Origin of the sequence: Streptomyces sp. NPDC086080 (assembly GCF_044540255.1) — a bacterium.
Classification (GTDB): domain Bacteria; phylum Actinomycetota; class Actinomycetes; order Streptomycetales; family Streptomycetaceae; genus Streptomyces.
The window spans coordinates 1-85,293 of the sequence record NZ_JBITRU010000002.1 but is presented as its reverse complement, the minus strand read 5'-3'; the positions used below and the strand labels follow the sequence as shown (position 1 = coordinate 85,293).

Below are 85,293 nucleotides of genomic sequence, written 5' to 3'. Positions count from 1 at the left end.
CCCCTTCGTCCCGGCGCGCGGGGGGTTTGTTTACGGCGGCGGGGCGGCCCCCCCGGGGGGGGGGGGGGGGGGGGGCCCGGGGCCCCCCCCGCCCCCCCCCCGCCCCCGGCCCCGGTCTACGGCTTGGGGACCGCGCAGCCGCTCGCGTTCAGCTCAAGCCTGCTGTCCGCGCCGAAGCAGGCGGGGAACAGGTAGGTCTGCTGGGCGTAGTTGATGCCCCGGCGGACCGTGACGGTGCCGTTCTCGTCGACCTCGCACGGGTTGTTGACCGTGCAGCGCTCGCCGTCCTCGTTGCCGGTGTTGTTGACGGCGACCACCTGGCCGGTGGCGCTGTCGACGACCGGTGAGCCGGAGGTGCCGCCGATGGTGTTACAGGTGGAGGTGTAACGGACCGAGTCCTTCCAGGTCCAGTCGCCTTCCTTCATGCGGTACGCGAACCCGTCGACGGAGCAGGTGTAGATCCGCTTCCAGTATCCGGAGACCACGCTGATGGCCGTACCGGCCGCCGGGCGGGTGCCGCTCAGCGTCAGCGCGTCGATCCCGTACGCGCTCTTGATCCGCGCGTACGTCGTGCCGAGCCGGTAGATCGCGGCGTCCGTGTCGGTCATGGTCGCGTAGACGAGCCGGTCGGCGCGCAGGGTGGCGACCCTGGAGCCGGAGGAGTTCAGCAGGCCGAAGCTGCGGCTGGACGCCCGGTCGACGAGGACCTGGCCGGGCGCGGGGAAGCCGCTCTCCAGGCAGTGGCCGTTGGTGAGCACGAGCGCCGGGTCGTCGGCCGCCGAGTCGGGCATGCGGACGACGGAGCCGGAGCAGTTGCTGAGCGAGACGCTGCCCGCGAAGTTCACCGCGTCGGCTCTCGGCGCGGTGAGTCCGGACAGGGCGTCCGCCGCGGCCCCGACCGTGTCGTTGACGAGGTCCGTCAACGAGGTGGCCGGGGTCGCGCCCGTGGTCGTCGTGTCCGCGCCCGTGGGGGAAGGCGCGGAGGCGACCGCGGGAGTCGCGCCCGCCCCGGCGAGGGCCAGGGCACAGAGCGCGACGACGAGAGGTTTTCTCATGGGGGTCCCCTCAATGCGGCGTCGGGCGGCCGGAGACCTCCCGGCCGCCCCTGAACTTGTCATGCGCATTGTCAGCACGGGGGTGCCGAGGGGGCAAGGTCGTGTTTCCGGCCGGTGATCCCACCGGCCGGCCCGGGCCGGCAACGGGTGTCACCCCGCACCGGGTTCGGGCAGGCGCGACCGACGGGCCGGCCGCCCCGGGGCACCGGCCCGCGTCCGGGCGACCGACCGCCGCCGCGCCTATCGGGAGTGCTTCGGCCCCTGGCCCCGGCCCGGCCCCCCGTCGCCCCGACCAGGGTTGCCCGGCGGGGTGGAGACGGTGGGGGTCGCCGTGGGGAGGCTCGGTGTGGAGGTGGTGGAGGCACCGGTGGCAGGCGTGGACGGCGACCCGTCGGCCTCCGGGTCCACGCCGGAGCCGCTCGCACCGGGGGAGGCGGACCCGGCCGACGGACCGCCGGTGGCGTCCGTCCCTCCGGCCGACTCGGACGCGTCCGCCGCCGTGGCCGGCACGTCGGGCCGTCCGGTGGTCACGTCCTCACGGTCGTCCCGCTCCCCGGCGCCCTTGGACGGCGAGCCCGAGAAGGCGAAGCCGGCGATCAGCGCCGCCACGGACACGGCGCCCACCGCCGACACGACCGCCACCGCGGGACGCACGCGCGGGGGCGCGGGGGCCCTGCGGCGCCCCCGCCCGCCGGACCCGGAACGCGGACGGCCGCCGCCCGGCCCCTCCGGAGCGCCGCCCCCGGCGGGGTGCGGCACCTCCCCGGACCACGGCGTGCCACCCGTCTCCGGCGGGGCCACGTCACCACCGGCCGACTCCGGCGGACCTTGCTCACCGACCGCCACGGGCGGCAGTTCGCGTGTCTCGTCGTACGCGTTCTGCCAGCCGTGAGCGGCCGCCGGGTCGACATAGGCGTCGTACGCCGGGGGCGGAGGGGTCTGCGGGAGGTACACGCTCGGCGGACCCTGGGGAACCGACGCGTCGTTCCCCTCATCGGCGTACCGGGATGCGCTGGACATGGCCGTGCATTCTAGAGAGATCGGGGCTCCGGGGACAGCGAGCGGACATAACCCACCGAAACCGACGGTCCCACGTGGCGGACAACACGGCCCGAAGGGCCATACCGGGCCGTAAGCTCCCAGCATGCAGGTGATCCAGTCGACCAAGCTCGCCAACGTCTGTTACGAGATCCGGGGCCCGGTGCTCGAGGAGGCGATGCGGCTGGAAGCGGCCGGCCACCGCATCCTCAAGCTGAACACCGGCAACCCGGCGGCATTCGGCTTCGAGTGCCCGCCCGAGATCCTGGAGGACATCCTCCGCAATGTGTCGTCGGCCCACGGCTACGGCGACGCCAAGGGCCTGCTGGCCGCGCGCCGGGCGGTCGTCATGCACAACCAGACCCTCGGCATCGAGACCGACGTCGAGCACGTCTTCCTGGGCAACGGCGCGTCCGAGCTGATCGTGATGGCGATGCAGGCGCTGCTGGACGACGGCGACGAGGTGCTCGTCCCCGCGCCCGACTATCCGCTGTGGACGGCCGCGGTCTCCCTGTCCGGCGGTACGGCGGTGCACTACCGCTGCGACGAGCAGTCCGACTGGATGCCGGACCTCGCCGACATCGAACGCAAGGTCACCGACCGCACCAAGGCGCTCGTCATCATCAATCCGAACAACCCGACCGGCGCGGTGTACGACGAGGCGGTCGTCAAGGGGCTGACCGACATCGCCCGCCGCCACAACCTGCTGGTCTGCTCGGACGAGATCTACGACAAGATCCTCTACGACGACGCCGAGCACATCCCGACCGCCTCCGTCGCCCCCGATCTGCTCACCCTCACCTTCAACGGCATGTCGAAGGCGTACCGGGTGGCCGGCTACCGGGTGGGCTGGATGTCGATCTCGGGCCCGCGCGCCCACGCCGACTCCTACATCGAGGGCCTGACGGTCCTGGCGAACATGCGCCTGTGCGCGAACATGCCGGGGCAGCACGGTGTGGTCGCGGCGCTCAGCGGACGCCAGACGATCAACGACCTGGTCCTGCCGGGCGGGCGGCTGCGTGAGCAGCGGGACACGGCGTACGAACTGCTCACCCAGATCCCGGGGGTGAGCTGTGTGAAGCCGAAGGGGGCGCTGTATCTCTTCCCCCGCCTCGACCCCGACGTGTTCAAGATCAAGGACGACCGGCGGATGGTCCTGGACCTGTTGCGCCGCGAGAAGATCATGGTCGTCCAGGGCACCGGCTTCAACTGGCCGGAACCGGATCACTTCCGGATCGTCACCCTGCCGTCGGTGACGGATCTGCGGGACGCGATGGGCCGTATCGGCCGCTTCCTGGACGGTTACGGCCAGCCCTGACAAGCGGCACCGACCGTCTGATCTTGTCCACGACTCAACTTTAGACCGAATCCAAGCTAGGATGGCTTCCTGCCAGTTCCCAGGAGGCCATCCATGTACGAACCGATCCGTGACAAGTCGGTCCACAGCACGATGGCCGGCACCCCCCACGACTTCCCCCACCGTTCCCGCGAGGAAGAGCTGGACATCCAGCTCGCGGGTCATCTCGCCGCACTGCTCACCGTCACCGACGAACTGCGCGCGGCGGCGCCCTCGGCCGATCTGGACACCGCGGCCGAGCGGCTCACCGAGCAGGTCTCCCGCCTGCGGGGAGGACGTGAGCCGGCCCGCATGCCGAAGAGGACCACGGCCCGCGAGCCGAACGCGGCGGCCCTGCACCGGCGCGCCCACGCCCTCGCGGGCCGCGCCCTGGTCGTCGCCGCCTCGCGCGCCGACACGGCGGCGGCGATCCTCGCCGCCGAACAGATGGACGCCCACGCCGCGGCCCTCCAGCCGCGCGCCCTCGCGTCCCGCTGAGCCCCGTTCCCCGGGCTCCCCGAACGGCCCCGGTCCGCGCGCACCCGCAGCGACGCGCGGACCGGGCGCCATCAGCCTTCGCTGCTCAGCCCGCTCGCCACGGTCGCACCCGCACGCCTCTGCTCGAATTAACGTTGTTAGGATGCTGAGCCGTGACGACGCCGCAGACGCCGGCGGCTCGTGTGGAGGACCGGTCCGGAAGCGAGGTGCAACGATGCCGACCAGCACCAGACGGGCCCGCGAACGCGCGAGCACCCGCGAACGCATCATCGAGGCCGCGCTGCGCATCCTGGAGAACGAGGGTGCCGCGGCGTTGACGATCCGGCGCATCGCGAACGACGTCGAATACTCCGCCCCCGTCGTCTATCAGTACTTCGCCAACAAGGACGCGCTCGTGCTCGAGCTCGTCGCTCACGGTCACCGCCTGATGATGGCCGAGCTTCAGCAGGCCGCCGAGGAACCCGACATCGACCGGCGCATGACGCAGCTCGCGTCCGAGTACATCCGGTTCGCCGGCGAACACCCGCACCTGTACCAGATCATGAACGGCGATACCGTCGACGCGGACGAGCGCCTGCGCGCGGCGGCCCCCGCCATCGACTTCCTGAGGGAACTCCTCACCACGTGGTCGGACGCCCACGACGTGGTCCTGGCCGATTTCGACGAGGCCTGCGACATCGTCTGGGGCACGGTGTCCGGCATAGCGTCGCTCGGCCGCATCGGCACCATCGGCAACGAGCGCGCCCGGCGGCTCGCCCAGCAGGCGCTGCGCACACTGCTTCGCGGCTGGCGGACCGATCTCCCGGGAAACGGCTAGGCACCGAAACGGCGTCGGCCCGGTCCCGCCTCCCCCGCAACCGCCGCCACGTCACGGCGAGCCCGCCCTCGGACGCGGAGGCGGGCTTGGCGTACGGCATCACTTGCCGGTCGGGGTCCAATCCGCGGGCAGGCCGGAATCGCTCAGGATTTCACCCCGGTTGTAGTAGTCGTTGCTCGACCGGATCAGGTTGCCGCGCAGCCGCAGCACGGTCACGACCGGGACCGCGAACGGACGAGGCGCGCCGACGATGTGGCCGGTGAACACCCCCTCGACCACCACACCGTCACTCCCGCGGAACCCCCTGGTCACCTCGAACCCGAGATCCTCGATGAGCTGATGGGACCCGGTCTCCCACTCCGCCACCCCCTCACGACCGTGGAACACCAGGTCGAGGGCACGGTCGGTGTAGACCGCGTCCTTGGTGTACAGACGGGCAAGATCGCGGGTGTCGGTGGTCATCCACGCGGCGGCCCAGCGCCGCCCGATCGCCGGCACCCGATCCTTCTCGTGCTTCGGTACACCCGCGGCCTGCTGCGTCCCTGCCTGCGCAGCCCGCTTCCCGGGCGACGCCTCGGAGGAGGCTGCGGGTCCGGCACCGACGGTGCCGGCGATCAGCGCCGCTGCGGCCATCACAACAGCGAGGCCGGGAACGAAGGTACGCGTACGCATGTGAGTCTCCTTGCCCTGAGTCGGTGCGGCACCGGTCCGCGCCACATCGACTAACGCCGTTAACATTTCTAACGTGGTTAGAGTTTCTAACGTCGTTAGCATAGGCAGCGTCGGACGGCGCCGTCAAGGAAGGACTGCATCCGCGCGAGGCGACAGAACGTGGCACGACACGACCCTCACCGTGGACGCGGTCCGCGGCGTCGTCGGTGCCCTCGAACCCGCCGTCCACGACCGTCACGGTGAGCCCGCGGGCGGAAGCGCCGTAGGCAGGTCACGGGGCCGGCGTCCGCTCGGATCAGGGGCTGACGAACGGCCGGTTCAGGTGGGCGGTGGCCAGGACGTGGTGGCGGGTGCGGGCCTCGGACAGGAGAGCCCAGCGGGTGCGGCGGGCCGTGGCCCGGTCGTCCTCCAGGCGGTACGCGACGTCCGGTGCGGCCAGTTGGACGGCGTGGACGAGGACGTCGCCGGTGATCACGATGCCATCCCGGCCGCCGCCGTCGACGAGTACGGACTGGTGTCCGGGGGTGTGGCCGGGCGTCGGTACGGCGGTCACCGCCGCGCAGCCAGGGCGGCCCTGCACCTTCGTCCGGCCGTCGACCGGGTGCAGCAGTCCGGCCCGGCGCAAGGGCTCGACCACGTACGACATGGCGCTGTCGTCGGCGTCCAGGGCCGCGATCTCCGCGCGCTGCACGACGTGGCGGGCACCCGGGAACATCGGGGTGCCCGAGGGGTCGACCGTCCAGCCGAAGTGGTCCTCGTGGAGGTGGGTCAGGACGACGGTGTCGACGTCGTCGCGCCCGATGCCCGCGTGCTGGAGGACCGAGGGGAGGCGGCCGGGGACCGGGGCCCAGTCCGACGCGGGGCTGCCGGCCGCGCCGATGCCGGTGTCGACGAGGGTGACGCGGCCGCCGGGGCGGCGTACGGCGTAGCAGCGGAAGTCGAGTTCCCAGGTGCCGTCCGCGCCGAAGGCCGCCGGGTCGAGCCGCTCGGCGCGTACCCAGTCCGCGTCGGTCGCGTCGGGGAACGCCTCCTGCCGCGGGAGCGGGAAGGTGCCGTGGGCGTCCAGGAGCGCCATCACCTCGTAGGGGCCCGTGTGACGGGAGACGACGTGCACGGTGCCGGTGCGGTGGTGGGACGCGGCGGCCGCCCGGGTGCCGCCGGCCCATGCCGCGAGCGTGCCGGCTCCCACGGCCGCGGCGCCGCGCAGGACTGCGCGGCGGGTAGCGATGAGGGCGTCGGAGGGTACGAGGTGGTGCGTCATGGTCTCCCCCTGCTGGTGGTGTCGGATCGAGGTGGGTGACAGCCATCGTGCGAAGGGCGGGCGTACCGGCGCTTGTACGTTCGTGTCCGGTTCGCGGGGGCGGTGGCAAGGAACTCGGGTCCTAAGATGCCCATATGGCCGGGGACCGGCGGGTGTACCTGTGCGAGGACGACGTCCTCCTCGCCGATGTGCGCTGCGGCAGCACCACGCGCGGCTGGTCGCCGCCCCGGCCCGCTCCGGTGTTCGGTCTGGTGCTGCTCCGGGACGGGGTGCTGCGGGCCCGGGTCGACGGGGTCGAGCAGGTGCTGGACGCGGGCAGTGTGTACGTCGAACGCCTGGGCACCGAGCAGCAGTTCGCGCATCCGCTGGGGCCGGACGCGTTCACCGAGATCGTTCTCTCCGAGCCCCGGGTCGCCGACCTGCTGGGCGGCGACCCCACGGTCCCGGAGGGGCTCGTGATGGTAACGCCGGAGTTGGCCCTCGCACACCGGATGCTGCTCTCCCTCGCCCGCCGGGGCGGTGACTCCTTCGAGCTCGGTGAGTACACGGCCCGGTTGTCGGCCGGGGTCTTCGCGCGCTTCGCTCCCGCCCGCGTCGCCTCCGGGCGGCCCGCCTCCGCCGCCGCACGCCGACGGCTGGCCGACGACGCGCGTGCCGTGCTGGCGGCCGAGCCTACGATCGGGCTGGAGGCGTTGGGGCGGGCCCTGGGCGCCTCCCCACACCATCTGAGCCGGGTCTTCACGGCCGTCACCGGGAGCACGCTCTCCGCGCACCGCGACCGGCTGCGCCTGGCCCGTGTGCTGGACCGTCTCGTCGAGGGCGAGCGGGATCTGTCGGGCCTGGCTCGGGAGTCGGGTTACGCCGACCAGTCCCACATGACCCGGGCGGTCCGCCGTGCGGCCGGGCTCCCTCCCGGGCGGCTGCGCACCCTGCTGGCGTGAGCGACCCCGCCCGGCGGGCCGACGGGCGGGGCGTCGGGTTCCCGCGTGCGCCCAGCCCCCTCTCGGCGTCCGCGTCTCCCGTGAGAAGCGGCTGGTCCGGCACAGTGATCTCGATGGCCTCGGCCGCGTCCATGTCCTCGGACGTCCGCCGGTATCCCGTCGGCGACCACGGCCACGCTGCCGGTAGTGGCGGCGACTCCGGCAGCGAGCATGGCAGCGGCTGGAGGTCACGACGCGCAGACCGGGCACCGCACCTCTTCGCGCCGCCACGCGGCCGGGACGCGCCTGCCCGGCACGCGAGCGCCGTGATCCGGCTCGGCGGCCGCACACGCCACGGGTCCGCCGGGACCCGCGGGACTAGACGGACGGCCGATCCACGGCCAGAGCGCGGGTCAGCGGGGAATCGTCGATCCGGGGCAGCCGCGGCAGCCGCTCCTCGCGGGCCTGCGGGCTCGGGGTCCCGGCACCGGTTTCGGTCCCGGGGGCGGCCGGGCAGAGCGCGCCCACGACGTACGCCGCGAAGGCGTGGTCGATCGGGTGCGGCAGCGGTACGCCGTCCTCGCCGATCTCCTGGTACTTCATCAGGTTCTGCGCGACGGCCATCTGCCGCTTGCCGTCCCGGCTGGACAGCGCGACCGTGCCGGCCCCGAACACCGCTCCGTCGTGGCCCCAGAAGCGGCCGCAGGGCAGGTCCAGGGCGTAGATGCCGAGACCGTAGTCGAGGCCCGAGACGGGGACCGTACGCGTCATCTCGTCGAGGGATGCCTCGCCGACGAGCTTCCCACCGAGCAGGGCGCGGTAGAAGCGGTTGAGGTCGTCGGTGGTGGAGACGACCGCGCCCGCCGTGTACGCCCATGACATGTCGTAGACGCTGTAGTCGCGGGGCGGGTCGATCAGACCGAAGAACGACTCGTACATCCGCGGGTGCGGGCCCCTGAGGAACGGGGTGCGCGGCAGGTACGTGTGCCGCAGCCCGGCCCGGTCGATGACGTGGCGGGTGAGGTAGGTGTGGGCCTTCTGGCCGGTGACCTTCTCCAGCAGAAGCCCGGCGATGACGTAGTTGGTGTTGGAGTACGTGCCCGGCACCGATCCGGGGCTTCCGGTCGCGGGGGCCGTGAGACCCAGCCGGACCAGTTCCCTCGGGTGGACGGAACGGAAGCGCTCCTCGTCGAGGCTGGCCGTCGAGCCCTGGAGGAGGGAGGGGAAGGCACCCGCGACGTAGTCGCCGATCCCGCTGGTGTGGTTGAGGAGCATCCGTACGGTGATCTGCCGTCCGCGCTCCCCCGGTATCAGGTCCGGCAGGTAGTCGGAGACGGGCGCGTCGAGCCGGATCCGGCCACGCTCCGCCTGCTGGAGCAGGCCCACGGCGGTGAAGGTCTTGCTGATGCTGCCCACCCGTTGCCGCATGCCCGGCGTGACCGGGCGGCCGGTGTCCACGTCGGCCACGCCGGCCGCCCCGGTCCACCGTTCGCCGCCGTCCCGGACGGACGAGAACACGCCGTACATGCCCGCCTCGTGGACGGCGTCCAGCGCGTCGCGCAGTTCGGCTCTGTCCAGGGACGTGGACTCCGGAGGTCCGGCGTGGGCCGGTGCGGTGAGTACGGCGGCGGTCGTCAGCAACGTGGTACCCAGGACGGTTCCGAGAAGCCGGGCGATGCGCAACTGCGTGTCCTTTCCCTCGCGTTCGGGTTCGGGGTTCGGGTTCGCGTTCGATGGGTGAGCGGTGCGCATCATCGTCCGGGGAAACGGACGGCCTCACATCCTTCCCCAGGATGATCGAGAACCGGCCGCCGGACGCCCGGTCGCGCCTTCAGGAACCGTGATACAGCCGTTCCAGGTCGACGAGGACCACCTCGCCCCGGTCCGCAGCCGCGCGCAGTTCCGGGTCGAAGCCGGCGCCGCTGTAGCAGGCGGGTCTGGCATGGCTGGTGTCCACGCCTCGCGCTCTCAGCAACTCCAGGATGCGGTGCAGGCGTTGCAGATGGCCGAGGTGCATGACCTTGTGCCACTCGGCCTCGCCGACGGAGAGCAGAATGCCCTGGTCCTGGCCGATCGCGCCGTGCACCACCACATCGGCCTCGAGAGAGGTCCGGTTCAGCGGATCGGCGACGGTCCCCGCGGCGACCTGGATCGGCATGCCCCCGAACGTCGCGGGGTCGGCGTGCCACTCGACCCACGCGCGGCACAGCTGCTCGAAGTGGGGACCGACGACCTTGCTGAGGAAGGTGGACCGACTGTGTTCCCACATCCTGGCCGCTCCCCGGCGGCGACTGAGCAGGGCCGTCTCGGGGCGCATGACGGCATGGTGGAACGTGATCAGCGGCTCCGCGACGTGGTAGGTGGTGCGGTTGGCGCGGAAGGCGTCGGGTTCGGCGGTCAGCAGGCCGCAGCTCCTCAGGACGGTCAGCGGCAGTGAGATGTCCGTGGCCTTGCGGCCCACCGCGCTCGCGATACCGCCACTGGTGCGGTTGCCACCCGCCACCGCGGCCAGGACCGAGTGGTACAGCGAGCGGTTGCGCAGGTCCGGCTCGGCGGCCAGCAGGTACGGCGCCTCACCGTGCAGGGGTCGCGCGGGATTGAGTACGGTCCGGCAGACCCAGGCGTCGAAGTCGTCGGGGCCGTCGGGTACGTCGTCGTCGACGAACTCCCGCCGGTACGCGGGGGTTCCGCCGACGATCGCATGGACAAGGACGGCCAGCCGTGGATCCTGGATGCCCCAGAACTCCGCGGCCTCGCGGTAGCCGAGCGAGTGGACCACCAGGTCGAGTCCTGCCCGACCGTACAAGGGGGAGGCTCCGGAGAGCAGCCCGCCCATGAAGGACATCGCGCTGCCGCACAGCAGGATCCGGGGCCGCTCCGTGCGGTGCCGCTCGGAGCGCACCCCGATGGCGGCCTGCAGCTGGGAGGGAAGGGCCGGGGCGTTACGCACCAGGTAGGGAAACTCGTCGATCACCACCGGCAGCGGTCGGTCCTTGGCCAGCCCGAAGAGCATCTCCAGGGCCTCGGCCCAGTTCGCCGGCCTGGGCGGGACGGCCTCGCCGGTGAAGCGTGCGACGGCCTCGCCCAACAAGTGCAGGGACTCGGTCGCCGATGCCTCGACCGCCGCGTAGTAGAAGCCTCCGGTGGCATCCGCCAGCGCCTGGAGCAGGAAGCTCTTCCCCTGCCGGCGGCGGCCCGACACCACACCGAGCCGGGGACCGGCCCCTTCGCCCGTCGCGAAGCCGGTCAGTTCACTCCACTCCCACTCCCGGTCGAACATGTCCGGCGGTCTCGGCAGACTGCGCGCTGGAGGGTGGGCCATGACGCCTCCCGATTCTTAGAGACGTACCTCTTGGAAGTACACCTCTAAGAACGACAGGAGGCGGAATCCGTTACGCCTCAGGGAGCACGGGGCGGGGGACATGAGGAGGGAATCCGGGCCGGATCGTAGGCGTGGACGCCGTGGCGTCATGCCCACGCCCTCCGCCTGCCGCCGTCCCCTCTGCTCAGGTGCCGCCCCGTGCGAGGGCTTCGAGGAGGGCGCGGGTGCGGTTGGGCATGGTCTGCCACAGGGAGACGGCCGTGCTGGAGCGGACCATGCCCTCGATGCCGAGGATGGAGGTGGTGATGCGGTGCAGGTCCGCCGTGTCCCGTGCGACGACCTTGACGAGCAGGTCGGCCTCGCCGGTGGTCGCGTGGACCTCGACGACCTCCGGGATGGTCTCCAGCAGCTCCAGTGCGGCGGTTCCCTCGCTCTGGCTGATCGCGAGGGAAAGGAACGCGACGAGGTCGTAGCCCATGGACGCGGGCGGCACGCGCTGGCTGAAGCCGAGCAGCACGTCGTCCCGGTCCATGCGCTGGAGGCGGGCGTGGACGGTGTTGCGGGACACGCCGAGGACCTTGGCCAGGCGCAGGATCGTCGCGCCGGGTTCGTCGTCGAGCGCCAGCAGGATCCGGGCGTCGAGTGCGTCGATGGACTTCATGCTGGGCATTCTGCCGCCTGTACGGGGAAAGGGTGTGCATCTGTCCCAGTCGTGCGGCCGGAGCTTGCGTTTCCGCCCGTCGGACTTCGACCATCGTCGCCATGACCAGTGCGGCCGTGTCCACGACGAAGCACGGCGTGGCCGAGGATCTGCTGGCGATCCTCACCGGCACCTTCGTCGCGTCCCTCGGGCTCTTCCTCGTACAGACCAGCGGTACCGTCACGGGCGGAACCGCCGGCCTCGCGCTGCTGATCGGCTACGCGGTCGATCTGCCGTACGGGCTGCTCTTCGCCCTCGTCAACCTGCCGTTCTTCGTGCTCGCCGTGGCGAAGAAGGGGTGGGATTTCATGATCCGTACGGGCATCTCGATCGGCGTCTTCTCCCTGCTGACCTCGCTCCACCCGGTGGAGATCCCCGAGATCGCGGTCGACCCGGTGTACGCCTCGCTCACCGGCAACCTGCTGGCCGGGATGGGACTGCTCGTCCTCTTCCGGCACCGGTCCAGCCTCGGCGGCTTCAACATCCTCGCCCTGGTCGTGCAGGAGCGCCTCGGCCTGCGCGCCGGTTACGTCCAGATGGCCCTCGACGTCCTCATCGTGGCCGTGTCCTTCGCGGCCGTCTCCGCCCGCGCCGTCCTGCTGTCGGCCGTGGGCGCCGTCGTCCTCAACGTCGTTCTGGCCTTCAACCACCGGCCGGGACGCTACACGGGCTCCTGAAGGAGCGGGAACGGCCGAGCGCTCCGGCCGACGGGGGTCCGTCGGCCGGAGCGCTCGGTCATCCCTCGGCACGTTCGTGAGCCCTCTGGGTGGGCCGTGCCGAAGGAGGCGGGGTGGGCCTGTCGCCGCGGGGTTCCGTCGGGGCGGACGGAGGGGGCGGAGGCCGGCCCGGTACCCGCACGCCGTTGTGCGGGGTCCCGCCGGTGTGTTCCGCGGCCGGTCGTGGCGTGACGATCGCTGGTCAGGGCATCCTCATACCGAGTACCGACCGGCCGCGGGGTCTGTGCGGGCGTCAGCCCAGGCGCTTCACCAGCGCGTGGTACTGGTCCCACAGTTCCTTGGGCGTGTGGTCGCCGAAGGTGTTCAGGTGGTCGGGGACCAGGGCGGCTTCCTCACGCCATATGTCCGTGTCGACGGTGAGGAGGAAGTCCAGGTCGGCGTCGGAGAGGTCCAGTCCTTCGGTGTCCAGCGCGGCCTTGGCCGGGAGGACGCCGATGGGGGTCTCGACACCCTCCGCCCTGCCGTCCAGGCGCTCCACGATCCACTTCAGGACGCGGGAGTTCTCGCCGAAGCCCGGCCAGACGAAGCGGCCCTCGTCGTCCTTGCGGAACCAGTTGACGTAGTAGATCTTCGGCAGCTTGGACTGGTCCTTGTCCTTGGCCACGTCGATCCAGTGGGCCATGTAGTCGCCCATGTTGTAGCCGCAGAACGGCAGCATGGCGAACGGGTCGCGGCGCAGCTCGCCGACCTTGCCCTCGGCGGCGGCGGTCTTCTCGGAGGCCACGTTGGCGCCGAGGAAGACGCCGTGGTTCCAGTCGAAGGACTCCGTCACCAGCGGTACGGCGCTGGCGCGGCGGCCGCCGAAGAGGATCGCGGAGATCGGCACGCCCTTGGGGTCCTCCCACTCCGGCGCGATGATCGGGCACTGCGCGGCGGGGGTGGTGAAGCGGGCGTTGGGGTGGGCGGCCGGGGTGCCGGACTCGGGGGTCCAGTCGTTGCCCTTCCAGTCGACGAGGTGGGCCGGGGTCTCCTCGGTCATGCCCTCCCACCACACGTCGCCGTCGTCGGTGAGGGCGACGTTGGTGAAGACGGAGTTGCCCCAGAGGGTCTTCATCGCGTTGGCGTTGGTGTTCTCGCCGGTACCGGGGGCGACGCCGAAGAAGCCGGCCTCGGGATTGATGGCGTACAGGCGGCCGTCCTCGCCGAAGCGCATCCAGGCGATGTCGTCGCCGATCGTCTCGACCGTCCAGCCGGAGACGGTGGGCTCCAGCATGGCGAGGTTGGTCTTGCCGCAGGCGGACGGGAAGGCGGCGGCCACGTACTTGGACTCACCCGTGGGAGGGGTGAGCTTGAGGATGAGCATGTGCTCGGCCAGCCAGCCCTCGTCGCGGGCCATCACGGAGGCGATGCGCAGGGCGTAGCACTTCTTGCCGAGCAGGGCGTTGCCGCCGTAGCCGGAGCCGTAGGACCAGATCTCACGGTCCTCGGGGAAGTGGGAGATGTACTTGGTCCGGTTGCAGGGCCAGGGGACGTCCTCCTGGCCGGGCTCCAGCGGGGCGCCGACCGAGTGCACGGCCTTGACGAAGAAGCCGTCGGAGCCGAGCTCGTCCAGGACCGGGCGGCCCATACGGGTCATGGTGCGCATGGACACGGCGACGTACGCGGAGTCGGTGATCTCGACGCCGAGGGCGGACAGCGGCGAGCCGAGGGGGCCCATGCAGAAGGGCACGACGTACATCGTGCGGCCCTTCATGGAACCGCGGAAGACGCCCTTGTCACCGGTGAAGATCTCCCGCATCTCGGCGGGGGCCTTCCAGTGGTTGGTCGGGCCGGCGTCCTCCTCCTTCTCGGAGCAGATGAACGTCCGGTCCTCGACGCGGGCGACGTCGGTGGGGTCGGAGGCCGCGTAGTAGGAGTTCGGGCGCTTGATCGGGTCGAGTTTCCGGAAGGTGCCCTTGGCCACGAGCTCCTCGCACAGGCGCTCGTACTCGGCCTCCGAGCCGTCGCACCAGACCACGTTGTCCGGCTGGGTGAGCTCTGCGATCTCGTTGACCCAGGTGATCAGTCCCTGGTGGGTGGTGGGGACGCCGGGTTCCGCGATGTCGCGCGCCACGTTGACTCCTAAGTGAGGGGTTTTTTGTTGGGACGCCCCGTGGGGGCTGCGACCCGGATGCTTCACGGTGGTGCGTGGGGCGCTCATCCGGTGTCGACCGCACTCATTTGATCATCCGACGTGAGCGCCCATCTGTCCAGAGGACCGCACAGGTGAGCAACGTGACGCTGACCACGGCCTTTCGTGCGGTTTTGCCCTCACGTTGGGTAGACATGACACTTTCTTTGCGTGACAGGTGCACGGGGCGGCGTGAGACGATGGCCACTTCGCGGAGTCAATGCTCCACGGGGATCCGTAACTTACGGTTGCGTAGGTACGATGCGAGACATGACTGCGCTCGTCCCCGACGCCCCCGCTGAGCCCCCGGCCGACGGCCGCGGCCCGGTGGCGACCTCCCTGCCGCACCCCGTCAAACCCAAGCTGCGCGGCTGGCTGCACCTCGGCATGTTCCCCGCCGCCCTGGTCGCCGGTCTGGCCCTCACCGCCTTCGCCGACTCACCCCGCGGCCGCCTGGCCTGCGGGATCTACGCCCTGACCGCCTGCCTGCTGTTCGGCGTGAGCGCGCTGTACCACCGGGGCGACTGGAGCCCCCGCATGGACAGGGTGCTGCGCCGTCTCGACCACGCCAACATCTTCCTGATCATCGCGGGCACCTACACCCCGCTGACCATCCTGCTGCTGCCGGACTCCAAGGGGCAGTGGCTGCTGTGGGGCATCTGGGCGGCGGCGGCCGCCGGCATAGCCTTCCGGGTCTTCTGGGTCGGCGCCCCCCGCTGGCTCTACACGCCCTGCTACATCGCGATGGGCTGGGCGGCCGTCTTCTTCCTCCCGGACTTCATGCGCGCGGGCGGCATCGCCGTGCTCGTCCTGGTCGTCGTGGGCGGCGTGCTCTACAGCGCCGGCGGGGTCATCTACGCCCTGAAGAAACCCAACCCCTCCCCCCGCTGGTTCGGCTTCCACGAGGTCTTCCACTCGTTCACCCTGGCCGCCTTCATCGCCCACTACGTGGGAATCTCCCTGGTGGCGTACTAGCGCACGCACAGAGCCACCCTCCGGCGCACGGGGAGAGCCACCCCGGGGCCGCCCCCCACGACAAGGCCGCGGCATCGGCGCCGCGGCCTCTCTCGTGCCCTCTCGCGCCCGCGCGGCAGCGGCAGCCGAGGGGGCCGATGGCCGCGCGTGAGGGGGCATGAAGGCCGCACGTTCCCCTCGCGCCCCCGCCGGCCCGCCGCGCGCGGCTCCGCGAGCGGAAGAACACGGAACTCGCCGCGCGGCCGCCGGAGCACCCTCACCGGCCTCGGTCCGGGGCGCGCGGCGCCGTCACCCGCGCGATGACCGAGCCGCCGTACGGGACACGGTCGCGGGCGCGGCTGACGGCCGGAGTGCCCGCGGTGCCGTCCCGGATGCCGGCGCGGCTGACGGCCGCCGGCCGCCTGCGCGCCGAGGCCATCGCCGCGCGCGCCGGGCTCGATCGGCGCCGGCCCGGAGGCGCGGGTCCGCGCGACGGCACCGGCCGGCGCCCTGCCGGAGGCCTCGCGCCACGGGGCCGGACACGGCCGGGCGCCGACGATCTCACCGCCCTCGTCGACCGGGCCTCGACGTGGTCGAGCACGGCCTGCCCACCGGGAAATCCCGCGGCCCCGGAACCCGGACATGACATCCTTGGCCGGGTGAACGGTCCCGAGATCCATGTCGCGTTCGACCCCGAGCTGCTGCTCTTCGTCCCCCGGGCACGGCCCACCGGCGCCACGAAGGTCACCACCGACGGCGTCTCCAGCCTCGGCCATGTCGTCGAGTCGCTCGGAGTCCCGCTGACCGAGGTCGGCACGCTGCTCGTGGACGGCCGTGAGGTGCCGGCCGGCCATGTCCCGGCCGCGGGCGAGTCGGTGACCGTACGCTCGCACACCCACCCCCAGCGGGTGCCGGGCGCTCCCCTGCGGTTCCTGCTCGACGTGCACCTCGGCACGCTCGCCCGCCGGCTGCGGCTGCTGGGTGTGGACACGGGGTACGAGTCGACGGACATCGGTGACCCGGCGCTGGCCGCGCGGTCGGCGGCGGAACAGCGGGTGATGCTCAGCCGTGACCGGGGGCTGCTGCGGCGGCGGGAGCTGTGGGCGGGGGCGTTCGTGTACAGCACACGGCCGGAGGAACAACTCTCTTACGTACTGGACCGGTTCGATCCCGAGCTGCGGCCGTGGACGCGCTGCACCGCCTGCAACGGGCTGCTGCGCGAGGCCGGCAAGGACGAGGTCGCCGACCAGTTGCGGGGCGGCACGCACCGGAACTACGACGTGTTCGCGCAGTGCCGTGAGTGCGGACGGGTGTACTGGAAGGGCGCGCACCACGAGCAACTCGTCGCGATCGTGGAGCGGGCGGTCGCGTCGCGCTCGGAGCGACCCTGACGCGGGCGGGCTCCGCCTGCCCGAGCGCCGTCGGGGGAGCGCCGTGGGGAACCGCGGGACCGTGGTGGCCGGTCGCGCGGTTCCCCGCGCCCCTTCGGGGCGGTTCCTCAGCGCACCCGGTAATCCTTCGTGCCGCAGGCCGTGCCGTCGCGGTTGCGGTCCAGCTTCAGCGGGTCGTCCTTGCCGTTGACCCTCAGCGGGCCGTAGTCGTGGTCCTTCAGCCAGGTGCAGCGGGCGAGCGTGGTCGGCTTCACCTCGTCCGGAAACACCGTCGGGACGCAGACGTTGGCCGAGCCGTAGTGGCGGTCGCAGCCGGAGACGGCCGGGGCGACCGGCTGTGCGGTGCGCTTCTTGCCCGCCCCCGTCACCTTGCCCTCCGGGGCCTCGGCGAAGCCGTGGACATGGGCGGAGGCGTCCTTCGCGGTGAGGGCCTGCGGGCCCTGGAGGTGCACCCACTTCGCCACCGAGGGAATGCCGTTGGCGTCGACCGCGAACAGCATGTACCAGCCGGGCGGGGCCAGGTCGGGGTTGCTCGTCACGTTCAGGTCGACGGTGTTCCCGTCGACGGACAGCGGCAGGTCCACGAACCGCTGGTTGGGGTCGGAGGAGTGGGTGACGGCGGCGGGGCGGATCAACTCCGCCTTGGCGACGGGGCGGTCGACGGTGATCCGCTGGGTGTCGCCGTAGGTCCACTCGGTGTCGATGACCGAGGTGATCACCGGACGCTCGCCCTTGAAGAGATAAGGCGGGCTGTAGATCGACACGTTGTGGTTCCAGGAGCCGTTGCCCGGGTTGTCGCCGGTGGTCATCACGCGGCCGTCGGGCAGCAGGAACGCGGAGGAGTGGTAGCCGCGCGCCTCCGGGTCGACCGCCACCGGGTCGAACGTCTCCGACGCCGGGTCGAAGACCGACGTCTCGAACACCGGGTCGGCCCGGTTGTGCAGCGCGCCTCCCGTCTCCAGCACCTTGCCGTCGGGCAGCAGGACCGCGGAGACGTACATCTTGCCCTGGTCACCGGTCTGCGGCACCGGGCCGTTGCCGTAGTCGACGGTGCCCTGCGGGATCGGCGGGCCGGCGACGTAGGCCGGGTTCGGCTGCTTCAGGTCGATGATGTCGGTGAGCCGGCCCGCGTCGGGGTTGGAGTCGATGTTGCCGCCGCCGAGGGTGAGGACCTTCTGGTCCTGCGCCGGGGGCAGCAGCACGCTCGCCGACTGGTCCCGCTCGTCCTTGTTCCGCAGGCCGGGGACCTGGGTGATGGTGTTGGCGTCGTAGTCGTAGATCGCTGAGCCGGTGCCGGGGATGTTGTTGCCGAAGACATGGCTGCCGGAGTAGAAGAGGCGGCCGTCCTGCATCAGGATCATCGACGGGTACAGGCCCCAGTAGGACCAGGTCTGGTTGACCCTCCACAGGGGCAGCCACTGCTGCTCGGCGTCCGACCACCGCTCGGCGGTGACCGAGCCGGTGGAGTCCTCGCGCAGACCGCCGAAGCTGATCACGTCACCGTTGCCGAGGAGGGTCGCCGACGGGTACCAGTGACCGTCGTTCATGTCGTTGGTCTTCGTGTACGACTCGGTCGCCGGGTCGAAGATGTACGAGTCCTTGTAGCCCTGGTAGCCGATGGTGCCGTCGGCCGACGGGTAGCCCTTGTTGCCGCTCATCACCAGCACCCGGCCGTCCTTGAGCTGGACGTGCCCGGCGCAGAACATGTCGTCCGGGGTCGGAATGACCTTGTAGGTGCCGTTCGCCGGGTCGTAGACGGCGCTGGTGAAGGTGCCCGCCTCGAACATCTCCGGGTCGTTGCCGGAGCCGGCGATCAGCAGCACCTTGCCGTTGTGGAGCACCACCGAGTGCATGGAGCGGACCGGGTTCTGGGTGGCCAGTACCTCCCAGGCGCCGTCGGCGCACTCCTCGGCGGTGCCCGTGCAGCCGGGTTCCGGGACCGGCTCGGCGACCTGCTCCATCATGTAGTCGTCGGTGGTGGCGGAGCCGGTGCCGTAGACGGAGACGCCCCAGGAGATGCGGTCGGTGCCGGCCGGGACCTCGGGGGTGCGGACGGTGGCCTCGGTCCAGGCGGCCGCCATGTCCAGCGTCTTGAGGTCGGTCCAGTACTGCCAGCCGGCCGTGGTGTCGTGCCGGAACAGGGTGATGGCCGCGTCCGGGGTGGTCGTCTTGTACCAGAGCCCGAGGTCGTACTGCTTGCCCGGGGTCACCACGGGCGCGCAGGCGGCGGACTCGGTGATCAGCGCCTTGCGGTCGCCGTCGACCCGGCGGGTCAGCTCGACCTTCATGGCCTTGGAGCCGGTGCGGGCGTCGGCGGTGGTGGTGAAGGTGAAGTCGTTGTCGCCCCAGCCTGACTTCTCCCAGCAGTACGGCATGTCGCCGGTGCCGGCGGTCTCGAAGCCGGGGTTCAGGATCAGGTTGGCGGCGGACGCGGGCTGCGGTGCGGTCAGGAGAAGACCGGTGGTGAGGGCACCGACGGCCAGGAGGGCCGTGGTGCGTCTGGACTTCAGCGGATTTCCGGATGTTCTCATGCGGCACTCCTTGCCTTGCGGCTCCGGCTCGGGAGGTACACCAGCGCTTCGGTCCCCGCGAAACGCAGGACGAAGGTGATCACGAGGGCCAGCGCGGTGGCGGGCAGTGCCGCCATGCCGAACTGGGCGACCAGCAGTGCGATCAGCGGAAGGCGCAGCACCAGGTCGGCATTGGCGAGCAGCGCGAACCGGGCGGTGCGGTCGGCCCAGTGCCGGTGCCGGCGCCGGTCGCGGAACAGCAGCTGCTCGATCAGCAGGAAGTTCCAGGCCACACCGAACTGGTTGGCGACGATCTCGGCCGGCAGATAGTGCAGCCCGGCCTCGGTGAGCGCCCACAGCGCGGCCAGGTTGGGGACGAAGCCGGTCAGCCCGATCAGTCCGAAGACGACCATGCGGGCGAGCGGGGACGCGGTACGCAGCCCGGCGAGGTGCCGCAGGAACCGCGCGCCCTCCCGCGCGGTCGACTTGGACTCCCCGGCGAAGCGGTCCTGGAAGACGAACGGCACCTCGGCGACCGTGCGGGGGCGGCTGCGGACGGCGAGTTCGAGCAGGATCTTGTAGCCGAGGGGCCTCAGGACATCGGCGGTGACGGTGCTGCGGCGGACGGCGAAGAAGCCGCTCATCGGATCGCTGATGCCGTGCAGCCGGCGCGGGAAGAGGGCCTTGGTCAGCCAGGTCGCCCCGCGTGAGACGGCCACCCGGTAGCTGCCGGCCAGCCCGGCCCGGCTGCCGCCCTCGATGTACCGGGAGGCGACCACGAGCCCGGCGTTCGCCCGCTCCCCCGTCGCCACCAACTCCGGTACCAGGGACGGCGGATGCTGGCAGTCGCCGTCCATGACGACGACCCAGTCCGACGTGGCGGCCCGGATGCCCTCGACGACCGCGCCGCCGAGCCCGCCGACCGCCTCCTCCCGGTGCAGGACGGTGACCGGGAAGGGGCAGTCCTTCGCGGCGTCCCGGATGACGTCGGGGGTGTCGTCGGTGGAGTCGTCCACGAAGACGACCTCGCAGGGCAGCCGGGCGGGCACCGACTCGGTGATCTGGTGCAGCAGCCGGCGTACGTTCGCGGACTCGTTGAAGGTGGGCACGACGACGGTGACGGCACCGGGCTCCGGCACCTCCACCGGTGCGAGTGCCGGGTCCCCCAGCTCGCCGGGCGACAGGGACTCCTGGCTCATCGGGTGCCTCCGGCGGTCTCGACCCTGCGGATCTCGATACGGTCCTGACCGGTGCCGAACACGGCGACCGGCACGGAGTGCTCGATGGCCTGCCGGACGTTGGGCAGGTCCTTCGCGTCGCGCCGCACCGTCGGCGAGGCGACCACGTAGTCGATGTCCCGCCAGCCGTTCGGCAGGGTGTCGGTCACCGCGGGGTCGAGGTCGGCCTTGTAGAACCAGATGACGCCGAGGCCGGGCCGGTACCCGGCGTGCACCAGGTCCAGCCACATCGCGTCGTCGACCAGCACCCGGGTGCCCGCCGGGTCCGCCACCTCGGTGGCCATCCACGTCGAGGCGGCCTCGTACGGGGCGTTGGCCTCGGTGGTGACGGCGATGCGGGCGCCGTCGTACCAGCGGGGGACGACATGGAGGCAGGCGGCCAGCGCGAGGGCCCCGGCGAGTGCGTAGCGGGCCCAGGTCAGCGGCCGTCGCTCGGTCGCGGAGCGCCGTCGGCGCAGAACGGCGTGGGCGACGCTGGCGGTGCCGCCGGCCAGGACGAGGGCGAGGAAGGGCACCGCCTGGATGATGTACATCGCGGGCAGATAGCCGTCCGGGCGCAGGGCCAGCGCCGCCAGGATCGCCACCGTGAGGGCGGGTCCGGCCAGCGCGCGGGCGGTGACCGACCAGCGCCAGGTGGCGAGCAGCAGCAGTGCGCCCGCGAGGCCGCCGAGGGGCAGGACGCGGTCGTAGTACAGCCAGGACTGGAGCACGCCCCAGGAGCCGGAACCCTCGTCGAGGATGAAGCCGGAACCCGGCCGGGTCATCTGGTACACCACTCCGTCCCACAGGGAGACATGCCCGCTGCCCGGGAACAGCTCGCCCTTCAGCAGGGCGAACAGCGGGTAGGAGAACCCGATCAGCGCGCAGGCCGTGACGGCGCCGGTCAGCGCGAACTTGCGGGTGTCCTGGTGGCTGTGCCGCCAGGCGGTGATGAACAGGGCGGGCAGGACGACGAGCATCGTCTCCTTGGTGAGGACACCGACGGCGGCGGCCACGCCCGCGCCGAAGTGGTGCCAGAGATGGCGGCTCGGGGAGGCGGCGAGGGTGAAGGCGAGCAGCGTCCACATGACCGCGAGGTTGTCGAGGAAGATCTCGCGCTGCAGGACGACGGACAGCGGGGAGAGCCCGAAGATCGCCATGCCGAGCGCGGCGGCCCAGCGAGGCAGGGCGAGACGGCGGCCGAGAACGTAGACGAGGACCGCGCTGATGGCGCTGATCAGCAGCATCACGGCGCGCATGCTGCCGACGGTCATCGACTCGGGGCTGATCAGCGCCGGTATCCAGGTCAGTACGGCGAGCTGGATCCAGCCGAGCGGCGGGTGGTCGTACCAGTAGGTGTAGTGGGCGAGGCCCCTGCCCTCCTGGACGGCCCAGGCCTGGGCGAGATAGGTGCCCTCGTCGTCGCTGAGGGTCGGGTAGTCGGCGATGTTCCAGCCCTGGACGACGAGGATCGCGACCAGGAGGACACCGCACAGGACGAGGTCGGCACGGGAGGAGCGGAGCCGGCTCGGCGGCTCCGCCCGGCCGGCCGGACCGGGAGCGGGCACGGGTCTGCGCCGCGCGGGGACCTCCGGAGCGGTCACCGCGGGAAGGGTGGAGGTCACGCGGGAACGTCCTCTCGGGTCACGGCGGAGGCATCACGGGTCGTGCCGGGTTCTCGGGCAGTGCCGGCTCCTTCGGTCACGGCCGAGGCGCCACCGGCCGCTTCGGGCGTCGCGTCGAGGTGCGCGCCGACATGCGTGGTCAGCTCCCAGTCGGTGCGCCCGCGCTGCTCGCGCCACACGGCACGGATGGCGGCAAAGGCGAGGAGCACCTGGTAGAAGGGGCCGCCCACGACGAGCTTGAGATAGTGCGTGAACCGGACGCGCAGCCCGTACTGCTTGCCGAAGTCGTGCAGCCCGACCACCTCGAAGACGAAGGTGACCAGCGCGGTGACGGCCGGCAGGAAGGTGATGAAGGCGACGGCGACCGGCACGTCGAGGAAGATCGCGACCGCCACGTTCAGCGGGATGACCAGGCCGGTGAACGCCTGGAGGAAGGGCGTCATCAGCGTGTAGCGGGCCAGCATCCGCTGTCCGAAGGTGGGCAGTTGCCTCCAGTCCTTCTTCCGGTACACCTGGAGGAAGCCCTGGTTCCAGCGGGTCCGCTGCTTCAACAGCGACAGCAGTGAGCCCGGGGTCTCCTCGCGGGTCACCATGTCGGAGTCGTACGCGACGACGACCCTCCTGCCGACGCTGGAGAGCCGCACGCCCAGGTCGCAGTCCTCGGCGAGGCAGTCGGGGTCCCAGCCGTCCGCTTCCCGCAGCACGGGGGTACGGACGAAGACCGTGTTGCCGCCGAGCGGGATGAACCCCTTCTGCGCGTGCAGGTGGAGCCGCGAGCGGAACCAGAAGAAGTACTCCAGGCAGTTGCGCAGGCTGTACCAGCTGGAGTGGAAGTTGATCAGCTGCACCCCGCCCTGGACCACGTCGGCGCCGGTGGAGCGGAAGGCGTGGTCGACATGGGCGAGGAGCTCCGGGTGGACCTGGTCCTCGGCGTCGAAGACCCCGACGACATCGCCGCGGCAGTGCGGCAGCGCCGTGTTCATGGCCTTCGGTTTGTTCTTCTTTTCGTGGGTGTCGACGACCACCCGGACCCGTGGGTCCCGGCCGGCCGCCGCCTCGGCGACCGCGGTGGTCTCCGGATCGTCGTGGCCGACGATCACGATGATCTCGAAGTCGGTATGGCTGGACTCCAGCAACCGCTGGATGGTGTGGTCAAGCACGGCCTGTTCGTGCCGGGCCGGAAGCAGCAGAGAGAACGACAGATGCCCGCCGCCGTCCGGGCTGCTGAACCTCGTCGAGGCCAGCACCTCCGGCGTGCGCCAGGCGTGCATCTGCCACCACAGAGTGAACGCGGCCATCCAGAACAAGGCCAGCGAAATGACAGTGATGAACACAGACGTGAACAAACAGATCCCCCCGGATCCCCCGAAACCTCCGCGCCATGACGGCACGTCGCTTCCATGGCGGCCCCATCCGCCACGGCACTGTGCAGAGGCTAGGGGGGAATTGTGAAACGTGGGGGCACTTCCGATAAAGACCTTGTTGCGGAACCGCACGCACATAGACCGGAGTTGACCGGAATCAGGTCACTGATCGACCGATTCCGGTCCCCTCCGCGTACGTCAACTCGACCTGCCCGGCTACCCGTTCACCCACCCAGCGCCGTACGCAGCCGATCAGGATCGGTCGTCGGCGCGTCGCAGGTGAAGTTGCGGCAGACATAGGCGGCCGGTTCCCCACCGACCAGAGGACGACCGGCGAGCAACGGGAACTCATCGCTCTCCGGAGTCCCCACAGCGACCACCGCACCCGGCGCGGTACCCAGAAGTGCCGTACGGTGCAGGGCGGTTGTCGCCGGATCGTCCAGCGTCGGGCCGACCACCGCGATCTCCCGCGGACCGTCCAGCACCGCCTCGGCGACCGCGAGCCCCCACCCGATGAACCGCGGAACCCGCGGCCCGAGCGCCTTCACCACGCCCAGCGCCCTCTCCGCGGCGGTGCGATGAGGCTCGGAACCGGTGTGCGCCGCATAGCTCAGCAGCGCGCCCGCGGCGGCCGTCCAGCCGGACGGGGCCGCGTTGTCGGTCGGATCCTGCGGACGCCGGATCAGCCGCTCCGCATCGGACGCCGTGTCGAACAGAGCACCCGACTCGTCATCGGTGAAACGGGCCAGGATGTGGTCGGCCAGCAGCCCGGCGAACTCCAGCCACACCCCCTCACCGGTCACCGCCGCGAGCGCCAGGAAGCCCTCGGCGACATCGGCGTAGTCCTCCAGCACCCCCGCGTTGGCGCCGACGCGGCCGTCCTTGCTGGTGCGGGCGATACGGGCCTGCTCGTCGAAGTGCAGCCGCACCAGCAGGTCACCCGCGGCGACCGCGGCCTCCGTCAGGTCCGGCCGGCCGAAGTAGGCCCCGGTCTCGGCGAGGGCGGCGATCGCCAGCCCGTTCCAGGCCGCGACCACCTTGTCGTCCCGGCCGGGTGCGGGGCGCGCGGCACGGGCCGCGAGCAGCCGCTCCCTGATGCCGTCGATCCGCTGCGCGTCGAACACCTCGTCCCGCTGCGGCAGCTGCAGCACCGAGGCGCCCTTCTCGAAGGTGCCCTCCTCGGTCACCCCGAAGTACCGCACGGCGAGCGCGGCGTCGTCCTCCCCGAGGACCTCCCGCAGCTGCGCCGGAGTCCACACGTAGTACGCGCCCTCGACCTGCCGGCCCGTGCCGCCCTCCCGTCGCCCGCCACCACCCTTCTGACGACGCCCTTCGGGCGACACCGCCTCTTCGCTGTCGGCGTCCAGCGCGGACGCGAAACCGCCCTCCGTCGTGCGCAGTTCACGCACCATGAAGTCCGCGGTCTCCAGCGCCACCCGGCGCGCCAATTCCGACCCGGTGGCCCGCCACAGGTGTGCGTACGCCCGGCAGAGCAGCGCATTGTCGTAGAGCATCTTCTCGAAGTGCGGCACCACCCAGTCCCGGTCCACGGAGTACCGGGCGAAGCCGCCGCCGAGCTGGTCGTAGATGCCGCCGCGCGCCATCCGCTCGCAAGTGTCCCGCGCCATCTGCAAGGCACCCTCGGCGCCGGTGCGGGCGTGGTGCCGCAGCAGGAACTCGATCACCATGGACGGCGGGAACTTCGGCGCCCCGCCGAACCCGCCGCGCCGCGGGTCGTACTCACGGGTCAGCCCGAGCAGCGCCCGGGCGAGCTCCTCCTCGCCGGGCAACCGGTCGTCGCCGTAGGAGATCACCCGGTCGGCCAGGTCCCGGGTGATCTTCCCGGCGACCTCGCCGACCTCGTCCCGCCGCTCGTCCCAGGCCTGGTGGACGCCCTGGAGCACCTGCCGGAACGACGGCGTGCCGTGCCGGGGCGCAGGCGGGAAGTACGTACCGAAGTAGAACGGCTCGGCGTCCGGCGTGAGGAACACGGTCATCGGCCACCCGCCCTGCCCCGTCGCCGCCTGCACCGCCTCCATGTACACGGCGTCCACATCGGGACGCTCCTCGCGGTCGACCTTGACGCTGACGAAGTGCGCGTTCATGGCGTCGGCGGTCTCCCGGTCCTCGAAGGACTCGTGCGCCATGACATGACACCAATGACACGCAGAGTATCCGACTGACAACAGGACGGGTACATCGCGCCGTTTCGCTTCCTCGAACGCCTCCGGCCCCCACGGCCACCAGTCGACGGGATTATCGGCATGCTGAAGCAGATAAGGCGAGGTCACACCAGCCAACCGGTTCATACGGCCCAGCCTCTCACGCCGGCACGGTCCCGCCGGTTCGGCCCGCAAGCCCCCGCCCTACTTGGCCGATTTGCACTCATGCGCCATCACGTGGTGAATGCGGATCGCCCCTTTTGCGCCCAGGTCGCCCTGCGGACGCTGGAGGTTCTGCCCCGGCCCAAAGCCGGTGCCCGACTGGAAGCGGGCAGTACGCTGAGTCGAGCAGCACCGCATCCTCGAAGGAGGTACTCCATGACCGCCGAGATGGTGGCGCCCGCGTGGATGCACACCCAGATCAGCGCGGAGCAGTACGACTCCTGGTCCGAGGAGCAGTGCGCCGGCATTGAGATCGTGGACGGGATGGTCGTCGTGAGCCCGAGCGCCTCGAAGCGGCACAACCGGCTGGCTCGGCTCCTGGCCAATGCCCTGGACGCCGCGGCGGGCCCGGACTGGAACGCCGACACGGACTTCGACGTCCGCCTGCAGGACGTGCCGCTCACCAACCGCCGTCCGGACGTCACCGTGTACCGGGCAGAGACCATCGACCTCACGCCCACCCGCCCCGAGCACGTACTCCTGGTCGTCGAGGTCGTATCCCCGGGGTCAGAGACCACCGACCGGATCGTGAAGGTGGACCAATACGCCAAAGCCGGCATCCCCTTCTACTGGCGCATCGAGCAGTCCGCCACCGGCGTTCCGATCGTCTACACCTACGTCCTCGACCCAGCCAACAGGGCCTACCGGGACGGCGAGGTGTTCACCGGCACCGTGAAGGCCGCCGCGCCCTTCCCTGTCACGGTCGACCTTGGGGCCCTGTGAGCAACGAGGAATCACCCACGCCCTCGGCGCCTCCGACGTCCTGTGGGCGAAGGCATGTCCGCAACCGGGGGCCTCTGGGCATCGACCCGCAGCTCGGCCAAGACCCGTCGTAGGCGGTCCGGATGCAGAGCTTCAACCAGGGGCCGACCTGTATGTTCTCGCCGGGGACAAGCCGCGTGGGGAGCCGCCCCCGCTTCATGCCCGTCACCCTGATGGCGTGGCGTCGTCAGCGGATCACTACGTCGTGGTGATCGCTGGCGACGACCTTGCCGTCCTTGACGATCCATACCTCCACGTAATGCCGACCCCGATACCTAGTGCGCTCACGGATCCGTGGTCCGCGCCCTGGTGTGATCTGACCACGTAGACCGTGGGCATTCTCGGCGTCCGGTCCGTGGTTGCGGACCTTCCACCAGATGTCGTACGGCTGCGGGGCGTCGGTGCTCACCGTGAAGTAGATGTCCCGGCCGACGGGGGCGAAGCCGGTACGGCGCAGGTCCGCGGACCCGGTGCCGATGGGGTTCGCGACACGGGCTTCGATCCGGGCCCAGCGTCCACCCGTCCACTGCACACCCATCTCCTCGATGAACCTCTCCGACGGCGCCCGGGTGACCCCTTCCGCCGAGGCCGGCTGCCCGGCCTTGGCGAGGGAGGCCGCTGCCGTCGTGGCCGGTGCTCTGAACCCGTCACCGAAGAGTTGCTGCCAGAGCTTGACGCTCTTGTCCTTGTCCTGCTCGTCCAGGGCCGTACGCATCCGGGTCGCATACGACTGAATGTGCTTGGCGAAGTTGGCGTACCGGTCCTGGGCCCCTGGTCTGACACTTCGCGCGACCTCGCATGCCGCAACTCCAGGCACGCCCGCCTCGTGCTGCTGAGGTCGGGGCTACGTTGTGAACCGGACCAGTAGCGGGCCAGCCGGATGAGACCGCCGAGACGCCGCCGGTGGCCACCAGGCGGTCGGGACGGCCTCTACGGCCAGCTGCGGCTTCCGCAGATCAACACGCGTGGCTCGCCCAAGTCCGCACCCATTCCCTCTGCGTGCGTGGCCAGTTGAAGACGAGTACGCAGAAGCCGTTGCGGATGCTGGTCAGCGACTCGCAGTCGCGGGTGCAGTAGAGCTTGTTGGTCAGCAAGAGGGCCCAGGTCCCGAGTTTGGGCGGGATGCACATGCCAGTGCCGATGAAGCCGCAGTGCCCCCAGATACGGTCGGCCGCCCCGGCGCCTGGGTCTACCCCGGCCGCGCCGTAGCTGATCACCCTCGGCGCACCCGCCCTGTAGTCCTCACACTCGGCCACGGGCGGCGGGTGCTGACCGCTCCCGTCACCGCCACTCTGACCCTACGGGGCTGCTGCCGGATCGGGAGACGTGTCGCAGCCCCGTGGCGGCCCGCCCCCTGCCACTCCGCCACGTAATCCTGACTGTGGCGTGGGCTGCAGACTGCGGCTCCGCGCCCCCTACTCCTCAGCGGCGACAGCGGGTGCGCTGCCCTCCAAGTACTGGCGGATACTGGCGATCTTCTCGGGCCCCCACTCGGGCGAAGCGGCCAGTTCGGCCTCCACCCAGGCGTCGATACTTGCGTTCAGGTCCTCATCGTACGAATCTACGCGACTCCCGCCCCTGACACACCCCAGGCCATGACTGCCTGGCCACTCACACGTCCTGCCGCTAGTGACACGCAGAGTATCCAACTGGCAGCAGAACGGGAACATCGTGCCGTTCCGCTTCCTCGAACGCCTTCGGTCCCCACGGCCACCAGTCGACCGGGTTGTCAGCGCGCTGAAGCCGATATGGCGAGGTCGCACCAGCCAACCGGTTCATGCGGGTCAGCCTCCCACAGGGTCTGACGCGAGCACCGAAACCCGCCCGAGCCCGCCACGCTCGGCCGGGTCGGGGTCCCACTGCCCCGGAACCGCCGGCTGGACCGCGGGCCATTCAGCCACGCCAGGGCCCTTGGGGACGAGTGGTGCGTCGATCACGCCGTCCGACTTCTTGTGCAAGTGACAGTATCTGAAGTACCTTGCAAAACATGCCAGATGACGCATGGTCACCACCTCCCGTCCTACTGACAGTCGATCTCGTGATCCTGACGCTGCGGGAGAGTCGTCTGCACGTGCTCTTGGTGGAACGGGGCGAAGAACCCTTCCAGGGCGCCCTCGCGCTGCCGGGAGGATTTCTGAACCACGATGACGAGGAGATCCTCGACGCCGCCCACCGCGAGCTGAGCGAGGAAACGGCACTGACCTCCGGCTGGGTGCACCTTGAGCAACTGGCCGTGTACGGAAGTCCGGGCCGCGACCCGCGGGGACGAGTCGTCTCCGTAGCTCACCTGGCGATCGCACCGGGGCTGCCTGATCCCGTCGCGGGGACGGATGCCACCGAGGCCGCATGGATTCCCGCGGACGCCGTCCTGTCCGGCGAGACCGCTCTCGCGTTCGACCACCGTCGCATAGCCGAAGACGGGATCGAACGCGCGCGCGCCAAGATCGAGTTCTCGGCGCTGGCCACCGCTTTCTGCGGAGAGAGCTTCACCATCGCGGAGCTCCAGCAGGTGTACGAGGCCGTCTGGGGCACTCCGCTCGACACCCGCAACTTCTATCGGAAGGTCCAGGCCGCGAAGGGATTCATCGTTCCCACCGGCGCGGACCGCAAGGCCACAGGGGGGCGGCCCGCGCGGCTGTACCGGGCCGGGCCGAACACCGTGTTGTTCCCGCCGCTGATCCGACCCCACACGACAGGGGAAGAGGAGTAGATGTCGAAAGACCTGGTGGTGATTCTCACCGCCCTCAATCTTGAGTATCAGTCCGTGCGCGAGAGGCTGGTGGATCTTCGATTACATCTCCACAAAAGTGGTACCCGGTTCGAAGTGGGCGTCGTGAAGGGCACGTCGTGCCGTGTCGCGCTCGGACTGACGAGCAAGGGAAACCAGTCCTCCGCGGTGATCGCGGAACGCGCGATCCAGGAGTTCTCGCCCGTGGCCGTGCTGTTCGTCGGGGTCGCCGGCGCCCTGTGGGATGCCACGAGGCTGGGTGACGTGGTGGTGGCGTCGCATGTGTACGCCTACCACGGCGGCACCAGCGAGGACGATGGACTCAAAGCCCGCCCTCGGGTGTGGGAAGCGCCGCACGGCATCAGCCAGCTCGCCTCGCACCTGGCCCGTCTGGACGAGTGGGCGGATCCCCCGCCTGGTCACGAGGACCGACCGCAGGTGCGTTTCGGGGCTGTCGCCGCCGGCGAGATCGTCCAGAACTCGAGGATCTCGGCCGAGGCGAAGTGGATCCGGCAGCACTACAACGATGCGCTCGCCATCGAGATGGAGGCCGCCGGTGTGGCCCAGGCCGGCCATCTCAGCGGAGCTCCCGTGGCCATCGTCCGGGGAATAAGCGACCGAGCGGACGGCACGAAGAACAGTTCGGACGACCGCAACTGGCAGCCTCGGGCCGCGGCGAACGCGGCGGCTTTCGCCGTCCGCCTGGCAGTGGAACTGGTGAACGAGCAGGGGGAGTCCGCCATGCAGTCCGCAATGGCCCAGGACGACAGGGACCGTTCGGTCGAGCGATCAGACCGGGGGGTCATCAACACCGCTCACAACAGCACCGTCGGCATCATGGCCAGCTCGGTCACGGGCAGCAGTGTCCACATGGGCACGGCCCCGAAGGCATCCGGTCCGACGGACCTAGTCACGGAGCTGAACGGGTTCCGCGACCAGCTGAGGTGGCACCGCGCCGAGGGCGTGCTCGACGAGGACAGTTACCAGGCGGCCCTGACCGATCTGGAATCCTCCCTCCGGTCGGCCGGAGAGCGTGCCCCTGGGTCGTCGAAGCAGACCGTCCTTGCGCTCAAGAGGCTGCGTGGACTGGTCGCGGAATGCCCCGCGCTGGTAGCCGCGTTGGCACCCCTGGTCGCTGCGGCCGGTGGCCTGGCATGAGCCGCGACGACAGTGCCGCGTACAGCCCGGATTCGTACAACTCGGCCGCATACTCCACCGTGGGGATTCAGGCCGAGACCGTCCACGACTCCCACGTCTACATCGTCCACCCGGACGCCTCGCCGCAGGAGAAGTACCGGGTCGGCGTGCGACTCCTGGAGGACGGCGTTCCCAGTCGCGCCCGGGAAATGATCACTGATGCGATCGCCCACGGCCACGACGGCACGGAGGTGCGCTTCCATTGGGTGCTGGCCATGCTCAGCGCACGTACCCACCACGACCTGAGCGACGAAGAGGTTCAGCGGCTGCGCTACACGGCCGGGCGCGTGCAGGACTACGCCGAGGACGAGTGGACGGAAGCCCTACGCGTGACCTTCGACCTGTTGGCGGCGCTCAGCACGGCTGGCAGCGAGACCGGACCCGTGCTGAAGCAGTTGCAGGACCTGCCGCACCGCCAGCACGACGCGATCCTCCGCCACCTCGACCTCATGCTCACCGGAGGCCTGAAGGACTACCTGTGGGCGGAAACCCTTGAACGGGCCAAGGCAGAACGCTTCGCCAACGACCGGGGCCAGCGTGTCTGGACCTACTTCGCACCCACCCCCATCGGGGCACGGGCCGTTCCGCCCCGCCCGAGCACCGCTGCCGCCGCCAAGGCGGCCCTCCCCCTCCGCGCGATCCTGTTCGTCGTGAGCAGTGGGCTCCTCTGGGCCCTGGCACTGATCACGGATCCGGCCCAGGCGATCGTCGAGTTACCGGTGGCACTCGGCGCGGGCCTGACCGCGGCCCGCTTCGGCGTCCGGTGGTGGGGCCGGTGGCCCGGGCCGGGCCTCACGGCCGGGGCGCGCGTCCCCCACCCACGCAATCCTGCCTCCGACTCCGTACCCGGCCCGGACTCCGGACCCGACTCCGGCCCGGACTCCGCCGAGGGTAGGTTCACCAAGCGCGTCCGCCATTCGTTCGATCACTACTTCAGCAGGCGCAGGCCCCACGGGTTCACCTCGGACGCCTGGCTCGCCCACACGGATCAGATCCGCAGCGGCCTCGCCGCCGAGATCGCGGATCTCTACCGGGAGAGCCGGATCGGTGTGGAGCGGGTCGAATGGCTGATCCGGTACCTCGCCGAGGATGCCCGGAATCGCTACAACAGCGGCACCCTGTTCGATCAGCACCACCAGGACCCGACTCCGGGCAGGACGAAGGCCCTGACCGTGGCAGCCCTCGCCGTTCTCGGCACGGCGGCTCTGGCCGCGTTCGCCACGGCGGTCACCGATGCCGCCCAGCAGCAGGTTCTGTGGGCGTTCCTGGCCGTGCTCGGTGCGGCCTGGTCCGGGCACGCAGCCGCTTCCCGTTGGCTGGAGGTCCGGCGTGAGGAGCACCGACTGGATCGGGAGAATCGGGAGTACCTGGAACAACTGGCCGCACGGCAGAGCGCCTACCAGCGCTGGCAGTCCTTCCTGGACGACAAGCGGCCCAGCGAACAGGAGATGGAGACTTGGCTCGCCTGCGACAAGACGTCGTTCGTCGACGAGGCGCTCCAACACCACCGGCTCACCTGGCGCGACCTGATCACTCACACCATCCTGGTGGCCCCGGCTCCCTCCTACAAACGGGGCCGGGTCCGCGGCGGCCCATGGCGGTACTCGCACTACGTCTTCCGACTGTTCCTGTTCACCCAGGACGGCATCCGCGAGATCAGCTCCGAGTTCGACTTCTCCGACGCGACGCGCAGGAACGAGCAGCGGAACAACTACCGGTTCGACGCCCTGACCTCCGTGCAAGTGACGGAGAACGCCGACGTCGGCTACGACCTGGAGCTTCTCCTCGCCAACGGACCAGCCAGGAAGATCCGCGTCAAGGACGCCGAAGCCCGTCAGCTGGCGCCGACCGAGAATCCCCAGGAAATCTCCGAGATCAGCCTCAGCGCGGCCGGCTCCACCCACACCTTCCGCCTCCTGGAGGGGATAGCGGCGGACGGGAAGAGCTGGATCGAACGGCACGGCCCCGACAGCCTGGCGCCCTTCCAGACCGCCGGCTGATCCTGAACTCGAGCCGAGGAGCACCTGTGACCTGCACGGACGACGTCACTGAGAGCAAGGTCCTGCTTGCCGAGTACGACCGTCTCAAGGAGGAACAGAAGACCCGCATAGGGTTTCGCGACAACCTGCTCTACTTCACGCTCGCCGCAGCCACCGCGGTCGTGGCAATCACCGCCCAGAGCGGACAGTCCCGGCTGCTGCTCTTCGTTCCGGCGATCTGTCTGATCCTGGGCTGGACCTACCTGGCCAACGACGAGAAGATCTCGGCGATCGGCGACTACGTCCGCGACCGGCTGGGACCCCGCCTGGGGGAGCTCACCTCCGCCGACGGCGCGGTGTTCGGCTGGGAGGTCTACCACCGCGACGTCGCGGGCCACACCATGCGCAAGCGGCTTCAGAGCGCAGTGGACCTGTTCACGTACCTGGTCCTGCCCATGGTCTGCACGACCGCGTTCTGGTGCTCTCCCGTCGTTCAGCCCCTGCTCCTGCTCGCGTCTCTCGGACAGACGCTCGCCCTGGCCGTACTGGGCTTGCAGTTCCTACGCCGTACGGAGCGGTAGCACCACGGGCCTCGGCAGGAACGCGTACGGCACCCCCGGCCGCGGGGCGCGAGTCGAACTCCGCCGTAGAGTCAGCAGGCGTCCAACTCGGGCTAGCCGCTCACCGAACGTGTCCACACCGGCTACTCCTTGGAAACGCCCCAGGTCAGAACTACCTGGTTGTTCACATGCACTGGCACCAGTGGCAGCTCGAATAGCCGACGCTCAGCAGCACCGGCACCTGCCTCCGCCGCGCCTCCTCGAACGCCTCCGGGGACCACGGCCACCAGTCGACCGGGTTGTCGGCGTGCTGCAGCAGGTACGGGGACGTCTCGTGACTCCTCCACCCCGTAAACGGGGTGGCTTCTCGCTAAGCGGGTTGAGCTTCGCGACGGACCAGCCCGGCCCGTAGAACGTTCAGGGCGCCCACCGTGTCCGCGTGCGCGCTGTGGCCGCACGAGACGCAGTGGAACTTCTCCTGTGTGAGCCGGTTCTCCTTGGCGGTGTGCCCGCATTCGGGGCACCGCCGGAAGGTGTTGCGGGGGTCCACGGCGATCACTTCCCGTCCGGCGCTTTCAGCCTTGGCGTGCAGGATCGTCAGGAACACCCCCCATCCGGCATCGTTGATCGAGCGGTTGAGCCCGGCCTTGGCAGCGGACCCGTTGGGCAGGAAGACCCCCCCGTTCTCAGGGTCGGGCTTGGGCGCCGGGGCCTTGCTCATGTTGCGGATCTTCAGGTCTTCGTGCGCGATGAAGTCATGCTCACGAACCAGGCCGAGGGCGGTCTTGTGCGCGTGATCGAGCCGCTGACGGCGGACTTTGCCGTGCAGCGCGGCGACCTTCTCCACAGCCCGCTGGTGGTTCGCGGTGCGGTCCTTGGCCTTGCAGTGCGGGAACCGGGACAGGGCTTGCTGCGCGGCTTCGAGTTTCGCGGAAGCCTTCCGCCCGTGCCGCGGGTTGGGAACGAAGTTGCCGTTCGAGTCGGCGAGGAAGTTGGCGATGCCCAGGTCGATCCCGGCCGCGGATCCGGTCGCGGGCAGCGGCTCGGGCTGTGCCTGCTCCACTGTCAGCACGACGAACCACTTACGGCCCTCGCGCTTGACGCTGACGGTCTTGACCTTGCCGGTCACCGGCCGGTGCTGGTTGACCTTGACATGCCCGACGCCCTGGAACCGGACGCGGGTGACCGGGTCGTGCGGCGTACTGTCCCAGCGGCAGCCGTCCCCGTCCTTGGGGAAGTCCACCGTGTCGAACCAGTTCACGCCCCTGAACCGCGGGTATCCGGGCGTCTCGCCGGCCTTGACACGGCGGAAGAACGCGGCGAACGCCTTGTCCAGACGCCTGAGCGTCGCCTGCTGGCTGGAGAAGGACCAGCGGCCCTGACGTTCCGGGTCGAAGGCCCGGATCTCCTTGAGCTGCGCGGACTGCATGCCGTACTTGACGCTCGTCTTCGACACGTGCCGGTAGGCGTCGCGTCGTTCCTGCAACGCGCCGTTGTAGAGCGAGCGGTGATCGGCCAGCATCTCGCCAAGGGCCTGGTCCTGACGGACGGTGGGCCGCAGAAGGAACTTGTACGCACGGATCATCCAGCCCACCCCCCTCCGGTCCGGGTCGGCATCGAATCTATCATTGGTTCATGTCACCACGCTGGGAACCAAATCCTGATGTAAGGCGTGGCCGCCACGTCGTCCACCACCTGCACGCACATTTGGTGTTTGTCACCAGGTACCGGCGGACCGTCTTCAACGACGCCATGCTGACGCGCTGCGAAGAGATCATGCGGAAGGTGTGCGAGGACTTCGAGGCCGACCTGATCGAGTTCAACGGCGAAGAGGACCACGTTCACCTGCTGGTGCACTACCCGCCGAAGGTTGCCCTGTCTAACCTCGTCAACAGCCTCAAGGGCGTGTCATCGCGCCGGTTGCGGCAGGAGTTCACCGGCCGGGTGAACCGGGCGATCACGCACGGCCGGTTCTGGTCCGGCTCCTACTTCGCCGGCTCATGCGGTGGAGCGCCGCTCCAGGTGGTCAAGGACTACATCGAGAGCCAGAAGCGGCCGGACTGAGCACGGCTGTCGTCGTAGAGCATTCCGGAGCGATGCTGCGGCGCTCCGCGCCGCAGGGCCCAGGATCGGATTCCCTCCCCGCCTGAAGGCGGGGATTCCCTCCGAAAAGGCGGGATGGGCCACTCGGTTCGGCATGGTGTCCATCCTGCCGCAGTACCCGTCCCCGAGCCCGGCAGCACACAGCCGGGAGATCCGGCCCCCTCCCCACGGCGGCCCCCGCACGACACACTTGTGACCAAGGAACGCGGCCGGGACCGGCCGACGCCGCCGGAGGGGGACATCACATGCGGGACAGTCAGCGGGCGGATGCCGAGCGGCTGTTGGCGCGGGCAGTGGAGGAAGAGGTGCGCCGGTCGGGCGGACGCACCGACGGCAAGGTGCTGCTGACACGGGCGCGCGGGGCACTGGACACGATGGCGCAGGCCGCCGCCGAGGAGTACGCGGCCTACACGCGCGCCCTGGACGAGACGGAGGCCGGACAGCTCACCTTCCGGCAGCGCTACGCCCGCGAGGGGGCCGGCACTCCGCTCCTGGTGGCCGGGGTGGCCGGGGTCGCCGCCGCGGTCGCCGACATGGCGCTCGGCACCGGCACCGGCACCGCGCTGGGCGCGGGTGTGACCGTCGGGGTCGTCGGCGCGGCGGCGACCGTGGTGAAGGTGGCCGGCACCCATATGCCCGCCGCCCACCACCGGGCCGGTGCGGTGAGCCAGCCGGGCGGGCCGGAACAACTGCGGCTGCAGTGGCTGACGGCACTGGAGGTACGCGGGATCCGGCCATTCCTGGACCAGCAGCGGGTGCTCACCGCGTCCACCGGGCCGAAGAAGGCGGGGCCCCGGCTGCGCGGCGCGGACAAGAGCGCGGCGGCCCGCGGCCGCAGTGTGCTGGGGCAGTCGTTCGGACAACTCCCCGAGCCGTACGGGCCGTTCGCGGGTCGGCGGCAGGAGATGGCACGGATCCGGCAGTGGGTCCAGGCAGCCCGCGCGAGTACCGAGACACAGCCGACGGTGGTCGTGCTGCACGGGGCCTCCGGCAGCGGCCGTACGACCCTGGCGGTGCGCGCCACGCACGAACTGAGGGACCACTTCCGTGGCGCGTGTGTCGTCGATCTGCGCGGCGACAGCCCGGGTGAACCCCCGCTGTCCACCCGGGACGCGCTGCTGCACCTGCTGAACCGGCTCGGCGCGCCACGCGAGCAGCTGCTGTTCCGGGAGCGGTCCTCCCCGGACCAGCAGGTCAGGCGGCTGAGCGAGCTGTACCACCAGCATCTGACCGGGATGCCGGTCACGATCGTGCTGGACGACGTCCGTGACCCCCAGCAGGTGCGCACGCTGATCCCGGAGCGGTCCGACAGCCTGGTCCTGGTCACCGCGCGGGCTCCCCTCGGACTGCCGGACGACCTGCCGGCCCGCGTCCACCAGCTGCCGGTGGAACCACTGGACGCGGCCGGCGCGGAGGAACTCCTCTCCGCCACCGCGCAGGACACCTCGGGGCCGTACGACGCCGAGTCCACCGAGCGGGTGCGGGACCTGTGCGGGGGCCTGCCCCTGGCGCTGCGGATCGCCGGCGCGGCCCTGGGCCCGCGCTCCCCGCTCGCGCTCGCCACCGACCTGGCGGCGTACGGGCCCGTCGATCCCGTCGAGCGGGCGCTGTGGCTGCGCTACACCGACCAGCCGGAGACCGAACGGCGGCTGCTGCGGCGCCTCGCGCTGGCCGGACGCGCCTCGCTGGGCGCCGCGGCCGCGGCGGCGCTCCTCGCCACCGACGAGGCCGAGGCGACCCGGCATCTGACCGCGCTGAACCGCGCCGGGCTGATCGACCGGGTACGGCACAGCCGCTACCGGCTGCACGACCTCGTCCGTGCCTTCGCACTGGCCCGGCTCCTCGACGAGGAGGACCCGGCCGAGCGCACGGCGGCACAGGAGCGGCTGATCGTGAACTACGCCGAGCTGGCCGACTCGGTACTGCGACTGGTCGACGGCAACATGTCGACCCGCTCGGACCGCTTCAGCCCGTACGGCTTCACCTCGCTGGACGAGGCGCTGCGCTGGCTGGACGACGAGTCGAGCTTCATCACGGCGGCGCTGCGGCACGCGGAGGGCGTGGACCGGGGCGCGGTACAGAATCTTCTCGGCGCGCTGTGCGACTACTGCCTGCTGCGCGGCGACCTCTACCGGCTCGGGGAGATCAACGAGCTGGCGCAGGCCGTGGACGAAGGGCTGCTGGTGCGCTCGGTGCAGTGGCGCACGGGTATCGCGGCACGGCAGCTGGGCGAGCTGGACAAGGCGCGGACCACGCTGACGTCCGTGGTGGACCTGTACCGGGAGGCGCACCACGACGCGGGCGCCGCGCGGGCGCTGACCTCGCTCGGCATCACGCTGCACCACCAGGGAAATCTGACGGAGGCGTCGGCGAAGCTGCGGGAGGCGCTGGATCTGCAGGCGCCGCCCGAGCTGGCCACGGACCGCGCCTGGACGATGCACGCGCTCGCGGCGGTGGAGCGGGACCGGGCCCGGCTGGCCGAGGCGCTGGACCTGCTCACCGAGTCGCTGGTGCTGCACCGCGCGGGCGAGTCGGTGCACGGCCAGGCGTGGGCGCACTTCCAGCTGGGGCAGCTGAACCTGCGCAGCGGCGACGTCCCGCGCGCCGAGACCGAGCTGCGTACGGCCCTGGAGCTGTACGGCCGCACCCGCGACGCCCGCGGTGAGGCGTGGGCGATGACCGAACTGGCGCGGGCCCGGCTGGTCGGCGGCGACCCGTCACCCGCAGTGGAGGACCTGCGCCGGGCCGCCACCCGGCACCGGGACAACGAGGACGCGCGGGGCGAGGCGTGGACGCTGTACTACCTGGGCCAGGCCCTGGAGGAGACCGGGGACCTGGACCGCGCCGTGCGTGAACTGGAACGCGCCCGCACGATGTTCTCCCGGATGCGGGACGTCTACGGGCTGGCCTGCGCCCGGCACCACTCGGCCCGGGTGACCCGGGACCAGCGGGCGGCCCGGACCGGATCACTGCGCAACTCCGGATTCGCCCGCCAGCTCCTGGTGGACGCGCGCGCCGACTTCCAGCGCATCGGGGTGGCACACGGCGAGGCGTGGACCTGCCTGGAGCTGGCGGTGGTGGACGCGGGCAACGCGCGTACGCAGCAGGCACTCGCCCTGTGCGACGAGGCGGTCACGCTGTTCGTGTCGTACGGCGACCGGCGCGGCGAGGACTGGGCCCGCTTCCTGCGCTGCACGCTGCTGCCGTACGCGGCGCCGGGCGGCACGGAGGTCGGCACGGCGGTGGCCCAGGAAGAACTCTCCCAGCTGATCCATGCCGCCCATCCCGCCCGCGACGGCAAACTGGCCGACTGCGCGGAGGCCTACCAGCTCCTGCTGGAGCGGGGCGTCACCCTGGAGGCCGGCTGGCAGGCCTGGCACCTGGGCCTGGTCCCCAGCCGCCACGCCCGCGAGATCATGGGCGTCCCCCTGACCCCAACGACGTAGCCACGCCCTCCACCCCGAGCGGGACACCCCACCGCAGTCCACCGCGCGCAACACGATCCCCCGCAGCGGACAACACCACCCGCACACCCCACTCCGCCGCCCCCGCAAACAGCCACGCCGCAGGCAGCCACGCCGCAGGGGCGGCGCCACCACACCCCACCGCCTCCGCGGGCAGCCACGCCGCAAGGGGGGCGCCACCACACCCCACCGCCTCCGCGGGCAGCCACGCCGCAGGGGCGGCGACACCACACCCACCGCCTCCGCAGGCGGTCATGCCGCAGGGGCGGCGGCACCGCACCCCGCCGCCGCGGGCAGTCGTGCCGCTGGGGCGATGGGGGTCCCCCGCTCGAGCGAAGCCGAGAGTGGGGGGAGGGGGCGCGACGGCACCCCGCAGGCGCCGGGCTGCGCCTACGTCCCCCGGCCCACACCAGTACCGGGTGCCGATCGTCACACCCGGCCCGCGACGCAGTCAGCGCCGCGCCGTACCCCCATCGGCCACAGCCACATCCTCCGCCCCGCCCCGGGGCTCCTCGGGCTCTACGAAGTCCACCCGCCCCATATGCCGGTTCATGGACTTCATCAGCCCCCACACCGCCACAGCCATCACCGCGAACACGATGAACCCGAGAACACCAGGGGTCACCTTGTCCTCGTCGAGTTCCTTGGCGAGAGGCACCAGGTGGATCATTGCCAGGCTTGCGCTTGCGCTCATATCAGGCATTGTCCCGGATGCCCGCGAAGAGGTCGTCCTCGGGGAGGGAAGTATCGACGAGCGACTTCGCGAGCTCGTACTCCTCCGTCGGCCAGACCTCCCGCTGCAGCTCCATCGGCACCCGGAACCAGCCCCCGTCCGGATCGATCTGCGTGGCGTGCGCGATCAGCGCCTTGTCCCGGATCTCGAAGAAGTCGGCGCACGGCACATGCGTGGTCAGCGTGCGCTCCTTGCGCTCGAACTCGCTCCAGCGCTTGAGCCAGTCCCCGTACGGCGACTCCAGACCGCGGTCCAGCATCGCCCGGTGCAGCGCCTCGGTACGGGGGCGGTTGAAGCCCTGGTTGTAGTACACCTTCAACGGCTGGTACGCCGGACCGAACTCGTCCTCCGGGTACTTCACCGTGTCCGCGGCCCCCTCGAACGCCACCATCGTGATCTTGTGGGTCATGATGTGGTCGGGGTGCGGATAGCCACCGTTCTCGTCATAGGTGGTGATCACCTGAGGACGGAAGGCACGGATCCTGCGCACCAGCTCGCCCGCCGCCCTGTCGACGTCCTCCAGGGCGAAGCAGCCCTCCGGCAGCGGCGGCAGCGGGTCGCCCTCGGGCAGGCCGGAGTCGACGAAGCCGAGCCACTCCTGCTTCACGCCCAGGATCTCCCGGGCCTCGTCCATCTCCCTCTTGCGCACTTCGTGGATGTGCTCCTCGATGTACGCGTCGCCCTGCAACTTCGGGTTGAGGATGGAGCCGCGCTCCCCACCCGTGCAGGTCACCACCAGCACGTCCACCCCCTCGGACACGTACTTCGCCATGGTGGCCGCACCCTTGCTCGACTCGTCGTCGGGGTGGGCGTGCACGGCCATCAGTCGCAGCTGGTCAGTCAAGACTCAATCCTCAAGTCGTTGGGCCGCGCCCTGTGTGCGGCGGCGCAGTCGCAGGCTTCTATAGTGACCGAATCGGGGGACGATTAATTCCGGGGTCCGGCTCCCGGGAACCGTCAGGGGACACCGGTCCCTTCCTGCCGAGGAGACGATCATGAGTACGTCGAGCACGCGGCTGCCTGAGGGCCGTTACGGCCGTTCCTCGGACGAGCGTGCCGACCGCACCCTGAAGACCGTCGGTGCCGTGCTGGCGGTGCTGCTGCTCGGGCTGATCGGCTGGTTCGGCTACCACTACGTGGCGAAGAACGAGATCAGCGCCGAGATGATCGGTTTCGAGGTCGCCGACGACTCGGTGAAGGTGCACCTGGAGGTGCACAAGGACGCCGGCGTCGCCGGCTACTGCACGGTGCGTTCCCAGGCCTCGGACGGTGCCGAGGTGGGCCGCGCCGATTTCCGCTTCGACCGGGACGCCACACGCATCGACGAGGTCGTCACGCTGCGCACGACCTCCCCGGGCACCAGCGCCGAGCTGCTGGGCTGCCACGCGGAGTGATGTGGCGGGGAATACCCGGCCGGTGACCTGCGCTGATGTAAGGACGGTGGCTTATGTCCTCCCCCTGCGGGCAGTGAATTGTTAGGCTCGTGGTTTCGCCCATCCCTGGAGGACCATCCTTCTGGGTAGGGCGTTGTTTTGCATTTTCCCCAGTACCTACGAGGAGCACCTGTGACCCAGACCAGCGAGAACGTCACCTGGCTGACCCAGGAGGCGTACAACAAGCTCAAGGACGAGCTTGCGCACCTTACTGGTCCCGCGCGCACGGAGATCGCCGCCAAGATCGCCGCCGCGCGTGAGGAGGGCGACCTGCGCGAGAACGGCGGATACCACGCGGCCAAGGAGGAGCAGGGCAAGCAGGAGCTCCGTGTGCGCCAGCTCACCCAGCTCCTCGAGAAGGCCAAGGTGGGCGAGGCCCCGGCGGCCAACGGCTCCGTGGCTCCCGGCATGGTCGTGACCATCGCCTTCGACGGTGACGAGGACGACACGCTGACCTTCCTGCTCGCCTCGCGCGAGTACGCGAGCGCCGACGTGGAGACGTACTCGCCGCAGTCCCCGCTCGGCTCCGGCGTGATGGGCCACAAGGTGGGTGAGGACGCCGAGTACGAGCTGCCCAACGGCAAGAAGGCCTCGGTGAGGATCATCAAGGCCGAGCCGTACAGCGGCTGACCTGTCCCGCGCGTCCCTGACGGGCCCCCGGCACCCCTGCGTGGCGCCGGGGGCTTCGTCATGCCGCGGCCGAGCGGTACTTGCGGACGGCCAGCGTGCGGAAGAACGCGATGATCAGCACCGAGTAGATCAGCGAGGCCCACACCGGGTGCTGCATGGGCCAGGCGTCCGAGGTGGAGACTCCCGGGTTACCGAACAGCTCGCGGCAGGCCTGGACCGTGGCGCTGAACGGGTTCCAGTCGGCGATGTGGCGCAGCCAGGGGGTCATGTTGCTGGAGTCCACGAACGCGTTCGACACGAAGGTCACCGGGAAGAGCCAGACCAGTCCGCCGGAGGTGGCCGCCTCCGGCGTGCGGACCGACAGGCCGATGACCGCGCCGATCCAGGTGAACGCGTACCCGGTCAGAAGCAACAGGGCGAACGCGCCGAGCACCTCACCGATGCTGGTGTGGGTGCGCCAGCCGACCAGCAGGGCGACCACGGCGAGCACGAGCAGGGTGAGCGCCGTCTGCACCAGGTCGGCGAGGGTGCGGCCGGTGAGCACCGCGCCGCGCGCCATGGGCAGGGAGCGGAAGCGGTCGATGAGCCCCTTGTGCATGTCCTCGGCGATGCCCGCACCGGCTCCGGCGGTGGCGAAGGTGACGGTCTGGGCGAAGATGCCTGCCATCAGGAACTCGCGGTAGACCTGCGGGCTGGTGCTGCCGCCGATGTCCATGGAGCCGCCGAACACATAGGAGAACAGCACCACGAACATGATCGGCTGGATCAGTCCGAAGATAACCACTTCGGGGATCCGGGCCATGCGGATCAGGTTGCGCTTGGCCACGACCAGGGAGTCCCGGATCGACTGGCCGATCGGATTGCCGGGGGCCGCGACCCGCACGGTGTCGCTGACGGCACTCATGACGCCTCCTCCTTGCCAGGGCGGTGCCCCCCGCGCTGTGCCTTGGTGTCCCGCGCCCCGTCCGGATCCTCGTCCTTCGCTTCCGCGACATGTCCGGTGAGGGAGAGGAAGACGTCGTCGAGGGTGGGGCGGCGCAGGCCGATGTCGTCGATCTCGATGCCGTCGGCGTCGAGCTCGCGGATGATCTCGGCGAGGAGCTTCGCTCCACCGGAGACCGGTGTGGTGATCTTGCGCATGTGGTCCTCGACCGTGGTGTCGCCCTCGCCGGGGCCGCGCAGGCTGTACTTGTCGAGGAGGGCGGACGCGGCCGCGATGTGTTCCCGCTCGTGCACCACGACCTCGACGCGCTCGCCGCCGGTGCGGGCCTTGAGCTGGTCCGAGGTGCCCTGGGCGATGACCCGGCCGTGGTCGACGACCGCGATGTCGTGCGCCAGGTGGTCGGCCTCCTCCAGGTACTGGGTGGTGAGCAGCAGCGTCGTCCCTCCGGAGACGAGTTGCTTGATCACCTCCCACAACTGCTGGCGGTTCCGCGGGTCGAGGCCGGTCGTCGGCTCGTCCATGAACATCACCGGCGGCGACACCACCAGCGCCGCCGCGAGGTCGAGCCGGCGGCGCATGCCTCCGGAGTAGGTCTTCGCGGTACGGTCGGCCGCGTCCGCGAGGTGGAACTGCTCCAGCAGTTCGTCGGCCCGGGCCTTCGCGGCCTTCGCCTTCATCTGGTAGAGCTGTCCGACCATCTGCAGGTTCTCGCGGCCGGTCAGATACTCGTCTACGGCCGCGAACTGGCCGGACAGGCCGATGGAACGGCGCACGGCGTCGGGTTGCCGCAGCACGTCGAGGCCCGCGACGACGGCTCTTCCGCTGTCGGGTCGCAGCAGAGTGGTGAGGCAGCGGACGGTGGTGGTCTTGCCCGCGCCGTTCGGCCCGAGCAGGCCGAGGACGGTTCCCTCGGGGACCTCGAGGTCGACGCCGTCCAGTGCCTTTACGTCTCCGAAGGTCTTCACCAGACCTTCGGCATAGATGGCGCCTGGCATATGAGTCTCCACGTCGTCGTGATTTCCGGAAAGCCTAGGTTTGCGCGCTTCGGAGTGCTGGGATTTTTCGCCCGGCACGGGGGCGGCTCGCGGGCGGCCACTCAGTGACGCGAGACACACCATAACGCGATGTATCGCGTCCCACAATGGGATTGCTCAAAGAGGTGACGCCTCCCGCGGCATCAGTCCAGGACGGTGTAGCCCGCCTCGCGCAACGCCTGTTCGACCTCGGCGCAGTGCGCGGGACCCTTGGTCTCCAGGTGCAGTTCGACCTCCGCCTCCGTGAGCCCGAGCCGCGGATCGGTCCGTACATGACTCACATCGAGGACGTTGGCGTCGACCACTGACAATGCCCCGAGAAGCGAGGCCAGAGCGCCCGGCCGGTCCGTCAGGAGCAGCCGGACGGCCAGGTAGCGGCCCTGCGCCGCCATGCCGTGCCGCAGCACCCGCTCCATCAGCACCGGGTCCACGTTGCCACCGGACAGCACCGCGACGACCGGCCCCTCGAAGGCACCGGGACGGCTCAGCAACGCCGCGACCGGGCTCGCCCCGGCCGGTTCGACCACCAGTTTCGCCCGCTCCAGACAGAGCAGCAGCGCGGCCGCCAGCTCGTCCTCGGTGACCGTGCACACCTCGTCCACCAGCTCACCGACGATCCCGAACGGCACGTCACCGGGCCGCCCCACCTTGATCCCGTCGGCCATCGTCACCGGGTGGTCCACCGACACCGGACGCCCGGCCGCCAGCGAGGGCGGATACGCCGCCGCGCCCGCCGCCTGCACACCGACGATCCGCACATCGGGCCGCAGCGCCTTCACCGCGACCGCGATGCCGGCGGCCAGCCCGCCCCCGCCCACCCCGACGACGATCGTGCGCACCTCCGGGCACTGCTCCAGGATCTCCAGGCCGACCGTGCCCTGGCCCGCGATGATGTCCGGGTGGTCGAAGGGGTGGATGAACACCGCCCCCGTCTCGTGCGCGTACTCCGTCGCCGCGGCCAGGGACTCGTCGACCACCTGGCCGTGCAGGCGCACTTCTGCGCCGTACTCCCGGGTCGCGCTGATCTTCGGCAGTGGGGCCCCCTTCGGCATGAACACCGTGGACCGCACCCCGAGCAGCGACGACGCCAGCGCCACCCCCTGCGCGTGGTTGCCGGCGCTCGCCGCGACGACACCGGCGGCACGCTCCTCGGGCAGCAGCCCCGCGATCCGGACGTACGCGCCGCGCAGCTTGAACGATCCCGTCCGCTGGAGGTTCTCGCACTTCAGATGCACCGGCGTGCCCACCCGCCGGGACAGGTACCTGCTGCTCTCCATCGGGGTGCTCCGGGCCACGCCCGAGAGCATCTTCCGGGCACCGCGCACATCGTCGAGGGTGACGGTACGCAGGGAGGGGGCCGTGCTGTGGCTCATGGCTCCAGCATCGCAGTCCACGGACGGACGTGACGGATGCGACCGATCCGCGGACCACCGCTTTGCCCAGCGCCGGTACGGCCCCCCGTCCGGCCGCGTACCCTGTCCCCCAACAAGCAGCCCTCCACGAAGTGAGCCTTCGGCCATGCCCACAACACCTGAAATGTCTATGGACATGACGACGGACCTGACGGCCGTCGGTGACACGGGTCTTCTCGACACGCTGCAGCACGAGGTGGCGCTGTTCGCCCGCCGCGCCGAACAGACGCGGCTCGGCGGGGTCGGCCAGGTGCGCAACTCGATGGACCGCGCCGCGTATCTGCTGCTCAACCGGCTCGACAAAGAAGGCCCGATGGGCGTCAAAGCGCTTGCGGCGAGCATGGGCATCGACTCCTCGACGGTCACCCGTCAGGTGGCCCCGCTCGTGGACACCGGCCTGGTGAAGCGGACCTCGCACCCCGAGGACGGGCGGGCGGTCGTACTCCAGTTGTCTCCGCGCGGGAAGTCGCGACTGGAGGAAGTGCGCTCCTCACGGCGCCAGTTGATGGCCGAGCTGACGGAGGACTGGGCGCCGGAGGAGCGCGAGGCGTTCTGCGCGCTCCTCACGCGCTTCAACGGAGCGTTGTCCTCCCGGATGTCCGCCCAGGACCGACCGGACTCCTGACGCCCCGCGGATCATCGCCCCCGCCGCCCCTTCCCGCCCCGAAACCGGGGCTCCGCCCCAGACCCCGCTCCTCAAATGCCGGAGGGGCTGACTTCAGCCCCTCCGGCATTTGAGGAGCGGGGGTCCGGGGGCAGCGCCCCCGGGGGACGGGAAAGGGACGGCGGGGGCGGAAGAATTCGCCGCCCCTCACACGTGCGCGCCCCTTGACCGCGGGGTGCGCCCTGGCCTGATATGAAACGGGGTCCCCGTCGCACCCGGCCGGGATCCGTCCCCCAGGGCGACGGGAGGCGCGGTTGCGACCACGGCACACCTCCGATGACCCGGCCCGCGCCCGCGAGTTCGCCGCATACGTCGCCGGCGCCGGCGGCCGCCTGCTGCACACCGCGACCCTGCTCACCGCGGAGGCACGGAACGACAACCCGCGCGCCCGGCGGCTGGTGACCCTGGCCCTCGCCCATACGTACGCCTGCTGGGACCGCCTGCACGGCGAGGATCCCTACGACCACACCCGCCAGGACCTGGCCGCACGGTTCGCGCACGGCGCCTGGCACCAACACGTCGGACCGCTCCGCCCACGCTCCCGCTCCCGCCCCACCGGCCCCCTGGCCGCGCTCACTCCGCAGGAACGTCTGGTGCTGGTCATACGCTTGTACGAGGGCGTCGACGGGGAGCGGACGGCGGCTTTGCTCGGCCTGCCCGTCGAACGCGTCCGGACGATTTTCAACCGCGCGATGGCGACCGTACTGCGTCCGGCCCGCCCGCCGGCCCCGGCCGTGGGCGGGGTCGAGGCGGTGCCGTCATGACGCCGCCGCCCACCCCGGGGTGGCCACGCGGACGGGACGGGAGAGGGACATGAACCGGCTCAGCCGTGAGGCGGTCGTCCGGCAGATGCTGGAGGCGGCTCCCCCGCCCGTGCCTCCGGACCTGTACGCGGACGCCACCCGGCGCGGCGCCCGCATGCTGCGGCGCAGGACGCTCGCCCGCCGCGCGATGTGGCTGCTGTTGCTGGCGGCGACGGTGGCGTTCGTGGTGTGGGCGGTGACGGTCCGTCCCTGGGTGGAACCGCCGTCGGAGACGACCCCGCCCCTGACGGGCTGGTGAACCGGGCCGGGCCGGTGCCGCCGGCCGCGGATCCCGTCGGGCTGCGCGAGCCGGACAGGTCCCGGTCCCTGAGGGGGACCGGGACCTGTCCGACGAGCCGGCCGCCCGGCCCGGCGCGCCGGACGGCCGGGCTCCCCGGCTCTGCCGCCCGGTCCGCCACCCGCTCTACCGCCCGAGCGCCTGCTGAAGGTCCTCGACCAGGTCGTCCACGTTCTCGATGCCCACGGACAGCCGCACCAGGTCCGCGGGGACCTCCAGCGCGGATCCGGCCACCGACGCGTGCGTCATCCGCCCCGGGTGCTCGATCAGCGATTCGACGCCGCCCAGGGACTCGCCGAGGGTGAAGACCTTGGCCCGGTTGCAGACCTCGACGGCCGCCTCCTCGCCACCCTCCACGCGGAAGGAGATCATGCCGCCGAAGGCCCGCATCTGCTTGGCGGCGACCTCGTGACCGGGGTGGTCCGGCAGTCCCGGGTACAGGACGCTCGTCACGCGGGCGTGACGGCTGAGCATGTCGGCGACCTTCGTGGCGTTCTCGCTGTGCCGGTCCATACGGACCGACAGCGTCTTGGTGCCGCGCAGCACCAGCCAGGAGTCGAAGGGGCCGGCGACCGCGCCCATCGCGTTCTGGTGGAAGGCCAGTTCCTCGCCCAGGTCCGCGTCCCCGGTGATCAGGGCACCGCCCACGACGTCCGAGTGGCCGCCCATGTACTTGGTCAGGGAGTGCACGACGACGTCCGCGCCGAGCGCGAGCGGCTGCTGGAGGTACGGCGTGGCGAAGGTGTTGTCGACGACGAGCCGGGCGCCGGCGTCGCGGGCGACCTGGGCGACGGCGGCGATGTCGGTGATGCCGAGCAGCGGGTTGGAGGGGGTCTCCACCCATACGACCTTGGTCTTCGGCGTGATCGCGGCCCGGACGGCGGCGGGGTCGCTGGTGTCGGCGACCGACCACTGAACGCCCCAGCGGGCGACGACCTTGGCGAAGAGGCGGAACGTGCCGCCGTACGCGTCGTTAGGGATCACCACGTGGTCACCGGGGCTGAGCAGCGTACGCAGCAGGCAGTCCTCGGCCGCCAGTCCGGACGCGAACGCGAGGCCGCGGCGGCCGCCCTCCAGGGCGGCGAGGTTCTCCTCCAGCGCGGTCCTGGTCGGATTGGCGCTGCGGCTGTACTCGTAGCCGCCGCGCAGGCCGCCGACGCCGTCCTGCTTGTAGGTGGAGACCTGGTAGATCGGCGGGACGACCGCGCCCGTCAGGGGGTCGGCGGTGTTGCCCGCGTGGATCGCGAGCGTCTCGAAGTGCTGACTGATGTGCCTGTCGCTCATGAGCACCGAGGGTAGTGCGCGCACGGTGCCGATGACGGACACGGACCCGGGACAGCGGCGGGAGCCGGGGTTTTCCACAGGATCGGGCACCGGGTTGGCCAATTGCCGACGCGGTCTGGTTCGCTGGTGACATGGAGATTCTCTGGGTCCTGATCGCGCTCGTCATGTTCGGCTTCGTGCTGTTGCCGTTCCTCAGGCGCCGGCGCGGTGCGGTGGGCCTGGTCCCGCCCGGCCATCCGGACGCCGCGGACCCGGCGAACTACGGCTTCGCCCTGGAGGAGGAGCTGGACATCCGTATGCCCGGCCCCGACCAGGACCTGCTGGACGTGCTGGACCTGGTGCAGCGCACCCAGGACTACCGCGCGGCGCGGCAGCTGCTGGCCGGCACGGCCGCGGAGGGTGAGCTGCGCTGGCAGCGCGTCCAGGCCTTCGCGGGCGCGGCCTCGCTGGAGCTGGCCCAGCGGCCCGGCGGCGAGGGCGAGGCGCCGGGCGGACAGTGGCTGCGGGTGTGGCGGACCGAGGCGCCCAAGGACGCCGGGGGCGCCGCGGTGCACGCGGAGTTCCTGGTGCAGCAGGCGTGGCGTACGGCGGCGCCCGGGTCGGACGAGTTCCGGATCATCATGGAGGAGGCGAAGGCGGCGTGCGGCCAGGCGGCGCTGCTGGCTCCGGGTGACCCGGTGCCGTACATCGTGGAGCTCTCGGTGGCCCGCGGCCTCGGCTACTCCCAGCCGGAGTTCGAGCAGGTCTGGCTGAAGATCCTGGACCGCGCCCCGGCCCACATGGGCGCGCATCTGGCCGCGCTGCACTACTGGTGCGAGAAGTGGCACGGTTCGCGGCAGCAGGCGTACGCCTTCGCGGAGGCCGCGGCGGCGCGGGCGCCGCAGGGCTCCCTGCTCGCCGCCATGCCGCTCTTCGCGGTGTTCGAGCATCTTCCCGAGGTGAACCTGGTCGCCGGCTTCTATCAGAGCGAGGTCGTCGGCAAGGCGGTGCACGGCGCGCTGCACGCGGTGCACTCGGCCCGTCCCGACGACCCGATGACGGCGCACGTGCGGCATCTGCTGGTCTTCTTCCTGGTCCGCGGGGAGCGCTGGGCGGAGGCCATGAGCCAGCTCATACACATCGACGGCCACGTGGGCGCCCTCCCCTGGACCCTGTCCCCCGACCCCGCCGCCGAGTTCGCGGTCTACCGCGCCCTGGCGGTCGCCGGCTACGAGGCGAACGGCGGCAGCCCGGCGACCCTGCCGCACTGACCCCTCCGCGCAGGCCCGTCGGCGCCTCCTGCCCCCACCTGCTGACGGCGGGAGGGGCCCGCACACCGGAACGGCCCGCCGGAAGGAATCCTTCCGGCGGGCCGTCCAGGTGAGCGGCGTCTACTTGCCGTAGTACGCGTTGTAGATCGAGACCGTCGACTTGTTGCCCTTCTTGTCGGCGATCTTGGCGTGGAAGGAGACGGCCTTCCCCTTCGCCGGGTTCTTGAAGGTGATCTTCCCCTTCTTGACCGTGATCTTCTTCCAGGTCTTGCCGTGGTTGTAGGACACGTACACCGACAGGGACTTGAGGTTCTTGCCCTTGGCGGCGCCCTGCACGGAGACCGGGACGGTGACCTTCTTGCCGGCCTTCGCCTTGCCGTCAAGACCCGTGACCGCGTGGAAGCGGGCCGTGGAGGCGGGCAGCTGCTTGAAGCCGGAGGTCTTCTTGGAGCGGAAGGACCAGCTCGCGTCGATCCGCGTGGACACCGCGGCGACCTTGGCGCTGCGCTTGACCGAGGTGGTCAGCCGGTACGCGGCGTCACCGGACGGGACCTTGAACTCTCCCTCGCCGAGCAGCGGATCGCGGTTCGAGCCGACCTTCTTGCCGTTGCGGTAGAGGGTGGTGCTGACCGAGGTGAACTCCGACAGGCCGGCGTGGCCCTTGCCGTCGGCGAACAGCGGGATCACCCCGGAGATGGTGTTGCCGTCCCGGTGGAGTCCGTCGCCGGAGGTGAAGGCCGGACCGAAGACGGCCGTGTTCACCGTCTCCTTGTAGGTCCTGCCGGCCTTGTAGCCCTTCTCGGAGCCGATGAGGTACCAGGCGTCGCTGACCGGCCAGCCCTCCGCGTCGACACCGCCCAGCTGGGAGAAGTTGAGATCCCACTTCGCCCCGCCCACGGCGGACAGATGCAGCGTGCGGGTGCCGGGCAGGGTCTGCGGCCGGCCGACTCCGAAGGCGCCGTTGCTGCCGGGGAGCATGCCGAAGGCGTTGACGACTCCCTTCTTGCCGCTCGCCGGCTCGCCCATGGTGACGTTCACCTTGGCGAACTCGCCCGTCTTGAAGTGCCGGGTGTAGCCGGTACCGAGCCGCTTCACCTTGCCGCCGACGAGGGTGTCGTACTGATCCTTGGCGCCCTGGCTGAAGTGGGCGTCCCACTGCTGGTACAGCGAGCCGTCGGTGATCTGCGGCCCGAGGTGCTGGGTGCGGAAGTTGGCGTACGAATCCAGCCACCAGCCGAAGGACATGGCGCTGTCCGCCGTCTCCACCGTGTAGTCGGCCGAGGCGAACTCCGGCTTGGCCGACTTGGCGGGGACGGTGATGTTCACCGGCTTGGCCTTGCGGGCGTCCAGCGTGATCGTCGTGTTCCTGGTGACGTCGAGCTTCGGCTGGGCGATCCAGTCGGCGCCCTCGAACTTCTCCGGGTCGGAGCCGACCATGACCGCGGTGTCCAGGATGTACGTACCCTTGACCGCTCGGAAGGTGACGGTGCCGTCGGCGTCGTAGGGCTGGTACCACTGGTCGGCGCCCAGACCGGACATGCCGGCCAGGTGGGCGACGTAGTCGGCGGTCGGCTTGCCCGCGCGGTCGAGGAACTTCAGCGTCACGTCGTACGACTCGGCCTCACGGTCCACCGCGGCCGCCGTGCGCACGGTCTGCCCGCCGCCTGTCGCGACCACGTACGCCGAGTACGCGCCGTCGAGTGTGCCGCCGAGCCGGGTGTCGACGGTGAGGTCCACGGAGGCCGTGCCGCCCGCCGGAACCGTGACCGTCGTGGCGCCCAGGGTGAAGAAGCCGGCCGGGGCCGCCTTGCCCTTCGGGCCGGTGGCGGTCGACGTCAGCTTCAGCGTGACGTCCTCGGTGCCGAGGTTGCGGTACGTCACCTGCCGGGTCTCGGGCTTGTCGTCGGTGTGCGGCCACTGCTGGACGCCGAAGCTCAGTGACACCGGTTCGGCGATCACGGTCTGCTTGATGGCCTTGTCGACCTGGATCCGGCCCGAACCCTGCTCGAACGGCGTGTACTTCCCGCCCTTGGTGGAACCGGTGAGCGCGCCCTTCAGTTCCGCGGAGGTCCAGTCGGGGTGCTGCTGCTTCAGGATCGCCGCCGCGCCCGCGACATGCGGGGTCGCCATCGACGTGCCGGAGATGGTCAGGTAGCCGGCCGGCTTCTCGCCGACCTCCTTGGCGATCTCGCTGCCCTTCGCCGAGGCGGCCGTGATGTCCACGCCGGGAGCGGTGACGTCCGGCTTGATGGCGCTGTCGCCCACGCGGGGGCCGGTGGAGGAGAACTCGGCGAGCCGGTCCTTGTCGTCGACGGCGCCGACGGTGAGGGCGGCGTCCGCGCTGCCGGGCGAACCGACCGACTGCGGGCCCTCGTTGCCGGCGGCGATGGCGAAGAGGATGCCCTTCTCGGCGGAGAGCTTGTTGACCGCCGCCTCCAGCGGGTCGATCTCGGGCGTGTCCACGCCGCCCAGGCTCAGGTTGACGACGTCGGCGCCCTGAGCGGCCGCCCACTCCATGCCGGCCAGGATGCCGGAGTCGTCACCGAAGCCGGAGTCGTCGAGGACCTTGCCGTTGAGGACGGTGGCGCCGGGCGCGACGCCCTTGTACGTGCCCTTGGACCGGGCGCCGGTACCCGCCGCGATGGACGCGACATGGGTGCCGTGGCCGAACTTGTCACCGGCGGTGGGCGCGGAGGTGAAGTTTTTGGACGCGGTCACCTGGCCCTTGAGGTCCGGGTGGGTGGCGTCGACGCCGGTGTCCAGGACGGCGATCTTGACGCCCTTGCCGTCGTAACCCGCCGCCCAGGCCTGCGGGGTGCCGATCTGCGCCACGGACGTGTCGAGGGACGCCGTGCGGACCCCGTCGAGCCAGATGTGGGCGACACCGGAGGCGGTCCTGTCCCCGTTGGTGACGGCGTCCCACAGCTCGGAGGCGTCCTCGTGCGGAGTCTGTACGGCGTCCGCGTTCAGGGACGTCAGGGTGCGGCGGACCGTGCCCGCGTCACGGACCTCGGCCTTGGCGTTCGCCGCGCCGCCCCGGTAGCCGACGATGACCTTCAGGCCGCGCTTCTGCGAGCCGCGCACCGTGGACTTGTTCAACTCGGTGATGTCGAAGAGCCGCTGGTCCAGCTTGCCGCTCGCGACCAGCCGGGCCGCGTCCACCGGCAGCACGAGAGTGTGGCCGTCGACCTTGCGGACCTGGACGGGTATGTGTTCCCGTCCCTTCGCCCGCTCCAGCCCGACGACACGGCCCTTGGCGTCCACCGCGACCCGGTCACCGGTGATCAGGGTGATGTGGTGCCTGGCCTTCGGCGCGGACGCCGCCAGGGCCGAACCGGCGGCCGTGCTCTCCCCGTTCGCCGATGCCGGGCCGGCCATGCCCGCGGCGAGCGCCACGGTGGTCGCCGTGGCGATCGTGGCCGCGTACGCCCTCTTCACTTGTCTGCGCAAGGTTCCCCCCAGCGAGGTAACCGGGTGAGCAGGAATCACCCGGCCGGGGGTGGTCTCGTACGCATGCGCGCACTCCCCCGGTTCACGCAGTATGCCGAGCGATGATCACGGGGCTCAACCACTACGGGGAGGGTTCCGAAGTCGCCGGGCGACTGTAACCCCACCGCCGGAACTCCGTTACACAATCGCGCGGTTGGCTTCTCAACCCCCCTTGTCCCGGCCCGCCCGCGCACGGGAGCGGCGGGAACGGCCGATGCCCCCGTCCGCTCCCGGAGGAGGGGACGAGGGCATCGTTCACGTGGGGTGGGTTCGCTCCGTGTCCGGAGGGGGCGTCAGACCGCCGAGCCCGCCTTCCACTGCTCCCAGCTCATGTTCCAGCCGTTGAGGCCGTTGTCCGGGGCGATGGTCTTGTCACCGGTGTTCTGGACGACGACCACGTCACCGATGATCGAGTTGTCGTAGAACCAGGACCCGGGCGTGTTCGGGTCGCCCGCGCCCTTGGCGTCGGCCAGGCCGACGCAGCCGTGGCTGGTGTTGACGCTGCCGAAGATGGACTTCGCGCCCCAGTAGTTGCCGTGGATGAAGGTGCCGGAGGTGCTCAGACGCATGGCGTGCGGCACGTCCTTGATGTCGTACTCGCCCTTGCCGTCGTCGTCGGTGAAGCCGACCGTCGCGCCGTTCATCCGGGTCTCCTTGAACTTCTCGGAGATCACCATCTGACCCTCGTACGTCTTGTTGTCGGGCGCGCCGGCGGAGATCGGGATGGTGCGCACGGTCTTGCCGTTCTGCGTGACCTTCATCTGCTTGGTCTCGGCGTCGACGTAGGAGACCTGGTTACGGCCGATCTTGAAGCTGACCGACTTCTGCTGGACGCCGAAGACCCCGTCGGCGCCCTCGACCCCGTCGAGCGCCAGCTTCAGGGTGACCGTGGAGTTCTCCTGCCAGTACTTGTCGGGCCGGCAGTCCATGCGGTTGGCGTTGAACCAGTGGCAGGCGACTTCCTGGCCACTGCTGGTGGAGACGGTGATGCCCTTCTGGACGGCGGCCTTGTTGGTGATCGCCTTGTCGAAGTTGATCGACACGGGCATGCCGACGCCGACCGTGGTGCCGTCGTCCGGGGTGAAGTTGCCGATGAAGCTGTTGGCCTGGGAGACCGTGGTGAACGATGCGTTCTCGTGGGCGGCGCGGCCCTCGGAGTCCTCGGCGGTGGCCGTCAGCTTGTAGCTGGTGGCGCGCTCCAGCTGGGCGCTCGGCTTCCAGCTCTTCTTGTCGGCCGATATCTCACCCGCGACGGCGGTGCCGTCGGAGGTGGTCATCTTCACCTCGGTCAGCGTGCCCTTGCTCACGGTCACGGCCGCGGAGTTGTTGATGGAGGCGTTGGTGGAGCCGTCCTTCGGCGTGATCTTGATCTGCGCCTCGGAGGACTTCTTCGCCGCCGCCTCGTCGACCTGGGCCTGCGAGGTGTCCTTGCCGTCGCCGCCCGAGCCGTCGTCGCCCCCGCCGGAACAAGCCGAAAGCACAAGCACTCCGCCGAGCAGAGCGGACGCGGCCGCCAGACGCCTGCGCCGCTTACCGTCCGTCATCACACGCTTCTCCATCGTTGCCGAATCCCAACCCCACGGGTCCCCGGCGCGAAGCCGAGGGGCCCGTCCACAATCTTCAACGCTACGACCGGCTGATCCGGTTCCCCATGGCCCGCGAGTGTGGGGCTCACCACGTCCGCCGGAGCGAACGGTGAGGACGGCGGTCACTGCTCTCCATGAGACGTCGTGATCCCGGCGGTGGTTGCCGCGCGGGGTCACGATTTCCCCAAGTCGGGTCAGCCGGTCCGGCCCGCCCCGTCCTCCTCGTCGCAGAACGCGTCGCCATCTTCCTCGTCGAGGTCCCACTCCGGCGAGTCCGGGTCGTAGTCGATCCGCTCGCCGCTCCAGGAGGCCTGCCGGAGTTCGACTCCCGGAACCTCACCCACCAGGCCGAGCGGATCCACCAACTGCGCGAGGGCCTCCGCGGTGTCCTCCGCCGCGGCGCTCTCCGCGTGTGCCCGCTCCTCGGCCGGCATGCCGGCGTCGTCCGCGATCCTGCGCAGCGCGGCCCCGGTGACCGCCTTCTCGTCGGCGACTTCGAGGACGAGCTCCACGCGAAGCCGGACAAACCGTGATGTCTCTGCAGTACTCATGTCCGGAGCGTACGGCTACCGGCTCCCGTGACTTTCCTGTGACCCGCGCCTTTCATTACCATCGCACCACACGGCCAATTCGCCAGCGCCACAAGGGGATCGATATTCCGTGTCATCCGCGCTCCGTCCGTTGCTGACCGCCACCGCCGCGGGCACCCTCCTGTGCGCCCTGTGGTTCGTTCCCTCCGCCAACGCATCGCCGGACACACCGGCGGGGGACCTGCCGTCGGCGGATCCGTCTCCGCAGGTCACCGAGCAGGCGAGAGTCGTGTCCGGCACCACGTCGGCCTCGCTGGACACCGCCGGCCAGGACGTCCGTCTCGCGGACACCGGCAGTTTCGACAGCACCCCGTACATCATCGGCGGTACGGCCAGCCTCGCCCTCGGCGCCGGCTTCGTCGTCTATTCGATACGCCGCGAGCGGCTGGAGTTCTACTAGAACCCGGGCCCCGCCGGGGCTCCGCGGCGGTGCTGCCCGCGAGGCCCGGCCTGGTTCAGCGCAGCGGCCCGGTGACCGTCTCCGCGGCTGCGACCAGCCGCCCGTCACGCACGAACGCCTCCGCCGCCGCGAGATCCGGCGCCAGATACCGGTCCGGTCCCGGGCCGCCCACACCCGCCTCCCGTACGGCGTCGACGACCGCCCGGGTGGCCGGAGCCGGCGTCAGCCCCTCCCGCAGTTCCACGGCCCTGGCGGCGGCGTACAGTTCCACGGCGAGGACCCGGGTGAGGTTGTCGACGGCCGTCCGCAGTTTGCGCGCCGCCGACCAGCCCATGGAGACATGGTCCTCCTGCATCGCGGAGGACGGGATCGAGTCGGCCGACGCGGGCACGGCGAGCCGCTTCAACTCGCTGACCAGGGCGGCCTGCGTGTACTGAGCGATCATCAGTCCCGAGTCCACACCGGGGTCGTCGGCGAGGAACGGCGGCAGTCCGTGGCTGCGGTTCTTGTCCAGCAGCCGGTCGGTGCGGCGCTCGGCGATGGAGGCCAGGTCGGCGACGGCGACGGCGAGGAAGTCCAGCACATAGGCGACCGGCGCCCCATGGAAATTGCCGTTGGACTCCACCCTTCCGTCCGCCAGGACCACCGGATTGTCCACGGTGGCGGCGAGTTCGCGCTCCGCGACCAGCCGGGCGTGCGCCAGGGTGTCCCGTCCGGCGCCGGCGACCTGCGGGGCGCAGCGCACGGAGTAGGCGTCCTGGACCCGGGGGGCGTCGTCCTGGTGATGCCCGGTCAGTCCCGAATCCTTCAGTACGGCGAGCATGTTGGCGGCGCTGTCGGCCTGTCCCGGGTGCGGGCGGATGGCGTGCAGCTCGGGAGCGAGCACCTTGTCGGTACCGAGCAGGGCCTCCAGACTCAGCGCCGCCGTGACGTCGGCGGACCTGTAGAGCAGGTCCAGGTCGGCGAGGGCCATGACCAGCATGCCGAGCATGCCGTCGGTGCCGTTGAGCAGGGCGAGCCCTTCCTTCTCGCGCAGTTCGACGGGCCTGATGCCGTGTTCGGCGAGGAGTTCACCGGCCGGCCGCACGGCCTCGTCGGGACCCTCCGCCTCCCCCTCACCCATGAGCGTGAGAGCGCAATGGGAGAGCGGGGCCAGGTCACCGGAGCAGCCGAGGGAGCCGTACTCGTGGACGACCGGGGTGATCCCCGCGTTCAGCACGTCAGCCATGGTCCGCGCGACCTCCGGCCGGACGCCGGTGCGTCCGGAACAGACGGTCTTCAGCCGCAGGAACATCAGCGCCCGGACGACCTCCCGCTCCACGCGCGGCCCCATGCCGGCGGCGTGCGAGCGGACGATGTTGCGCTGCAGCCGGGCGCGCAGTTCCGGGCTGATGTGCCGGGTCGCCAGGGCGCCGAAGCCGGTGCTCACCCCGTACACGGGTTCCGGCTTGGCCGCCAGGGCGTCCACGATCTCGCGGGACGCGGCGAGGGCGGCCACCGCCTCCGCGGACAGTTCGACCCGGGCACCGCCGCGCGCCACGGCGAGCACATCGGACGCGGTCACACCCGACGTCCCCACCACCACAGTGTGCATATCCATATTCAGGAGCGTACGCAGTGAATTCCACGATGTCACCCCTGGAGGTGACCCGCACCCCTTACCCGCACGCTACGGCGCATGCCGCCCCCGGAACCGGCGCCGCTCCCCGTCCGGCGCCCGCGACGGCTCGTCCGCGAGCCGCACGACGGGGTCGTCCCGCCCCTCCCGCCCCGCGACCACCGGATGAGCCGCCCGCTCCGCCTTGGCCCGGTACTGCGCGGCGTCCGCCAGCCGGAACAGCCGCCGGGCGGAGTGCACCGGTCCGACGGGGTCCCCGGTGGACGCCACCCCGCAGGCGACACCGTCCCCGATCCTCAGCTCCACGGCTCGCCGGCACACCTCGTCGGCGGTCTTGACCACCTCGTCGGCGGACGGCCCCACCGCCAGCAGACAGAACTCGTCCCCGCCGAGCCGCGCCGCCAGGGCGCCGGGCAGCATCGCCCCGCACAGCGACAGCACGGTCCCGAACCGCTCCAGCAGCCGGTCGCCCACGGCGTGTCCCAGCGTGTCGTTGACCCGCTTCAGCCCGTTCAGATCGCACACCACCAGGCTGACGACGGCGCCGTCCCGCCGGTGCCGCTCCACCGCCTCGTCGAGCCGGGCGTCCACGGCACGCCGGTTGGCCAGCCCGGTCAGCGCGTCCGTGAAGGCCAGCCGCCGGGCCTCCTCCAGCCGCTCGGTCTGCGCGATCCCCGCCGCCACCACGGCCGCGAGGACGGTCGCGAAGTCGGCGTCACCCGGCCCGAAGACGGGCACACCGGCCGGCCGGGCCACGTACAGCTCGCCCCACGCCCGCCCGTGCAGCACGATCGGTGCGACCACACAGCACCCGCGCCCTCGCCGTCTGAGCGCGGCCACCCGCTGATGGCAGTACTCCGCCGGTCCCGACGGCGGCCCCTCGGCGGTCTCCACCCAGGCGTCGGGCTCGCCGCCACCCGCCCACCGCTCATGCAGGAACTCGGTGATCTCGGCGAACTGATGCACCGGATAGGACTCGTCCTCAGGAAATTCCTCCTCCCCCTCGGCCAGCTCCCCCACGTTCACCAGCACCCTCAGCCGGCCGAGCTCCCGCTCCCACACCGACAGCGCGGCAAAGCTCCCGCCCAGTGCCCGGCAGGCCCCATCGGCCGCGGCCCGCCAGGCCTCTCGCGAAGTGTGCGCGGCGGCCATGCCCTGAGCCAGCGCCACCACGGCCGCCAGCCGGCTCTCCTCACCCATGCCCCCAGACTAGGGAGATTCCCGGCGAACCGGGACATCGAGCAAGCGGAACGAGAGCCCGCGCGGCTACTCCCCGGGCCACTCCGGCCTGCGCTTTTCATTGAAGGCGGCCACCCCCTCCGCCCGGTCCCCGGAGAACGCCACGGACCGCCAGGCGGCATCCTCCACCTCGAGTCCGGCGGACAGATCCAGCCCGTGCCCGAGCCGCAGCGCCCGCTTGGCCGCCCGCAGCCCCACCGGCGAGTTCGCGGCGATCCGGGACGCCATGGCCAGCGCCTCCTCCCGGTCCCGTCCCTCGTCCACCAGCCGGTCCACCAACCCCAGCTCCCGGGCCTCGGCGGCCTCCACCCGTCGCGCCGTGAAGATCAACTCTGCGGCCCGCGCCGCGCCCACTCTGCGCGGCAGCAACTGCGTACCACCCCCGCCCGGAATCACCCCGACGGACACCTCGGGCAGCCCCATGACGGCCGTGCGGTCGGCCACGATCACATCGCACGACAGGGCCAGCTCGAAGCCACCCCCCAGCGCGAACCCGTGCACGGCCGCCACCGCGGGCACCGGCAGCTCCAGCACCCCGGTGTACGCACCGCGCGCCACGGGCCGCTGGCGCACCAGGTCGGCGTCACTGAAGGAATTGCGCTCCTTCAGATCGGCCCCCACACAGAACGCCCGCTCGTGCGACGAGGTCAGCACCACCGCCCGTACGTCGCGGTCCGCGCCGAGCGCCGTACAGGCCCCGGCGATCGACCGGGCCATCTCCGTCGACACCGCGTTCATGGCCTTGGGGCGGTCGAGGACGAGCTCCGCGACATGCCCCCGCTCATGCCGGCGCACCAGCACGAACTCCCCGAACCGTTCCTCACTCATGACGCCCTCCGGTTAACGCAGGTTAACTTTTCGCTCGTCCCGATCATCGCAGCCCCCGCCCGCCCGCAAAAGGGCGCACGCCCGGTTCCCTTGTCACCCCCCGCCCACCCGTTCGAGTGACATGCCGCCGACTCCGGCCCCACCCCGCACCGGAACGCATAGCGTGCGCACACCGCGGCGCGGCAGGGGAGGGAACGATGACACCGAAGAGACCACCGGCACCACGCACCGCCGAGCCGCCCGCCGGCCCCCTGTCCCGCCTGCGGGGCCGGCACCGCAAGCCCCGCCCCCGCAAGGCCCTGCTGGCGGCGAGTGGCCTGGCCCTGGCCGCGGGCGCCGTCACCCTGGTCCGCCTGGCCTCCGCCCCTGACGGCATCGAAGCGGAAGCGGCCCCCCGCTCGGCCCCACCCACCGAAACCGACGCACCCGCCGACGCACCCCGTCCGGCCACCCCCACCCCGGCCGCACCGTCCCCGAAGGCCGGCCCGTCCTCCCCCGAGGTCCTGGGCAGCAAGAACTCGACTCCCGTCCTCCCGCCCGGCGCGCCCTCCCGGCCCCGGGAACGGATCCCCACGCCCCTTCCGGAAACGGCGGACCCGCCGGCACCCACACCCCCGAAGAACGACGAACCGTCCCCTCCTCCCGGCCCCTCGCCCGTCCCCGAGGAACCGCCCCCGCACCGGCCCGACGGACCGGGCGCCCCCGCCCCCGAACCGGATCCCGCCCTCGACCCCGATCCCGACCCCGGACTGTGCATACCGATCATCGGCCTGTGCGTGGGCGGCGGAGAGCCGCACTGACCGGAGGAACTAGGAAGAGGGGTAGGCGGAGGGCGCCTCGCTCCGCCGGGTGAGCAGCCAGGGCTCCACCACGCCGAGCCCGCGCACCGGCCGCTGCCACATCGGCTGGAGCGCGAACCGGTACACCGGCGGCTCCTCCCCCTCCTTCTCCGCCGCGGCGACCTCCTCGGCGGCCGCGGCCTCGGAGGCGGGCGCGTCACCGGTACGGATCAGCTCCTCGGCGAACGCGGCGTCGACGAGGACGGCGTCACGGGGAGCTATGGAGGTGAGCCGGGAAGCCAGATTCACGGTCGTACCGAACACGTCACCCATCCGGGTGGTCACCGTGCCGAACGCCATGCCGACCCGCAGCTCCGGCATCGTCTCGTCGTTCGACATGGTCTCGATCAGCCGCAACGCGATCTCCGCGGCGGTCCCCGCGTCGTCGGCGGCGTAGAGCACCTCGTCGCCCAGCGTCTTGATGAGCCGCCCACCGCGAGCGGCGACCAGATCGGCGGCGGTGGTCTCGAAGGCCTCGACGAGCTCGCCGAGCTCCTCTTCCTCCATGCGCCGGGTCAGCCGCGTGAATCCCACGAGATCCGCGAAGGCCACGGCCAGCCGCCGGTCGACCATCTCCTCGTCGTCGGCGCCCTGCACCACGCGTCCGGCGGAGGCGGCGAGCTGTCGGCGCCAGACGTAGACCAGGAACTCCTCCAGCTCGGGCAGGAGCAGCTCGACGATCGGATACGTCACCTCGGTACGCGTCATCCCCGGCTCGGGCGGCTCGGTCAGCCCTTCCAGGAACGAATCGATCTGCCATTCGGCCAGCCGGGCGGTGGTCTGCCCGGTGGAACGCGCCACCTGCACCGCCATGGCCTCGCTGAGCAGGCCCGCCTCCACCAGACCGGCGAGGCGACGCAGCGCGAGCACGTCGGCCTCCGTGAGGGCCTTGGCCTGTCCGACGTCGGCGAAGCCCATGGCCCGCCAGAAGCGCGTGGCCAGCTCCATGGTGACGCCGGCACTGCGGGCCGCCTGAAACGGTGTGTAGCGGCGCTCGGCGCCCAGAATGAGCTGCTCGAGACGCAGAGCGAGCGGATCCTCGCCGGCGCCCTGCGCGTCCGCACCGGAACCCGAGTCGTCGACGGTCACGCGTTGCTGCCCTTCCGATCTGCCACGGCCATGTCTCGACCGGCCTCAACTCTACGGCAGGTGTGCGCCAGCTCACTCCGTTCGGTTGGGCCGGGTGTGCGGGTGATCGTCGGTTGCCTGGTCTGCGCCGTTGCTGCTGGGCGGGGGTGTCTGCGCAGCCGGCGCTTGCGGGGTGCCTCCCCCACTCGCAGCACGGCTCGCCCGCGGAGGGCGGAGCGGGCGGGGGATGGCTCGCCCGCGGAGGGCGGAGGTAGGGCGCGCTGTCCGTGGGAGCGGCGGGCCCGTGGTTGTTGAGGGTGGGCGGCAGGCGGGTACAGGGGCCGTACACGGGGGATGACCGGCAGGCGCGTATGGCGGTCGGCACACATTGGCCGAGGCGGGGCGCGGACGCGAACGGCGGGAAGGGGACGGGGCGGGGGTGCCCGCCCGCAGCGGCCGGCGCGTCCGCGCCGCTCACTTCTCGAACCACCGATTCCGCGCCGGACCGAGGACGGGTACCCCCGACCCGGCCCCGACCCACCCACCACCCGTGGGCGCTACACCCGCCCCCACCGAATGGACACCGGCGCCGCAGGCATACGACCCGAAAGCCCAGCGGAGCGATCAGCGCAGGTGGATGATGTCCCCCGCGCCCACCGGCTCCTGCAGACCCGACTCCGTGGCCAGGACCAACCGGCCGTCACCGTCCACCGCGACCGCCTCCCCCACCAGCGCCCGATCCCCCGGCAGCTCCGCCCGCACCCTCCGCCCGAGCGTCGCGCATCCCGCCGCGTACGTCTCCTGCAGACCGCACGCCCCCGCGTCACCACCCGCGCCCCGCCAGCGCCCGTACCACTCCTCCAGCGCCCGCAGCACCCCCCGCAACAGCGGATCCCGGTCCGTGGTGACCGCACCCGCCAACGCCAGCGACCCCGCCGTCGGCACCGGCAGCTCCTCGGCCCGCAGGCTCACATTGATCCCGACGCCGATCACCACCGCATCGTCCCCGGCGCGCTCCGCCAGGATCCCGCCGGCCTTGCGCTCCTCGCCGTCCACCGTCACCAGCAGATCGTTCGGCCACTTCAACGCCGTGTCGACGCCCCCGGCCCGCGACAGTCCCGTCGCGACCGCGACACCGGTGAGCAACGGCAGCCAGCCCCACCGCGCCACCGGCACCTCGGCGGGCCGCAGCAGCACGGAGAAGAACAACCCCGACCGGGCCGGCGCCGTCCACCGCCGGTCGAGCCGCCCCCGCGCCGCGGTCTGCTCCTCGGCGACGAGGACGGCCCCCTCCGCCACCTTCCCCTCAACCGCCCGGCTCACCAGGTCGGAGTTGGTGGAGCCGGTGCTCCGCACCACCTCCACCTCCCGCCACAACGCCCCCTCCCGCACCAGGCCCCGACGCAGCGCGGCGGCGTTGAGAGGCGGCCGGTCCAGATCGGACCACGGGCTGGACGACGGGCTGGACCTCCGGCCGGGAGCGGATTCGGAGTCATCTCGGGACATCATGCAACCCACACTAGGTGTGGGAAACACCGCACTGCCGAACGGAGGGCCCCCCACTACTCTACGGATGAGTAACCGTCCCCCCTTTTGAGCAGGCAGGGAGCCGCATCCCGATGTCCGAGCCGGAAGAGCAGCAGCCCGACATTCACACGACCGCGGGCAAGCTCGCGGATCTGACGCGTCGTATCGAAGAGGCGACGCACGCCGGCTCCGCACGCGCCGTCGAGAAGCAGCACGCCAAGGGCAAGCTGACGGCACGTGAACGGATCGACCTCCTGCTCGACGAGGGTTCCTTCGTCGAACTGGACGAGTTCGCCCGGCACCGCTCCACCAACTTCGGCCTCGACGCCAACCGCCCCTACGGCGACGGCGTCGTCACCGGCTACGGCACCGTCGACGGCCGTCCCGTCGCCGTCTTCTCCCAGGACTTCACCGTCTTCGGCGGCGCCCTCGGCGAGGTCTACGGCCAGAAGATCGTCAAGGTCATGGACTTCGCGCTGAAGACCGGCTGCCCGGTCATCGGCATCAACGACTCCGGCGGCGCCCGCATCCAGGAAGGCGTCGCCTCCCTCGGCGCCTACGGCGAGATCTTCCGCCGCAACACCCACGCCTCCGGCGTCATCCCCCAGATCAGCCTGATCGTCGGCCCGTGTGCCGGAGGCGCGGTGTACTCCCCCGCGATCACCGACTTCACGATCATGGTCGACCAGACGTCCCACATGTTCATCACCGGCCCCGACGTCATCAAGACGGTCACCGGCGAGGACGTCGGCTTCGAGGAACTCGGCGGAGCCCGCACCCACAACACCGCCTCGGGCGTGGCCCACCACATGGCCGGCGACGAGAAGGACGCGATCGAGTACGTCAAGCAGCTCCTGTCGTACCTGCCGTCGAACAACCTCTCCGAGCCCCCGGCGTTCCCGGAGGAGGCGGACCTGACGGTCACCGACGAGGACCGCGAGCTGGACACGCTCGTCCCGGACTCGGCGAACCAGCCCTACGACATGCACACGGTGATCGAGCACATCCTCGACGACGCCGAGTTCTTCGAGACCCAGCCCTTGTTCGCCCCCAACATCCTCACCGGCTACGGCCGCGTCGAGGGCCGCCCCGTCGGCATCGTCGCCAACCAGCCGATGCAGTTCGCCGGCTGCCTGGACATCACCGCCTCCGAGAAGGCGGCCCGCTTCGTCCGCACCTGCGACGCCTTCAACATCCCGGTCATCACCTTCGTCGACGTCCCCGGCTTCCTGCCCGGCGTCGACCAGGAACACGACGGCATCATCCGCCGCGGCGCCAAACTCATCTACGCCTACGCCGAAGCGACCGTCCCCCTGATCACCGTCATCACCCGCAAGGCCTTCGGCGGCGCCTACGACGTCATGGGCTCCAAACACCTCGGCGCCGACCTCAACCTTGCCTGGCCCACCGCCCAGATCGCCGTCATGGGCGCGCAAGGAGCCGTCAACATCCTCCACCGCCGCACCATCACCGACGCCGAGGACCCCGACGAGACCCGCGCCCGGCTGATCCGCGCCTACGAAGACGCCCTCCTCAACCCCTACATCGCCGCCGAACGCGGTTACATCGACGCCGTCATCTCACCCTCCGACACCCGCCGCCACATCGTCCGCGGACTGCGCCACCTGCGCACCAAACGCGAGACCCTGCCTCCCAAGAAGCACGGCAACATCCCCCTGTAAGGAGACGCTGTGATCAAGGTCGTACGGGGCAACCCCACCCCGGAGGAGCTGGCCGCCGCACTGGCGGTGGTCCGGGCCCGCGCCGCGGCGGCGTCCGTCGTGCCGTCCGGCGCGCCCACACCTCGTGATTCCTGGTCCGACCCGTCCCGCATCGCCGCCCACCGCCTGCCCCCTCCGGGTCCGGCGTCGTGGTCGCGCACGTACTGGCCGGGCTCGTAGCAGCAGCGGGCCGCACCGCCGGGTGCGGCCCGCGCCCCTCCCGTCCCCTCTCCACCAAGTTGAGTACGCGTACTCAGGCGCCTTCTCCCGGCTCGGCGCGACGCTGGAGGCATGCTGTGGTCGGACCCCGAGAACGAGCCGCCGAAGGAACTGCGGGACACGCAGGTCATGTTGCGGCGGCTGGGCGTTCTCATGGCGCTGGCCATGGTGCTCGCCATGCTCGTGATCGGCGTGCGGTGAGGCATCCCGGGCGGCGGCGACGACGCGTCGATACGCTGACCGCATGACAGCTCACGACCCCCGCCGCCGCCTCGTACTCGCCTCCCGGTCCCCCGCCCGGCTCGGACTGCTCCGCCAGGCCGGACTGGCCCCCGAGGTGATCGTCAGCGGGGTCGACGAGGACGCCGTCACCGCCCCCGCCCCCTCCGAACTCGCGCTCGCCCTGGCCGAGGCCAAGGCTTCCGTCGTCGCCGCGAAGCCCGAGGTCAAGGGTGCGCTGGTGATCGGCTGCGACTCCGTGCTGGAGCTGGACGGTCAGGCCCTCGGCAAGCCCGCGGACGCCGAGGAGGCCACCGCGCGGTGGAAGGCCATGCGGGGTCGCGCGGGCACCCTCCAGACCGGCCACTGCGTCTACGACACCCTCAGCGGCCGGTACGCCTCCGCCACCGCCTCCACCGTCGTCCGCTTCGGTGACCCCACGGACGAGGAGATCGCCGCCTACGTCGCCTCCGGCGAACCGCTCCACGTCGCCGGGGCCTTCACCCTGGACGGCCGCTCGGCACCGTTCATCGACGGCATCGACGGCGACCACGGCAATGTGATCGGCATCAGCCTGCCCCTGGTACGCCGTCTGCTGGCCCGGCTGGGCGTCGGCATCACGGAGCTGTGGGCGCCGCCGGAGGAGTGACAGGGGCGCCGCCGGTGCTCCCTGAGCCGCCGTCCTTGCCGGTGGCGTCCGTACCGCCGGCGCCGTCCGCACCGCCGCCGATACCGTCCGTTCCTCCGGCACCTCCGGCACCTCCGGCGCCGCCCTCAGGGGCGGTGCCGGCGGACGCGTCGCCCGCGCGGCCGTCGTACGTCATCAGGAGCAGCACGATCAGCCCGAGTACGACCACCATGAACACGAACGCGGGCCGGCCGACCAGGCCCCACACGCCCGCGCCCAGCAGCCCGTGCACCACCGCGGCGCTGATCAGCAGCACCCTGCCGAATCCCGTCGGCGCCCGGTCGCGCAGCGCGACCAGCAGGGCCACCAGCCCGCACAGCGCGAAGTAGAGCCCGAAGACGACCCCGCCGATCTTCGAGGACAGCGACATCATGTGCGGGTCGAGACCCGCCAGCGACATGTCCTGCCGGTCGACGACGACGCTCAGGATCCAGTTCAGCGCCGCGACGCCGAGCGCCTCCACGAACAGCACGAGCGCCACGACCCACGCCACCGGTCTGCGCACCACCGGTCCCCACCCACTTTCGAGCACGACTGTGGTTGCCCCGAGTATGTTCGGGCCGACGCGAAGGCTACTAACCGGTAAACCTCGGTACAAGGGTTCTGCGGAAGGCAAAGAATCATTGAGCCATTCGTAGGAACTCCACAAAGAAACAGAGTGGGCCGCAGCACCCCCTTACAGAGACCTTGACCACACGGGGCGGCTAGGGTTTCCCGGAGGAGTCCTGCGTACCGTTGTGCGACAAGGGATTTCGCGGGTCGAGCAAGCCGCGCATCACGCTCCGTGTGGGCAAGCTCACCACTGGGGACGGGTCGTAGTGCCGTGTCGGCAGTCCCTAAACTCGGCTTGTTTCAAGGAGGGAGCCTCAATCGTGCGCAAGGTGCTCATCGCCAACCGTGGCGAAATCGCTGTCCGCGTTGCCCGGGCCTGCCGGGATGCCGGAATCGCGAGCGTTGCCGTATACGCCGACCCGGACCGGGACGCTCTGCATGTCCGCGCCGCGGATGAGGCGTTCGCCCTGGGCGGTGACACTCCGGCCACCAGTTACCTCGACATGGACAAGGTGCTGAAGGCCGCTCGGGAGTCGGGTGCGGACGCCATCCACCCCGGATACGGCTTCCTCTCCGAGAACGCCGAGTTCGCCCAGGCCGTGCTGGACGCGGACCTGATCTGGATCGGCCCGCCGCCGCAGGCCATCCGCGACCTCGGGGACAAGGTCGCCGCCCGGCACATCGCCCAGCGTGCGGGGGCCCCGCTGGTCGCGGGTACACCCGATCCGGTGAGCGGCGCGGAGGAGGTCGTCGCCTTCGCCGAGCAGCACGGGCTGCCGATCGCCATCAAGGCCGCGTTCGGTGGCGGCGGGCGTGGGCTGAAGGTCGCCCGGACCCTGGAGGAAGTGCCGGAGCTGTACGACTCGGCCGTGCGTGAGGCCGTTGCCGCGTTCGGGCGGGGCGAGTGCTTCGTCGAGCGCTACCTCGACAAGCCGCGGCACGTGGAGACGCAGTGCCTGGCGGACCGTCACGGCAACGTGGTCGTCGTGTCGACACGCGACTGCTCGCTGCAGCGCCGGCACCAGAAGCTGGTCGAGGAGGCTCCGGCGCCGTTCCTGTCCGACGCGCAGGTCGCCGAGCTGTACTCGGCGTCGAAGGCCATCCTCAAGGAGGCCGGTTACGTCGGTGCGGGCACCGTGGAGTTCCTGGTCGGTGTCGACGGGACGATCTCTTTCCTCGAGGTCAACACGCGTCTGCAGGTGGAGCACCCGGTGACCGAGGAGGTCGCCGGTATCGACCTGGTGCGGGAGATGTTCCGCATCGCGGACGGTGAGGAGCTCGGGTACGGCGACCCGGAGCTGCGGGGCCACTCCTTCGAGTTCCGTATCAACGGTGAGGACCCGGGCCGCAACTTCCTGCCCGCTCCCGGCACGGTCACGACCTTCGCCGCGCCGTCGGGGCCCGGTGTGCGGCTGGACGCGGGTGTCGAGTCCGGCTCGGTCATCGGACCGGCGTGGGACTCGCTGCTGGCCAAGCTGATCGTCACCGGGCGTACCCGCAAGGAAGCGCTGGAGCGTGCCGCCCGTGCGCTGGAGGAGTTCCAGGTCGAGGGCATGGCCACGGCGATCCCGTTCCACCGCGCGGTGGTGCGGGACCCGGCGTTCGCGCCCGAACTCACCGGTTCGGCCGATCCCTTCACCGTGCACACCCGGTGGATCGAGACGGAGTTCGTCAACGAGATCAAGCCGTTCGCCACCGCGGTGGACGCGGAGGTGGACGAGGACGCGGGCCGCGAGACGGTGGTCGTCGAGGTCGGCGGGAAGCGGCTGGAGGTCTCGCTCCCGGCGTCGCTGGGGATGTCCCTGGCCCGTACGGGTCTGGCGGCGGGCGCCAAGCCGAAGCGTCGGGCGGCGAAGAAGTCCGGGCCGGTGGCCTCGGGCGACACGCTCGCCTCTCCGATGCAGGGCACGATCGTCAAGATCGCGGTGGAGGAGGGCCAGGAGGTGAAGGAGGGCGACCTGGTCGTCGTCCTGGAGGCCATGAAGATGGAGCAGCCCATCAACGCGCACCGGTCGGGCACGGTCAAGGGCCTGAGCGCGGAGGTGGGCGCGTCGGTGACGTCCGGCGCGGCGATCTGCGAGATCAAGGACTGAGCCCTGCGGGTCTGTGGCGGCCGTGGTGCCGCAGGTGCACGTTCGAGTAACGGTTGTCGGTCGTATGCCTCGAGCCCTGGCGGGTCTGGGGCGGCCGTGGTGCCGCAGGTGCACGTTCGAGTGACGGTTGTCGGTCGCATGCCTTGAGCCCTGCGGGTCCGTGGCGGGCTGTAGCCGCAGGTGTGCGTTCGAGTGACGGTTGTCGGTCGTATGCCTGCGGCGCCGCTGTCCCTGCGGTGGGGGCGGGTGTAGCGCCCACGGGTGGTGGGTGGGTCGGGGCCGGGTCGGGGGTACCCGTCCTCGGTCCGGCGCGGAATCGGCAGTTCGAGAAGTGAGCGGCGCGGACGCGCCGGCCGCTGCGGGCGGGCACCCCCGCCCCGTCCCCTTCCCGCCGTCCGCGCCCGCGCCCCGCCTCGGCCATGCGTGCCGACCGCCCCGCGTGTACGGCCCCTGTACCCACCTGCCGCCCGGCCCTCAACACCACAGGCCCACCACTCCCGCGAACAGCGCGCCACGCCTCCGCCCTCCGCGGGCGATCCATGCCGCGCCCCGCCGCTCCCGCGGCCAGCCGCCCCGCGGCCCTCCGCCCTCCGCGGGCAGTCGTGCCGCTGGGGCGGCACGGGTGGGCGCGACGGCACCCCGCAAGCGCCGGGCTGCGCAGACACCCCCCGCCCAGCACCAACACCGGGCACCCTCGCCGGTGCAGCAAGCAGCAACCCACACGCCGGGGCCGCCGGGGCCCAGCCCCGTCATCACCCCGGCCCCGCAGCACGCGTCACCGCCAGCGCAGCGCCCCCTCACCGCCTCCGAAGATCCGCCACCCGCGCCGCACGCTCGGCCCCTTGCCCCGGCCCCTGCTCCGCCGCCGCGCCCAGCGCCACGGCCGCACGCAGTCCTGCGGGCCCCTGCCGGCGAGGACCGGGAAGCGGCACTTCCCGGCGCTGGCGGGCCGACGGCGGCCCGTCACCCCCCGCGCCCGCGGTACCCCCCGGCGCCCCGGCCACAGCGATCTGCACACCCTGATCCGCGAGCGCCTGAAGCTCGGTCGCCGCACGATCGTCGTGCGCGGGTGGCTCATCCGTCACCAGGCGGGTGATCAGATCCGTCGGCACGGTCTGGAACATCGTGTCGGTACCGAGTTTCGTGTGGTCCGCGAGGACCACCACCTCCGCCGCGGCCTGCACCAGCGCCCGGTCGACGGACGCCGACAGCATGTTGGTCGTGGACAGCCCGCGCTCGGCGGTCAGGCCGCTTCCGGAGAGGAAGGCCCTCGACACCCTCAGCCCTTGCAGGGACTGCTCGGCCCCGCTGCCGACGAGGGCGTAGTTCGAACCGCGGAGCGTACCGCCGGTCATCACCACCTCCACCCGGTTGGCATGGGCCAGCGCCTGGGCGACCAGCAGCGAGTTGGTGACGACCGTCAGCCCGGGCACCCGGGCGAGCCGGCGGGCCAGCTCCTGTGTGGTGGTACCCGCGCCGACCACAATGGCCTCGCCCTCTTCCACGAGGTTCGCGGCGAGGTCGGCGATGGCGGTCTTCTCGGCGGTCGCGAGATGGGATTTCTGCGGAAAACCGGACTCTCGCGTGAAACCGCCCGGAAGTACCGCACCGCCGTGCCGGCGGTCGAGGAGTCCTTCTGCCTCCAGCGCGCGCACGTCCCGCCGTACGGTCACTTCGGAGGTCTGGACGACGCGGGCGAGCTCACGGAGCGACACGGCCCCGTTCGCTCGCACCATTTCGAGGATCAATTGGCGACGTTCTGCAGCGAACACGAAACTGACAGTAACGCCGACGACCGTCTGCTTTCAGCAGTTTGCGCTGAATAGCAGAAGTTGTTCGCACGGCCCCACACCAAGTGATATAGGGCGCGTGCGTCGGGGGCGACGCCCCGTGACCGGCAGGGTGCGGGTTCCGGCCGTCAGGCCTCCGCGCCCGCCTTCCGGGTCTGCAGCTGCCGGGCCACCTCGGCGATCGACCCCGACAGCGACGGGTACACGGTGAAGGCGTTAGCGATCTGTTCGACGGTCAGATTGTTGTCGACCGCGATCGAGATGGGGTGGATGAGTTCCGAGGCGCGCGGCGCCACGACCACACCGCCCACCACGATGCCGGTGCCCGGACGGCAGAAGATCTTGACGAAGCCGTCGCGGATGCCCTGCATCTTGGCCCGCGGGTTGCGCAGCAGCGGCAGCTTGACCACCCGGGCGTCGATCTTGCCGGCGTCGACATCGGCCTGGGAGTAGCCGACGGTGGCGATCTCGGGATCGGTGAAGACGTTCGACGAGACCGTCTTGAGGTTCAGCGGGGCGACCGCGTCACCGAGGAAGTGGTACATGGCGATACGCCCCTGCATCGCCGCCACCGAGGCGAGCGCGAAGACACCCGTCACGTCACCGGCGGCGTACACGCCCGGGGCCGTGGTCCGCGAGACCCTGTCGGTCCAGATGTGGCCCGAGTCCCGCACTCTGACCCCTGCCTCCTCCAGGCCCAGGCCCTCGGAGTTCGGGATGGCGCCCACGGCCATCAGACAGTGCGACCCGGTGATGACCCGCCCGTCGGCCAGGGTCACCTCCACCCGGTCCCCGACCCGCTTGGCGGACGCGGCACGGGACCGCGCCATGACGTTCATGCCCCGGCGCCGGAAGACGTCCTCCAGCACGGCGGCCGCGTCCGGGTCCTCGCCCGGCAGCACCCGGTCGCGGGAGGAGACGAGCGTCACCTTCGACCCGAGCGCCTGGTAGGCGCCGGCGAACTCGGCACCCGTGACACCGGAGCCGACCACGATGAGCTCCTCGGGAAGCTCGTCCAGGTCGTACACCTGCGTCCAGTTGAGGATCCGCTCGCCGTCCGGGCGGGCGTCGGGCACCTCGCGCGGATGACCACCCGTGGCGATCAGTACGGCGTCGGCGGTGAGGGTCTCCTCGCTCCCGTCGGCGGCGCGCACCACGACCTTGCGCGACCCGTCGAGCGCCTGCATGCCCTCCAGCCGGGCGCGCCCGCGCAGCACTCGCGCGCCGGCGCGGGTCACGGACGCGGTGATGTCGTGCGACTGGGCCAGGGCGAGCCGCTTCACCCGCCGGTTGACCTTGCCCAGGTCGACGCCCACCACCCGGGCCGCCTGCTCCATCGGCGGGGTGTCGTCGGCGACGATGATGCCCAGTTCCTCGTAGGAGGAGTCGAACGTGGTCATCACCTCGGCCGTGGCGATCAGAGTCTTGGACGGCACGCAGTCGGTGAGCACCGACGCCCCGCCCAGGCCGTCGGCGTCGACGACGGTCACCTCCGCGCCGAGCTGAGCGGCGACCAGCGCCGCTTCATATCCGCCGGGTCCGCCACCGATGATCACGATCCGAGTCACGTACTCCATTGTCCCGCACACTTCACGGTGCGACCGCACGGGGGCCGGGGCCGTGGCCCCGCTGTTACCGGAGTGGCTCACGTTCCGTCTGCCGTACCCTTCCCCATATGTCGCTCTACGCCGCGTACGCCGGCAACCTCGACGCGCGGCTGATGTCCCGCCGCGCCCCGCACTCGCCGCTGCGCGCCACCGGCTGGCTGAACGGGTGGCGGCTGACCTTCGGGGGCGAGCACATGGGCGGGGAGGGTTCACTGGCGACCCTCGTCGAGGACCCCATTTCCCAGGTCTTCGTGGCCCTCTACGACATCACCCCGATGGACGAGGAGTCCCTGGACCGCTGGGAAGGGGCGGGCGGACTGGACCTCTATCGCCGCACCCGGGTCCGCGCCCACACCCTGGACGGCGAGGAGCCGGCCTGGACGTACGTCCTGAACGGTTACGAGGGCGGCCTGCCCTCGGCCCGCTATCTGGGCGAGATCGCCGACGCCGCCGAGTCCGCAGGCGCTCCCCACGACTATGTGATGGAACTGCGCAAACGTCCCTGCTGAGGGCCGTTCGCCGGAAACGACAAGACAACGATCGCCAACGCGCCGTCCCGAACATCTACGCGCGTAGGCGAATACCGGTTACCCTCGACCGCGTGAACGCTTCTCTTCTTCCGGACGACATCCAGGGCGACCCCTACGCCGCGGCCGACGCCGCCGCCGCGCGCCTGCGCGAACTCACGGGCGCCGAGACCCACGACGTCGCTCTCGTGATGGGCTCCGGCTGGGCCCCGGCCGTGGACGCCCTCGGTACGCCCGAGGCCGAGCACCTGGTCACCGAACTGCCCGGCTTCCCGCCGCCGGTGGTCGAGGGCCACGGAGGCAAGATCCGCTCGTACCGCGTCGGTACGAAGCGCGCCCTGGTCTTCCTTGGTCGTACGCACTACTACGAGGGCCGGGGCGTCGCGGCCGTCGCCCACGGCGTCCGTACGGCGGTGGCCGCGGGCGCCAAGACGATCGTCCTGACCAACGGCTGCGGCGGCCTGCGCCAGGGCATGCGCCCCGGACAGCCGGTCCTGATCAGCGACCACATCAACCTCACGGCCACGTCGCCGATCGTCGGCGCGAACTTCGTCGACCTCACCGACCTGTACTCGCCGCGGCTGCGGGCGCTGTGCAAGGAGATCGACGCGAGCCTGGAGGAAGGCGTCTACGCCCAGTTCCCCGGCCCGCACTACGAGACTCCGGCGGAGATCCGGATGGCCCGGGTGATCGGCGCGGACCTGGTGGGCATGTCGACGGTGCTCGAGGCGATCGCCGCGCGGGAGGCGGGGGCGGAGGTCCTGGGGATCTCCCTGGTCACGAACCTCGCGGCGGGCATGACGGGGGAACCGCTGAACCACGAGGAGGTTCTGCAGGCGGGGCGTGATTCGGCGACGCGGATGGGGGCGTTGCTGACTCAGGTGCTGGGGCGCCTGTAGGCGCGGGGCGGGTGGTCCGGCGCCGGTCCGCGAGACCCCGCCGCACCTGCGCTACGCAGCCCCCGGCGGAGGCGCACCGCATGACACTCCGATCTCAGACCACGACCGAGAGAGGCCGACCGACGTGGAAGACGACGCCCTCAGCGCACAGGCACAGGCATGGCTCGCCGAGGACCCCGACCCGGACACCCGCGAGGAACTCGCCCGCCTCATCGAGACCGGCGACCACGCCGAACTCACCGCACGCTTCGCCGGCACCCTCCAGTTCGGCACCGCCGGTCTCCGCGGCGAACTCGGCGCGGGCCCGATGCGTATGAACCGCTCCGTGGTCATCCGCGCCGCCGCCGGCCTCGCCGCGTACCTCAAGAAGCACGGGACCCCTCACGGGAACGACACAGCCGGCCTCGTCGTCATCGGCTACGACGCCCGTCACAAGTCCCGTGACTTCGCCGAGGACACCGCCGCCGTCATGACCGGCGCCGGCCTCCGGGCGGCCGTCCTCAACCGCCCCCTGCCCACCCCCATCCTCGCCTACGCCATACGGCACCTCGGTGCCGTCGCCGGCGTGGAGGTCACCGCCAGCCACAACCCGCCCCGGGACAACGGCTACAAGGTGTACCTGGGCGACGGTTCCCAGATCGTCCCCCCGGCCGACGCGGAGATCGCCGCCGAGATCGCCGCCGTCACCTCCCTCACCACGGTCCCCCGCCCCACCGGGGGCTGGGAGACCCTGGACGAGACGGTCCTGGACGCGTACCTCGCCCGTACGGACGCCGTCCTGGCCAAGGGCTCCCCCCGCACGGCCCGCACCGTCTACACGGCGATGCACGGCGTGGGCAAGGACGTCCTCCTCGCCGCCTTCGAACGGGCCGGCTTCCCGCAGCCCGTCCTCGTCACCGAGCAGGCGGACCCCGACCCGGAGTTCCCGACCGTCGCGTTCCCCAATCCGGAGGAGCCCGGCGCGATGGACCTCGCCTTCGCGAAGGCCCGCGAGACCGACCCCGACCTGGTCATCGCCAACGACCCCGACGCCGACCGCTGCGCCGCGGCCGTCAAGGACGGCCCCACCGGCACGGACTGGCGCATGCTGCGCGGCGACGAGGTCGGCGCCCTGCTCGCCGCCCACCTGGTCCGCCGCGGAGCGAGGGGCACGTTCGCGGAGTCGATCGTGTCGTCGTCCCTCCTCGGCCGCATCGCGGAGAAGGCCGGCCTCCCCTACGAGGAGACCCTGACCGGCTTCAAATGGATCGCCAGGGTCGAGGGCCTGCGCTACGGCTACGAGGAGGCGCTCGGCTACTGCGTCGACCCGGACGGCGTCAGGGACAAGGACGGCATCACGGCGGCCCTGCTCCTCACGGAACTGGCGTCCGAGCTCAAGGCGGAGGGCCGCACCCTCCTCGACCTCCTCGACGACCTCGCCGTCGAGCACGGCCTGCACGCCACCGACCAGCTCTCGGTCCGCGTACAGGACCTCGGCATCATCGCCGCCGCGATGCGCCGCCTGCGCGAGAATCCGCCCACACGGCTGGCCGGCCTGCGCGTGATCAGCGCCGAGGACCTGACCGAGGGTACGGAGAAGCTCCCGCCCACCGACGGCCTGCGCTACACCCTGGACGGGGCCAGGGTCGTCGTCCGCCCGAGCGGCACGGAGCCGAAGCTGAAGTGCTACCTGGAGGTGGTGGTCCCGGTCGCCGAAAAGCCGGACCTCCCGGCGGCCCGTGCGAAGGCGGCGGCTCTTCTCGCCCGGATCAAGCAGGACCTTTCCGAGGCCGCCGGCATCTGAGAGAAGTACGCGGGGCGAGCCACTCGCCCCGCGTGACTCACGCGCCGCCCGGAACCCGGAACCCCGAGCCCGGAACCCGGAGCCCGGAACTCCTCACCCCACAGCCAGCAGCACCGCCAGCAGCACGGCCCCCGCGACCGCGGGCCCCGCGATCTCGTAGGCCCACCGCACGGTCACCTCGCCCTGCGCGGTGTCGACTCCCTGCCGCTGCTCGTGCAGCTCGCGCATCTCGGCCATGGCCCGGTCGCCCTCGGCCTTCTTGGGTGCCTCGGGAGGGGCCCCCGGAATGAGCCCACGGCCGCCGCCGCGGCCACCCCGGCCCGCGCCCTCTCCCTTCTCGGCGCGAGCCGCCGCCGCGGCCGCCCGCGCCTCATGCCGTGCCGCCTTGCCGCGGGCCCGCAGGGAGACCGGAAGAGCCCACAGCTGGTACTTCGTGCCGTTCTCGTCGATGACCTCGTTGGAGAACCCGGACCGCAGCGAGGCGACCTTCCCCCAGGGCAGCACGATCACGCGGAACGGGTTGCGGACGCGCAGCCGGTCGTCGTTGACGTAGACGGCGGGGCGCAGGCTGTAGGCGAAGACCAGCGGCACGAGGAGGAGCATCGTGGCGAGGGCGAACCAGGGGGTGCGGCCCTCTCCGGCGACGACGGCGTCGATGCCGAGCCAGCCGATGATGGCGAGCAGCAGCACACCTCCGACCAGGCCGGCGGGCGACCGGTAGATCCGGTCCTGGTACTGAGGTGTCGCGGGACCGGAAGGCTTCGTGGGCTCCGGGCCGGGCGACTGGGGGTCGGGGCTCGTCATGGTCCCGATTCTGCACGACGCCGCGGCGGACCCCGTACGGGGTGGAAGCCGGGCGGGGACGCCCAGCGAGTCCTCACACGGCACCCCGCCCGGCACCCCGTCGAAGGCGTACGGGATGCACCTCGGGGCTGTACAGCCGCTACGCGCGTAGATATGCTCGTCTGGTGACCATGCCCACCACTGCACCCCACGCTCTCAGCGACGTCACCGCGTCCGACAGCACACTGCGCGGCTTCCTCCACGGGCTGCCCGGCGTCGACGCGGTCGGCCTGGAGGCGCGCGCCGCCTCCCTCGGCACCCGTTCGATCAAGACGACCGCGAAGGCGTACGCCATCGACCTCGCCATCTCGATGGTCGACCTGACGACGCTGGAAGGCGCGGACACCCCGGGCAAGGTCCGGGCGCTCGGCGCCAAGGCCGTCCACCCCGACCCGACCGACCGCACCACGCCCTCCACGGCCGCGGTCTGCGTCTACCCCGACATGGTGGCCACGGCGAAGGCGGCCGTCGCCGGCTCCACCGTCAAGGTCGCCTCCGTCGCCACCGCGTTCCCGGCCGGCCGCGCCCCCATCGCCGTGAAGCTGGCGGACGTCCGCGAGGCCGTCGCCGCCGGTGCGGACGAGATCGACATGGTCATCGACCGAGGGGCGTTCCTCGCGGGGAACTACGGGAAGGTGTACGACGAGATCACCGCCGTGAAGGAGGCCTGCGGGACGAGCGCCCGCCTGAAGGTCATCTTCGAGACCGGCGAGCTGTCGACGTACGACAACATCCGCCGGGCGAGCTGGCTCGGCATGCTGGCCGGCGCCGACTTCATCAAGACCTCGACAGGCAAGGTCGCCGTCAACGCGACCCCCGCGAACACCCTCCTCATGCTGGAGGCGGTCCGCGACTTCCGCGCCCGGACCGGCGTCCAGGTCGGCGTGAAGCCGGCCGGCGGCATCCGTACGACCAAGGATGCCGTCAAGTTCCTGGTCCTGGTCAACGAGACCGTGGGCGAGGACTGGCTGGACAACCACTGGTTCCGCTTCGGCGCCTCCTCGCTGCTGAACGACCTGCTGATGCAGCGCCAGAAGCTGGCCACCGGCCGCTACTCCGGCCCCGACTACGTGACGGTGGACTGATCACCATGGCACCTGTTTTCGATTACGCACCGGCGCCCGAGTCCCGCTCGGTCGTCGACATCGCCCCGTCGTACGGCCTTTTCATCGACGGTGAGTTCACCGAGGCCGCCGACGGCAAGGTCTTCAAGACCGTCTCCCCCTCCACCGAGGAGGTCCTCTCCGAGGTCGCCGAGGCCGGTGAGGCGGACGTCGACCGCGCGGTGAGGGCCGCCCGCAAGGCGTTCGAGAAGTGGTCGGCGCTTCCGGGCTCCGAGCGCGCGAAGTACCTCTTCCGCATCGCCCGGATCATCCAGGAGCGCAGCCGCGAGCTCGCCGTCCTGGAAACCCTCGACAACGGCAAGCCGATCAAGGAGACCCGCGACGCGGACCTCCCCCTGGTCGCCGCGCACTTCTTCTACTACGCGGGCTGGGCCGACAAGCTCGACCACGCCGGCTACGGCACGGACCCGCGCCCTCTGGGCGTGGCCGGCCAGGTCATCCCCTGGAACTTCCCCCTCCTCATGCTGGCGTGGAAGATCGCCCCGGCCCTGGCGACCGGCAACACGGTGGTCCTGAAGCCCGCCGAGACGACCCCCCTCTCCGCGCTGTTCTTCGCGGACATCTGCCGCCAGGCGGGCCTGCCCAAGGGCGTCGTCAACATCATCACCGGCGACGGCCGCGCCGGTGCCGCGCTCATCGCGCACCCGGACGTCAACAAGGTCGCCTTCACGGGGTCCACCGCCGTCGGCAAGCAGATCGCGCGCACGGTCGCGGGCACCCGCAAGAAGGTGACCCTCGAACTGGGCGGCAAGGGCGCCAACATCGTCTTCGACGACGCCCCGATCGATCAGGCCGTCGAGGGCATCGTCAACGGCATCTTCTTCAACCAGGGCCAGGTCTGCTGCGCGGGCAGCCGCCTCCTGGTCCAGGAGTCGATCCACGACGAACTCCTCGACTCCCTCAAGCGCCGCCTCACCACCCTCCGCCTCGGCGACCCGCTGGACAAGAACACCGACATCGGCGCGATCAACTCCGCCGAGCAGCTGGCCCGGATCACCGCGCTGGCCGACCAGGGCGAGGCGGAGGGCGCCGAGCGCTGGTCCCCGGCCTGCGAACTCCCGGAGAACGGCTACTGGTTCGCCCCGACGCTGTTCACGAAGGTCACCCAGGCGCACACGGTGGCGCGCGACGAGATCTTCGGCCCGGTGCTGTCCGTCCTCACCTTCCGCACCCCGGACGAGGCGGTCGCCAAGGCCAACAACACCCCGTACGGCCTGTCGGCGGGCATCTGGACGGAGAAGGGTTCGCGCATCCTGGCGGTCGCGAACAAGCTCCGCGCGGGTGTCGTCTGGTCCAACACGTTCAACAAGTTCGACCCGACCTCGCCGTTCGGCGGATACAAGGAGTCGGGCTTCGGCCGCGAGGGCGGCCGCCACGGCCTGGAGGCGTACCTCGATGTCTGACGCACGACTTTCCGTACTGAAGACCTACAAGCTGTACGTCGGCGGGAAGTTCCCGCGTTCCGAGAGCGGCCGGGTGTACGAGGTGACGGACTCGAAGCAGAACTGGCTGGCCAACGCCCCCCTCTCCTCCCGCAAGGACGCCCGTGACGCGGTGGTCGCCGCGCGGAAGGCGTTCGGCGGCTGGTCGGGCGCTACGGCGTACAACCGGGGCCAGATCCTCTACCGCGTCGCGGAGATGCTGGAGGGCCGCAGGGACCAGTACGTCCGTGAGGTGGCGGCCGCCGAGGGCCTGTCGAAGTCGAAGGCCGCCGAGCAGGTGGACGCGGCGATCGACCGCTGGGTCTGGTACGCGGGCTGGACCGACAAGATCGCCCAGGTGGTCGGCGGCGGCAACCCGGTCGCGGGCCCGTACTTCAACCTGTCCTCCCCGGAACCGACGGGCGTGGTCGCGGTCCTCGCCCCCCAGAAGTCGTCCTTCCTGGGCCTGGTCTCGGTAGTGGCCCCCGTCATCGCCACCGGCAACACGGCGGTCGTGGTGGCATCGGAGAAGTCCCCCCTCCCCGCTCTCTCCCTCGGCGAGGTCCTGGCCACCTCCGACCTCACCGGCGGCGTGGTCAACATCCTCTCCGGCCGCACGGCGGAGATCGCCACCCCGCTCGCCGCGCACATGGACGTGAACGCGATCGACCTCGCGGGCGCGGACGAGACCCTGGCGAAGGAACTGGAGATCGCGGCGGCCGACAACCTCAAGCGCGTCCTCCGTCCACAGCCTGTGGACAACTGGTCGGCCACCCCCGGCACGGACCGCATGACAGCCTTCCTCGAAACCAAGACGGTCTGGCACCCGACCGGCTCCCTGGGCGCGTCGGGCTCCGCGTACTGACGCGCCACCAGGTCCCCCGTCCCCGCCAGGACGGGGGACCTGACGGCCAGCTGCCGGGAAGGGAACGGAATCCCCTTTCCGGCAGCTCAGGGCGGTTGAATGCTCAGGTGACGAACTGGGCACAGATGTACGACTCCTACGGGGACGTCGATCGCGTTCCCGAACTCCTGGCACGGGCCGAGCACGAGGACGACGCCGCGGCGTGGGACGAGTTGGGCTACCGGCTGAACCTCGAGTCCGACTTGGTGTTCCCCGCCAGCTTCGCCGCACTGCCCCGTCTGGTGCGTCTGGCGGCGGGAAATTCCCGGGCGCGTGAGCTGGCGGGGGCGATCGTCCGGTGCGGGGCAGGAGATCATGGCTGCGACGAGTTGCTGGCAGCCTGTGCCGACGCGATCGCGGAGTTCCGGGGGTTACTCAATCGGCACCTGCGTTCACGGCCGGACGACTACCTCGCGGCCTTCCGTGACCTGATCGCAGCCGATGGGCAATATCACTGGAGCGCGGTCCTGGGCGACTTCTCGGACGACTTCTACGAGGTCGCGTGCCCTCACTGCGCTGTAGAGGTGACGATCGCCATCGGTGGGTACGGACACTATTCAGCGATCCGGGACTGGAACCTGGGCGACGTGGACCGACGGGACCTGAAGCCGGCACCCTCAGAGATGATCTCCGGCACCGGTCGTCGGATGCACGAGATCGCCGTCCGCGACGGGCAATCCAGGCTCGCCGACGGAATCGCCCACCTCTTCGGCCAGGCCGAATGCCCCCGCTGTGCCGGCGTCTTCGTCATCGCGGATGAGTACGAGTCCGCCAATCGCCCTCCTGTCTGAGCTGCGCGACCTCACTCCGGTCACGACCAGTCGGCTACAACTCACGCACGGAACGGGCCGGATTCCGGCGACGTCGTTACGCACGACACGGCCACTGGTCTGGTCGACATCGCTGCCGAGACCGAACCGCGTGATATCTACGCCGAGTCCACGTTCAAGGATGATGCCGAGCCGTCGTTCCGCTGTACCCAGTACACCGGCCACGGGGCGCCACGTCCCCGAACTGCTCGACGACCCGGCGACGGCCCTGGAGCTCGGCTGCGGCCGCCCGGAGATGCGGAACAGCACGTCAAAGTGAGGCAGGAGGCACGCGGCCTGGGATACCCGAGCCTTTTCCGGGCTGGCCGCTCCGGTTCCGATCCGCTTCGGCCTGGCCCTCGCCCCCGGCGGGACCCGGGTGGTCACCGTCTCGGTCAACGCCGTCGAAAGCGCACCTTCCTCATACGGACGAAGAACACCGCGATGAGGAACATCAGGAGGCTCGACAGCACGAGCCCACCCGCGACGGCCAGAAACACTCGCACAGTCGATTACCCCCAGGAAGGTCGACGCACCGCCGGGAAAACGACGTAGGCGAGCGCAGCGGCTGTGAACAGTACGCCGGTCACCACCCATTGGGTGGGGGTGACCTCCAGGTCCATGATGACGGCCCACCAGTAGTGGCCCGGCTCGCCGACCCGGTACCCGAACAGCATGCTGCACAGGGTCAATGCAAGGGAAGGGAGCCACACGGCATGCGCATGCACGTAGTGCAGGGTCACCAGGCTGAGCGCCGTATGAAGCAGCACGTTGCGCGCGGTGGGTTGCCAGGTCACTTCCGGGCCGGTCACCTGCGCGACATTGGCGGCGAGTACAGCGAGACACGTCCACGCAGTCACCCATCCCGCCCGGGCCAGAACGGATCGCGGAGGGTCGGGGAGGGGGAGCCGCGCCGTGTTGTCCGTGGCGATGGCCGCCCCCATACCGGCCAGGGCTGGCAGCAGCAGGAGGAGGGAGACGGGGCTGTCGAACAGGAACAGGCCCACGCCGGACACCGTCACCTGGCTGCCGCACAAGGAGACCAAGGCCACCATGGCCAGCAGAACCCGTGCGGGCCTGACGGCATGCACTGCCGACCAGGCCTGCACGACCGGCATCTTCCTCACGTGCTTCCGTCCAGGTCACACCGCGCGAAGTCCGCCTTGATGTCCCGTACCTGCTCAGCGTCGAGGATCTTCACAGGCACCGGAAAGTCCTGCAAATCCATCTTCACGTCCATCAGGGTCATCCACGTCGCGTACAGCGACAGGTTCCGCTCCCAGTACCCGTCGCTCGGAGGTTCCTCCCCGTACAGTGCTGCGCAGTGCTGCGGAGTGACGATTTCTGTCACCAACTCGTCGAGGGAGAGCTCCCCAGTCTCGTACGTGTCCGCGGGTATCTGCAGACCGGCGGTTCCCGTACCGGGTGCCGGCCGGTAGGTGCGGCTCATCTCCTCCACCTTGTCCGGAATCAGAGCGTCATAGCCGGCGTCCCTCGCCGCATCGACCATGTCACGGAACTGGCTGTTCACGGTCCCGGCGAACCGAGAGTGCTCCGCGAAAAGACAGACCTGCGGGCTGCTCCCTACACAATCCTGTGGTGTCTGCGGGGCCATTTGGAGCCGCTGTGCCGGCAGGACGAGCGAGGTCGAGGCGAGAACGGCCACCGTGACGGCGGCCAGACCGCTTCCGGCGCCAGTGGGAACCCGGACACCCGAACGCATCCGCAATGGCAGAAGCAACATCGCGGCCGCCGTGGCCGGCAGCACCACCGCCTGGCCGAGCAGATATCCCCCGTCGTACGTCAACCCGAGCCGGGACACCGTCGCTCCGCCGAACGTGAGGAGTTGGAAATTTTCCTGGGCGCCCGCTCCGCTTCCCTCACCCAGCAGATAAAACAGGACGAAGGCGCCGGCCGCCGCAGACAGCCCGGCTACCACCGGCGGCGCGAACCGTCCGATCGCCGATCCCAGGGCGACATACCAGGCGATGGCCAGACACTGCACGAGGGCGGCGAGAACCATCCAGCCCCACCCCACTTCAGGGTTCTGGACGCCGCCGGTCACCAGGGCGATGACAATGGCGAGCAGGTGAACCGCAGCGGCTGGTACGGCGCACCATGCGGCGGCCCGCAGATAGGGCAGACGCAGCCGGGCGACCGACACGACCAGGTGGATGTTGCCCGGACGGGACAGCCGAGACGCGTCCACCGCTGCCGCCCCCGCGTACACCGGGCCGAGAATGAACAGCGGGATGGCGAACCAGTCGACCGTCCACAACCCCTCACCACGCCAAGGCATGCCCCGTTGATAGAAGTTGACCACTTCCAGGACAGCAGCTGGCAGAACGACCCAAGGGCCGACGAGCGTGCGCAGTGCATACCGGATTCGCATGATCACGCTGCCCCGTCTTCCATCAGCGTCGCGATGGAACGTTCCAGATCGCTATCCCCCGGCGCACTCGGGTCGGCCTTCTTCTCCAGTTCAGCGACGGTGCCGTCGAAGACCACAGAGCCCTCGCCGAGAACGATGACGCGGTTGGCGAGCCCGCGGACATCCTCCACGAGGTGCGTGGACACGATCACCACACGACCCTCGGAGAGATCGGCGATCGTCCCGCGCAGTGCGACACGCTGCCGCGGATCGAGTCCGACGGTGGGCTCATCGAGTAGAAGGAGCGAGGGGTTGTGCACCAAGGCATGCGCGATTCCGAGGCGACGTGCCATGCCGCCCGACAACGAGCGGATCCGGCTTGTGCGCTTGTCATCGAGGCCGGTCCGGGCAAGGGCCGACGTAACGGACTCCGGCCTGCGCCGGGCGGGGACGCCCTGCAACCATGCCACATAGTGCAGAAACTCTTCGCAGGTGGCGGCGGCCGGCAACTGGGGTTCCTGAGGGAGATAGCCAAGTGAGGAATTGCACTCACCGGATTCCAAGGTGATGGTACCGGATGAAGGTTTCTCCACTCCGGCAGCCAGACGGAAGAATGTGGATTTCCCCGCCCCGTTGGGGCCGACGAGACACGTTACACCGCCAGTTATTTCCATAGACAGCGGACCCAGGCAGAATTCCTCTCCATATCCTTTGGAGACGGCGTTGCATACTAGTCGGCCGGAACTGACGGTCACGGTGCCCTCTTTGCTCTTTTCCCGGGCTGACAGCGGATTCAATCCGGGCCCGCGCCTCACCGAGAGGGGAAGCGCGGGCCCTGCCATTCTTCGACTCGGCACATCGGGCTCCGAGTCATGGCGTGCGACTGGGTTCAGTACTTCGAGCCCTCGGTGTAGGACGTGCCACTGTGAGTGTCCGGCCGATACGGAATGTCGATGGAGGTTCGGACCGCTCCCCGCGCGTAGTCCGCGTCCCCCGGCACACCGTCGTACGCCTTGTAGTACTTGTAACTGCTGCTGGTGTGATGCTTGGTCTCCGCGGTGGCGTGGTGATACCACTTCTTGTCGCAGGTCGTGTACTTCGGCGCGACGCAGTAACCAGCGTTCGCCTGGGTCTTGAGCTCGACATACACCTTGTGGTTGTCAGCGTTGTGGGCGAGACGGCTGTAGCTGTAGACCTTCGACGTCGTGCCGTTCGAGCCGTTGTAGAGTCGCCACTTCCCGTAGCCATACGCCGTGCTACCGTAAGCGGACTCCTTCAGCGGCGTCGACTTCTTGTTCCAGACGTGATATTCGCCTATCGCATAGGACGCGCCGGCAGTACCGCCGAGCGCGAAAACCGCCAGTGTGCCAGCACCGACCATTCGACGCAGCAGCGCAGAACGTCTTGCCATGCCAATCCCCCTCATCCGGATTCTGGTGGTCAGGCCAGCCGGGTACTGAACAGCCCTTGTGTAGCAGCACACCCGGCTGTCGGGTACGCCCCGAAGACGGGGCAACCGAGAGCGACTCAATCATTTCTTTCGGTGAGGAGGCAAGCATTTATCGAACATCTGAGCTTCACTTGAGGTAGAGACGCCCCGCATGGCGGGGCGAATACCAGCAGCGTCCTTGTGCACTCCCATGGCTGTCCGCGGATCCGGGTGACGGAGCGTGGCCTGACGATCTTGCCCGATCCGCTCAGGGCATGCACCCTGTCACCGCAGGCTTCCGCCGCAATGATTCAAGCGGCCTCGGAGGAGTGCACCCAATGCGAGCAGCACCCAGACGGGGGCAACTGCGTCGAGGTCGCCGACGGTTTCCTCCAAGAACCTGATCTTCGCTACGGGGCGATGCTCAGCCACAAGCCCGCGGCGGGGGAGACACTTGCTCCGGGCCGGGTTCGCCTGGGCCGGGGCATCGGTCGTGGACGCGCCGGGACCGGGCCACATCGGCACGCTGATCGTGCGCACCCGGCCCAGACCGGCCATCGACTCATCCGGCACTCGGGCCCGGCCTGCGGTGCCGCCCCCGCCCTTCCCGTAGCGGCTGCGGCCGGGGAACCGGAGCCGTCGGCGGCGCCTCGTCTCGCGGGTACAGCAGCCGTTGAGCCTCGGCGAGGTTCGCCGCATACCCGTGTGGCTCCCAGGCGTATCCGTTCCACCGCTGGATCACGCGGGGCGCCTCGGGATTGAGGTGTGAGCCCCGGGGGCCGTCGCCGGACACCAGCGAGACGGCCCGAAGGCGTCCGATCTTCGCGTCGCGGCGCTCCGCCCAGTCCGCCAGCGGCTCTTGGCCCATCGTGCTTCCTCCTACGACGGCAGAGTAGTACCCGCATCACGCCACGGGTGCTCGACGGACGGGGCGGACATCACGTCATCTCCCGCGTGATCGTCGCAGTTACGGCGGAAGCGAGGGCACGAGCCGTGGCCACGTTGCAGCGCCCCAGGTCGATCAGCACGAGCGGAGGCGACCCGGCGCAGGAAGCGGCGTCCAGCCCGAGGGACGGCAACGTCACTCCCGCCACCCCGAGCGCGTCACGCAGGTCCTCACACGCCCGTTCGGCATCCTTCACCGTGTCCGTGTCCGTGTCCGTCCGCCACCTGCCTGTCGTCGCCATGTCTGACACTCCGTACGCCGTTGTCGTCGGACGGGTCGGAGCCTCGCGGCCCCGGCCGGCCCGAGTGTTCCCGTCCGCTCGTACCGGGGCTGCCCGCGAGGACCCGGGGAGTCAGAGAACCTCCCCTCTGCTCCGTGCGTTGGCCCGGGCGATTTGGGACCCGCAGCAGTGGCTCCGTCCGCTCCAGGACGCGCAGCGGGTGCACGTCGGCGGGCTGCGCCGTCCACTCGATTCCGCCGCCCTCGGGGCGCAGCCATACGAGCCCGTCCTGGTGGTCCATGACGATCCCGCGCACGTCCTGCCGTACGTCCTGGGCGAGTTCACCGACCGGGAGCCTGGTCTCACCTGGTGCGGTCTGCTGCCGCTGGTCACTGTTCACACCTCAAGCGTCATGGTGAGCGGCGGCCACCGACCAGGGTGACGGTGTTCCCAACCGGGTCGCGGAACAGCCACCACCTGCAGATTCTGACCATCCGCACCCAAAATGTCACCCAACGCAACTACCGTTGGCGGAGTCCCGTTCCCCTGGGAACGCGGAACGGGCCAGCACGCCGACACGGCCCACCGCAAGGGAGCACCGACCACCTTGACTTCCTCCCCCTCCTGAAGGAGGGGGATTCCTACGGCTCGCGCCGTGGGGTTTCTGCTTCATCGCCGACTGCCCGCCCGGAGTACTCCGTTGAGGTCTTACACCAGCTCCACAGACAGACGCCGTCAGCCCGACGGCCAGAATGT

General features: G+C 70.7%; 75 protein-coding genes and 2 pseudogenes. 35 read left to right on the top strand and 42 right to left on the bottom strand.

Going from position 1 to position 85,293, the window contains the following annotated elements; translation table 11 throughout:
* Positions 1-116 precede the first annotated feature (116 nt).
* Together ACIF9R_RS02470 and ACIF9R_RS02465 are read right to left on the bottom strand one after the other, a co-directional pair.
* Positions 117-1,055, bottom strand: a complete 939-nt coding sequence (locus ACIF9R_RS02470) for a serine protease (RefSeq protein ID WP_399973207.1) — start codon at positions 1,053-1,055, stop codon at positions 117-119.
* A gap of 240 nt (positions 1,056-1,295) precedes the next feature.
* The gene (locus tag ACIF9R_RS02465; protein ID WP_399973204.1) at positions 1,296-2,075 is read right to left on the bottom strand and encodes a hypothetical protein; all 780 of its coding nucleotides are present in this window, start codon (positions 2,073-2,075) and stop codon (positions 1,296-1,298) included.
* 124 nt (positions 2,076-2,199) lie between these two features.
* On the opposite strand from ACIF9R_RS02465, the gene ACIF9R_RS02460 reads away from it, so the two are divergent.
* The 3 genes from ACIF9R_RS02460 (at position 2,200) to ACIF9R_RS02450 (ending at position 4,744) form a co-directional block, all read left to right on the top strand.
* Positions 2,200-3,411: a pyridoxal phosphate-dependent aminotransferase gene (locus ACIF9R_RS02460; protein ID WP_399973202.1), complete on the top strand. Its 1,212-nt coding sequence runs from the start codon at positions 2,200-2,202 to the stop codon at positions 3,409-3,411.
* A 93-nt stretch (positions 3,412-3,504) separates the two neighbouring features.
* Positions 3,505-3,927, top strand: a complete 423-nt coding sequence (locus ACIF9R_RS02455; RefSeq protein ID WP_399973199.1) for a hypothetical protein — start codon at positions 3,505-3,507, stop codon at positions 3,925-3,927.
* A 214-nt stretch (positions 3,928-4,141) separates the two neighbouring features.
* Positions 4,142-4,744 (top strand): TetR/AcrR family transcriptional regulator, encoded by a 603-nt coding sequence (locus ACIF9R_RS02450; RefSeq protein ID WP_399973196.1) that lies wholly within the window; start codon positions 4,142-4,144, stop codon positions 4,742-4,744.
* 99 nt (positions 4,745-4,843) lie between these two features.
* On the opposite strand, the gene ACIF9R_RS02445 is transcribed toward ACIF9R_RS02450, so the two are convergent.
* Complete coding sequence (locus ACIF9R_RS02445) at positions 4,844-5,416, bottom strand: nuclear transport factor 2 family protein (protein WP_399973193.1); 573 nt, start codon at positions 5,414-5,416, stop codon at positions 4,844-4,846.
* 295 nt (positions 5,417-5,711) lie between these two features.
* Positions 5,712-6,677, bottom strand: coding sequence for an MBL fold metallo-hydrolase (locus ACIF9R_RS02440; protein WP_399973191.1), 966 nt, complete (start codon positions 6,675-6,677; stop codon positions 5,712-5,714).
* A gap of 134 nt (positions 6,678-6,811) precedes the next feature.
* On the opposite strand from ACIF9R_RS02440, the gene ACIF9R_RS02435 reads away from it, so the two are divergent.
* Positions 6,812-7,618 (top strand): helix-turn-helix domain-containing protein, encoded by an 807-nt coding sequence (locus tag ACIF9R_RS02435; protein WP_399973188.1) that lies wholly within the window; start codon positions 6,812-6,814, stop codon positions 7,616-7,618.
* A gap of 357 nt (positions 7,619-7,975) precedes the next feature.
* Here the strand turns inward: ACIF9R_RS02435 and ACIF9R_RS02430 are convergent, their stop codons facing one another.
* The 3 genes from ACIF9R_RS02430 to ACIF9R_RS02420 all read right to left on the bottom strand — a co-directional run bounded on the left by ACIF9R_RS02430 (position 7,976) and on the right by ACIF9R_RS02420 (position 11,580).
* Positions 7,976-9,280 carry a serine hydrolase domain-containing protein gene (locus ACIF9R_RS02430; RefSeq protein WP_399973962.1) on the bottom strand — a complete coding sequence of 435 codons (1,305 nt, stop codon included), beginning with the start codon at positions 9,278-9,280 and terminating at the stop codon, positions 7,976-7,978.
* Between the two features lie 148 nt (positions 9,281-9,428).
* Complete coding sequence (locus ACIF9R_RS02425) at positions 9,429-10,919, bottom strand: ATP-binding protein (RefSeq protein ID WP_399973186.1); 1,491 nt, start codon at positions 10,917-10,919, stop codon at positions 9,429-9,431.
* Positions 10,920-11,103: 184 nt separating this feature from the next.
* Entirely contained in the window at positions 11,104-11,580 is a 477-nt protein-coding gene (locus tag ACIF9R_RS02420) for an Lrp/AsnC family transcriptional regulator (protein WP_399973184.1), read from the bottom strand.
* A gap of 101 nt (positions 11,581-11,681) precedes the next feature.
* Here ACIF9R_RS02420 and ACIF9R_RS02415 point away from each other — a divergent pair, with 101 nt between their 5' ends.
* Entirely contained in the window at positions 11,682-12,296 is a 615-nt protein-coding gene (locus tag ACIF9R_RS02415; RefSeq protein ID WP_399973182.1) for a YitT family protein, read from the top strand.
* A 292-nt stretch (positions 12,297-12,588) separates the two neighbouring features.
* Here the strand turns inward: ACIF9R_RS02415 and ACIF9R_RS02410 are convergent, their stop codons facing one another.
* Positions 12,589-14,409 carry a phosphoenolpyruvate carboxykinase (GTP) gene (locus ACIF9R_RS02410; protein ID WP_399973180.1) on the bottom strand — a complete coding sequence of 607 codons (1,821 nt, stop codon included), beginning with the start codon at positions 14,407-14,409 and terminating at the stop codon, positions 12,589-12,591.
* A gap of 327 nt (positions 14,410-14,736) precedes the next feature.
* Between ACIF9R_RS02410 and ACIF9R_RS02405 the strand changes: the two genes are divergently transcribed.
* Together ACIF9R_RS02405 and ACIF9R_RS02400 are read left to right on the top strand one after the other, a co-directional pair.
* Positions 14,737-15,441 carry a hemolysin III family protein gene (locus ACIF9R_RS02405; protein WP_399973178.1) on the top strand — a complete coding sequence of 235 codons (705 nt, stop codon included), beginning with the start codon at positions 14,737-14,739 and terminating at the stop codon, positions 15,439-15,441.
* Between the two features lie 638 nt (positions 15,442-16,079).
* Complete coding sequence (locus tag ACIF9R_RS02400) at positions 16,080-16,811, top strand: Mut7-C RNAse domain-containing protein (protein WP_399973175.1); 732 nt, start codon at positions 16,080-16,082, stop codon at positions 16,809-16,811.
* A gap of 107 nt (positions 16,812-16,918) precedes the next feature.
* On the opposite strand, the gene ACIF9R_RS02395 is transcribed toward ACIF9R_RS02400, so the two are convergent.
* The 5 genes from ACIF9R_RS02395 to ACIF9R_RS02375 form a co-directional block, all read right to left on the bottom strand.
* Positions 16,919-19,342, bottom strand: coding sequence for a galactose oxidase-like domain-containing protein (locus ACIF9R_RS02395; RefSeq protein ID WP_399973173.1), 2,424 nt, complete (start codon positions 19,340-19,342; stop codon positions 16,919-16,921).
* The gene (locus ACIF9R_RS02390; protein ID WP_399973170.1) at positions 19,339-20,520 is read right to left on the bottom strand and encodes a glycosyltransferase; all 1,182 of its coding nucleotides are present in this window, start codon (positions 20,518-20,520) and stop codon (positions 19,339-19,341) included. The genes ACIF9R_RS02395 and ACIF9R_RS02390 overlap by 4 nt, the downstream gene beginning before the upstream one ends.
* Complete coding sequence (locus ACIF9R_RS02385; protein WP_399973167.1) at positions 20,517-22,163, bottom strand: ArnT family glycosyltransferase; 1,647 nt, start codon at positions 22,161-22,163, stop codon at positions 20,517-20,519. The genes ACIF9R_RS02390 and ACIF9R_RS02385 overlap by 4 nt, the downstream gene beginning before the upstream one ends.
* On the bottom strand, positions 22,160-23,509 hold the full coding sequence (locus ACIF9R_RS02380; protein ID WP_399973165.1) for a glycosyltransferase: 1,350 nt from the start codon (positions 23,507-23,509) through the stop codon (positions 22,160-22,162). Before ACIF9R_RS02380 ends, ACIF9R_RS02385 begins: the two co-directional genes overlap by 4 nt.
* 242 nt (positions 23,510-23,751) lie before the next feature.
* A complete protein-coding gene (locus ACIF9R_RS02375; RefSeq protein ID WP_399973162.1) occupies positions 23,752-25,836 on the bottom strand; it encodes a thioredoxin domain-containing protein in 2,085 nt (694 codons plus the stop codon).
* A 231-nt stretch (positions 25,837-26,067) separates the two neighbouring features.
* Here ACIF9R_RS02375 and ACIF9R_RS02370 point away from each other — a divergent pair, with 231 nt between their 5' ends.
* Positions 26,068-26,634: a Uma2 family endonuclease gene (locus ACIF9R_RS02370; RefSeq protein WP_399973159.1), complete on the top strand. Its 567-nt coding sequence runs from the start codon at positions 26,068-26,070 to the stop codon at positions 26,632-26,634.
* A gap of 226 nt (positions 26,635-26,860) precedes the next feature.
* On the opposite strand, the gene ACIF9R_RS02365 is transcribed toward ACIF9R_RS02370, so the two are convergent.
* The 3 genes and pseudogenes from ACIF9R_RS02365 to ACIF9R_RS02355 all read right to left on the bottom strand — a co-directional run.
* Positions 26,861-27,388 carry a hypothetical protein gene (locus tag ACIF9R_RS02365; protein ID WP_399973156.1) on the bottom strand — a complete coding sequence of 176 codons (528 nt, stop codon included), beginning with the start codon at positions 27,386-27,388 and terminating at the stop codon, positions 26,861-26,863.
* A gap of 241 nt (positions 27,389-27,629) precedes the next feature.
* Entirely contained in the window at positions 27,630-27,929 is a 300-nt protein-coding gene (locus ACIF9R_RS02360) for a hypothetical protein (RefSeq protein WP_399973154.1), read from the bottom strand.
* Positions 27,930-28,302: 373 nt separating this feature from the next.
* Positions 28,303-28,452, bottom strand: a pseudogene (locus tag ACIF9R_RS02355) (DUF255 domain-containing protein); the annotation flags it as partial.
* A gap of 208 nt (positions 28,453-28,660) precedes the next feature.
* On the opposite strand from ACIF9R_RS02355, the gene ACIF9R_RS02350 reads away from it, so the two are divergent.
* Genes ACIF9R_RS02350 through ACIF9R_RS02335 form a run of 4 tightly spaced genes read left to right on the top strand, consistent with a single transcriptional unit; the run spans position 28,661 to position 33,158 of the window.
* A complete protein-coding gene (locus ACIF9R_RS02350) occupies positions 28,661-29,383 on the top strand; it encodes an NrtR DNA-binding winged helix domain-containing protein (RefSeq protein ID WP_386396439.1) in 723 nt (240 codons plus the stop codon).
* Entirely contained in the window at positions 29,384-30,559 is a 1,176-nt protein-coding gene (locus ACIF9R_RS02345; protein WP_399973151.1) for a purine phosphorylase, read from the top strand.
* Complete coding sequence (locus ACIF9R_RS02340) at positions 30,556-32,598, top strand: hypothetical protein (protein WP_399973149.1); 2,043 nt, start codon at positions 30,556-30,558, stop codon at positions 32,596-32,598. Before ACIF9R_RS02345 ends, ACIF9R_RS02340 begins: the two co-directional genes overlap by 4 nt.
* 26 nt (positions 32,599-32,624) lie before the next feature.
* A complete protein-coding gene (locus ACIF9R_RS02335; RefSeq protein WP_386396445.1) occupies positions 32,625-33,158 on the top strand; it encodes a hypothetical protein in 534 nt (177 codons plus the stop codon).
* 166 nt (positions 33,159-33,324) lie between these two features.
* On the opposite strand, the pseudogene ACIF9R_RS02330 reads toward ACIF9R_RS02335, so the two are convergent.
* A pseudogene (locus ACIF9R_RS02330) lies at positions 33,325-33,477 on the bottom strand (DUF255 domain-containing protein); the annotation flags it as partial.
* 30 nt (positions 33,478-33,507) lie between these two features.
* Complete coding sequence (locus ACIF9R_RS02325) at positions 33,508-34,722, bottom strand: RNA-guided endonuclease InsQ/TnpB family protein (protein ID WP_399973147.1); 1,215 nt, start codon at positions 34,720-34,722, stop codon at positions 33,508-33,510.
* 50 nt (positions 34,723-34,772) lie between these two features.
* On the opposite strand from ACIF9R_RS02325, the gene tnpA reads away from it, so the two are divergent.
* Together tnpA and ACIF9R_RS02315 are read left to right on the top strand one after the other, a co-directional pair.
* Positions 34,773-35,201, top strand: a complete 429-nt coding sequence (tnpA, locus tag ACIF9R_RS02320) for an IS200/IS605 family transposase (RefSeq protein WP_399973145.1) — start codon at positions 34,773-34,775, stop codon at positions 35,199-35,201.
* A 284-nt stretch (positions 35,202-35,485) separates the two neighbouring features.
* Positions 35,486-38,686 carry a tetratricopeptide repeat protein gene (locus tag ACIF9R_RS02315; protein WP_399973142.1) on the top strand — a complete coding sequence of 1,067 codons (3,201 nt, stop codon included), beginning with the start codon at positions 35,486-35,488 and terminating at the stop codon, positions 38,684-38,686.
* Positions 38,687-39,155: 469 nt separating this feature from the next.
* Here ACIF9R_RS02315 and ACIF9R_RS02310 read toward each other — a convergent pair whose 3' ends face one another.
* Both ACIF9R_RS02310 and mca read right to left on the bottom strand, forming a co-directional pair.
* Positions 39,156-39,407 carry a hypothetical protein gene (locus ACIF9R_RS02310; RefSeq protein WP_399973139.1) on the bottom strand — a complete coding sequence of 84 codons (252 nt, stop codon included), beginning with the start codon at positions 39,405-39,407 and terminating at the stop codon, positions 39,156-39,158.
* Positions 39,400-40,281 (bottom strand): mycothiol conjugate amidase Mca, encoded by an 882-nt coding sequence (gene mca / locus ACIF9R_RS02305; RefSeq protein ID WP_399973137.1) that lies wholly within the window; start codon positions 40,279-40,281, stop codon positions 39,400-39,402. The genes ACIF9R_RS02310 and mca overlap by 8 nt, the downstream gene beginning before the upstream one ends.
* 151 nt (positions 40,282-40,432) lie before the next feature.
* Between mca and ACIF9R_RS02300 the strand changes: the two genes are divergently transcribed.
* Both ACIF9R_RS02300 and greA read left to right on the top strand, forming a co-directional pair.
* Positions 40,433-40,831, top strand: coding sequence for a DUF4307 domain-containing protein (locus tag ACIF9R_RS02300; RefSeq protein ID WP_399973135.1), 399 nt, complete (start codon positions 40,433-40,435; stop codon positions 40,829-40,831).
* A gap of 171 nt (positions 40,832-41,002) precedes the next feature.
* Entirely contained in the window at positions 41,003-41,500 is a 498-nt protein-coding gene (greA, locus tag ACIF9R_RS02295) for a transcription elongation factor GreA (protein ID WP_399973132.1), read from the top strand.
* A 58-nt stretch (positions 41,501-41,558) separates the two neighbouring features.
* Here greA and ACIF9R_RS02290 read toward each other — a convergent pair whose 3' ends face one another.
* The 3 genes from ACIF9R_RS02290 to ilvA all read right to left on the bottom strand — a co-directional run bounded on the left by ACIF9R_RS02290 (position 41,559) and on the right by ilvA (position 44,850).
* Positions 41,559-42,404 (bottom strand): ABC transporter permease, encoded by an 846-nt coding sequence (locus tag ACIF9R_RS02290; protein ID WP_399973129.1) that lies wholly within the window; start codon positions 42,402-42,404, stop codon positions 41,559-41,561.
* Positions 42,401-43,438, bottom strand: a complete 1,038-nt coding sequence (locus tag ACIF9R_RS02285) for an ATP-binding cassette domain-containing protein (RefSeq protein ID WP_399973127.1) — start codon at positions 43,436-43,438, stop codon at positions 42,401-42,403. Before ACIF9R_RS02285 ends, ACIF9R_RS02290 begins: the two co-directional genes overlap by 4 nt.
* Positions 43,439-43,620: 182 nt before the next feature.
* On the bottom strand, positions 43,621-44,850 hold the full coding sequence (ilvA, locus tag ACIF9R_RS02280) for a threonine ammonia-lyase (RefSeq protein ID WP_399973124.1): 1,230 nt from the start codon (positions 44,848-44,850) through the stop codon (positions 43,621-43,623).
* A gap of 175 nt (positions 44,851-45,025) precedes the next feature.
* Here ilvA and ACIF9R_RS02275 point away from each other — a divergent pair, with 175 nt between their 5' ends.
* The 3 genes from ACIF9R_RS02275 (at position 45,026) to ACIF9R_RS02265 (ending at position 46,615) form a co-directional block, all read left to right on the top strand.
* Positions 45,026-45,514: a MarR family winged helix-turn-helix transcriptional regulator gene (locus tag ACIF9R_RS02275; RefSeq protein WP_399973121.1), complete on the top strand. Its 489-nt coding sequence runs from the start codon at positions 45,026-45,028 to the stop codon at positions 45,512-45,514.
* 293 nt (positions 45,515-45,807) lie between these two features.
* Complete coding sequence (locus ACIF9R_RS02270) at positions 45,808-46,317, top strand: sigma factor-like helix-turn-helix DNA-binding protein (protein WP_399973118.1); 510 nt, start codon at positions 45,808-45,810, stop codon at positions 46,315-46,317.
* A 49-nt stretch (positions 46,318-46,366) separates the two neighbouring features.
* Complete coding sequence (locus ACIF9R_RS02265; protein ID WP_399973115.1) at positions 46,367-46,615, top strand: hypothetical protein; 249 nt, start codon at positions 46,367-46,369, stop codon at positions 46,613-46,615.
* A gap of 165 nt (positions 46,616-46,780) precedes the next feature.
* Here ACIF9R_RS02265 and ACIF9R_RS02260 read toward each other — a convergent pair whose 3' ends face one another.
* Positions 46,781-47,938 (bottom strand): cystathionine gamma-synthase, encoded by a 1,158-nt coding sequence (locus ACIF9R_RS02260; RefSeq protein ID WP_399973112.1) that lies wholly within the window; start codon positions 47,936-47,938, stop codon positions 46,781-46,783.
* A 131-nt stretch (positions 47,939-48,069) separates the two neighbouring features.
* Between ACIF9R_RS02260 and ACIF9R_RS02255 the strand changes: the two genes are divergently transcribed.
* The gene (locus ACIF9R_RS02255; protein WP_399973110.1) at positions 48,070-49,188 is read left to right on the top strand and encodes a hypothetical protein; all 1,119 of its coding nucleotides are present in this window, start codon (positions 48,070-48,072) and stop codon (positions 49,186-49,188) included.
* A 120-nt stretch (positions 49,189-49,308) separates the two neighbouring features.
* Here ACIF9R_RS02255 and ACIF9R_RS02250 read toward each other — a convergent pair whose 3' ends face one another.
* From ACIF9R_RS02250 to ACIF9R_RS02240, 3 genes are all read right to left on the bottom strand, one after another.
* A complete protein-coding gene (locus ACIF9R_RS02250; RefSeq protein ID WP_399973960.1) occupies positions 49,309-52,566 on the bottom strand; it encodes a S8 family peptidase in 3,258 nt (1,085 codons plus the stop codon).
* Between the two features lie 404 nt (positions 52,567-52,970).
* Positions 52,971-54,221, bottom strand: a complete 1,251-nt coding sequence (locus tag ACIF9R_RS02245) for an Ig-like domain-containing protein (RefSeq protein WP_399973107.1) — start codon at positions 54,219-54,221, stop codon at positions 52,971-52,973.
* Positions 54,222-54,457: 236 nt separating this feature from the next.
* Positions 54,458-54,814: a hypothetical protein gene (locus ACIF9R_RS02240; RefSeq protein WP_399973104.1), complete on the bottom strand. Its 357-nt coding sequence runs from the start codon at positions 54,812-54,814 to the stop codon at positions 54,458-54,460.
* A gap of 109 nt (positions 54,815-54,923) precedes the next feature.
* On the opposite strand from ACIF9R_RS02240, the gene ACIF9R_RS02235 reads away from it, so the two are divergent.
* The gene (locus tag ACIF9R_RS02235; RefSeq protein ID WP_399973102.1) at positions 54,924-55,253 is read left to right on the top strand and encodes an LPXTG cell wall anchor domain-containing protein; all 330 of its coding nucleotides are present in this window, start codon (positions 54,924-54,926) and stop codon (positions 55,251-55,253) included.
* A 55-nt stretch (positions 55,254-55,308) separates the two neighbouring features.
* Here the strand turns inward: ACIF9R_RS02235 and hutH are convergent, their stop codons facing one another.
* The 3 genes from hutH to ACIF9R_RS02220 all read right to left on the bottom strand — a co-directional run bounded on the left by hutH (position 55,309) and on the right by ACIF9R_RS02220 (position 58,938).
* Positions 55,309-56,847 (bottom strand): histidine ammonia-lyase, encoded by a 1,539-nt coding sequence (gene hutH, locus ACIF9R_RS02230; protein ID WP_399973958.1) that lies wholly within the window; start codon positions 56,845-56,847, stop codon positions 55,309-55,311.
* 75 nt (positions 56,848-56,922) lie between these two features.
* The gene (locus tag ACIF9R_RS02225) at positions 56,923-58,071 is read right to left on the bottom strand and encodes a diguanylate cyclase domain-containing protein (RefSeq protein ID WP_399973099.1); all 1,149 of its coding nucleotides are present in this window, start codon (positions 58,069-58,071) and stop codon (positions 56,923-56,925) included.
* Positions 58,072-58,137: 66 nt separating this feature from the next.
* Positions 58,138-58,938 (bottom strand): enoyl-CoA hydratase/isomerase family protein, encoded by an 801-nt coding sequence (locus ACIF9R_RS02220; RefSeq protein ID WP_399973096.1) that lies wholly within the window; start codon positions 58,936-58,938, stop codon positions 58,138-58,140.
* Positions 58,939-59,135: 197 nt separating this feature from the next.
* Here ACIF9R_RS02220 and ACIF9R_RS02215 point away from each other — a divergent pair, with 197 nt between their 5' ends.
* Positions 59,136-59,738: a hypothetical protein gene (locus ACIF9R_RS02215; RefSeq protein ID WP_399973093.1), complete on the top strand. Its 603-nt coding sequence runs from the start codon at positions 59,136-59,138 to the stop codon at positions 59,736-59,738.
* A gap of 9 nt (positions 59,739-59,747) precedes the next feature.
* Here the strand turns inward: ACIF9R_RS02215 and ACIF9R_RS02210 are convergent, their stop codons facing one another.
* Positions 59,748-60,866 carry an adenylate/guanylate cyclase domain-containing protein gene (locus ACIF9R_RS02210; protein ID WP_399973092.1) on the bottom strand — a complete coding sequence of 373 codons (1,119 nt, stop codon included), beginning with the start codon at positions 60,864-60,866 and terminating at the stop codon, positions 59,748-59,750.
* Between the two features lie 603 nt (positions 60,867-61,469).
* On the bottom strand, positions 61,470-62,354 hold the full coding sequence (locus tag ACIF9R_RS02205; protein ID WP_399973089.1) for a biotin--[acetyl-CoA-carboxylase] ligase: 885 nt from the start codon (positions 62,352-62,354) through the stop codon (positions 61,470-61,472).
* A 110-nt stretch (positions 62,355-62,464) separates the two neighbouring features.
* Between ACIF9R_RS02205 and ACIF9R_RS02200 the strand changes: the two genes are divergently transcribed.
* The 4 genes from ACIF9R_RS02200 to ACIF9R_RS02185 all read left to right on the top strand — a co-directional run bounded on the left by ACIF9R_RS02200 (position 62,465) and on the right by ACIF9R_RS02185 (position 65,180).
* Positions 62,465-64,054, top strand: a complete 1,590-nt coding sequence (locus ACIF9R_RS02200; RefSeq protein ID WP_399973087.1) for an acyl-CoA carboxylase subunit beta — start codon at positions 62,465-62,467, stop codon at positions 64,052-64,054.
* A 9-nt stretch (positions 64,055-64,063) separates the two neighbouring features.
* Positions 64,064-64,273, top strand: a complete 210-nt coding sequence (locus ACIF9R_RS02195; RefSeq protein ID WP_399973084.1) for an acyl-CoA carboxylase epsilon subunit — start codon at positions 64,064-64,066, stop codon at positions 64,271-64,273.
* A gap of 111 nt (positions 64,274-64,384) precedes the next feature.
* A complete protein-coding gene (mmpB, locus tag ACIF9R_RS02190) occupies positions 64,385-64,513 on the top strand; it encodes a morphogenic membrane protein MmpB (RefSeq protein WP_399973081.1) in 129 nt (42 codons plus the stop codon).
* 43 nt (positions 64,514-64,556) lie between these two features.
* Positions 64,557-65,180, top strand: coding sequence for a Maf family protein (locus ACIF9R_RS02185; protein ID WP_399973078.1), 624 nt, complete (start codon positions 64,557-64,559; stop codon positions 65,178-65,180).
* Here the strand turns inward: ACIF9R_RS02185 and ACIF9R_RS02180 are convergent.
* A complete protein-coding gene (locus ACIF9R_RS02180; protein ID WP_399973075.1) occupies positions 65,149-65,727 on the bottom strand; it encodes a hypothetical protein in 579 nt (192 codons plus the stop codon). The two genes, ACIF9R_RS02185 and ACIF9R_RS02180, sit on opposite strands and share 32 nt — an antisense overlap.
* A 364-nt stretch (positions 65,728-66,091) precedes the next feature.
* On the opposite strand from ACIF9R_RS02180, the gene ACIF9R_RS02175 reads away from it, so the two are divergent.
* The gene (locus ACIF9R_RS02175; protein ID WP_399973073.1) at positions 66,092-67,864 is read left to right on the top strand and encodes an acetyl/propionyl/methylcrotonyl-CoA carboxylase subunit alpha; all 1,773 of its coding nucleotides are present in this window, start codon (positions 66,092-66,094) and stop codon (positions 67,862-67,864) included.
* Between the two features lie 797 nt (positions 67,865-68,661).
* Here ACIF9R_RS02175 and ACIF9R_RS02170 read toward each other — a convergent pair.
* Both ACIF9R_RS02170 and ACIF9R_RS02165 read right to left on the bottom strand, forming a co-directional pair.
* Entirely contained in the window at positions 68,662-69,600 is a 939-nt protein-coding gene (locus tag ACIF9R_RS02170; RefSeq protein ID WP_399973955.1) for a DeoR/GlpR family DNA-binding transcription regulator, read from the bottom strand.
* 182 nt (positions 69,601-69,782) lie between these two features.
* The gene (locus ACIF9R_RS02165) at positions 69,783-71,231 is read right to left on the bottom strand and encodes an NAD(P)H-quinone dehydrogenase (RefSeq protein WP_399973070.1); all 1,449 of its coding nucleotides are present in this window, start codon (positions 71,229-71,231) and stop codon (positions 69,783-69,785) included.
* 98 nt (positions 71,232-71,329) lie between these two features.
* Between ACIF9R_RS02165 and ACIF9R_RS02160 the strand changes: the two genes are divergently transcribed.
* The 3 genes from ACIF9R_RS02160 to ACIF9R_RS02150 all read left to right on the top strand — a co-directional run bounded on the left by ACIF9R_RS02160 (position 71,330) and on the right by ACIF9R_RS02150 (position 74,470).
* Complete coding sequence (locus tag ACIF9R_RS02160; protein ID WP_399973067.1) at positions 71,330-71,770, top strand: gamma-glutamylcyclotransferase; 441 nt, start codon at positions 71,330-71,332, stop codon at positions 71,768-71,770.
* 92 nt (positions 71,771-71,862) lie between these two features.
* Positions 71,863-72,687 carry a purine-nucleoside phosphorylase gene (locus tag ACIF9R_RS02155; RefSeq protein WP_399973065.1) on the top strand — a complete coding sequence of 275 codons (825 nt, stop codon included), beginning with the start codon at positions 71,863-71,865 and terminating at the stop codon, positions 72,685-72,687.
* A 124-nt stretch (positions 72,688-72,811) separates the two neighbouring features.
* On the top strand, positions 72,812-74,470 hold the full coding sequence (locus tag ACIF9R_RS02150) for a phospho-sugar mutase (protein ID WP_399973063.1): 1,659 nt from the start codon (positions 72,812-72,814) through the stop codon (positions 74,468-74,470).
* A gap of 93 nt (positions 74,471-74,563) precedes the next feature.
* Here ACIF9R_RS02150 and ACIF9R_RS02145 read toward each other — a convergent pair whose 3' ends face one another.
* The gene (locus ACIF9R_RS02145; RefSeq protein WP_399973061.1) at positions 74,564-75,274 is read right to left on the bottom strand and encodes a PH domain-containing protein; all 711 of its coding nucleotides are present in this window, start codon (positions 75,272-75,274) and stop codon (positions 74,564-74,566) included.
* A gap of 170 nt (positions 75,275-75,444) precedes the next feature.
* Between ACIF9R_RS02145 and deoC the strand changes: the two genes are divergently transcribed.
* The 4 genes from deoC to ACIF9R_RS02125 all read left to right on the top strand — a co-directional run bounded on the left by deoC (position 75,445) and on the right by ACIF9R_RS02125 (position 79,553).
* Complete coding sequence (deoC, locus tag ACIF9R_RS02140) at positions 75,445-76,398, top strand: deoxyribose-phosphate aldolase (RefSeq protein WP_399973953.1); 954 nt, start codon at positions 75,445-75,447, stop codon at positions 76,396-76,398.
* Between the two features lie 5 nt (positions 76,399-76,403).
* On the top strand, positions 76,404-77,840 hold the full coding sequence (locus ACIF9R_RS02135; protein ID WP_399973059.1) for an aldehyde dehydrogenase family protein: 1,437 nt from the start codon (positions 76,404-76,406) through the stop codon (positions 77,838-77,840).
* Complete coding sequence (locus tag ACIF9R_RS02130) at positions 77,833-78,723, top strand: aldehyde dehydrogenase family protein (protein ID WP_399973056.1); 891 nt, start codon at positions 77,833-77,835, stop codon at positions 78,721-78,723. The genes ACIF9R_RS02135 and ACIF9R_RS02130 overlap by 8 nt, the downstream gene beginning before the upstream one ends.
* Before the next feature lie 107 nt (positions 78,724-78,830).
* Complete coding sequence (locus ACIF9R_RS02125; RefSeq protein ID WP_399973053.1) at positions 78,831-79,553, top strand: hypothetical protein; 723 nt, start codon at positions 78,831-78,833, stop codon at positions 79,551-79,553.
* 530 nt (positions 79,554-80,083) lie between these two features.
* Here ACIF9R_RS02125 and ACIF9R_RS02120 read toward each other — a convergent pair.
* The 6 genes from ACIF9R_RS02120 to ACIF9R_RS02095 form a co-directional block, all read right to left on the bottom strand.
* Positions 80,084-80,698 (bottom strand): hypothetical protein, encoded by a 615-nt coding sequence (locus ACIF9R_RS02120; RefSeq protein ID WP_399973050.1) that lies wholly within the window; start codon positions 80,696-80,698, stop codon positions 80,084-80,086.
* Complete coding sequence (locus tag ACIF9R_RS02115; RefSeq protein WP_399973047.1) at positions 80,695-81,870, bottom strand: hypothetical protein; 1,176 nt, start codon at positions 81,868-81,870, stop codon at positions 80,695-80,697. Before ACIF9R_RS02115 ends, ACIF9R_RS02120 begins: the two co-directional genes overlap by 4 nt.
* Before the next feature lie 95 nt (positions 81,871-81,965).
* Positions 81,966-82,697, bottom strand: coding sequence for an ATP-binding cassette domain-containing protein (locus tag ACIF9R_RS02110; protein WP_399973044.1), 732 nt, complete (start codon positions 82,695-82,697; stop codon positions 81,966-81,968).
* Positions 82,698-82,831: 134 nt separating this feature from the next.
* A complete protein-coding gene (locus ACIF9R_RS02105; protein WP_399973042.1) occupies positions 82,832-83,353 on the bottom strand; it encodes a hypothetical protein in 522 nt (173 codons plus the stop codon).
* Positions 83,354-83,933: 580 nt separating this feature from the next.
* The gene (locus ACIF9R_RS02100; protein ID WP_399973039.1) at positions 83,934-84,239 is read right to left on the bottom strand and encodes a DUF6087 family protein; all 306 of its coding nucleotides are present in this window, start codon (positions 84,237-84,239) and stop codon (positions 83,934-83,936) included.
* Between the two features lie 70 nt (positions 84,240-84,309).
* Entirely contained in the window at positions 84,310-84,558 is a 249-nt protein-coding gene (locus ACIF9R_RS02095; RefSeq protein ID WP_399973036.1) for a hypothetical protein, read from the bottom strand.
* 139 nt (positions 84,559-84,697) lie between these two features.
* Here ACIF9R_RS02095 and ACIF9R_RS02090 point away from each other — a divergent pair, with 139 nt between their 5' ends.
* On the top strand, positions 84,698-84,979 hold the full coding sequence (locus ACIF9R_RS02090) for a hypothetical protein (RefSeq protein WP_399973033.1): 282 nt from the start codon (positions 84,698-84,700) through the stop codon (positions 84,977-84,979).
* Positions 84,980-85,293 lie beyond the last annotated feature (314 nt).

Excerpts from the sequence above, each read along its gene's own strand:
- ACIF9R_RS02470 (WP_399973207.1), bottom strand. The coding sequence starts at position 1,055 with ATGAGAAAACCTCTCGTCGTCGCGCTCTGTGCCCTGGCCCTCGCCGGG.
- ACIF9R_RS02465 (WP_399973204.1), bottom strand. The coding sequence starts at position 2,075 with ATGTCCAGCGCATCCCGGTACGCCGATGAGGGGAACGACGCGTCGGTT.
- ACIF9R_RS02460 (WP_399973202.1), top strand. The coding sequence starts at position 2,200 with ATGCAGGTGATCCAGTCGACCAAGCTCGCCAACGTCTGTTACGAGATC.
- ACIF9R_RS02455 (WP_399973199.1), top strand. The coding sequence starts at position 3,505 with ATGTACGAACCGATCCGTGACAAGTCGGTCCACAGCACGATGGCCGGC.
- ACIF9R_RS02450 (WP_399973196.1), top strand. The coding sequence starts at position 4,142 with ATGCCGACCAGCACCAGACGGGCCCGCGAACGCGCGAGCACCCGCGAA.
- ACIF9R_RS02445 (WP_399973193.1), bottom strand. The coding sequence starts at position 5,416 with ATGCGTACGCGTACCTTCGTTCCCGGCCTCGCTGTTGTGATGGCCGCA.
- ACIF9R_RS02440 (WP_399973191.1), bottom strand. The coding sequence starts at position 6,677 with ATGACGCACCACCTCGTACCCTCCGACGCCCTCATCGCTACCCGCCGC.
- ACIF9R_RS02435 (WP_399973188.1), top strand. The coding sequence starts at position 6,812 with ATGGCCGGGGACCGGCGGGTGTACCTGTGCGAGGACGACGTCCTCCTC.
- ACIF9R_RS02425 (WP_399973186.1), bottom strand. The coding sequence starts at position 10,919 with ATGGCCCACCCTCCAGCGCGCAGTCTGCCGAGACCGCCGGACATGTTC.
- ACIF9R_RS02420 (WP_399973184.1), bottom strand. The coding sequence starts at position 11,580 with ATGAAGTCCATCGACGCACTCGACGCCCGGATCCTGCTGGCGCTCGAC.
- ACIF9R_RS02415 (WP_399973182.1), top strand. The coding sequence starts at position 11,682 with ATGACCAGTGCGGCCGTGTCCACGACGAAGCACGGCGTGGCCGAGGAT.
- ACIF9R_RS02405 (WP_399973178.1), top strand. The coding sequence starts at position 14,737 with ATGACTGCGCTCGTCCCCGACGCCCCCGCTGAGCCCCCGGCCGACGGC.
- ACIF9R_RS02395 (WP_399973173.1), bottom strand. The coding sequence starts at position 19,342 with ATGAGAACATCCGGAAATCCGCTGAAGTCCAGACGCACCACGGCCCTC.
- ACIF9R_RS02390 (WP_399973170.1), bottom strand. The coding sequence starts at position 20,520 with ATGAGCCAGGAGTCCCTGTCGCCCGGCGAGCTGGGGGACCCGGCACTC.
- ACIF9R_RS02375 (WP_399973162.1), bottom strand. The coding sequence starts at position 25,836 with ATGAACCGGTTGGCTGGTGTGACCTCGCCTTATCTGCTTCAGCATGCC.
- ACIF9R_RS02370 (WP_399973159.1), top strand. The coding sequence starts at position 26,068 with ATGACCGCCGAGATGGTGGCGCCCGCGTGGATGCACACCCAGATCAGC.
- ACIF9R_RS02365 (WP_399973156.1), bottom strand. The coding sequence starts at position 27,388 with ATGCGTACGGCCCTGGACGAGCAGGACAAGGACAAGAGCGTCAAGCTC.
- ACIF9R_RS02350 (WP_386396439.1), top strand. The coding sequence starts at position 28,661 with ATGCCAGATGACGCATGGTCACCACCTCCCGTCCTACTGACAGTCGAT.
- ACIF9R_RS02345 (WP_399973151.1), top strand. The coding sequence starts at position 29,384 with ATGTCGAAAGACCTGGTGGTGATTCTCACCGCCCTCAATCTTGAGTAT.
- ACIF9R_RS02340 (WP_399973149.1), top strand. The coding sequence starts at position 30,556 with ATGAGCCGCGACGACAGTGCCGCGTACAGCCCGGATTCGTACAACTCG.
- ACIF9R_RS02325 (WP_399973147.1), bottom strand. The coding sequence starts at position 34,722 with ATGATCCGTGCGTACAAGTTCCTTCTGCGGCCCACCGTCCGTCAGGAC.
- tnpA (WP_399973145.1), top strand. The coding sequence starts at position 34,773 with ATGTCACCACGCTGGGAACCAAATCCTGATGTAAGGCGTGGCCGCCAC.
- ACIF9R_RS02315 (WP_399973142.1), top strand. The coding sequence starts at position 35,486 with ATGCGGGACAGTCAGCGGGCGGATGCCGAGCGGCTGTTGGCGCGGGCA.
- ACIF9R_RS02310 (WP_399973139.1), bottom strand. The coding sequence starts at position 39,407 with ATGCCTGATATGAGCGCAAGCGCAAGCCTGGCAATGATCCACCTGGTG.
- ACIF9R_RS02300 (WP_399973135.1), top strand. The coding sequence starts at position 40,433 with ATGAGTACGTCGAGCACGCGGCTGCCTGAGGGCCGTTACGGCCGTTCC.
- ACIF9R_RS02290 (WP_399973129.1), bottom strand. The coding sequence starts at position 42,404 with ATGAGTGCCGTCAGCGACACCGTGCGGGTCGCGGCCCCCGGCAATCCG.
- ACIF9R_RS02285 (WP_399973127.1), bottom strand. The coding sequence starts at position 43,438 with ATGCCAGGCGCCATCTATGCCGAAGGTCTGGTGAAGACCTTCGGAGAC.
- ilvA (WP_399973124.1), bottom strand. The coding sequence starts at position 44,850 with ATGAGCCACAGCACGGCCCCCTCCCTGCGTACCGTCACCCTCGACGAT.
- ACIF9R_RS02275 (WP_399973121.1), top strand. The coding sequence starts at position 45,026 with ATGACGACGGACCTGACGGCCGTCGGTGACACGGGTCTTCTCGACACG.
- ACIF9R_RS02265 (WP_399973115.1), top strand. The coding sequence starts at position 46,367 with ATGAACCGGCTCAGCCGTGAGGCGGTCGTCCGGCAGATGCTGGAGGCG.
- ACIF9R_RS02260 (WP_399973112.1), bottom strand. The coding sequence starts at position 47,938 with ATGAGCGACAGGCACATCAGTCAGCACTTCGAGACGCTCGCGATCCAC.
- ACIF9R_RS02255 (WP_399973110.1), top strand. The coding sequence starts at position 48,070 with ATGGAGATTCTCTGGGTCCTGATCGCGCTCGTCATGTTCGGCTTCGTG.
- ACIF9R_RS02250 (WP_399973960.1), bottom strand. The coding sequence starts at position 52,566 with ATGGCCGGCCCGGCATCGGCGAACGGGGAGAGCACGGCCGCCGGTTCG.
- ACIF9R_RS02245 (WP_399973107.1), bottom strand. The coding sequence starts at position 54,221 with ATGACGGACGGTAAGCGGCGCAGGCGTCTGGCGGCCGCGTCCGCTCTG.
- ACIF9R_RS02240 (WP_399973104.1), bottom strand. The coding sequence starts at position 54,814 with ATGAGTACTGCAGAGACATCACGGTTTGTCCGGCTTCGCGTGGAGCTC.
- hutH (WP_399973958.1), bottom strand. The coding sequence starts at position 56,847 with ATGCACACTGTGGTGGTGGGGACGTCGGGTGTGACCGCGTCCGATGTG.
- ACIF9R_RS02225 (WP_399973099.1), bottom strand. The coding sequence starts at position 58,071 with ATGGGTGAGGAGAGCCGGCTGGCGGCCGTGGTGGCGCTGGCTCAGGGC.
- ACIF9R_RS02220 (WP_399973096.1), bottom strand. The coding sequence starts at position 58,938 with ATGAGTGAGGAACGGTTCGGGGAGTTCGTGCTGGTGCGCCGGCATGAG.
- ACIF9R_RS02215 (WP_399973093.1), top strand. The coding sequence starts at position 59,136 with ATGACACCGAAGAGACCACCGGCACCACGCACCGCCGAGCCGCCCGCC.
- ACIF9R_RS02205 (WP_399973089.1), bottom strand. The coding sequence starts at position 62,354 with ATGATGTCCCGAGATGACTCCGAATCCGCTCCCGGCCGGAGGTCCAGC.
- ACIF9R_RS02200 (WP_399973087.1), top strand. The coding sequence starts at position 62,465 with ATGTCCGAGCCGGAAGAGCAGCAGCCCGACATTCACACGACCGCGGGC.
- mmpB (WP_399973081.1), top strand. The coding sequence starts at position 64,385 with ATGCTGTGGTCGGACCCCGAGAACGAGCCGCCGAAGGAACTGCGGGAC.
- ACIF9R_RS02185 (WP_399973078.1), top strand. The coding sequence starts at position 64,557 with ATGACAGCTCACGACCCCCGCCGCCGCCTCGTACTCGCCTCCCGGTCC.
- ACIF9R_RS02170 (WP_399973955.1), bottom strand. The coding sequence starts at position 69,600 with ATGGTGCGAGCGAACGGGGCCGTGTCGCTCCGTGAGCTCGCCCGCGTC.
- ACIF9R_RS02165 (WP_399973070.1), bottom strand. The coding sequence starts at position 71,231 with ATGGAGTACGTGACTCGGATCGTGATCATCGGTGGCGGACCCGGCGGA.
- ACIF9R_RS02160 (WP_399973067.1), top strand. The coding sequence starts at position 71,330 with ATGTCGCTCTACGCCGCGTACGCCGGCAACCTCGACGCGCGGCTGATG.
- ACIF9R_RS02145 (WP_399973061.1), bottom strand. The coding sequence starts at position 75,274 with ATGACGAGCCCCGACCCCCAGTCGCCCGGCCCGGAGCCCACGAAGCCT.
- deoC (WP_399973953.1), top strand. The coding sequence starts at position 75,445 with ATGCCCACCACTGCACCCCACGCTCTCAGCGACGTCACCGCGTCCGAC.
- ACIF9R_RS02135 (WP_399973059.1), top strand. The coding sequence starts at position 76,404 with ATGGCACCTGTTTTCGATTACGCACCGGCGCCCGAGTCCCGCTCGGTC.
- ACIF9R_RS02130 (WP_399973056.1), top strand. The coding sequence starts at position 77,833 with ATGTCTGACGCACGACTTTCCGTACTGAAGACCTACAAGCTGTACGTC.
- ACIF9R_RS02115 (WP_399973047.1), bottom strand. The coding sequence starts at position 81,870 with ATGCCTTGGCGTGGTGAGGGGTTGTGGACGGTCGACTGGTTCGCCATC.
- ACIF9R_RS02105 (WP_399973042.1), bottom strand. The coding sequence starts at position 83,353 with ATGGCAAGACGTTCTGCGCTGCTGCGTCGAATGGTCGGTGCTGGCACA.
- ACIF9R_RS02100 (WP_399973039.1), bottom strand. The coding sequence starts at position 84,239 with ATGGGCCAAGAGCCGCTGGCGGACTGGGCGGAGCGCCGCGACGCGAAG.
- ACIF9R_RS02095 (WP_399973036.1), bottom strand. The coding sequence starts at position 84,558 with ATGGCGACGACAGGCAGGTGGCGGACGGACACGGACACGGACACGGTG.